The following is a 115,343-nucleotide window of genomic DNA, read 5'->3' as shown; positions in this document are numbered from 1 at the left end:
TCTTAGAGCCGTCTGTTCCGCCGCGAATTGGTTCGATAATTGGCTTAATGTCAAGATTTTCCATCACTTCTTTGGCAATATTGATCGGAGTCATGTCTTTTTCAATGACTTTTTTCATATTGTAATACTGGTCGTGGAGGTTAACGATGACGCGTGGTGTGTCAAAAGCAGCATTCATGTTTTCTGCAATATCGAGCATGACCTGCTTGCGTGCTTGGAAATCTTCTTCTTCAAAGTCACGGATAATGTAGCTTGTTGCGGCTTGGTCAACGCTACCAGTCATGTCCATGAGGTGATAGAATCCTTGGTAGCCGTCTGTTTTTTCAGGGCGATCTGCTTCAGGAAGAGCATTGTGGAAGTCGATAGCCAGTTGGAAGGCGTTGATCATCTGATCTTTGGCAGAACCTGGGTGAACATTGCGTCCGATGAAGTCAATTTTTGCAGCGGCAGCGCTAAATGTTTCGTACTGCAATTCGCCAAGAGGGCCACCGTCAACTGTGTAAGCGAAGTCGACATTGAAGTCTTCAACATCAAACTTATTGGCACCGACACCGATTTCCTCGTCTGGACCAAAGCCAACGCGGATTTCGCAGTGCTTGATTTCTGGGTGTGCAACTAGGTATTCGATAGAAGTCATGATTTCAGCGATACCGGACTTGTCATCTGAACCTAGCAAGGTTGTTCCGTCTGTAGTTACCAAGGTTTGACCAAGATAATTTTTCAACTGAGGGAAGTCTTTTGGATCAAGGTTGAAGCCAGAAGTACCAAGCGTAATAGGATTTCCGTCATAGTTTTCAATAATCTGTGGTGCGACACCTTCGGCATTGAAGTCGGCTGTATCCATGTGTGAAATGAAGCCAATCTTGCGTGTCAAGGCTGGGTCGTTGGCAGGAAGGGTACCGATACAGTAGCCATTTGGCAAGTAGTGAACGTCCTGCAAGCCGATTTTTTCCATTTCAGGTAAGAGGATATTTTTGGCAAATTCAACCTGGTTTTGTGTACTAGGTGTGGTTGTTGAGTTTTCGTCAGAGCGGGTGTTTTCTTTTACATAGACCAAGAAACGCTCGAGTAGGTTAGGGTATCTCATGTTTTCTCCTTTTAGATGGTGTTTAGTTTAAGATGTATTGGTGAATGGCCTGTGCCACACCGTTGTCGTTATTGCTAGCGGTGGTAGCATCTGCCAGTGCTTTGATATGGTCATCAGCATTTCCCATGGCAATGCTGAGTCCGGCAAATTCGAGCATTTCAATGTCATTGTTGGCATCGCCCATGGCCATAATTTCGCTAGGATCAATGTTCAATAGTTTGGCTAGTTTTTTGAGAGCAGAAGCCTTGCTGACTCCGAGTGGCAGGACTTCATAAATGGTTTTCTGCGAACGAACACCGTTGAAACGTTGGGTCAGTTCTTCTTGGTGGCGTTCTTGAAATTCATCGCAGGCTGCTTGACTTCCAACATACATGCCTTGGAAAAGGTGTCCAGGAAATTGAATTGCCTGGTCTAGCGGGAGGGTGATGGGTTCTAAAAAGACGACTTCCGTATCTGCTTTGACATAGTCATTTGCCTCCTCATCTAGGACAAAGTAGTGTTCCTCATCAAATAAAGTCAGTTGCAGCTGGCTATCCTTTGCAAATCCTGCTAGATAGGCGATATCATCTGGAGATAATTCAGCCCAATCAACCAAGCTCCAATCCTTGGTTTGGTGAGTTGAGCAACCATTGTTTACGATGACGTATTCATTTTCAGCGTCTAGGTTTAATTGGTCAAAATAGGGCTTGACGCCAGGCAACATCCGACCGGTGCACAGGACTAATTTGACTCCGGCATCAACAGCTTTATGGATGGCTTGGATATTTTCTTGGGACAGTCTTTTTTGGTCATCCAGTAAGGTGCCGTCCATATCAAGTGCTAGTAATTTAATCATAGCTTCCTCCTAAAAGTCACTAGGAACATTATAGCACAAATCAGGAAAGGCTTACAGGGAATGTGATATAATATAGAAAATTAGGAGGAATTAGGATGAATCAAATAAAATGCCCGCATTGTGGGACAGCTTTTCAAGTCAACGAAACAGAATACAGCGAGCTCCTAAGTCAGGTCAGAACAGCAGAATTTGAACAGGAAATTCATGCCCGTTTGGCGCGTGAAGTAGCCTTGGTCGAGGAAAAAGCAAAAAATCAGCAGCAAGAAAGTTTAGGAAAAAAAGATGCTGAAATTCAAGCCCTAGAAGCAAAAATTGCCAACTTTGGGACAGAAAAAGCCTTGGTCGCAAAAGAAACAGAGCAGCAGTTATCCAGTCAATTAGCTGAAAAGGATAAGCAGTTGCAGGAGCTCATGGCTCGTCTTGACAAGATGCAATTGGAGCACGAACATCAACTACAAAAAGAATTAGCCAATCTGGAAAAAGAACGAGACTCGGCTAAAAATCAATTGATTCTACAAGAAAAAGAAAGTCAGCTGGCGCTGACAGCCTTGGAAAGTGATTACCAAGTCCAGCTCAAGGCAGCCAATGAACAGGTAGAATTTTACAAGAATTTCAAGGCACAACAGTCTACAAAGGCAATCGGTGAAAGTCTTGAAATTTACGCAGAAACCGAGTTTAACAAAGTTCGTGCCTATGCCTTTCCTCGTGCGCAATTCGGCAAGGACAATACTGTATCAGGTTCCGGCTCAAAAGGAGACTTTATTTTCCGTGAAGCAGATGAAAATGGAGTCGAGTTCATTTCGATCATGTTTGAAATGAAAAATGAGGCGGATGCGACCAAGACTAAGCATAAAAATAGTGATTTTTATAAGGAATTAGACAAAGATCGTCGCGAGAAAAAATGTGAATATGCAGTCTTGGTTTCCATGTTGGAGGCGGATAGCGATTATTTTAACACGGGCATTGTCGATGTTAGTCACGAGTACGAAAAAATGTACGTTATCCGACCCCAGTTCTTTATTCAGCTGATTGGGCTCTTGCGAAATGCGGCCTTGAACAGCCTATCTTATAAGCAAGAATTGGCTCTGATTCGTGAGCAGAATATTGACATTACGAATTTCGAAGATGACTTAAACGCCTTTAAAATAGCTTTCGCTAAGAACTACCAGTCAGCGTCAACAAATTTTGGGAAAGCGATTGATGAGATTGACAAGGCCATCAAACGTATGGAAGAAGTTAAAAAATTCTTGACCACTTCTGAAAATCAGCTCCGCTTGGCCAACAATAAATTGGACGATGTCTCTGTCAAAAAATTGACACGCAAAAATCCAACCATGAAAGCAAAATTTGACGCTTTGAGCGAGCAATAAATCATTAAAACGTGATGATTTTATTGAGATATCTGAGAAAGGAAAGGTATGGATTTTGTTCAAAAAAGAAATATAAACAATTGACATTATAGACCGAAAGGTCTATAATTGTGAATGTTAGAGGAAAAGTGATGAAAAAAGATGAAAAAACAAGAATTCGAAGAGAAAAAATTATTACTGCAGCCTTGAGTGAATTTGCAACAAGAGGCTACGAGGGATTTGTTATCAATGAACTTTGTAAGATAGATGGTATTTCAAAAGGAATCTTGTATCATAATTTTTCAGGAAAATCGGACCTCTATTTAATATGTTTACAGGAAAGTTTTGAAAAAGCCCTTACTATGTTTCTAGAGGTGGATGGCAATATCCCATCTTTAGCTGCTTATATGGAAAGACGTCACCAATTTTATCGGCTTCATCCAGAACATAGTCACATTTTTTTTGAAGCAATGATTGCAACACCAAAAGAATTGGAAGCAGAAATTGCACCTCAAAAGGCGGTGTTTTTAGACTTGAACAAGCAAGTATGTCAAAAATTATTATCAGAATCCAAATTGAAGAAACAATATGATAAAAAGCAGGCTATGGCTTATCTGAAATTGATTCAAGACATGTTTCGTTCCTACTATCTGACTATTTCGCCAGACAGCAGTTTGACGGATTTGATTTCGGAATATGAACAACAATTGTCGCAGGTTTTGGATATGATGATTTATGGTATTTTAGAGGAGTAATCCTCAAAGAAGGAGAAAAAAATAATGTCGAAAAATTGGAAATGGTTATTGTTGCTTGCAGGTATTTTTTCTGTGCTTGCAGGATTTCAAATGCTGATGAATCCAGCGATTAGCTTGGCGTCAATGACTATCTTATTTGCTATTGTGTTTACTGTTCAGGGAATATCTGAAATTATCAACCATTTCAAAGCAGAAGAAAAGTATGATTGGAATTTATTTGATGGCATTGTAACCCTTATTATAGCCCTTATTTTATTCTCAAGTAGCTTTATTGAAATGGTAAGATTTGTACCGTTTATTATTTCTTTCTGGGCTTTGACAGACGGAATTACCAAAACTTTGGTTGGCTTTAAAATTCGTAAGTCAGATGACTCAATCGGCAATCCCTTGCTAGCGCTTGGTATTTTGGGTATTATCGTAGGTTTAATTATGTTAGGACACCCATTGATGACAGGTTTGTTTATCAGCTATACTATCGCATTTTTCTTCATTTATCAAGGTATTGTAGCTCTTATTCGATTTTTTAAAGTAAAGTAATACAAGGGGCGAGTTAGCCTCTTTCTTTAGGTGCAGTTATGTTTGGAAAAAAAGAATTACATTTGGTGATGATTGGCCTGTTTTATAGTAGTGTGATTGCGCTAATTTCTTATGGTTTTATTAGGGCTGAAAGTTTAGGAAGTCAATTTTTATGGGAAAGGCTTCCTCATCAATTTCGCTTTGGAACTGTTTATTCCATAGTTGTATTGTCTATTTTGTGTAGTTTGGTCATTTTTCTAAAGACTAAGTGGGGAGAACTTCCAAAGACTAGTCATGAATTACTACATGAATTGAATGAAAAGAGAACCATATCTTATAAAAATACATGGCGTAACATAGCTTTGGCATTGCCTGTTTTGGTTTCAGGTGCTGGGGTTGGTCCAGAAGCACCTTTGTTAGGAGTAGTGATTGCCTATTCCATTTGGCAGGCTGATAAATTGCGTTATATGGCAGCGAACTGGGAAGAGTTAAAAGGATGTGGCTTGATAAAATGGATAAAATATATATTCCATCCAAATCACTATTTATTGTCCTATCCCGCCAGTCAAAAAGAAACAGGGAAATTTTTTAGAAATTTGTTGATTGCAAATGGTGTACTTGTTTTTTGGATGTTAATGAGGGTAACAGAACAGCCTTCTTTTGTGACTAAGTTAGGCGAAAGTAATTGGTCAATTGTGGACTTACCTTTATTTTTACCACTTTGTTTATACGGTTTAGTTATTGGGAAAGGTTATACCCATATAATGATGTTTCTACGTGCACGTTTAGAACGCTTGAAACTTTCGTTATCGTGTAAAATTGGTTTGGGAGCTATTGCTATTTTTCTAGTAACACTATTAGCTCCGTCTTTACTATTTTCAGGACAGCACAGTTTGCATTCTATTGTTGAACTAGGAATGAAGACCCCTATTCAGACCCTCTTTGTTTTATCATTTGCTAAATTGATTTTCTTAGATCTTTGCTTATGGTCAGGGTGGACTGGAGGGGATATTTTTCCCGTAACTTTTGCTTCTTTTTTACAGGGATTTGCAGTAGCACAGCTCTTTCCACAAACAGATAGGTTATTTGTTGTCTTGGTGGTCAGTTTGTCCATAGCTATCACTCTTCTTGAAAAAGAATGGTTAGCAGGCATTTTTATTAGTTTATTCTTTCCTATTCAATTATTTCCAGTCTCCCTACTTGTGGTTGGGCTAACTATACTAGGAAGAAAGATTTTGCTAGATAAAAGTCATAAAAGTAGCAAATCGCTTTCTTAGAGAGCTTTGGAAAAACATACAAGTATAATATGACAGAGTTCACTAGAAAAAACGATGATAGAATTCGAAATTCTATCATCGTTTTTTCTAGATATTGTTATAGATGACTTTTTCAGTGGTCATGCTATTGGGAATTTATTTTTTTCTTATCATTTTCGACTATTAAAGCATATTGTGTACTGACTTCAGTATAATAGCTGACTATCAGACCAGACATACTCCCCAGAAAAAGAATGCCATAAAAGGCTAACAAAATGCTAATCAGTCTACCTAAAGTCGTTGTAACTAGTAAATCACCGTATCCCACGGTCGTTGCTGTCACAAAACAATACCAAAGACTGTTTCCATAGCTAGTAAAATCAGGTTCCAACCATAGCAATAAACCAGCCGCTAAAAAGATAAAACTAAAAAAGGAAGCAAGGAAAGTAGTAAAACCTGTTACTTTCAGTAGTTGCCAAATTATTTTCAAGCGGTGAACTTGTTTTTTGTTCTGCATGTTTTTTTATTCCTTTCTACTATGTTGTCTTATTTATGATGTTAGCTAGATTTTTAGACAGCGTTCCGATGGTATTAGAAGAATGGTTGATTAAGGGATTATTCTTTGAATTACTTTTATCTACCTTAATATCTGCTTTGAATATAGAAAAAGGTATTGTACGAGTGTGAAGAACAGGTATATTAATCTGTTAAAATGCTCTGTAACAAGATATCTGCTGTAGTGACAGGAAGCATGCGTACACGGTTTAGGCTGAGTAAGCCATTAGCAGCAGTTGCAAGTCCTTCATTTGTCGTAACACCGAGTTTGTAGTTGCTGTTTCCAGCGATGGTTAAGGTGTCGTTTGAGTAGCGTCCTGCTGGGTAGGCGACGGCAATAGTGTCCTGGTTGAGTTCAGTATCGAGATAGTGTTTCGAATTTTGTAGCTCAGCTGTTTGGTTTTCAATGCTTGAATATTCCAAGTCTGGGTGATTGACCGTATGACTTTGTAGGGAAATGTTATGTTGCTTCATTTCCTTCATCTGCTCCAGTGTCAGATTGCCTTGATTGCCAACAGTACCTGTGATGACATTGTTGGTGGCTTTCATGTTGTATTTTTTGAGGATAGAATAGGCCACATCATGGAAATCCCAGAGGCTATCATCAAAGGTAAGCCAGACAACTTTTTTACCTTCTGGTAAAACATTTTCGGTCAATACCTTGTAGGCTTCTTCAGGAGAAAGCGTGTAGTAACCTGCGTTTTGCAAGGCTTGTAAATGACTTTCAAAGGTTGTTGGGTCGACAATCAGATTGGCATTGGCTTCCTCGCCTGCTCCCATGACGTGGATGGCATGGTACATGAGGATAGGAACTTTGACAGGAGCCTTCTGTTTGACCCAGTTGACGTCTGCCGCAGCCGTAGCCGAGCTGGCTGTGGTTGATTGCTCAGTCTCTGATTTTTTTGCAGTATTTTTTTCGGATGACTTAGAAATTGCCGTGCTAGTTTTTGTCGTCTCATGATTAAATAAATGAGAAATGGCATTGGTTTTTACGACTAAAAATGTAGAAATGAGTAGAAGAATAAGCGCCAGTGCAATCCCGGTTCGTTTTCGTCGTTGCTGGCGTTTCTTTTCTTGGCGTTGAGCAGAACGATTTTGTCTTGTGGTCATAGGAACCTCCTTGTTTTTTTCCTTTTATTATAACAAAAAAACTAGTGGCAAATTATCAGAAAATTTGGTATAATACTCAAAATATAGAAATCGAAGAGGGAATTATATGGTTGTCAATATCGCCTTATTAGGTTTTGGAACGGTCGCAAGCGGCGTACCCTTCCTATTGAAAGAAAATACAGAGAAAATCAAACAAGCGGCACAAGATGATATCCGTATCGCAAAAGTCTTAGTGCGGGATGATGCTGAGAAAGAACGCCTTCAAGCTGTGGGACACGATTATGATTTTGTGACCAATATTGATGCGATTTTATCAGATGAAAGCATTCAAATTGTCGTTGAGCTCATGGGGCGTATTGAGCCTGCTAAGACATTTATTACACGTGCTCTGGAAGCTGGTAAACACGTTGTGACAGCTAATAAAGACTTGATGGCAGTTCATGGTTCAGAGCTGCGCGCTGTTGCGGAAAACCACGGCGTTGCCCTCTATTATGAAGCTGCGGTAGCAGGTGGTATTCCAATCTTGCGTACCTTGGCAAATTCTTTCGTTTCAGATAAGATTACACGTGTACTCGGTGTCTTGAACGGTACATCCAACTTCATGATGACCAAGATGGTGGATGAAGGATGGACTTACGAGCAAGCTTTGCAAACTGCGCAAGAACTTGGTTATGCGGAGTCTGACCCAACTAACGATGTGGAAGGAATAGATGCGGCCTACAAAGCAGTTATTCTTAGCCAATTTGCCTTTGGGATGACTATTGATTTTGATGACGTAGCCCACAAAGGAATTTCAAATATTCGTCCTGAAGATGTGGCCGTCGCCCAAGAATTGGGCTATGTCATCAAGCTAGTTGGCGATGTTCAGGAGACGGAGTCAGGTGTGTCAGCTGAAGTTTCACCGACATTTTTGCCAAAACAGCACCCACTTGCCAGTGTCAATGGTGTGATGAATGCAGTCTTTGTAGAGTCAATTGGGATTGGGCAATCTATGTTTTATGGGCCAGGGGCTGGTCAAAAGCCAACCGCTGCCAGCGTAACGGCTGACATCATCCGTATCGTTCGCCGTCTCAAAGAAGACAATGTCGGCAAAGCCTTCAATGACTTTAGTCGACCTGTTCAGTTAGCAGCAAAAGATGATGTCAAGAGTGAGTACTATTTCTCTATTACGACGCCAGATGAAAATGGGAAAATGCTTCGCGCAGCAGAGATTTTCAACAGTGAAGCTGTGTCATTTAAGCAAATTTTGCATCAAGCTTCTGATGGACAGCATGCCCGTTTGGTGATTGTTACACACGAGATGAGCAAGACTCAACTTGAAAATGTTACTGAAAAGTTGAATACTGTATCTGATTTCCAAGTTGGCAATATCTTTAAAGTATTGGGAGAATAGTATGAAAATTACTGTACCAGCAACGTCAGCTAATATTGGACCAGGATTTGACTCGGTCGGTGTTGCCTTGTCGAAGTACCTGACCATCGAAATCCTCGAAGAACGAGAGGATTGGTTTGTCGAACACGACTTGGACTATGTACCGACAGATAAGTATAATTTGCTCATCAAAACGGCCTTGACAGTCAAGTCAGACTTACAACCTCATCACGTAAAAATGGTCAGCGACATTCCTCTAGCACGGGGACTGGGCTCTTCTAGCTCGGTCATTGTAGCAGGAATTGAATTAGCCAATCAGCTCGGAAAATTGGAACTAAGTCAAGAAGAAAAGCTGGAAATCGCGACGAAAATCGAAGGTCATCCAGACAATGTTGCGCCAGCTCTTTTCGGAAATATGGTCATTGCATCCTACGTCGATAAAAAAATCAATGCAGTTACCGTAGCATTTCCTGAAACGGCTTTTGTTGCTTTCATTCCAGATTACCAATTGCGCACAAGTGATAGCCGCAATGTATTGCCTAATCAGCTATCTCATAAAAAAGCAGTTGCCGCGAGCGCTATTGCCAATGTAGCAGTAGCAGCTCTCCTAACAGGAGACATGGTAAGAGCCGGACAAGCCATTGAATCAGATATGTTCCACGAGCAATACCGTCAAAAATTGGTTAAGGAATTTCACACAATCAAAACAATTAGTCGTGAAAATGGTGCTTATGCTACTTACTTGTCGGGTGCAGGCCCAACTGTCATGGTTCTAGCACCTTTTGATAAAGTCGACCAAATCATTGCAAAAATCAAGGCCGAAAATCTAGAAGGAGAAGTCTGCCAACTAAGTGTAGACACTCAAGGAATTTTGGTGGAAGAATAGTGGAAAGAAGGCTAGGGAGCAATCCCAGTCTTTTTTCTTTTTCTAAGAAGATCTGCTAAGATTATGATATAATAGCAAGAGTATATTATTTTTGAATCGAGACATTATGAGAGATAAAATTGCTAAGGCATTAAATGGAATTGATATTCGTTTTGATGAGCCCTTAAAAGGCTATACATACACAAAAGTCGGAGGTCCAGTTGACTATCTGGCTTTTCCTCGTAACCGCTTTGAAATTGTTCGAATTGTTGAATTTGCAAACCAAGAAAATATCCCTTGGATGGTTTTGGGAAATTCTAGTAATATTATTGTCCGAGATGGTGGTATCCGTGGATTTGTGATTCGGATGGATTGTCTGAATTCGGTCACCGTGTCTGGTTATACGATTGAGGCAGAGGCTGGGGCAAATTTGATTGAAACAACGCGCGTGGCCTTGCACCATTCCTTGACAGGTTTTGAGTTTGCTTGTGGCATTCCAGGAAGTGTTGGCGGTGCAGTCTTTATGAATGCGGGGGCTTACGGTGGGGAAGTAGCCCATATCTTGGTATCCGCTCAAGTCTTGTCGCCGTCTGGTCATGTAACAACCATGGATGCTCGTGAGTTGCGTTTTGGCTACCGGTCATCGATTTTACAGGAAAATGGAGCCATTGTATTATCTGCAAAATTCGCTCTCAAACCTGGAAATCACACAGTGGTTGAACAAGAAATGAAGCGGTTGACACATTTGCGTGAGCTCAAGCAACCCTTAGAATATCCATCATGTGGATCTGTTTTCAAGCGTCCTGTTGGACATTTTGCAGGCCAATTGATTATGGAAGCTGACTTGAAAGGTTACCGCATCGGTGGCGTAGAAGTCTCGCAAAAACATGCAGGATTCATGGTCAACGTAGCAGATGGAACAGCGGGTGACTATGAGGAATTGATTGCCCATGTCATTGAAAAGGTGGAAGAAAACTCAGGTATCCGACTCGAGCGAGAAGTTCGAATTTTAGGAGACAAGTAAGCTACAGTAGCCATAGATAGGCCACACAGAGCCTCAATCTGTAATACAATCAAAAGGATTTTATGAGAATTGAAAAAGCCAATTATCGAATTTAAGGATGTTTCAAAGGTCTTCGAAGACAGTGGGACAACCGTTTTGAAAAACATTAACTTTGAGTTGGAAGAAGGGAAATTTTACACCCTTTTAGGAGCATCAGGATCTGGTAAATCAACGATTTTGAATATTATCGCGGGCCTATTAGATGCAACAAGTGGTGATATTTTCCTTGATGGAGAGCGCATCAATGATGTTCCTACCAATAAACGTGATGTTCACACCGTCTTTCAATCCTATGCCCTTTTTCCGCATATGACAGTCTTTGAAAATGTGGCTTTTCCACTAAAATTACAAAAAGTTGATAAAAAAGAAATCAATCGTCGTGTACAAGATGCTTTGAAAATGGTTCGTTTGGAAGGTTTTGAAAAGCGTTCTATCCAGAAATTATCTGGCGGTCAGCGTCAACGTGTTGCCATTGCGCGTGCCATTATCAATGAACCGCGAGTGGTGCTCTTGGATGAGCCGCTTTCAGCCTTGGACTTGAAGCTACGAACAGAAATGCAGTACGAACTCCGTGAATTGCAACAACGTCTGGGCATCACCTTTGTCTTTGTGACGCATGATCAGGAAGAAGCCTTAGCGATGTCAGACTGGATTTTTGTTATGAATGACGGGGAAATCGTCCAATCTGGTACACCAGTTGACATCTACGACGAGCCCATCAACCACTTTGTTGCGACCTTTATCGGTGAGTCCAACATTCTACCAGGTCGGATGATTGAGGACTACTTGGTTGAGTTCAATGGCAAACGCTTTGAAGCGGTTGACGGTGGGATGCGTCCAAATGAAGAAGTTGAAATCGTTATCCGTCCAGAAGATTTGCGCATTACGCTTCCAGAAGAAGGAAAATTGCAGGTTAAGGTCGATACTCAACTGTTCCGAGGTGTTCACTATGAAATCATTGCCTACGATGATTTGGAAAATGAATGGATGATTCATTCAACGCGTAAGGCCATCGAGGGAGAAGTCATTGGCTTGGATTTTGAACCCGAAGACATCCATATCATGCGTCTCAACGAAACTGAAGAAGAGTTTGACGCCCGTATTGAAGAGTATGTAGAGATCGAAGAAGTTGAAGATGGCTTGATTAACGCCATTGAAGAGGAAAGAGAGGAACGAAATGAAGAAAACCTCTAGACTCTTTGCACTTCCTTATGCAATCTGGGTCTTCCTCTTTGTCTTTGCGCCGGTTTTGCTCATCATTTATAAGTCCTTTTTTGATATCAACGGTCATTTGACCTTAGATAATTACGTGACCTATTTTACATCGCCCAATATGACTTATTTGCGAATGAGCCTCAACTCCATTCTCTATGCAGGAATTATCACTCTGGTGACCTTGCTGATTGCCTATCCAACTGCATTTTTCTTGACGCAACTCAAGCACAAGCAGCTGTGGCTCATGCTCATCATTTTGCCAACCTGGGTCAATCTCTTGCTTAAAGCTTACGCCTTTATCGGGATTTTTGGTCAACACGGGACTATTAATCAATTTCTAGGATTTTTCGGACTTGGAGTCCAACAAATCTTGTTTACGGATTTCTCATTCATCGCTGTAGCCAGCTACATTGAGATTCCGTTCATGATTTTACCCATTTTCAACGTCTTGGATGATTTGGACCACAATCTCATCAATGCCAGTCGTGACCTTGGGGCAAATAATTGGCAGACATTCACAAAGGTTATTTTTCCGCTCTCAATGAATGGTGTCCGTTCAGGTGTGCAAGCAGTTTTCATTCCGAGTCTCAGTCTCTTTATGTTGACTCGTCTCATCGGAGGAAATCGCGTGATTACCCTCGGGACAGCCATCGAACAGCACTTCTTGACCACTCAGAATCTTGGAATGGGTTCAACCATTGGAGTTGTCTTGATTGTGGCTATGCTGGCCATCATGTGGTTAACAAAGGAGCGTAAAAAATAATGAAAAAGTTTTCGAAGATTTATTTGGCACTTGCCTTTGTGATTCTCTATTTTCCGATTTTTTATCTCATGGCTTACGCTTTCAATGCAGGCGGAGACATGAATCGGTTTACAGGATTTACTCTTGAGTATTTCCAAAATATGTTTGGTGATAGTCGTCTTATGTTGATTTTGGCTCAAACTTTCTTGCTAGCCTTTCTCAGCTCACTGATTGCGACGGTTATCGGGACATTTGGTGCAATTTATATCTACCAAGCCAAGGACCGTTTTCAAAATCAACTCCTGTCTATCAATAACATCCTCATGGTAGCACCAGATGTTATGATTGGTGCCAGCTTCCTTTTGCTCTTTACCATGATTAAGTTTCAGCTAGGATTTTTGACAGTCTTGCTCAGTCATGTGGCCTTTTCTATTCCGATTGTGGTGCTGATGGTTTTGCCTCGCCTCAAGGAAATGAATGCAGATATGATTTCAGCAGCCTATGATTTGGGAGCAACTCAGCCACAAATGCTAAAAGAGATTATGTTGCCCTACTTGACACCGGCCATCATCGCAGGTTATTTTATGGCCTTTACCTACTCCTTGGATGACTTTGCGGTTACTTTCTTTGTGACAGGGAATGGCTATTCAAATCTATCTGTTGAGATTTATTCTCGGGCGCGCCAAGGGATTTCCTTGGAAATCAATGCCTTGTCAACACTCGTTTTCCTCTTTAGTGTCCTTTTAGTAATCGGATATTATTTCATTTCACGTGAGAAGGAGGAGACAGTTTAATGAAACGTTTGTATTCATTTTTTTCAGGTATTGTTGCCATTGTGTTGATTCTATTTGTCCTGACAATTAGTTTGGAAAATAAATCAAATGCTGGAACGACGGATAAGTTGGTTATTTACAACTGGGGCGATTACATTGATCCAGACTTGCTAAAGGAATTTACAAAAGAAACTGGGATTCAGGTTGATTACCAGACATTTGACTCCAACGAAGCCATGTATACCAAAATCAAGCAAGGGGGAACAGTCTATGATTTGGCAGTTCCGTCTGAATATATGATTTCTGAGATGATGGACGAAAAGATGTTGGTCAAACTAGACCATTCTAAAATTAATGGTCTGGAAAATATCGATAGTCAGTTTTTGGGACTTAGTTTTGACCCTAAAAACGCCTACTCGATTCCTTATTTCTGGGGAACCTTGGGAATTGTCTACAATGATAAAATGGTGAAAAATCCGCCCAAGGAATGGAGGGATCTCTTCTCACCAGAATTTCGAGATTCCATTATGCTCGTTGATGGTGCCCGTGAGGGGATGGGAATTGGCTTACAAACGCTGGGCTATAGTCTGAATAGTAAAAATAAGGCTGAGCTAGAAGAAGCAGCCAATCTCATCTATACTTTGACGCCCAACATCAAGGCAATTGTATCGGATGAAATCAAGGGCTATATGATTCAAGATGCAGCGGCAGTAGCTGTTTCCTTCTCAGGAGAGGCTAGCGAGATGCTAGACGGCAATGAACATTTGCATTATGTAGTTCCATCAAAAGGTTCCAACCTTTGGTTTGATAATATGGTCATCCCAAAAACTGCAAAAAATGTAGATGGAGCTTATCAGTTTATCAATTTTATGTTGCGACCAGAAATTGCTGCTCGTAATGCAGAATACATTGGTTATGCAACACCAAACAAGGCTGCAAAAGCACTCTTGCCAAAAGAAATCACATCGGATAAAGCCTTTTATCCGACAGAAGGAACAATTGCAAATTTAGAAGTTTATAATAATCTCGGACGTGAGTACCTGGGTATCTATAATGACTTGTACTTGCAATTCAAGATGTATCGTAAATAATAAAAAAGGTAGAAGAAGAAATTCTTTCTACCTTTTATCAAAGGAAAGGAGAGAATATGGAAAATTATAGGAAAGAATACCGGTTTGTGCATCAGGCTATTTTGGGATATGTACTACGCGGTGTCCTTGTTGGGATTGTTGCCGGTGGAGTTGTCGCCGCTTTTCGGCTGGCGATTGAAAAACTGTTTGAATTTGTCGTGCATATCTACAAGGCTTCTCATAGTCAACCACTTTATCTACTAGGAATTGCCGTTGCTTATCTGATTTTAGTTTTCATTCTGGCTTGGCTGGTCAAAGGCGATGAAGATATTAAAGGCTCAGGGATTCCACACGTGGAAGCAGAACTAAAGGGAATGATGAACCAAAATTGGTGGTCTGTTCTTTGGCGGAAATTTATCGCAGGAACCCTGGCCATTGGATCAGGTCTCATGCTGGGACGTGAAGGGCCAAGTATTCAGCTGGGTGCAGTTGCTGGTAAAGGAGTTGCTTCCTGGCTCAAGGCTAGTCAGATGGAAAAACGTAGTTTGATTGCCAGTGGTGCTGCGGCTGGACTTGCAGCTGCTTTTAATGCTCCAATTGCCGGTCTCCTATTTGTCGTGGAAGAGGTCTATCATCAGTTTTCACGGCTTGTCTGGATATCAGCCCTCGCAGCAAGTATCACAGCAAACTTCATTTCGCTCAACATATTTGGCCTCACTCCGGTCTTAAATATGCCTGATCATCTGCCAATCCTTGCCTTGCCACACTACTGGGGTTACATTTTACTGGGAATTTTTCTTGGTTTGGCTGGTTTTGTTTATGAAAAAGTCATTTTAAATATGAACGTGGTTTATGGCTGGTTAGGCAAAGTCTTTCATTTGTCCTCCTATTACCATAGTTTGATTGCCTTTGTCCTGATTTTGCCAATTGGTTATTACTTGCCAGAGTTGCTTGGTGGTGGTAATGGCATGGTGTTGAGTTTGCCACATCAGATGCCGCTCCTTTCAACGCTTCTTATCTATCTCATCGTGCGCTTTGTCTGGAGTATGATGTCCTATGGTAGTGGTATGCCTGGCGGGATTTTCCTTCCAATCCTTGCTCTTGGTTCTGTTTTGGGAATGATTGGCGGGCGCCTTGCCTTTGATATGGGAATGATAAGTCAGTCAGAAGTGACGCTCTTTATCATTTTAGGGATGGCTGGATTTTTTGCAGCGATTTCCAAGGCGCCGTTGACAGCCATGATCTTGGTGACAGAAATGGTGGGCGATATGCGGCAATTGATGGTCATCGGATTGGTCAGTCTGACCGCCTATGTCGTTATGGACTTACTTGGTGGAGCGCCAGTTTATGAAGCCATGCTTGAAAACCTTCTTCCTGAAAAGGTCCAAGTTAATAACGAAATGACCCTGATTGAAGTGGTTGTTTCTGAAAAAATCGCCGATAAATTTGTCAGTGACTTGAAATTACCACATAGCGCACTAATCACGTCGCAGGTCCGTCATGGACGTAGCCAAGTCGTCAAAGGAAATAGTAAATTGCACTTGGGAGATACGATTTTCTTAGCAGTTCAAGTATCTGATATCCAAAAAGTTCGGGAAAAGTTGGAAAGTTAACTCAAAACAACGAACAAAATAGATAATAAACGAACGGAATGAGAGACAATCAACAAAAACATCATTTTATTTCCCATAAGGCGAATAGAATGGTGTTTTTTTGTCTCTTTTTATAATAAAAAACGAATTATAGGCGTCTCGTCTTTGTGTACATTGACAAATGACGAATGATACTCTATAATTATAAGAGTAGTATGAGAAAGTACCGAACTAAGGAGAAGAATATGTTTAATGAAACACCTGTTTTTGACTATGAAGATATCCAATTGATTCCAAATAAATGTATTATCAATAGCCGTTCTGAGGCAGATACATCTGTCCAATTCGGAAAGCATACTTTTAAATTGCCAGTGGTTCCAGCCAATATGCAGACTATCATCGATGAAGATGTTGCAGAAATGCTGGCTAAACAAGGTTATTTTTACATTATGCACCGTTTTGACGAAGCCGGCCGTAAGGAGTTTATCCAAAAAATGCACGCGCAAGGCTTGATTGCTTCTATCTCGGTAGGTGTGAAACCTTATGAATACGAATTTGTAACAAGTTTGAAAGACGATGCCCCTGACTATGTGACCATTGATATTGCTCATGGTCATGCCGAGTCCGTTATCAAGATGATCAAGCACATCAAGTCAGAGCTACCAGAGACCTTTGTCATCGCAGGAAATGTTGGTACACCTGAAGCGGTGCGTGAGCTAGAAAATGCTGGCGCAGATGCTACAAAAGTTGGAATTGGCCCAGGTAAGGTGTGTATCACAAAAGTAAAAACTGGATTTGGTACAGGTGGTTGGCAGCTGGCGGCGCTACGTTGGTGTGCAAAAGCAGCACGCAAACCCATTATCGCAGACGGTGGGATTCGTACACATGGTGATATTGCAAAATCAATCCGATTTGGTGCTAGCATGGTCATGATTGGCTCACTCTTTGCTGGTCATATCGAAAGTCCAGGTAAGACTGTTGAAGTGGATGGCGAGCAGTTCAAAGAATATTTTGGTTCAGCATCTGAGTACCAAAAGGGCGAGCATAAGAATGTTGAAGGGAAGAAAATTCTTCTACCAGCTAAAGGACATTTGCAGGATACCCTGACCGAAATGGAACAAGATTTGCAGTCTTCTATCTCTTACGCAGGTGGTCGAGATTTGCAAAGTCTTAAACATGTGGATTATGTTGTCGTGAAAAATTCCATCTGGAATGGAGATTCTATTTAAGGTTTAAAAGAACTATAAAATAGGATATAATGAAGAGGCAGGCTGTCAGGCCTAGCTTCTTTTGTTTTCAGATTGAGAGATGCTGGGGACTTGTATGCTGATTAGATTGAGGAGATGATATGCACCCAACCAAAACTTTAAGAGAAAAATACATTCTCTTTTTCAAACTTTTTATACCGATTTTGATTTATCAATTTGCCAATTTCTCGGCTTCCTTTATTGATACCATGATGACAGGGCAGTTTAGCACCCAAGATTTAGCCGGAGTATCGATGGCTTCTTCGCTTTGGAATCCATTTTTCTCCTTGCTGACAGGCATAGTTTCAGCTCTGGTGCCCATCATCGGTCATCGTTTGGGGCGTGGTGAAAAAGCTGCTATTCGAGAGGAATTGCACCAATTTCTTTACTTGGCTTGTGGCTTGTCCGTTTTTCTCTTGTTGCTGATTTATTTCGGAGCTATTCCTGCCTTGGGGCTATTTGGCTTAGAGCCACATGTATTGGCAGTGGGACAGCAGTATTTATCGTTTATCTGCCTAGGTATTTTCCCACTTTTGCTTTTTAGCGTATTTTGCTCTTTCTTCGATGCACTGGGATTGACGCGCATGTCTATGTACCTGATGTTGCTTTTGGTGCCCTTTAATTCCTTTTTCAACTATGTGTTGATTTTTGGGAAACTTGGTCTACCAAGATTGGGAGGAGCAGGAGCAGGGCTCGGAACTTCCTTATCTTACTGGCTTTTACTGGTGGTCATTCTTGTCGTTATGCAAGTGGATGAGCGCATTCGTGCTTATCAGATTTGGAAATGGAGCCCCATCAATCCGAAGTTGCTAGTAGATGGCCTCCGTTTGGGACTTCCTATCGGCCTTCAAATATTTGCCGAGGTAGCGATTTTCGCAGTTGTTGGTCTGTTGATGGCTAAGTTTTCTTCGCAAATCATCGCTGCCCATCAAGCTGCAATGAACTTTGCAACCCTCATGTATGCTTTTCCAGTTTCCGTTTCAATGGCTTTACCAATCGTTATTTCCTATGAACTGGGTGCCAAACGAGCGCAAGCTGTGCGAGACTATACACGGATTGGGAGATTGGTGGCAATGGGATTTGCTGGATTTACCTTGACGTTTCTGTATTTCTTCAGAGGACAGGTAGCTGGTTTGTACGGTCACGATGCAGAGTTTATCCAGACGACATCGAATTTCTTGACCTTTGCCCTCTTTTTCCAACTGGCTGATGCTTTTGCGGCGCCGCTGCAAGGAATTCTTCGCGGTTACAAGGATACGACCATGCCCTTTGTGATTGGCGTCGGAGCATACTGGAGTATGTCCCTTCCTTTGGCTTTTCTTTTGGGAAATACGACGGATTTAGGTCCCGTCGCTTACTGGATTGGTCTGATTATGGGGATCGTTTCCTGTGGGCTTTTATTGCAACTGCGTCTGAAAAAGGTCGCTCGAGAAACCTTAACCAGTACGAGACTTACCTAAACTCTATTTTTATGTTAAAATAGACATATCGAACATTGAAGAAGCACTGATGTGCTTCTTTCTCTTATCTAGAAAGGAAGATATATGAAGTTAATTTGGTCTTATTTGAAGAAAAATCCAGGTTTACTGGTTTTGGACCTCATCGGTGGCTTTTTCTTCGTCTTGGTCAATCTTGGGATGCCAACTGTCTTGGCACGAATGATTGATGAAGGGATTACCAAAAGTGATTTGTCAAAAGTTTATTTTTGGTCCGTTATCATGTTCATCATCATCTTGCTGGGGATTGCAGGGCGGATTCTCCTAACCTTTGCCTCTAGTAAATTGGTGACAACCATGATTAAGGAAATGCGGACGGATATGTATGACAAGCTTCAGACTTATTCGCACCATGAGTTTGAAAAAATTGGGGTATCGTCACTTGTGACCCGTATGACGAGTGATGCCTATGTCTTGATGCAGTTCGCAGAAATGTCCCTCCGTTTGGGGATGATTACGCCAATGATGATGATTTTTTCTGTCATCATGATTTTGATTACCAGTCCATCTCTTGCTTGGATTGTAGCAGTTGCCATGCCGTTTTTGGTCATTGTTGTCTGGTATGTGGCGGTCAAAACACGTCCCTTGTCTGAAAAGCAACAAAAAACATTGGACAAAATCAACCAGTATGTCCGTGAAAACCTCATGGGATTGCGTGTTATCCGTGCCTTTGCGCGTGAAGACTTCCAGGAAGAGCGTTTTGCGGGAGAAAATGATACCTACTCGGGTATTTCAAAACGCCTCTTTACCTTGACTGGCTTGACCGAGCCACTCTTTGTGCAAATCATCATCGCTATGATTGTTTCTATTGTCTGGTTTGCCTTGGATCCATTGGCAAAAGGAAATCTCCAAATTGGAGACTTGGTCGCTTTTATCGAATACAGCTTCCACGCTCTCTTTTCATTCTTGATGTTTGCCAACCTCTTTACTATGTATCCTCGTATGGCTGTTTCTAGTAGTCGGATTGAAGAAGTTATGGCTATGCCAATTTCCATCAGTCAAAATGAAAATGGTATGACAGAGACGGATACACGTGGTTATTTGGAATTTGAAAATGTAACCTTTGCCTATCCAGGTGAGACGGAATCTCCTGTCTTGCACAATATTTCCTTTAAGACGAGACCGGGTGAAACGGTGGCTTTCATTGGGTCAACGGGCTCAGGTAAGTCTTCCTTGGTCAATCTGATTCCGCGTTTTTACGATGTGACTCTCGGAAAAATCTTGGTCGATGGTGTGGATGTGCGTGATTACAATCTCAAAGCCCTCCGCTCAAAGATTGGTTTTATTCCACAGAAAGCTCTGCTCTTTACAGGGACCATTGCCGAAAATCTCAAGTACGGAAAAGAAGACGCTAGCCTTGGCGAGTTGGATTTGGCGGCGGATGTGGCCCAAGCCAAAGAATTTATCCAAAGCAAGGAAGAGGGTTACGAGACGCATTTGGCTGAAGGTGGTAGCAACCTTTCTGGAGGTCAGAAGCAACGTTTGTCCATCGCGCGTGCGGTCGTTAAAACACCAGATATTTATATTTTTGATGATTCATTTTCTGCCTTGGACTACAAGACTGATGCGACTCTGCGTCGTCGTCTTAAGGAAGTGACGGACAATGCAACGGTGCTTATCGTGGCGCAACGTGTGGGAACCATTATGGATGCAGACCAGATTATCGTCTTGGATCAAGGCGAAATCGTTGGTCGTGGGACACATGATGAACTCATGCAGACCAATGATATCTACCGTGAAATTGCCCAATCTCAGCTTAACAATCAATCATTGACGGAAGGAGAATAGGATGAAAGAACAATCTGTATTTTTACGCTTGTGGATCTACTTACGCAAGTACAAAGGTCAGCTCTTTTTGGCGATTTTCCTGAAAATTGTCAGTTCAGTCATGAATGTCTTAGAGCCATTTGTCTTGGGGCTTGTCATCACAGAGTTGACAGCCAATTTGCTTGATATGGCAAAAGGCGTTCCAGGTGCGCACATCAATGTTGGCTATATTTTTTGGATTTTGGTCATTTATGCCATCCGTGCTCTTTTCTATGAAATTGGTTCTTATGGCTCAAATTTCTACATGACACGGGCAGTGCAGACTAGTATCCGAGATTTGCGTAATGACTTGTCTGAGAAAATCAATCGTATTCCTGTTTCTTATTTTGACAAACACCAGTTTGGGGATATGTTGGGACGCTTTACGTCCGATGTGGAGACCGTTTCAAACGCTCTTCAACAGTCATTTTTGCAGATTATCAATGCTGTTCTGACTCTTGTTTTAGTCATTGTCATGGTCTTGGTGCTTAATATCAAGTTGGCTATTATCGTGATTTTGTCTATTCTATTGACCTATGTGACGGCTCAATTTCTCGTCAAAAGATCGCAGCCTTATTTTAAACGTCAAGCCAATGTTCTCGGGCAGATGAATGGATTTGTCCAAGAAAACTTAACTGGTTTCAATATTTTGAAACTCTATGGTCGGGAGGAAGCTTCTGCGACAGAATTCGCTCAAATCACAGACGAACTCCAAGATGTCGGATTTAAGGCGAGTTTCATGTCAGGGATTATGATGCCGATTTTACATGGTATTTCAGATATGACCTACCTTTTGGTAGCCTTCTTTGGCTCATTGCAGGTTTTGGCAGGCAAGATGACCATTGGGAATGTGCAGGCATTTGTGCAGTATGTTTTCCAAATCGGTCAACCAATTCAGACCTTGACCCAATTGGCGGGTGTCTTGCAGAGTGCTAAGTCGTCCTTGGAGCGGATTTTCCAAGTGATTGACGAAGTGGAAGAAGTTTCGCAAGTGATAGAAGTGCTGGACAAGGATTTGACAGGGCAAGTTAGCTTCAACCATGTTGATTTCCAATACGTGGAGGGCAAACCGCTCATTCGCGACTTCAACTTGGATGTCAAGCCGGGAGAAATGGTTGCTATTGTCGGACCGACTGGGGCTGGTAAAACAACTCTCATCAATCTTCTCATGCGATTTTACGATGTTACCAAGGGTTCGATTACTGTGGATGGTCATGATATTCGGACACTTTCTCGTCAAGAATACCGCAAGCAGTTTGGGATGGTTTTGCAGGATGCTTGGTTGTATGAGGGTTCTATCAAGGAAAATCTCCGTTTTGGGAACTTGAATGCCAGTGACCAAGAAATCATTGATGCTGCCAAGGCGGCTAATGTGGACCATTTCATTCGTACCTTGCCAGGCGGTTACAATATGGAAATGAACCAAGAGTCCAGCAATATTTCACTTGGGCAAAAGCAATTGCTGACCATTGCGCGTGCGCTCCTAGCAGATCCTAAAATCCTCATTTTGGACGAGGCAACTTCATCGGTTGATACGCGTTTGGAATTGCTGATTCAAAAAGCTATGAAACATCTCATGCAAGGGCGAACAAGTTTTGTCATCGCTCACCGCCTCTCAACCATTCAAGAGGCAGATAAGATTTTAGTCTTAAAAGATGGTCAAATCATCGAGCAGGGCAATCACCAGACCCTCTTGGCGGATAAGGGCTTCTATTACGACCTCTACATGAGCCAATTTAGTCAGGAAGAAGAGTAAAAAAGCAACCAATTGGTTGCTTTTATTTTTTCTTCATTTCACCAGCTGGGTAGTAGGTTCCTTCTGGTATATCGTTGATGAAAACGTGGATGTTTTCTTTCGGTGCTTTGGCTACGCGAGAGACGACCTCGGTGACTTCGCGTGCGAGTTGGATTTTTTGTTCTTCGGTGCGGCCTTCAAAGAGGTCAATTTTTACAAATGGCATGGCTTTCTCCTTTTGAATTTATGGTATTATTATAGCACAGTCCGTTTTTTGAAAGAAATGGAGAATGATATGGCAATTATCTTTCATATTTTTTATAAGGGAAAAGACAATGCAGCTCGGGATTTTGCTGCGGAAATGATAGAGAGAGGGCTCGTTAATCAAATTAGATACAGACCCGGCAATCTTTCCTATCACTATTTTCAATCCATGGAGGATCCAGAGACGATTTTGCTGGTGGACAGCTGGTCAGATCAAGAGGCCTTGGACCTGCACCATGCGTCGCCGATGATGCAGGAGATTTTAGCCTTACGAGAGAAATACGGCTTGTCGGCGCGCGCAGAAAAGTTACGTGCAGATGAAGAGGGAGTTCCCGAAGCAGACCAAGTTTTCATGAGCCAAGAGGAGGATGCAGAATGAATCACGTGCAAGCTTTGAATCAATTAGCTTCATTTTTAGGAAGAAGAGACCTTCCTATGCTGAGTACTGTTCAGTTGCAGGAGAGTTATGGGCTGTCACAAGTTGATGTTTTTGTCCTCTTTGGTGGCAGCATCCTAGCAGGTGTCGACGTATTGGCAGAAGCCATGAGTCAGCAAATCGCTAAGCACTACATTATCGTTGGAGGAGTCGGGCACACGACGGCAGCCTTGCGTGAGAATGTGTTGCTGGATTATCCTGATATGGACATTTTAGATGCAAGTGAGGCGGAGATTTTCCAAGCAATCTTGCTAGAAAAGTATGGCTATCAGGCGGATGAGTTAGAAGTGTCCTCGACCAATTGTGGCAATAACATTACCTATCTCCTGGAGCTTTTGGCGGAAAAGGAATTGGACTGGAAATCCATGATACTGTCGCAAGATGCGACCATGCAGTACCGCATGTCGGCTTGTCTCGAAAAATACTGTAGAGACGACCAATTGGTGCTCAATTATGCTAGTTATGTAGCGAATTTCCAAGAAATAGACGGTGAATTGAGTCTTCGTCCGTCTGACCTGTGGGGCATGTGGTCTGTCGAAAAGTATATTGAGCTCTTGATGGGCGAGATTCCTCGTCTGCGCAATGATGAAACTGGCTACGGTCCCAATGGACGAAATTTTATCGCAGCAGTAGACCTGCCAAACGAGGTAGAAGAAGCTTTTGAGGCATTACAGGCTTCCTATGGACACTTGGTTCGTCAGGCAAATCCAGCCTATGCTGATAAAAAGTAAAAGCAGAATTTCTTGAATTATGATAGAATGGAAAGAACAATTATAAGATTAGGAATGAAAGAATGGCTCAGTTTTATTTTAAATATGGCTCGATGAATTCGGGAAAAACGATTGAAATCCTTAAAGTAGCTCACAATTATGAAGAGCAAGGAAAAAATGTCGTCATCATGACCTCTGCCTTGGATACCCGCGCGGGTTATGGTGTGGTAGCCAGTCGGATCGGTATGAGCCGAGAGGCTATTGCCATCACAGACGATATGGATGTCTATGCCTATATTGAGCAGTTAGATCCAAAACCCTATTGCGTTCTTATTGATGAGGCTCAATTTTTGACCAAACAACATGTCTACGACTTTGCGCGTGTGGTAGATGAATTGGATGTCCCCGTTATGGCCTTTGGCTTGAAAAATGACTTCCGCAACCAACTGTTTGAAGGCTCTGAGCACCTCTTGCTCTTGGTAGATAAAATCGAAGAAATCAAAACCATCTGCCAATACTGCTCTAAAAAGGCGACCATGGTCTTACGGACAGTGGATGGAAAACCTGTCTATGAAGGGGAGCAAATCCAAATCGGTGGAAATGAGACCTATATACCTGTTTGCCGCAAGCATTATTTTAAACCGGATATGTGAGAGTGAAATATGGAGATTCGTGCTGCGCAGCTGGCAGATGCCGCTCAGTTGTTGGAGATTTACAGTCCTTATGTGACAGAAACTGCCATTACCTTTGAAACGGAAGTTCCGACTGTCTCCGAGTTTGAAAAACGCATTTTAGAGACACAAGAAAAGCATCCTTACTTGGTAGCGGAGGAAAATGGTCGGATTTTAGGCTATGCCTATGCCCATCCCTATTATGGGCGGGCTGCCTATGCTTGGACGGTTGAATTGTCTATCTATGTCGACCAAGCAGCGCGTGCCAAGGGAGTTGGTAGTGCCTTGTATAATGCCTTGGAGGAAGCATTAGCTGAGCAAGGTGTTCTTAATTTTCTAGCCTGTATTTCGTTTCCGAATGAGCCGTCAATCGCTTTTCATCAGAAACGTGGTTATGAACAAGTGGCGCATTTTAAGCATGTTGGCTATAAGCTGGGAGAATGGCGCGACATTGTCTGGCTACAGAAATCGCTAGGCTGTCCCAAGGAACCGTTGCAACTTGTTGCTCTAAAAACGAAGTGTGAAAATAGCAAGTATTGATAGGATTATCAATGATATTTTGTATATAGTGATAGGTTATTGCTCTATCGTGTAAGTAATAACCTGCATAATAGGAGACAATAATGACACAAGAAGAACGAATTGAGCAAGCCGTTTACCAACTATTAGAGGCGGTTGGTGAAAATCCTGACCGTGAGGGTTTACTCGATACGCCAAAGCGTGTTGCTAAAATGTATGCTGAAATGTTTTCAGGACTTGATAAGGATCCTAAGGATGAATTCACAGCAGTCTTTTCAGAAGGACACAAAGAAGTGGTGCTGGTTAAGGATATTCCTTTTCATTCCATGTGTGAACATCACTTAGTACCTTTTTATGGTGTAGCTCATGTAGCTTACTTACCAAGTAACGGTCGAGTGACAGGTCTGTCAAAATTAGTAGGAAACCTATTTCAAACCAAATTGGTAAGTGTATCCTCTTTTTATGAAACGCCGGCTTGGGGCATGACTGAGCAAGACGATTTTTTAAATGTGGCTGCCTGCTTAGAAACAGAGTTAGGTGCTTTGGAGTTATTGGATGAATGCCAGCGCATTGAAAAAGAACTGGACCGGGTTAGGCATGAACACTGGGGGCCACGTACCATTGATATTGATATCTTGCTCTATGGAGAAGATCGTATGGATCTTGAACGTTTAAGAGTACCCCATCCGTATATGGATCAAAGGGCTTTTGTACTTGTACCATTATTAGAAATTGACCCGACACTAAGCGTGCCAAAAGAATCTAAGACTTATCAGAAATACTTGTCTCAGCTAGACCAATCAGAGATTAAAAAAATCAGTTAGTTGTGTATTTGAAAGCTATTGGTGATGGAAATAAGATAGTATTTAATGATAAACTCTCTCAAAGTGAAATGATGTTGAAGAGTAGCAGGAAGGCTGCACAAAATTATTTACAAGAGAAATTGATTATGCTATACTAAATGTATGCGATGAGCTGAGTAGTGGTTTTACCACATTCGACGCTAGGGAGGTCGCCAGCATAGCTGGAAAAACGCAGGAGCGGACCTTGGTGATTTGTGTGAACCTTTTCACCTCATTGATAAATGCCCTATGTAAAAGGACTAAAGTCTGCTAAGTGCAGGTTTTAGTCCTTTTTATTTATTTAGGTGATCAAATAGTCAGTCACTTAACCTGATAATAGTAGGTTGAGCGAGACAACTTCAGAACATCGAGTAACAGCGTCAGATTGAATTTCTTGCCTAATTCTTGTATGATTTTTGTTGCTTTACGAAGTGAACTGAACAGCATTGATAGCTACTCATCTCACGAATGTGGGACTAATGTGAACATTCACGGTTTACTCATGGAGTTTGTTCCTAAGGGGTCACACTACGGGAACTACTGTTGCACTTAAATTACCAATTGGGGAAATCTGACATATAGCTAAAAACTATACATTGGGATAAAGGAATAATATAATAAAAACTATTGTAATAGTCTATGTAGTTATTGTAAAATTATTCTCAACAAAAAGGTTATAGTTAAAAAGTATAACCAGATAGGAGGCAACTATGGTAATAGTTTCAAATTTGGGATATCCAAGACTGGGTGAAAATCGTGAGTGGAAGAAATTGATTGAGTCTTATTGGAATGGTGACATTAGCCAAGAAGATTTGTTAGTTCAAGCAAAAGCTTTACGAAAAGCATTCTTAATCAAACAAGAGGAGCTTGGTGTTGATTTAATTCCAGTTGGTGATTTTTCACTTTATGATCATATCTTAGATTTATCTTTTCAATTTAATATTATCCCTGAGCGTTTTGCAGAAGAGGACTATGATTTAGATCTTTATTTTGCCCTCGCACGAGGAAATAAAGATCATGTCGCTTCGGCCATGAAAAAATGGTTTAATACCAATTATCACTATCTTTTACCGGAATGGACGAAAGAAAAACCTAGATTGTCGCATAATCGTCTTTTAGAGCTTTACTTAGAAGCACGTGACTTGATAGGAGACAAGGCTAAGCCAGTTATTACTGGTCCTATTACATATGTCGCTTTATCATCGGGAGTAAGGGATCATACAGCAGCGATTAAGAGTCTCCTACCACTTTATAAGCAGATTATTCAGGAATTGGTTGATGCCGGAGCAAGCTATATTCAGGTTGATGAACCGATTTTTGTAACAGACGAAGGTCATGACTATCTAGAAGCAGCAAAGAAAGTTTATGCGTACTTTGCGAAGGAGGTACCTGGAGCTAAACTGATTTTTCAAACCTACTTTGAAGGTTTAGTAGATGCTAAAGTCTTATCAAATTTACCAGTTGCAGCTTTTGGTCTTGATTTTGTTCATGGTTTAGAGGACAATGTGGCTGCGCTAGAAGCTGGATATTTTGCAGATAAGGTTGTCTTTGCGGGGATAGTTAATGGACGTAATGTCTGGGGAACGGATTTGCGGGATTCACAACAATTGCTCGCTAAGATTCAAGAACACGTCAAAGAAGTGGTTATTCAACCATCATGTTCTCTCCTTCATGTACCAGTTACAACGCAAAATGAAACTGGATTAGAACCTGTTTTGAGAGAGGGTTTAGCCTTTGCAGATGAAAAGTTACAAGAATTACGTATTTTAGCTGACCAAAGTGGGTTAGTAGAACCTAGCCCAAGCTTTTCTCAAAAAGTGGCAGCTTTTGAAGCTTTACAAGCAGCAGATTTTCGGCATGTGGTTCTAGAAGACCTTAACAGTGTTGCTAAGGAACGTCAGCTTCCGTTTCAAGACCGGTATGCCCTCCAACAAGAAAAACTGAACTTGCCGATTTTACCAACTACTACAATTGGTTCCTTTCCTCAATCAGCTGAAGTCAGACGTACTCGTCTAGCATGGAAGCGTCAGCAGATTTCTGATCAAGAATATGAAGACTTTATCAAGTCTGAAATTGCTCGCTGGATTAAGATTCAAGAAGACTTAGACATTGATGTCTTAGTCCATGGTGAATTTGAACGTGTGGATATGGTAGAGTTTTTTGGACAAAAACTAGCCGGTTTTGCGACAACAGCTAGTGGATGGGTACAATCCTACGGGTCTCGTGCAGTCAAACCTCCAATTATTTACGGGGATGTGCAACATATTCAGCCATTAACAGTCAATGAAACTGTTTATGCTCAGAGTCTAACCGATCGTCCTGTCAAAGGAATGTTAACCGGTCCTATCACAATTACTAACTGGTCTTTTGAGCGGACTGATATTCCTCGTCAAGATTTATTTAACCAAATTGCACTTGCTATTAAGGATGAAATCAAACTGCTAGAGGATGCTGGTATTCCTATTATTCAGGTGGATGAGGCTGCGCTTCGTGAAGGACTTCCACTTCGTAAGGCTAATCAAAAAGCTTACCTAGACGATTCTGTTGTAGCCTTCCGTTTGGCAACATCATCTGTTAAGGATAGCACTCAAATTCATACCCACATGTGTTATTCAAACTTTGCTGAAATTATCGATTCCATTCGTGATTTGGATGCAGATGTCATTTCTATAGAGACTAGTCGCAGTCAAGGGGATATTATTGAAGCATTTGAAACTGCAACTTATCCTCTTGGTATAGGCTTAGGTGTCTACGATATTCATTCACCACGTGTACCCACATTAGATGAGGTAGTTGCCAATATCGAACGACCTCTAAAACAATTATCTATAGAGCAATTTTGGGTAAATCCTGATTGTGGTCTGAAAACACGTCGGAAACCGGAGACAATTGCAGCACTTGAAATTTTGGTTCAGGCTACTAAAAAAGTTCGTAAGCGTTTTGGAAATTAATCTTTGAAAGGAGAAGCAATGGCAAACCTTTTAGAACGATTAAAAAATGAAATTCTTATAGCAGATGGTGCGATGGGGACTCTACTCTATAGTAACGGATTAGATAATTGCTATGAAGTGTATAATTTAACAAATCCAAAGGATATTAAGAACATTCATAAAGCCTATATAGAAGCTGGAGCTGATATTATTCAAACGAATACTTATGGAGCTAAAAGGCATAAGTTGAAAGTTTATGGGTATGAAAATCAGGTTAAAGAAGTGAATGAAGCTGGGGTTCAGTTGGCACGAGAAGTAGCAGGAGAACATACGTTTGTTCTTGGTACTATAGGAGCTTCTAGAGGGATTCGTCAGTGTGATTTGGCTCTGGAAGAAATTGTTGCAGAGACACTAGAACAAGCAGGATACCTTTTAGGAACAGGGTTACTTGATGGCATTCTTTTAGAAACTTACTATGATGTAGAGGAATTACAGGCGGTTGTAAAGGCATTGCGCCCTCTAACAGAACTTCCGATTATTGCAAATATTTCTCTGCAAGAAGTAGGACTAACGGCTTCTGGTCAATCGGTTGTCGAAGTTTTTAGTCAATTGGTCCTGCAAGGAGTAGATTTAGTCGGTCTTAATTGTCATCTAGGTCCCTATCATATGATTCAAGCTCTTAAGCAAATTCCTCTTTTTGCTCAAGCATACTTAGCTGTCTATCCCAATGCCAGTCTTTTGTCATTAGATACAACAGAAGAGAGTACTTACCAGTTTTCTTCTAACGCGGAATATTTTGGGAAATCAGCAGTGCTATTAGCTAAGGAAGGGGTTCGTCTGATTGGGGGATGCTGTGGGACTACACCTGCTCATATTAAAGCCGCTAAGCGTGCCTTAAAAGGAATGACACCAATTGATAAAAAGCAGGTGACTCCGCTTGTTGAAGAGGCGGAATTATTTCCAAGAAACTCAAAAGGAGAGAGTTTAGTTGATAAGGTGAAACGGGAAATAACGGTTATTGCTGAATTGGACCCTCCGAAAACGCTTGATATAACTAAATTTAAGGAGGGGATTCAAGCATTAGATGCTAGTAATATTGCTGCAATTACCTTTGCTGATAATTCCTTAGCTAGAACTCGGATTTGTAACTTAAGTCTAGCGGCAGTAATGAAAAATAATATTTCTACACCATTTTTACTTCATTTAACTTGTAGAGATCATAATATGATCGGGCTGCAATCACGTTTGCTAGGTATGGATGTTCTAGGGATTGACCATGTTTTAGCTATAACCGGTGATCCATCAAAGATAGGAGATTTTCCAGGGGCTACCAGTGTTTACGATGTTACCAGCTTTAAACTTATTGAATTAATTAAAGGACTCAACAGAGGACAGAGTTATAGTGGAGCGAATTTGAAAAAGGCTACAAATTTTACAGTTGCAGCTGCATTCAATCCAAATATAAAAAATTTAGCTCGATCTGGTCGATTGATTGAAAAGAAAATTGATTCGGGAGCAGATTATTTTATTACTCAGCCTATTTTTAAGGAAGAGGTAATTGAGGAATTAGCAAAGTTAACTTCTAGTTACGAGCAGCCATTTTTCATTGGTATCATGCCGATAACTAGTTATAATAACGCAGTATTTTTACATAATGAGGTTCGTGGTATTGAATTATCGTCAGATTTTTTGAACTCCTTGGAGGCTGTTAAAGATGATAAGGAAAAGTGTCAGGAACTTGCCTTAGAAGAAAGTAAGCGGCTAATTGATGTGGCTCTCCAGCATTTTAATGGCATCTATCTTATCACGCCATTTATGCGATATGATTTGGTTTTAGAACTTAGTGATTATATTGATAAAATAAAGCAAGCGCGAATATTATGAATGAACTCTTTTAGGAAATTTGGATTATTTTACAAATGGGATGTAAAATCGGATAAGGTGCCCCAAGCGTTGCCTATCCGATTTTTTGTATTTTCTACTACTTGCTAAGTCTCACAAGGAGCTTCATGGAAATAACATGTTATAGCACCTCGCTCAGAGGTCAAAATCAGTCATTTTTTCAAAATTTGGTTAGGTTGGCAGACTGAAAGCGACGAATCTCCTCTTGTTCCCAATAATGCTTGTAGCAGTTGTCTCCGCAATGCTAGGAATGGCGATTAGCACTTCATATTCTGTTAGTGGCCGAGCTAGAGTTACCATCTCATCTAAGAAAGTTTGTCTTCGTTCAGAAAGTCTATGCAGTTCTTGGACATAGTAAAGAACCTCTTCTATTATAGTAAAGGTTTTTTGACGGCACTGTAAGACTAAGACCGGTGCGCCAGTAGATATAGTGATGCCGTTTTCAATACACGACGTCTTGGGGCGCACATACCTTGATAACATTTCCTATAAAATATCCACCGCTTAACAAGAGACATCGACTTTATCATAAAGAAAAAGTAGCGAGTAATTTCTCCTGTCGGAGATTTTCTCACTACTAATCTTAATATGCTTTAGTTAAAATCCGTTGTTTTGGCTTAATTCTTTGAACCAATATCCAGATTTTTTGATGTGGCGATTTTGGTCGGTTAGGTCGAGTTGAACCAATCCGTAGCGGTTTTTATAGCTGTTGAGCCAAGACCAGCAGTCTATGAAGGTCCAGACAAGGTAGCCCTTGCAATTGGCTCCTTCTTGGATAGCGCGGTGCAATTCAGTCAAATGGCCTTTGATGAAATCAATCCGATAGTCATCTTGAATGGTATCGTCTACTAGGAATTTTTCTTCGCCTTCCACGCCCATGCCATTTTCTGTCAGAATCCACTCGATATTTCCATAGTGTTCTTGAATATTTTTAGCGATATCGTAGACCCCTTTTTCATAGATTTCCCAACCTCGGTGAGGATTCATCTTGCGACCTAGCATTTGATAGTGGTCATAGTAGAATTCTGGGAAGAATGGGGAGTCGGGATGGGGCAGATATTTTGGTGCTGCCACGCGAAGTGGTTGGTAATAATTAACGCCGAGGTAGTCTACCGTGTGATTTTTGATGGTAGCCAAGTCTTCTTCAAGAAATTCAGGCAACAAATCATGGTGTCGGATAATCTCTACTAACTCGGGTGGATATGTGCCTTTTACAGCTGGGTCCAAAAAGGACTTGGCCTGGAATAATTCGGCAATCCGCGCTGCTTTGACATCAGCGGGGTGCTGACTGCGTGGGTAGGCAGGAGTCAAATTTAAGACGATACCAATTTTCTTATCAGGATTGACATCGTGGCAGGCTTTCACGGCTAGGGCCGAAGCGAGTTGGGTGTTAAAGGCGACTTGCACACCAGCTTTGGCATCAATGACAGCTGGATAATGAAATTGGTAAAAATAGCCACATTCGACAGGGACGATGGGTTCATTAAAGGTAATCCATCGGTCTACCCAGTGGTTAAAGTGCTCAAAGCAAGTACGCGCATAACGCTCGTAGGCTAGGACCGTTTCTCGCTTGGTCCAGCCGCCTTTTTCCTCCAGTGCCATGGGGAGGTCAAAATGATAGAGATTGACAAAGAGTTGGATACCTCGCTCTTTGACGCCACGAAAGACTCTCTCGTAAAATTCAAGAGCAATTGGATTGATCGCTCCATCTCCATCAGGAATCAATCTGCTCCATTGGATAGATGTACGAAAGGCTGTGTGGCCAGTTTCTACGAGCAAATCCAAGTCTTCTTCGACGTGTTGGTAGAAAGTGGAAGTCGTTTCAGGACCGATTTCCTGATGAAATTTTGCGGGTTCGATTCGGAACCAATGGTCCCAAGTGTTGTCGCCTTTTCCATCTCCAACTACTCGGCCTTCCGTTTGTACCCCCGAAGTCGAAGAACCCCAGAGAAAATCTTTAGGAAATTGAATCATATTATCACCTCAGTATTCGTCTCTCTGTTTTATCTTAGCACATGGTTGAAAAAAAGAATTGTACAAATAATACCAAGCATTCTACAAAATATAGGACTATGTCGAGCTTTACGGAGTGCCTGTATTTTAATGGTATAATAGTCCTATAATATGGAATTGTAAAACGATTTCAGTTAGTGTAAGATAAAAAGGTGTCATCAAAGAGGGGGGCTTATGAGAAAATTCTTGATTGATTCGCTCTTACGACTATATTCGATTATTACCATTTGTATCTTGTTAGTTTTTGCAGGTGTCATCTCTATCAACAATAGCCAAGCCTATTACAGAGACCTGGAAAAAATGCAGATAGATTTGGCGACCCAGTTGGAGTCAGATGCCAATCGCATGTACAGTATGGCATCGGAAGAGATTTATGATATTTTCCATAACGACATTCGTTTAGAAGGAGTTTACAAATATTTTGAATTGTCTCCTGGAGAGTACGCAAAATGGAATCTAGACCAGTCAGATAGTTGGTTGGCCAATCCATCCCTCCATCAAAACATCGCAGACATTTACCGGAGAAATGAGTTTATCAAGGGCATTGATATTGCGCTGACAAGTGGGAAAACGGTGTTCGTTTCAACCAGTCTGATGAAAAATGGCCGACAAATTCCTGCAGCAGCCTACCACAAGCCCCCAAATTCCTTTTCTATTGCCGTCCATAGCCAGCAAAATTTTGAAGTCATTGCTATTGTCTATATCACGGTTGATACCTCTTATTTTGAAAATTTAGTCCTTGATCGGACTGACCTCCCGGTTTATGTCAACATTCGCTTAAATGATTCTCCCTTTTATCACCTGCGTACCGCCGAGGACACTCGACTGTATGAGCAAAATCTAGGAAAGCGTTCTAGAGTACAAATCGGTGTGAAGCGCTCGGATATTCGGATGGATATTGTCAAGCTGGTAGGTGGCATTACTTGCCTGAGCTTGATTGTCGGTATCTTACTCTTACTCATCTTGCAACGGGTATTTGCCAATTATGGCAATCAGGTGAGTGACTTGGTAGAGACCATGCAAAATATCACCGGACGGGACCGTGATTTACGGATTAATCTAGAACATAAGCGGCGAGAATTGCTGACGATTTCAACTAATATCAATGAAATGTTGGACTATCTGGAGGAATCAAATCGAGAAATCTATAGCTTGGAGTTGGCCCAGCAGGAGGCGAATTTACGAGCCTTGCAATCGCAAATCAATCCTCACTTTCTCTACAATACGCTGGAATTTTTCCGGATGTATGCGGTCACGCATGACCAGGATGAATTGGGGGATATGATTTTTGAGTTTAGTAGCTTGATGCGCAACAGCATTTCGCAAGAAAAGACGACGACCATCCAACGTGAGCTGGAGTTCTGCGAAAAATTTTCTTATATTTGCCAGCTACGCTTTCCAAAATCTATTGCCTACGCTTATCAGGTGGCAGCAGATTGCCGTGATGTGGAAATTCCTAAGTTTGCTGTACAACCACTGATTGAGAATTTCTTCATCCATGGGATGGATTATAAGAAAAAATCCAATGCAATTAGCGTTAAAGTTTACCGCGAACAATCAGCGGTTTGTATCTTGATTCGGGATAATGGGAAGGGAATGCCAGCCGATACCTTGGCGGAATACCAAGAAATGGTGGCAACGGATCGATATCTAGAGACTAATTCTGTAGGTATCCAGAATATTCATCAGCGACTTCGTTTGTATTTTAAGGATGCCTACCAGATGGAAATTAAAAATAGTCCCTTTGGTGGACTGACCTATTTGATTAGAATTGAGGGAGTATGAAATTGCAAAAAGTAATGTTGGTCGATGACGAATATATGATTGTAGAAGGGTTGAAAAAATTGATTCCCTGTGAGGAGTTGGGACTTGAAATCGTCCATACGGATGAAAATGCAGAGTCAGCCTTAGACTACCTAGCCCAACATCCGGTGGATATTGTGATTACAGATATTTCCATGCCGGACATGACGGGTTTAGAGATGATTGCAGAGTTGAAAAAGCGCTCTCCCGAGACGGAGTGTATTGTCTTGTCTGGCTACCAAGATTTTAACTACGCTCGTCAGGCAATTTCTCTTGGAGTAGTGGATTATCTGGTGAAGCCAGTTGACTGTGCGGCTTTAACAGATATCTTGGCGCGGTTGGTGGCTAATCGTCGTCAGGGCAATTGGTCTTGGGCGCGTGAATTTTTGGCAGGCCACGAAGAGAGTCTAAAGCATGTGGATATGGACCAGTTTCAAGACAAGACTTTCTATTTGACGGCGGGACATACGCTGCAGGTGGAGGCTATTTGCCAGCATGAAGCGACGGTCTTGGGTAAAAAAAATGTACTTGCTCTATGGCAAGAAAAACCAGAAGGAAACTTTTTGTATGTGGAGGAATGCCAATTTTCAATTGAGCAGATTCACGATATCTACAAAGAAGTGCAGCAATATTTTTATTACGCGGATACGCCAATTCGAGCAGATAGTGACGCGCAAGATCCCTATAAACTTTTGTCGGATAAATTAACAACGGGACTCTTTTCGGACTTTGTCAGCTTGTTGCCAGAAGTTGCAGGCATGCTAAAAGCACGAAAAATGCCCATGTATCTCACGCAGCAAATCTTCGTTCAACTCATGTCAGAAGTTTACCAGCATCTAAATAAGTTTGATACGGACAATTTCCACATTGTAGTGGATGCTATTCATTCATACCATAGTCTTGAGCAGATGCTAGATTACGTACGCGATGAGGTCAATGCTCTCTGTCAAGCGCATCGTTACAGCGCCCATGTCACAGCTGTTTTGAAAATTGTCAGCGAAGATTACCAGCAGGAATTGACGCTGAAAATGATGAGCGATCGTCTTTTCTTAAATGCCGTCTACCTCGGGCAAATTATCAAAAAAGAAACAGGTGCTCCGTTTTCAGAGTTGCTCAATCGTCAGCGTATCAAGGTTTCGCAACAATTATTGATGACAACGGATAAGAGTATTGAAGAAATCTGTTTCCAAGTTGGGTACAATAATGTCGGCTACTTTTATAAGATATTCAAGCGTTTCTGCAACGAGTCACCGAAAGTGTATCGTGAGCAATTGGAAGCGGCTAAGGCATAAGAAAATCTCTCAAATCATTGAGAGATTTTTTCTTATGGAAAGATAGAGCGGCTAAAATCAATTCGCTGCGCTTTGAGTAATTGGTCGTGCTGGATAGAGTGAACAGCCTTACCATCTATCGTCGTTTTTGCAAGAAATTGGAAATGTTCGTAGGCATTCTCACAATGAAGTGTGAGCCAGTTTTTAGTTTGTGACACATAAATTTTTACTTCCTCAAAGAGTGGCAAACCGAGCTGGTAGTCGCCATTTCCTGGACAGACAGGGTAAAATCCGAGACAGGACCAGATATACCAAGCAGACATGGAGCCGTTATCTTCATCGCCTGGATAGCCATCAAAGCTTGGTTTGAAGAGTTGATTTCGTGCTGCATGGAGCAAGATGGCGGTGTATTCGGGTTTGTCAGTCCACTGGAAAAGATAAGGAATGTGAAAACTAGGCTGGTTGGATAGGGCGAATTGCCCAAATTCAACTTGAGCCATTTCACTCATTTCATGGATTTCGTATCCGTAGCCCTCAACAGAAAAAGTAGGGTCGTCCTTGCAGAGCTTGAGGAGGTAGTCGAGAAAGGCTTCCTGTCCACCCATCAAGTCTATCAATCCCTTTATATCGTGGAGAGGGGCAAGACTGGCTTGAACAGCTGAGCATTCTGCGTAATCTCTCCCCCAAGTATAAGGATTAAAATCATCGCGGAATTGCCCTTGTCGATTTTTTGAGCGGATATAGCCCTTTTTAGAATCAAATAATTGCCGGTAACCGAGACTTTTTTCCAAGTATGTGTCTGTGATTTCTGGCTGAATATGACTGGCTACCTTGCCTATGCAGTAGTCACTGTAAGCATAGTCCAAGGTATGACTGACGCTTTCGTGTAAATCATTTGGCAGGTAACCATATTTCTCAAAAACATCAGCTCCGTGACGGCCGTAACGAAGAGTCGGATCAGGAGTTTCTCTGGTCTTTATCATGGCTTCCAATAATTGTGGCATGAGGTCAGGTCGCAGACCTTTTTGGCAAGCGTCCGCAATGACGCCATCTACCAGAGTTCCCGGCATGATACCGCGCTCATCTGGCGACAACCATTTTGGTAAATAGCCCGTATCGTGGTAGAAAGTTAAAATACCTTCTAAAAATTGCTCCAAATAATCACTGTAGCAGAGACTTAGTAGCGGGTAGTTGGAACGGAAAGTATCCCAGTAACCATTATTGGTAAAAAATTTTCCTGGTCGAGCAGATTGACTAGTTGTGTCATAATGCCATGCTTTTCCTTTTTCATCTAGTTCGTAGAAGGTTTGAGGGAAGAGTAGGGTGCGGTAGAGGCAGTGACCAAACATATCAGTAGAAGCAGTGCCTTTTTTTGTAACTTGAATCCGGTCTAGCAACTGTTGCCATTTTGCTTGGGTGGCAAATGCTTCTGTCGCGAAGTCTTGGATCTGGCTCAGGTTGAATTTGGCCTGTTCTGGGCTGATAAAGGAGGTTGCCAGTCGACAATGAACAGACTGACTGGAAAATCCAAGCAAGGTATGCAGTTCTTGACCAGTCAATTCTTCCTTTTTCTCCGCATCTAAATTCTCAAAAAATTGGATTGGTTGGTCAAAGCAGAACCGGACATACATGGCGAAATGTGGATCTTGCGTCTCACTAGCATTTTCCAAACGGGCCTGAATCGTAAAGTCATCAACCTGCAGGTAACTGCTCAGTCCAGGTGCATAAAGCGCTAGTTGAATAGCATCTTCGGCCTCCATGTGGAGACAAGCACCGTACAAGGTTGGGACCAATTCGGTATTTAGCTGATAACGCGTGGAATCAATCTGCAAGCAGTGCGGTGAGAAGATAGCCCAATCGCGATGATAACTCGATTGACGGAAAAAAATGTCTGTTGACTTAGGACGACTCGTCATCGGTGTCATTAACAGCCAAGAAAAATCTCCCAACCAAGGACTCGGTTGGTGGGTCAACCGAATGCCTTGGTAAACCGGTTCATGAGGATTGAAAAACCAAGAACCCTTATCATGGTTTGTCTGTAGTGCAAAATAATTCATTCCAAAAGGATAACCCGTCAGGGGAAGGGTATTGCCATTTGAAAAGGCATGGCTATTGTAGGTTCCAACTCGGGTATCAATATCTGTTACCAAAATACTCATAAATATATCCTCGGTTTTGTAGATTTTTCCTTATTTTATCATGTTTTTACGGCGAAAAATGCCTGAACAAATGAGCTGAAAAGTTTTGTAGAAGAAAGTATTTAATTTGTGTATGACGAATTTTGGCTTGGTTTATTAAACTATACTTGAGATAGAGTCAAACCTTAGATTTGGAGGAATTTATGTTATATACAAAAGAAAAAGTGGACAAATGGTTGCAAGAAATTATTGAAAAAACCAGTGACCATCCTGCTTGGGGGAAAGTCTTCAGTCGTTGCTACACGGACACTTTGGATAATACTGTTAAAATTTTAGAAGATGGAACGAGTTTTGTCTTGACCGGTGATATTCCTGCCATGTGGCTACGGGATTCGACTGCCCAGCTCAAACCTTACTTGTTCTTAGCCAAGGAAGATGAAAAACTTCGAGCAACGATTTTGGGTTTGGTCAAACGTCAAATTCGGTTGATTTTAAAAGACCCTTACGCCAATTCTTTCAATGAAACAGACAATTGGAATGGTCATCACGAAACTGACCACACAGACTTGACTGGCTGGGTTTGGGAACGCAAGTATGAAGTGGACTCGCTTTGTTATCCGCTGCAATTAGCCTATTTGCTGTGGAAGGTGACAGGAGAATCAGCTCAATTCGACCAGGAGTTTTTCCAAGCCTTGGAGCTGATTGTGACTGTCTGGGAAACGGAGCAAGATCATGCAGCGAAGTCAAGTTACCGTTTTGTCCGTGATACAGACCGTCAAGAAGATACATTGGTCAATGATGGGATGGGGCCAGAATGCGCCTATACTGGTATGACGTGGTCTGCCTTTAGACCGAGTGATGATGCCTGCATCTACCCTTATCTCGTTCCGTCCAATATGTTTGCTGTAGTAGTATTGGAATACGCGATGGAAATCTTGCCAGCCATGTCGAACAGTTTAGATCTGACTCTTTTAGAGCGGATTGATAGTCTTCGTAGTAGCATTGATGCGGGGATTATGGAGCATGGTCTGACCAAGAATGCAGCTGGGGAAACCGTTTTTGCATTTGAGGTGGATGGACTTGGACATGCTTCGATTATGGATGATCCAAATGTACCAAGCCTGCTTGCGGCACCGTATTTGGGCTATTGCTCGATTGATAATGAGATTTACCAAGCCACTCGAAAAACTATTTTGAGTCCTGAAAATCCCTATTACTACGAAGGAAGTCACGCTGCTGGTCTAGGTTCTAGTCACACATTTTATCGTTACATTTGGCCAATTGCTTTGTCTATTCAGGGGCTGACAACGAGAGACAAGGATGAAAAAGCACGTATCTTGGACTTGTTGGTTGCCTGCGATGGTGGAACAGGTGTCATGCACGAAAGTTTCCATGTAGACGATCCAAGTCTCTACTCACGTGAATGGTTCTCATGGGCCAATATGATGTTTTGTGAATTAGTGTTGGATTATTATGATATGAAAGTGGAGGTGTAAGATGACGAGAGAAACAGTTCATATTATTTCCCATTCCCACTGGGACCGTGAATGGTATCTGCCTTTGGAAGCGCATCGGATGCGTTTGGTAGAGCTTTTCGAAGATTTGTTCGAATTATTTGAGACAGATCCTGAATTTAAGAGTTTTCATCTAGATGGGCAGACTATTGTTCTTGATGATTATTTGGAAATTAGACCGCAAAATCGTGACAAGCTTTTGCACTATATCCATGAAGGCAGATTGAAAGTTGGTCCATTTTATATCTTACAAGATGATTACTTGATTACGGATGAAGCGCATGCGCGGAATGCTTTGATTGGTCACTTGGAGAGTAAAAAGTGGGGGGCAGAAGGTCATGTTCCGGTAGGCTATTATCCGGATACCTTCGGAAATGTTGGGCAAATTCCTCAGCTGGCCAAGTTGTCTCAATTGGACACAGTTGCCTTTGGACGCGGTGTGAAGCCGATTGGATTTGACAACCAAGTCCTCTCAGATGACGTTTTCCAATCTTCATTTTCTGAAATGACTTGGCAAGGTGCAGATGACAGTCAGGTATTGGGAATTTTGTTCGCCAACTGGTACAGTAACGGTAATGAAATTCCAGTCGAGCCAAGCGCAGCAAAAGTTTTCTGGGACAAGAAATTGGCTGATGCCCGCAAGTATGCTTCGACCTCTCACCTTCTCTTTATGAACGGCTGTGACCATCAACCAGTTCAAAAGAATTTGAGTCAAGCCATTCGTGTGGCGCGTGAATTGTATCCAGATATCGACTTTGTTCACAGTGACTTCAAAACCTACACAGAAGCTGTAAAAGCGGCGAACCAGCAAGGTCTGTCAGTGGTCAAGGGTGAATTGACTAGTCAAGAAACGGATGGTTGGTACACATTGGCCAACACAGCCTCTACACGCATCTATCTGAAGCAGGCATTTGACCGAGCCAGCACTCTTTTAGCGGAAGAAGTTGAACCGTTTGCTATCATGTCAGGTCAAAAGTATCCTAGTGATGAGCTTACTTATGCATGGAAATTATTGTTGCAAAATGCTCCTCACGATAGCATCTGTGGCTGTAGTATTGACGACGTTCACCGTGAAATGGAAGTGCGCTTGGCACGTGTGCAACAGGTCGGGGATTTCTTATTGCACCGGACATTTGACCAATGGGCAAAAGAACTGCAAACGGAAGACTTATCGGATTTGGCATTTACGGTGGTTAATCCAACACCCCATCGTCAAACCAAGACTGTTTCGGTGGATTTGACCGTGAAAAAAGAAGCCTTATTGGCTGGAAAGTTAGCTCAAACACATGCAGAACTGGAGCAATTGCCATTACCAAATCTCGGTGTAGCTGATGCTCAGGGCAATCGGATTCCAGCGAAAATTGAAGATTTGGGTGCCATTTTTGACTATACCTTGCCAAAAGACAAGTTTAGACAAGCAGGATTCGCTCGGAAATTGCGCGTGACCGTACCAATGGAAGATATGCCGCCCTTGTCTTGGAAGACCTTCCAACTCATTGAAGTGGAAGAAACTGCTCAAGAACAAACCTTTACCTTTGAAAATGACTTCCTTGCGATTTCCTTTCAAGAAGGCAAGGGGCTCCAATTGACGGAAAAAGCGACAGGACGCACTGTAGACAATTTCCTTTCATTTGAAGATGTGGGCGACATAGGAAATGAATACATTTTCGTACAGACAGCTGATGGAGAAGTGGTCAGAGCACACGCAGAAAATCTTCGTTCATTAGAACGTATTGGTGCAATGCAACGCTTCACATCAGATTTTCGTCTTGCGGTGCCTGTTAGTGCGGCTGAAAGCTTACTAGCTGAGCAGATTGAGCTCGTCGAATGTATGAAACGCAAGAGTAGTCGTTCTGAACAGTTGATGGACTTGCCAATTCAGGTGACCTTTACTCTGTATGACCATTCACCGCAACTTCATGTCACAGCAACCTTTACCAACCAGATGAAGGACCATCGTCTTCGGGCGATGATTGCGACAGGATTGACCGCTGATAGCCACGAAGCCGACTCAACTTTTGAGACAGTTGTTCGTTTCAATACGCCATCAAAATACTGGGAAAATCCAAATTTTGCACAACGTCACAGAACTTTTGTTTCTCTAGCGGAAGAAAGCAGAGCTGTTACTTTGTCCAGTCAGGGATTACATGAATACGAGGTAGTAAATCAGTCAGAATTGGCCTTAACTGTCTTGAGAGCTACGGGAGAATTGGGAGACTGGGGTTATTTCCCAACACCAGATGCTCAATGTTTACGAGAGTTCCAAGTAGATTTTGCGATTGAACTTCATGCTAGCAAGGACAAATATGCTGCTTATAGCCGAGCAAAATCTTTTTCAAGCAGTCTTCTTGCCAAACAAATCAGCCAACATGCCGGTAGCATTGCCTCAAGCGGCCTTGTCAACCTACACCCAGCTTTGGCAGATGACAGACTTTGTATCACCAGCCTAAAAAGAGCAGAAGATGGGCAATCAACTGTTCTACGCTACTACAATATGGTAGACGAAGAAGTTGTCCTAGAAGGCCATCAAGCGACCTGTCTTGATTTGCTGGAGCACGAAATTCCAAGAGATGCTTCTCGGATTCATTCCCAAGAAATTCGAACTGAGCTTTTAGAGTAGGGGGAGTTTATGACGATTGCATGTTTTGATATTGGAGGGACAGATGTCAAGTTTGCAGCGATAAGGAACAAGGAGATTCTCCAAAGAGAGAGTTGTCCCACTCCAAAAAGTTTGGCTGACTTAGTCAACTGGATAGAAAAGCAGGTTCGACCGACTTCAGATGTCCTAGCAATTTCCATCAGTCTGCCTGGCTCTGTCGACCCGAAGACCGGGATTGTAGCGGGAATTAGTGCGGTGCCTTATATTCACGGGCCGTCCTGGTTTGACATATTGGCATTTCTGAATTTACCAATTTTTATGGAAAATGATGCAAATTGTGTCGGCCTTAGCCAATTAGCTGCTCAAGGAGAACTGGAAAATTTTGCCTGTGTCGTGATTGGAACAGGCATCGGAGGGGCAGTCGTTTTAGATAGAAAACTCATTCGCGGGTGGAAAGGCTATGCTGGTGAGTTTGGCTATATGTTGTCTGACCCGTTAACGAACTGGTCTCAAAAAGCATCTACTGGCAATATGGTTGCAGGTGTACGTCGAGCAAAAGCAGAGCTAGATTGGGACGGAGTCGCGATTTACAAGGCGGCAGCAGAGGGAGATCCAGTCTGCCAAACAGCCTTACAAAGCATGTATGACGAACTAGCCCTAGGCCTGATCACTATTTTCTACTGTCTTGGTACCAAGGATATTTTTCTTGGCGGAGCTATCAGCCAAAATAGAGAATTTTTAGCAGGAGTACAAGCCAGTCTCCAGTCTATCCAGGCTCGCAATTCCGATATTCCAGAACTACCTACAGTACAAGCCTGTCATTTTCATGGAGATGCCAATCTTATGGGCGCTTACATGCTCGCGACAGATGGACTTGCTCATTAACCAAAGGCTGAAGGAAACCTCTCCTTCAGCTTTTTTAGGATGATTTAAGCTAACCATGTTAAGCTAGAGAGAGTTAAACCTATGAATTTTTTGTATTCATGATATAATAGAGAGATAGAGGAGAATGAGACATGATTAAATTATTATTAGTAGAAGATGACTTGAGCCTGTCCAATTCGGTATTTGATTTTTTGGATGACTTTGCAGACGTTATGCAAGTATTTGATGGCGAAGAAGGGCTCTACGAAGCCGAATCTGGTGTTTATGACTTGATTCTTTTGGACTTAATGTTGCCTGAAAAAAATGGCTTCCAAGTCTTGAAAGAATTGCGCGAAAAAGGCGTGACAACCCCTGTTCTCATCATGACAGCCAAAGAAGGTTTGGATGATAAGGGACAAGGATTTGAACTTGGAGCGGACGACTACCTCACCAAGCCATTTTACCTAGAAGAGTTGAAGATGCGGATTCAAGCCCTCTTGAAACGGGCTGGGAAATTCAATGAGAACTTCCTACATTATGGAGACCTGTCTGTCAACTTATCGACAAATTCTACCACCGTGAACGGCCAAGAAGTAGAAATGCTGGGTAAGGAATTTGATTTGCTGGTTTATTTCTTACAAAATCAAAATGTTATCCTGCCAAAAACACAAATTTTCGACCGTATCTGGGGATTTGATAGCGATACCACGATTTCAGTTGTCGAAGTCTACGTGTCAAAAATTCGGAAAAAATTGAAAGGAACGACTTTCGGAGACAATTTGCAAACTCTTCGTAGCGTTGGCTATATCCTGAAAAATGCTGAATAAGGTTAGAAAAGGACTTCACACGGATAATTTCTCTTATTTTATCCGTTATTTTGCTGTTTTCACGCTGATTTTTGGTCTCATGTCCATTATCATTTTAAATCTGATGCGGTCCACTATGTACCACACTTCTGATGAGACTTTTGACCATATCTGCGATGATCCCAGTGCGGTGATTAACTTCGCCCTTGCTAGAGGGACAGTGCCGGATGTGAATTGGTTCAATACCGATAATAGTGGCCCAACCACAGGATTTGAAGGCACACACCCCAAATTAGCCCTCAATACCAATTACCACATTATTCTATACAATAGTGCTGGTCAAGCTATGAACAATATCGATATCCTATCTGGACTTTCTAGCTTAAAATTAGACAAATCAAGCATCAATGAGATCAAAGAAATTCGCGTTGAAAGCCTCTTCGGCGAGAAAGAGTACTACCGAAAAATGACGCTCCGACTAACGGATAAGCAGCAAGCCATGTCCGCTGTTAGCGACGTTCGCTATGTGACGGTCCTCTTCAATACAACTCAGATTCGAGATTCCATTTCTTCCTATGAGACAACAGTTGTCGTCGTCATGATTAGCTTCTGGATTATTTCCATCGTTGCTAGTATTTATCTGGCGACCGTCAGCGTTCGTCCGATTTTGATTAGTTACCAGCGACAAAAAGACTTTGTTGAAAATGCCAGTCACGAGTTGCGGACACCCTTGGCTGTTTTGCAAAATCGTCTGGAAAGTTTATTCCGAAATCCGGATGCCACTATCCTTGAGTCGAGTGAAAGTATCGCTTCAAGTCTAGAAGAAGTGCGCAATATGCGTTTGCTCACAAGTAATCTTCTCAATCTAGCCAGACGGGATGATGGCCTTAAGCCAAGTTTGGCAGATATTCCTGCATCTTTTTTTGAAGAAGTGCTCAGCAACTACCAGTTGATTGCAGAAGAAAGTGATAAAGAGTTAGAAGTGACCAACCAACTGACGGGGTCAATTCATTCGGACAAGACGCTTCTAAAACAAGTCATGACCATATTGGTTGATAATGCTTTGAAGTATACCGATACGAACGGTCAAATTAAGATTGATCTAGCTGCGACAGACCGCTATCTCATTTACCGAGTGACTGATAATGGTGTTGGCATTAGCGATGATGACAAGAAAAAGATTTTTGACCGATTTTACCGTGTTGATAAGGCGCGTACGCGTCAAAAAGGTGGCTTTGGCTTGGGACTTTCTCTTGCCAAGCAGATTTTAGAAAGTCTTCATGGCACCATCACTGTCCAAGATAATACACCTCAAGGCTCTATCTTTGAAGTAAAAGTTCCAAAATAATAGGAAAAGTCGAGTTAGCTCGGCTTTTTTAGTATCCTTTAAGACAAGCTTGCTATACTAAGTACAGTTGAGAAGGAGGAAGACAGATATGCAATCCATTCACAAAAAGCAAGTACTAGGCCTTGCCATTAGTCTAGGTACTAAGTTTCTACTCTTGTTGGGCGTATTTGTAGCAACACACTTCGAACTAATCTATTAAAGCGAAGGATATTCTATGACAACAGATCATCAACCAACCACTAAAGACAAATTTCAAGCGCACCTAAAGAACTTCATGGCCAAGCCAAAATTATGGGGAACCAGCCTAGCCTTGGCTAGCTTGACTATTGGATTTGCAGGAGGTATGGGAGTTTCTAGCCTCGGAAATAGTACCAGTCAGCATGCCAGTCGCCAATTCCCTAATCACGATCAGGGACACCAACCACCAAACATGGAGCAGGGAAATGAAGGACAAGAGCGAATGGCTCCTCCAGGTCAACCAAATGATAACCAAGACAGCCAAGACGATTCAGATTCATCAAGTAAAAGCACCACGCCCCCAGATCAAGCCAAGAGTAAAAATCAAGAAACAGAAGAAAATCAGGAAACGGATAACGGCTTCACAACTGAAACAAATTAAAAACTTACCTAGCATTTGCTAGGTAAGTTTTTGTTCTGTCCTTCGTAAAAAGTCATCAATTTCCTTCTGATTTTTGAGAGTAATGATTTTCTTAGCATACTGTTTTTCAATATCGTGATAGAGCTGTTGTCGATTTGGTTTGCGAGAGTCTATCATGACAAACTTCAAAAAGGGCCAATCAATTTTTTCCTGACACCCATCTGGAGCAGATGAACGCACCTTACCTCGGTAGGTTAGATAACGCTTCAATATCCGGTGCAGGGCAGTCCAACGGTTAAAATTCAAAAAGATAATCTGATCAGCCTCTTCCAATCGTCGTTTTAAACTAAATTTGCTATAGAAACCATCCATAACCCACGAATCATGTTGATCTAAAAAATGCTCTAAATCACTTGAAAAATCAAGGTCCGAACGCATCACCCAATTTGGAGCAAAGCGAATCTTGTCCAGATGAAGAAGGGGAAATTTGTAGCGATGTGACAGTTTTTCAGCCAGTGTAGACTTACCTGACCCGCTAAAGCCAATAATCAGAATCTTCATAAAAACTCCTTAGAAGAAAATAAAAAAAGAAGCCATAGGGCTCTTTTTATTAAGCAAGTTTAGCTGAAAGACGTGCTTTGTCGCGGCTTGCTTTGTTTTTGTGAATCAAACCTTTTGTTTCTGCTTTATCAATTGCTGAACTTGCAGCGCGGAAAAGCTCTTCAGAAGGGTTAGCTTCAAATGCTTTGATTGCAGTACGCATAGCTGATTTTTGAGCTGAGTTTTTTTCGTTTTGTTTAACGTTCAATTCAGCGCGTTTGATAGCTGATTTAATGTTTGCCAATGGTTTCACCTCCACCCTTTTCTGTACTAACCATATCATTATATCGGAAAAACCATACTTTGGCAAGTAAAATCTATTTTTTCAAATAAATTTCATCAATTTCATGGTTTTGTCCTTTATGAAGAATAATGTCGGCGCGGCTTCGAGTTGGTTCAATATATTTTTCTAGATTGGCTAGGTTGATATGCTTCCAGGTATCTTGTGCCATGCCGAGCACCTCGTTAAATGGAAGCTGTGTGAAGCGATGGTAGTAGTTGTTAGGATCTGTCTCAGCGAGTTTCAATAATTTTTGGAAACGTTCGAGATACCAATTTTCAATATTTTCAACATCTGCATCGACATAAATGGCCAAATCAAAGTAATCACTCACATAAAGACGCTGGTTTTGCGGATTTTGAAAGACATTAATCCCCTCTACGATGAGAAAATCCGGAGATTCGATTTTTTGAGTTTTATCTGGCACGATATCGTAGATTTCGTGGGAGTAGACAGGAATCTCACAACTCTGACCGTTTTTTATGGTGTCTAAAAAGTCCAGTAATAATTCCATATTGTAGGACTCTGGGAAGCCTTTTTTGGTTAAAATTCCACGTTCCTCAAGAACTTTATTGGGAAATAGAAATCCGTCTGTCGTGACCATTTCGACCTTAGCATATTTGAAAGTCCGCGCGAGAAGAATTTGCAAGAGACGGCTGGTTGTCGATTTTCCGACAGCCACACTCCCTGCGATACCAATGATGAAAGGCTGCGGACGATTGCGTGTCTGCAAAAATAGACTTTTGGAGAAGGCCAGATCTCCGCTTGCTTTTTTATAAATGCGAATCAGATTTGTTAATGGCAAATAAACATCCAAAACTTCCTGCAAACTAATTTTATCATTAAAACTTTTTATGGAATTTAATTCTTCCTGCGTAAGTGGCACAGTTGTGTTGCGATGCAGTTTCTGCCAGGTTTTTCGTTTGATTTTTTCAAAATTCATGAGTTCATTTTTCATAGCAACATTGTAGCATGATTTAATTGTATTGTAAAACATCTTGTAAACGTTTTTACAACGTGGTATAATAAAAACATGGCAAATATGTATTATGAAAAAAATCCCGATGTTGCTCATGATATACATGAATTGCGAGTGACATTATTGGGGACTCCAATGATTTTTTTGACAGACGCAGGTGTTTTCAGTAAGAAGATGATTGACTATGGTAGTCAGGTTCTGTTAAATAGCTTGGACTTAGAGAATGGTAAGAGACTCTTGGATGTGGGCTGTGGATACGGTCCACTTGGTTTGACTTTAAGCAAGGTATTTGCAGTTGAGCCAACGATGATTGACATCAATAGTCGCGCAATCGAATTGGCTCAAAAGAACGCTGAGAAAAATCAAATCTCAGCTTCTATTTTCCAGTCAAATATTTATGAAAATGTGACCGGTCAATTTGATTATGTTATTTCAAATCCACCGATTCGTGCAGGAAAGGCAGTGGTTCATGAAGTTATCGCAGGTTCGTATGACCATTTGGTCAATGAAGGCAGTTTAACAATTGTTATCCAGAAAAAGCAAGGTGCTCCGAGTGCCAAGGCAAAAATGGAAGAAGTATTTGGAAATTGCCAAATTGTAAAAAAATACAAAGGATATTATATTTTAGAAAGTGTGAAATATGAGAACAGTTGATTTAATTCAGAAGAAACGTGATGGTTTGGAGCTCACCAAAGAAGAAATCACATGGCTAGTGAATGGCTATGTTGATGGCAGTGTACCGGACTACCAAATGTCAGCCTTCGCCATGGCTATTTACTTCAAAGGAATGACAACGCGAGAAATTTCTGATTTAACCATGGCAATGGTTGCGACTGGTGAGCAGATTGACTTGTCGGCCATTGCAGGCATTAAAGTAGACAAGCATTCTACTGGGGGTGTTGGAGACAAGGTAACCTTGATTTTGGCTCCTTTAGTAGCTAGCTTCGACGTACCCGTGGCAAAAATGAGTGGCCGCGGTTTGGGGCACACGGGTGGTACACTAGATAAGTTAGAATCCATCAAAGGTTACCAAATCGAAGTTGCTCAGGAAGATTTTATCCGTCAAGTACAAGAAACTGGATTAGCTGTTATCGGCCAGTCAGACAAATTGGTCAAGGCAGACAAACTTCTCTACGCACTTCGTGATGTGACTGCGACGGTTGACACCATTCCATTGATCGCAAGTTCTGTTATGTCTAAGAAAATTGCTGCAGGAGCAGATGCTATTCTCTTGGATGTAACGGTTGGTGAAGGTGCCTTCATGAAGAACATTGAGGACGCCCGTGTATTAGCACGAACAATGGTTGAACTGGGAAAAGCCGTTGGCCGTAAGACAGTAGCCGTCATCACAGATATGTCACAACCTGTCGGGACAAGTATTGGTAATCGCCTTGAAATCCTCGAAGCGCTGGATATTCTTCAAGGAAAAGGCAGAGCTGACGTGACAGAATTCATTTGTGAGTTGGCGCAAATCATGTTGGGGCTTGCAAATGTTGACAAATCCCTCGAAGAAGTGCACCAACACTTGGTTAATGGAGCTGCTCTCAAGAAATTTGAAGAAATGGTTGAAGCACAAGGTGGAGATTTGGAAGATTTGTATCGTCCAGTTCAGGTCAGTCACAAGGTGGACGTTTTAGCGGAAGCCACAGGTACAATTACTGCATTACCAGCCCTTGAATTTGGTCTTTTCGCTATGAAATTAGGTGCAGGTCGTGCTGTGAAGACAGATAATCTTGATTACGAAACAGGGATTGTTTTCCATAAAAAAGTAGGCGAGAAAATCCTTGCAGGTGAGCCACTTGCCACAATTTATGCCAACCAAAATATTTCTGAAAATATGCTTACAGATTTTCAAAAAAATGTTAAAATAGAAGACGTTGTGATTGAAACAAAAGAAATTATTGAAATCATTTCGTAACAGGAGAAATAAAATGGAATTAAACAAATATATTGACCACACACTCTTGAAGCCAGAAGCAACTGAGGCGCAAGTTTTGACCTTGATTGAGCAAGCAAAAAAATATGACTTTGCCAGTGTTTGTGTTAATCCAACTTGGGTTAGTCTTGCAGCAAAAGAATTGAAAGATAGCGATGTAAAAGTGTGTACTGTTATTGGATTCCCTCTTGGTGCGAATACTTCAGCAGTAAAAGCTTTCGAAACAAAAGATGCTATTGCAAATGGTGCTGATGAAGTGGATATGGTCATCAACATCGGTCAATTAAAAGCTGGCAATGTTGAAACTGTAGAAGCAGATATTCGTGCGGTTGTAGAAGCTGCAAATGGCACATTGACAAAAGTTATCATCGAAACTTGCCTCTTGACAGACGATGAAAAAGTAGCAGCATGTTTGGCAGCGCAACGTGCAGGTGCTGACTTCGTCAAAACATCAACTGGTTTCTCTACAGGAGGGGCAACAGTTCCTGATGTGGCTTTGATGCGTAAGACAGTTGGGCCTGATATGGGTGTGAAGGCATCTGGTGGAGCTCGTTCATTGGAGGATGCACAAGCCTTTATCGAAGCAGGAGCGACTCGTATTGGAGCATCATCTGGTGTTGTAATCATGGAAGGAATGAAAGCAGATGGCGGATACTAAGCTAATCGATTTAGCGATTGAAGCCAGTAAAAACGCCTACGTTCCCTATTCGCATTTTCCGATTGGTGCGGCTCTAGTTGCAAAAGACGGTCGGGTTTTTACTGGCTGTAATGTTGAGAATGCTTCCTTTGGATTGACCAATTGTGGCGAACGTACTGCGATTTTTAAGGCGATTTCTGAAGGAGCTAGAGAATTCGAAGAATTGGTAATATTCGGAAAAACCGAACAACCAGTCTCTCCATGTGGCGCTTGTCGTCAAGTTATGGTAGAATTTTTTGAGAAAGATTTACCAGTGACTTTGGTCGCTGAAGATAAATCGACCGTCGTGATGACAGTCCAGGAGTTACTTCCTTATTCATTCACAGACCTCAAATAGTCTGTGATGCAGTCTGTGACTGCGAGTACATTTTACCCGGCAATTATTGCCAAAAGATTTTTAGGAGGGTTCATTCACATGAACAAGAAAGTTGTTGGTTTAGGCCTTGCTACTGTAGCTGTCTTTGGTTTGGCAGCATGTAGTAGTCGTACTGCTAAGAAATCTGAATCATCATCAGATTCTTCATCTATCAAAGCTGCTATTGTTACTGATATTGGCGGTATAGATGACCGTTCATTTAACCAATCTGCTTGGGAAGGTTTGCAAGCTTGGGGAAAAGAAGCAGGTCTTAAAAAAGACAATGGATTTACTTACTTCCAATCAGGTAGTGAATCAGAATACATCACTAACCTTGATGCAGCCGTTTCAGGCGGTTACAACCTTGTCTTTGGTATCGGTTTTGCCCTAGAAAATGCAATTAACGAAGTAGCACCAAACCATCCTGATACAAAATATGCTATCGTTGATTCAGTTGTTGAACAGCCAAATGTAGTAAGCATTGGCTTCGCTGACCATGAATCATCCTACCTTGCTGGTGTAGCTGCTGCTAAATCAACAAAAACAAAACACGTTGGTTTCATCGGTGGTATGCAAGGTGTTATCATCGACCGTTTTGAAGCTGGTTTCGTAGAAGGTGTTAAATCTGTAGATAAGAACATCAAGATTACAATTGACTACGCTGGTTCATTTGGTGACGCAGCGAAAGGTCAAACACTTGCTGCTGCTCAATACGCATCAGGTGCTGATATTATCTTCCACGCATCAGGTGGTACTGGTAACGGTGTCTTCGCTGCTGCAAAATCTGAAAATGAAACACGTAACGAAGCAGATAAAGTTTGGATTATCGGTGTTGACCGTGACCAATCTGGCGAAGGTGAATATACTTCTAAAGACGGTAAAAAATCAAACTTCGTACTTGCATCTACTTTGAAAGAAGTTGGTACTTCTGTAAAAGATATCGCTACGAAAGCTGCTAAAGGTGAATTTGACGGTGGTAAAACATTGCGCTATTCACTTAAAGATAAAGGTGTAGAATTGGCTGAAACAAACCTTTCTGAAGAAGCTTCAAAAGCAGTTGCTGCTGCTAAAGAAGATATCTTGAACGGTAAAGTTAAAGTTCCAGAAACTCCAGCAAAAAAATAAAATAAGAACATGGGGAAGGAGGCTGAGACGGGCTCGTCTCGCCCCCTTTCGCTGTGTCTACTGAGGAAATTTTTCTCAGTAAAGCCTATCATTTAACTTGGTAGGTTTTCCTGACAAAAATTTTAGTCTGAAAGGAAGATAGATATGACAAATGAAAATGTCATTGAAATGCGTGAAATTACCAAGATTTTTGGTGAGTTTGTTGCAAATGACCATATTAATTTGACTGTCAAACGCGGCGAAATTCATGCGCTTCTTGGGGAAAATGGTGCTGGTAAATCTACACTCATGAACATGCTTTCCGGCTTGTTAGAACCAACTTCTGGTGAAATTGCCATCAATGGACAAGTGGTGAAGATTGATTCGCCATCCAAAGCAGCTCATCTTGGAATTGGAATGGTGCACCAACACTTTATGTTGGTAGAGGCCTTTACGGTTGCTGAGAACATTATTTTAGGTAGTGAAACGACTAAAAATGGTGTCCTCAACCTCAAACAAGCCATTCAGGAAATCAAAGAGCTTTCTGAAAAGTATGGTTTAGAGGTGGATCCAAGCGCTAAGATTTCTGACATCACAGTCGGAGCTCAACAGCGTGTAGAAATCCTCAAAACTCTTTACCGTGGTGCAGATATTCTGATTTTTGACGAGCCAACAGCTGTTTTGACACCAGCTGAGATTACTGAGCTGTTGAAGATTATGAAAACCTTGGTTAAAGAAGGCAAGTCTATCGTCCTAATCACACACAAACTAGATGAAATTCGTGCAGTTGCAGATACGGTTACAGTTATTCGCCGTGGGGAGTCTATTCAGTCGGTGCCTGTAGCAGGTGCTAGCAATGCTGACTTGGCTGAATGGATGGTTGGTCGTGCAGTTTCCTTCAAAACAGAGAAAATTGCAGCCAATCCAAGTGATACCATCTTGTCAATTAAGAATCTCGTTGTCCATGAAAACCGTGGCGTTCCAGCAGTGAAGAACTTATCACTTGATGTTCGTGCCGGTGAAGTTGTGGGGATTGCAGGTATTGATGGCAATGGTCAGAGTGAGCTTATCCACGCGATTACTGGTCTTCGCAAGGTCCAATCAGGTGAGATTTGGATTAAAGGTGAAAATGTTGTTGGAAAAACACCACGACAAATTACAGAACTAAGCGTAGGACATGTTCCAGAAGACCGTCATAAATACGGTATGGTCCTTGACATGACAGTGGCAGAAAACTTTGCCCTTCAGACATATTACAAAGAACCTATCTCAAAAAATGGTCTCTTGAATTACGGAAAAATCAACGAGTATGCTCGTAAATTGATGGAAGAATTTGACGTACGTGCTGCCAGTGAAGTTGTTACTGGTCGTGCCATGTCAGGTGGTAACCAACAAAAGGCAGTTATTGCCCGTGAAATTGACCGTGATCCAGATTTATTGATTATCAGCCAACCGACTCGTGGTTTGGACGTTGGAGCTATCGAATACATCCGAAAACGGATTATTGCAGAACGTGATAAAGGAAAAGCTGTATTAGTAGTCAGCTTTGAATTAGACGAGATTTTAGATGTCTCAGATCGTATTGCGGTTATCCACGATGGACATATCAGCGGTATTGTGGATCCTGCAACAACTAATAAACAAGAACTCGGCGTCTTGATGGCCGGAGGAAAACTTGAGAAGGGAGCGCAAGATGCTTAAGAAAAATCAAGCTTTGTTGATTCCAATCTTGGCAGTTATTTCAGGTCTTCTTCTTGGAGCCCTAATCATGCTGATTTTTGGATATGACCCAATTTGGGGTTATGAGGAGTTGTTCTATTCAGCCTTTGGTACTGTAAAATCTATCGGAGAAATCTTCCGTGCCATGGCGCCACTTGTCTTTACAGCACTTGGATTTGCAGTAGCAAGTCGAGCAGGCTTCTTCAATGTTGGTTTGCCTGGGCAAGCCTTGGTTGGTTGGGTTTTCTCAGCATGGTTTGCTTTGGAAAATCCAGATTTACCACGTTTGATTTTGATACCAATGACAGTATTGATCGCCATGATTGCGGGTGGAATTGCAGGAGCTATTCCTGGTATCCTTCGTGCCTTTCTTGGTACATCAGAAGTTATCGTAACGATCATGATGAACTACATCTTGCTCTATAGCTGTAACTATATCGTTCGTGATGTCTTCTCTGATAGTCTCATGAAAAACACAGACTCATCTATTAACGTTTCGGCAAATGCATCCTATCAAACAGAGTGGTTGCGCGCTTTAACAGAGAATTCTCGGATGAATATCGGTATTTTCTTTGCTATTATTGCAGTTGTATTGATTTGGTTTATGATGACCAAGACAACACTTGGTTTTGAAATCCGTTCAGTTGGTCTCAATCCATCTGCATCTGAGTATGCAGGTATGTCAGCAAAACGGACAATTATCCTTTCAATGGTTATTTCAGGAGCGCTTGCTGGTATCGGTGGTGCGATTGAAGGACTTGGAACTTTCCAAAATGTCTACATCCAAGGTGGTAACTTGGCTATCGGTTTCAACGGTATGTCTGTGGCCTTGCTTGCAACAAATGCCCCTCTAGGTATTCCATTTGCAGCCTTCCTGTTCGGAATGCTATCTGTCGGAGCGCCTGGTATGGTTCGTGCAGGTATTCCATCTGAGTTGATTAACGTTGTAACAGCCTCTATCATTTTCTTCATTGGTGTTAAATTTATCTTTGAACGTTTATTGACAAGACGTAAAAAAGCAGCGAAAGGAGCAAAATAATGAACGGAATGACAATTTTATCTTTGCTAATTTCGCAAATGTTGATTTATTCTGCTCCATTGATTTTCACAAGTCTTGGAGGAGTCTTCTCTGAACGTGCCGGTATCGTCAACGTCGGATTAGAAGGTATCATGGTAATTGGTGCCTTTGCAGGTGTTGTTTTCAATATCGAATTCGCTGAAAACTTTGGTAAAATGACTCCGCTACTTGCTATCTTGGTCGGTGGAGCAGCCGGTGTTGTATTTGCTGCGATTCATGCAGTTGCAACTATCAATTTCCGAGCTGACCACGTTGTTTCAGGTACCGTATTAAACCTATTGGCACCAGCCTTGGGAGTTTTCTTGGTAAAAGTTATTTATGGAAAAGGTCAGACAGACTCTATTCGTGAATCTTTTGGTAAATTCTCGTTCCCAGGTTTGTCTAAAATTCCTGTTTTGGGAGATTTGTTCTTCAAAAATACAAGTCTCATGGGCTATGTAGCCATTGCGACAACATTCCTTGCTTGGTTTATTCTTTACAAGACAAAATTTGGCTTGCGCCTACGTTCTGTTGGGGAACATCCTCAAGCAGCAGATACGCTTGGTATTAATGTTTATGCGATGCGTTACGCTGGTGTCTTGATTGCTGGATTCCTTGGTGGTGTCGGTGGTGCCGTTAGTGCCCAATCTGTTAACATTAACTTCTCAGCAACGACGATTGTTGGTTCAGGATTTATCGCATTGGCAGCCGTTATTTTCGGTAAATGGAATCCAATCGGTGCTATGCTTGCCTCTCTCTTCTTTGGACTTTCTCAAAGTTTAGCCGTAATTGGTGGACAATTACCAGGTCTATCTGCGATTCCAACCGTTTACTTGCAAATTGCACCTTACTTGATTACAATCATCGCTCTAGCAGCCTTCTTTGGTTCATCTGTCGCACCAAAAGCAGATGGTATCAACTACATCAAGTCAAAATAATAGCAATTTAATAAGACAAAAAGCTCTCAACCAAGTTGGTTGAGAGCTTTTCTGTACTTTGCGCTATAAAAAGCGGGTATAATATCAGTTTAATAAATATACTTATTTATATTTGCTTATCTCTTTTATAAGAAATCTATATTTCCCAATTATAAAAAAGTCTGTTAAACTGGGTCTAATAAAATTTTGGAGGTATCCTATGGCAAATCTTACAATTCACACTATCGAAACAGCCCCAGAAGCTGTTAAAGATGTCCTTACGACTGTTAAACGTGAAAACGGTGGCTACATTCCCAACCTAATCGGTGTACTTGCCAATTCCCCAACAGCACTTGAAACCTATCGTACAGTAGGAGGTATCAATCGTCGTTCTAGCCTGAGTCCAACAGAGCGCGAAGTCGTTCAGATTACAGCTGCAGTGACAAATGGTTGTGGTTTCTGTGTGGCAGGACATACAGCTATCGCGATTAAGCAAATCAAAATGCCAGAGGATGTCCTGACGGCATTGCGTGAGACGGCACCAATCGAGAGTGATGCTAAGTTGGATACTCTGGCACGATTCACACTGACTGTTATCCACCAAAAAGGACAAGTGGGGCCAACCATCCTATCTGACTTTTTCGAAGCAGGCTACACACAAGAAAATGCCCTGGATGTTGTACTAGGTGTTAGTCTTGCGACTCTTTGTAATTTTGCCAATAATTTGGCTGAAACTCCAATTAATCCTCAATTGCAACCATATACTTTACAATAAGATCATTTAGATTGTAACCAAGTCACCCTAGAACAGTAAGGAGGGAAATCAATGAGCTATTTAACAACAGAGTTTATCGACTGGCTTGACCAGCATGCTGATGCTTTAAACCAAGAATCGGGACCGTTGGCAGACGAGTTGCTTGAAAAAGTCGCTAAACAAGGGCTTTTCAAGATAGGCGTACCAGAAGGATTGGGTGGAAGCGGAGGTTATCCAACGGATGTCATTGAGGCTTTGAGTCAACTCGCTCAACATTCTCTAACGGCTGCCTTTATTTCATGGGGACATCGGACCTTTATCGAGAATATCCTTCAGTCTGAAAATTCCTACGGTCGTACATACTGGTTGCCCCAGCTCCTAACAGGTCAGTTAGCTGCAGGAACAGGCTTATCTAATGCAGTTAAATTTTTATCAAGCATAGAAGAGCTCAATGTTTCCATAGTAGAAGAAGCTGGTAAGCTCTACCTACAAGGACGTCTTCCATGGGTGACAAACTTGGGAAATGATCAATTTGTAGCGATTTTCGTCGCAGGATACGATGATGGACGCACGCCAATTGTTCTCAGTGTTTCTTCGACAGCTATCGGTTTGAGCCGCTCAAATGATTTAGAATTCGTGTCTCTACAAGGATCGAATACGGCATCTCTGATCTTTGATAAGGTTGAGTTAGATCCACAATGGATTGTTTCAGACAATGCGCCAGAATTTTTAGGTTATCAGTTCGGTTTGGCATTGGATTGGCTCAGCGTTCATTGGCTGAGACCAAGACCAACTTGACGCGTAGTCGTTCAGTTCTTCAGCTTGATTGGGAGCAACAGCAGGAAAATTTAACCACGATTCAAGAAAAATTGTACAGCGGTTTGAAGAATGACGATTATTTTATTGATCATCCTCGGGAACTTTTTCAACTTCGTATAGATATTATTGACGTAGTTGTGGCCAGTTTGTTGCTCGAACTAGAAGCGGGCGGAGGTCGTGGTTACTTTAAACACTCAAATTCATCCTTTATTCGCAGGTGGAATGAAGGTGCCTTTCTACCAGTAGTATCTCCAAGCGCAGTTCAGTTGCGACATTTGTTGGCAACAACTGCTTGGAAATTGGAATATAAAAAGAGTCCTCAGTAGGACTCTTTTTATATTATTAGTTTTTTACTGAAGCAGCAATTTCTGGATTTGCAAAAGCGTTATCCATAATTTCTTTCAATTGTGCAGCAGAAGCTTGCATTTTTTGCAATTCAGCATCGTTCAATGGGATGTTCACTGGACGCACGATACCGTGTGCACCAACGATAGCTGGTTGACCGATGAAGACATCTTCAACACCTTCGTATTGACCTGATTGGAATACTGAAAGTGGAAGTACTGCATTTTCATCATCAAAGATTGCTTTTGTGATACGAGCAAGCGCAGCACCGATACCGTAGTATGTAGCACCTTTTTTGTTGATGATTGAGTAAGCTGCGTCACGTACTGAGATAAACAAGTCTACAAGACCTTGCTCATCGATGTCGCGGTTATCTTGCAACCATTGTTCCAATTTAACACCGGCAACATTAGCGTGTGACCAAACAGCAAATTCTGAGTCACCGTGTTCACCCATGATGTAGGCGTGAACTGAACGAGCGTCGATACCGATTTTTTCAGCAAGTGCTTGACGGAAACGAGCTGAGTCAAGAGAAGTACCTGAACCGATAACGCGTTCTTTAGGGAAACCTGAGAATTTCCAAGTTGAGTAAGTCAAGATATCAACTGGGTTAGCAGCAACGAGGAAGATACCGTTAAATCCTGAAGCTACGATTTCGCTAACGATTTGTTGGTTGATACGGAGGTTTTTCTCGATCAATTGAAGACGAGTTTCACCTGGTTTTTGTGGCAAACCAGCTGTCAATACAACGAGGTCTGCATCATGTGCGTCTGAATATTCAGCTGAATAGATTTTTTTAGGGGAAGTGAAAGCAAGCGCATGGCTCAAGTCTTCCGCGTCACCTTGTGTACGATCTTTGTTGATATCAACGATACCTAATTCTTGACCAATACCTTGGTTAACGAGGGCGTAAGCGTAAGCAGAACCTACGGCACCGTCGCCGACAAGGATCACTTTTTTATGTTGTTTGGTTGCAGTCATGTTTCTACAATTCTCCTTTGAATTATTTGGGATATCGTCCCAACCATCTATTATTCTAGCACTTTTCAGCTCATTTGTCAGTAGTGAAAGGTGTTCTGAAAATGTTTACATTATAGATTCTTATATCGGAAAAATAAGCTGAAATATGGTATAATTATATAGATACTTTCTAGTAGAAATGAGGCTTTTTTTCAATGCAAGATAAAAATTTAGTGGATGTAAATCTGACGAGTGAAATGAAGACGAGCTTCATTGACTATGCCATGAGTGTTATCGTGGCACGGGCTCTTCCAGATGTACGTGATGGACTGAAACCCGTTCATCGTCGTATTTTGTATGGAATGAATGAACTAGGCATTACACCAGATAAGCCACATAAAAAGTCAGCGCGTATCACCGGTGATGTAATGGGTAAATACCACCCGCATGGTGATAGTGCAATCTATGAAGCTATGGTCCGTATGGCGCAGTGGTGGAGCTACCGTCACATGTTGGTTGACGGGCACGGTAACTTCGGTTCTATGGACGGAGATGGTGCGGCCGCACAGCGTTATACAGAAGCTCGTATGAGCAAGATTGCGCTTGAAATGCTGCGTGACATCAATAAAAATACGGTAAATTTCGCAGATAACTATGATTCGAGTGAGCGTGAGCCAGAAGTACTTCCTGCACGTTTTCCAAATCTTTTGGTTAATGGTACGACAGGGATTGCCGTTGGGATGGCGACCAATATTCCCCCACATAATCTGGGTGAGACTATTGACGCGGTAACCCTTTTGATGGACAACCCTGAAGCAACAACGCGAGAAATTATGGAAGTCCTACCTGGTCCTGACTTCCCGACAGGTGCGCTTGTTATGGGGAAATCTGGTATTCACCGTGCTTATGAAACAGGTAAAGGTTCGATTGTTCTACGTGCCAAGACAGAAATTGAAGAATTTGGAAATGGTCGTGAGCGTATCGTTGTAACAGAGTTTCCTTATATGGTCAATAAGAGCAAGGTCCTAGAGCACATCGTTCGTTTGGCCCAGGAAAAACGGATTGAAGGCGTAACGGCAGTTCGTGATGAATCCAACCGTGAAGGTGTTCGATTTGTCATTGAAGTTCGTCGAGATGCATCTGCTAACGTTATTTTGAATAATCTGTTCAAATTGACACAATTGCAAACGAACTTTAGTTTCAACATGTTGGCCATTCAAGGTGGAATACCGAAAATTTTGTCTGTTCGACAAATTTTGGCAGCTTATATTGACCACCAAAAAGAGGTTGTTACTCGTCGTACACAATTTGACAAGGATAAAGCAGAGAGCCGTGCTCATATTTTAGCAGGTTTGCTGATTGCCTTGGATCATATCGAAGAAGTCATTCGTGTCATTCGTGATTCGGAGACTGACGCGATTGCTCAGGCTGAATTGATGAAGCGCTTCGACTTGTCTGAGCGACAAAGTCAAGCTATTCTAGACATGCGTCTGCGTCGTTTAACAGGATTGGAGCGCGATAAAATTCAGTCAGAATACGATGACTTGTTGGCTCTGATTGCCGACTTGGCAGATATTTTGGCTAAGCCAGAACGCGTGGTGCAAATCGTAAAAGATGAACTAGGCGAAGTCAAACGTAAATACGCTGATGCTCGTCGAACAGAACTCATGGTCGGAGAAGTTCTTTCTCTTGAAGATGAAGATTTGATCGAGGAAACAGACGTCTTGATTACCTTGTCAAACAAAGGCTACATCAAGCGTTTGGCCCAAGATGAATTCCATGCCCAAAAACGTGGTGGCCGTGGTGTCCAAGGAACAGGGGTTAAAGATGATGACTTCGTTCGAGAACTGGTCTCAACCAGTACCCATGATCGTCTGCTCTTCTTTACCAATAAAGGGCGAGTTTACCGCTTGAAAGGCTATGAAATTCCAGAGTATGGACGGACAGCCAAGGGCTTGCCAGTCGTTAACCTCCTCAAATTAGACGAGGGTGAAACCATCCAGACCATCATCAATGTCACAAAAGACCAAGAAAACGACCATTATCTCTTCTTTGCGACGCGTCAAGGTTTGGTCAAACGAACAAGTGTGTCGGAATTTGGCAATATCCGTCAAAATGGACTCAAGGCCTTAAATCTGAAAGATGAAGATGAGTTGATTAATGTCTTCTTGACAGACGGTCAAACAGATGTCATCATGGGAACGAAATCAGGTTATTCTGTCCGATTCAATGAATCTGTCGTCCGAAACATGGGACGCTCAGCAACAGGTGTTCGCGGTGTCAACCTTCGTGACGGCGATGTGCTCGTTGGTGCAACAACCATTACCGATGAGCAGGAAGTCTTAGTCATTACCGAAAAAGGATTTGGTAAACGGACGCCAGCCACTGAATACCCAACAAAAGGGCGTGGTGGTAAAGGAATTAAGACCCTGAATGTGGCAGAGAAAAACGGTCCGCTTGCAGGTTTGACAACAGTTTCTGGTGATGAAGACATCATGGTCATCACAGATACAGGTGTTATTATCCGTACAGGCGTAGCCAATATTTCCCAAACAGGTCGCTCAACAATGGGTGTCAAGGTTATGCGTCTCAACGATGAAGCTAAAATTGTTACATTTGCATTGGTTGAAGCTGCTGATGATAAAGAAGAAGTAGTTGAGGGCGAGAATGTCTAGACGAAAAAAAACAACTAAAAAACCAGTAAGTTTCTGGCGTATCTTAGTCTTTACTTTGTTGTTATTGATTTCACTGGTATTGATTTTCAATTCCTCTATCCGCAATATGATCATTGCCAATAATACCAATCGTTATCAGATTTCCAAAGTTACAAAGAAGGAAATTAAAAAGAATCAAACGGCTAAAACTACCTTTGATTTCGATCAGGTTGAATCAATTTCAACCGAAAAGGTTCTCCAAGCACAGTGGGATGCCCAACAATTACCTGTTATCGGTGGAATTGCTATTCCGGATTTGAAAATCAACTTACCTATTTTCAAAGGACTATCAAATACTGCTCTCATGTATGGCGCAGGTACCATGAAGGAAGATCAAAAGATGGGCGAAGGCAACTATTCGCTTGCTAGTCACCATATCTTTGGAATTGCAGGAGCTAGTGACACACTCTTTTCTCCTCTGGAAAAAGCCAAAAATGGGATGAAAATTTATGTGACGGACAAGGAAACTATCTACGTCTACACTATTACTACCGTTGAAACTGTTGCTCCAGATCGTGTGGATGTCATCAATGATATCTTAGGGCAAAAAACAATCACTTTGGTCACTTGTGAAGATTTGGATGCAACCATGCGTACGATTGTCCAAGGTGAGCTGACAGAAACCATTTCTTACAAAGATGCAGATTCTGCTACCTTGAAACATTTTGAGCAATCGTATAATCAAGTTCAATTATAAAAAACTGAGGTCATTTGACTTCAGTTTTTTTCGAATAGATAAGTAAGGAGGATAGCATGTATCAAATTTCATTTAAAGAAGAAGCGTTGCAACCGAGAGAGCGTCTGGTAGAAGTAGGAGCTGATAAATTGAGCAATCAGGAATTATTGGCTATTTTCATTCGAACTGGAACGAAAAAAGAACCTGTTTCGGTTGTTTCCAATCAATTATTGTCCAAATTAGAGAGTCTATCTTCATTAGCAGACTTGTCGCTGGAAGAATTACAGCAAATAACGGGCATTGGTCGAGTCAAGGCTATTGAGATAAAAGCCATGATTGAACTGGGCAAACGGATTAACAAGTCAGAGCTTGCGCAACGAGAGCAGATTTTAGGGAGTGAGAAACTGGGGCTCAAGATGATTCAGGAAATAGGGATGAAAAAACAGGAACATCTCGTCGCACTCTACCTTAATACTCAAAATAAAATCATTTCCCAGCGGACGATTTTTATCGGTAGCGTGAATCGGAGTATCGCAGAGCCGAGGGAGATTTTACATTATGCAGTCAAGTGCATGGCGACGTCCATTATTATCATCCACAATCATCCGTCTGGCTCTGTCTTGCCTAGCAAAAACGATATGCTCTTTACGGACAAACTAAAAGAGTCCTGCGACATGATAGGACTCGTTTTACTGGATCATTTGATTGTGGGGCAAGATGATTATTATAGTTTTCGTGAAGAAAGTGAATTTTCTTAGAATTCTTGCACAAAATAATCAAATAAGGCTTGGTTCTGTGGAGAAGATTTCCAGAGGAGCTCAGGATGCCATTGGACTCCCAAAAATCGGCTACTGTCTGTTGTTTCGACCGCTTCGATAATGCCATCTTGGCTAGAAGTCGCAACAACCTTTAAATTACTGGCCAAGTCTTTGATAGATTGATGGTGGAAAGAGTTGATAAAAGTGGATTTTCCAAAAAATTTAGCAAAGAGGCTGTCTTCAGCAATGTCAATAGAATGATGAGGCACATGAGCTAGGCTTTCTTGCCAGTGCTGAGGGATATCTTGGTGAAGTGTCCCTCCCATAGCCACATTAAAGAGCTGCAGACCGCGACAGATGGCTAAAATTGGTTTTCCTTGCAATCTAGCTTCCTTTATCAAGGCTAGTTCAAATAAATCTCTTTCCAGCAAGTAATCATCGCTCACAATTGTTTGCTCTTCTTGGTAGAACTGAGGAAGAACATTTTGCCCACCAGTTAGGATTAATTTATCAATCATGGAAATGTAGCTTGCAGCATAAGCTGGGTCAGCTATCGGCATGATAATGGGAAGGCCACCAGCTTGTCGCACAGCTTCAGGAAATCCTGTAGCTGCATAAGACATCCGTGGAGATACGGTATCTGTTTGGTCAAAAAATTGATTGCCTGTAATTCCGATAATGTGTTGTATCTGTTGTATCATAGAACTAATTTTTCCGCATGAAGTAGAGTAGTGTTTGCAATTCGCTCGTCAAGTCAACATACTGAACAACCACGTCTTTTGGTACGGTAAGATTGACTGGGGAGAAGCTAAGAATCCCTTTCACACCTGCCTCAACTAGGACATCAGTGACTTCTTGAGCTTTTGAGCTTGGAACAGTTAAAATAGCTGTTTTGGAATTTGCTTCTGCAATACGGTCTCGAAGCTCAGAAATGGCGTAGATTGGAACATTTTCATCGCTGCTTCCGATGGCAGGATGCCCATCTGCTTCAAAGGCCATCACAATTTTCATTTTATTGCGTTCATGAAAGCGGTAGTGAAGGAGTGCGCGTCCCATGTTTCCGACTCCGACAAGCATCACATTTGTAATGGAATTATCATTCAAGATATCCGCGAAGAAGTCCATTAATTTCTTAACATCGTATCCAAACCCGCGTCGACCTAGCTCGCCAAAATAGGAAAAATCTCGGCGGACTGTTGCAGAGTCAATTCCGATAGCTTCTGCAATTTCTTTTGAGCTCGCTTTCTCAATATTTTCGCGGTGGAATCGTTTGAAAATCCGGTAATACAATGAGAGGCGTTTAGCTGTTGCACGTGGAATAGCGGTTTCTTTTCCATTTTTCACAATCTTTTTCTCCATTCAGCATTTTATACTTTATTTTAAAACATGTTTGTGAAAATTGCAACAATAAGAGTTCGAAAAAACCAAGTCACTATAATGACTTGGTTTTTCTTAGTTATTTTTGGGATCAATCGCTTGCAAAAAGTGATACAAATCACCGATTAAACCACTGTATCCAAGGTCTTTTCCGTCTTGTGTTAAGCTCAATACTTTGAGATGGTCAGGAACAGTGACACAGCCCGAAAAAGCTAGTAGAATGTCATCAAAATGTTCATAAGTTTGAATACGCTCTTGTTTGTAAGAGTCAATATAACGAAGTTCAATCATATTTATGCCTTCTTTGTGAAAATATCACGGTCAACTAGACTGTCCATTAGGAAGTAGAATTTCTCTTGAATAACCTTGTTTGAGCCTTCTTTAAAGATGTTTACCAGTTTCAAACCTGATTTGTCAGTGATATTGATTTTAAAACCTGATAAATCTTTGTTAAGGATAATTTTTAAGAAGAATCCTTGATTTGAATTTGGAACTTCTTCTAGCATACGAGTTAGCTGGAAATTTCCCACAGCTGTTTGCTCGAAGGTGTTATCACGCAAAGTGTATTTTTTAATAGACGGGCTAATTTCATAAGTGAAGTCACAATCTTTAAGAGTGACTGATTTTTCAAATGCCATTATCTTGGCCTCCAATCATTTCTTTTAAGGTCTGAATGACAATATCCAGTTCTTTTTTGGTGTTTTGCTCCGAGAAGCTAAAGCGAAGGGACTCTGTTAGACGGTGAGAATCAGGTCCGTAAAGAGCAGTCAGTACGTGGCTTTTTTCAATGACGCCAGCTGTACAAGCAGATCCGCTGGAAACAGCAATGCCAGCTAAATCCAAACGCATCAGTAATTGTTCATTTAGTTGTCCAGGAAATCCCATGTTGAGAACATATGGAAGCGTGTTGGCGGATTCATTAACAAAGAAATCTAAATTGTCTAATCCATCAAGCAGGTAGGATTTTAATTGACGGACAGTTTCGTAAAATTCTTCTTGGTGTTGCAACTGTTCATTCAGCGCAGCAGCCATAGCTGTAATTCCTGCTAGGTTTTCCGTACCAGCTCGGTGGTGACTTTCCTGCTTACCGCCATGAATCAAGGAGTCAAAGTTTGGGATTCTACTGTAGAGAAATCCTTGACCTTTTGGTCCGTGAAATTTATGGGCAGAAGCAGAAAGGAAGTCAATACCTAATTCCTCAGGATAAATCGGGATTTTTCCAATTGCTTGTACTGCATCAACGTGGAAAACGGCTTGATGGTCAGCTAAGACTTGGCCGATTTCTTTAATTGGAAGAATCATGCCTGTCTCGTTGTTAGCAAACATGGTACTGACAAGAATGGTGTCTGGTCGTAAGGCATCAGCGATTTGCTGAGCAGTTATTTCCTGATCAATCGGGTTGATATAGGTGACTTCAAACCCAAATCGTTTCTCCAAATAGTCCATGACATGAAGAACGGCATGGTGTTCAATTGCAGTTGTAATTAGGTGTTTTCCCCTGTCTTGATTGGCAAGGGTGTAGCCTTGGATAGCCAGTGTATCGGCCTCAGAGCCGCCAGATGTAAAAATAATATTGTCCGGCTTTGTTTTTAGCGAGTTTGCAATACTGTAACGTGCCTCGCGCAGCACTTTATTAGCAGCTCGACCAAAAGCGTGGATGCTAGACGGATTTCCAAAGATTTCCTGAGAAGTCTGCATTAAAGCATCAAGCGCAACTGTTGAAAGTGGAGTTGTTGCAGCATTATCCAAGTAGATCAATGACTGACCTCCTATTGTTTTTTCTTTTCTTTCTGGAAGCTAAAGAGTGGACTAACTGGACGACGTTCGTGGATGCGGAGTAGTGCATCAGCGATGAGCTCGCTAGCAGTCAGATAAGCAATATTTTTTGGCATCACTTCTTGTTTAGCAACAGAATCAGTTACCAAAATTTCTTTAATCGGAGCAGCATCAAGTAATTCAACTGCATTTCCTGCAAAGAGACCGTGGCTGGCAACGGCATAAATCTCAGTTGCACCATCACGCTCAACAATTTTAGCAGCTTCTGAGAATGTTTTACCTGTATTGAGGATGTCGTCAATCAAGATTGCTTTTTTACCAGCGACATCACCGATGATATAGCCTTCTGCTCGGTCGGCGTCATCTTGTGGGTAATCAATGATAGCGATTGGTGCATCCAAGTACTCTGCCAAGCTACGGGCACGTTTGATACCTGAATTTTTAGGGCTAACAATTACGACATCTGAACCTGTCAAACCTTTTTTAGTATAGTGCTCAGCAAAGAGTGGAACAGTATAGAGGTTATCAACCGGAATATCGAAGAACCCTTGAACTTGGACCGCATGGAGGTCAAGGGTTACAACGCGGTCAACTCCAGCTTTCACCAACATATTGGCAACTAATTTTGCTGTGATTGGTTCGCGAGGAGCAGCCGTACGGTCTTGGCGAGCGTAGCCGAAATAAGGCATGACGACTGTAACTGAGTTTGCACTGGCACGAACACAAGCGTCAACCATGATGAGTACTTCCCAAAGGTGGTTATTCACTGGGTAGCTAGTTGACTGGATAATGTAAACATCAACACCACGAACACTTTCTTCAATATTGATTTGAATTTCTCCGTCTGAAAATTGACGAGAAGACATTTTTCCGATAGGGATACCAGAAACTTCTGAGATTTTTTCAGCAATTTCCTTATTTCCATTTAAAGCGAACAATTTGATTTGTTTATCGCCGTAGGGTTGTACCATGACAAAATAACTCCTTCATTCTATGAGGTGGTCTAGCAGACCACACATTTTTCCAATAGTCCTATTTTACCAAATTTTACCATATTTTTCATGTTTGAAAAATAAAAATCAGCCTATTTGACTGATTTTTTTTGAGCAGCTGTACGAGCAACCTTGCTGCTAGCATATTTGAACTGGATCTTGTGGCTGGATAGAAAATCATCAAAAGCAATTTTTCCAGCATCTGCATCGCCAACTTCGACTTCGAGTTCGTAGTCGGTTTGTCCGAGATAATTGTTTTCATCCAAGGCCATGAGGCCGATGGCTGTTCTTTTTTCCAAGCGTTTTGTGGTCAAGAATCCCCAAACATCCAGCTCAGAGAGGGGGATTTCTTTTTCGGCTAGAAGATCCTTAATGGTGCCTGCAGGTAGGTAGAACGCTTCAATTATTTCTTTCGCTTCAGCAAGCGATAGGCTTTGATTGTATTCCATATTGCCAATTTCTTGAGGGATTTTCAAGGTTAGCTCAGCAGCATCGTGAAAAGTTCGGATGCGAAGAGAGCAACGATTGGCTTTCATGGCAAAATCAGGTGTGTCAATATAGTAGTTTGTTTGCTCTACAAGGTCAACATCAGAAAAGAGAGGTTGCAATTTCAGGTATTCCTCTTGTGTTAGCAGTGTTTTGTATTCAATTTCTAAGTGGTTCATTTTCAGTAGAGGAAATGCCTTTCATATGATATAATAGTCTTTGTTATTCTATACGAAAAATGAAATTTTTACAAGAAGAGAATTCGAAGGGAGAATAGATGGAGTTGGACTGGGAAGAATTTTTAGATCCCTATATTCAAACAGTAGGCGAGCTAAAAATTAAGTTACGTGGGATTCGGAAGCAGTATCGCAAGGCGAATCGTCATTCACCAATTGAGTTTGTAACAGGTCGTGTTAAGCCGATTGAATCCATCAAGGAAAAGATGGTTTTACGCCACATCAAGGAAGAAAATCTAGCTCGAGACATGCAGGATATTGCCGGCGTGCGGGTCATGGTGCAGTTCGTTGATGACGTGGAAGAAGTTTTGGAAATTATTCGCCAGCGCAAGGATATGCAGATTGTTCATGAACGCGATTATATTACCAACATGAAGACTTCAGGTTATCGTTCCTACCATGTGGTGATCGAGTATCCAGTTGATACTATCAATGGAAATAAAATCGTTTTGGCAGAGATTCAAATTCGGACCTTGTCCATGAATTTTTGGGCAACAATTGAACATTCGCTCAATTACAAGTACAAGGGGAATTTCCCGGAAGAAATCAAAAAGCGCCTAGAAGTAACTGCGAAAATTGCCTATCAATTAGACGAAGAAATGCGGAAAATCCGCGACGATATTCAAGAAGCACAAGCTCTTTTTGATCCTGCTCACCGCAAATTAAATGACGGTGTTGGAAATAGTGATGATACAGATGAAGAATACAGATAGAAAAAAAATTGCCCTGCTCAGTAGCAGAAACCCGAAAAGTGAAGCTGTTTCCAAGGAATTATGGAATAAATTAAAAGATGCGAATTTTATCATGACACCTAAAAATCCGGATATCGTTATTTCGATTGGTGGAGATGGTATGCTCTTGTCCGCTTTTCATAAATATGAAAATATTCTTGATAAAGTCCGTTTTGTAGGTGTTCATACAGGGCATCTTGGTTTTTACACGGACTATCGTAATTTTGAGATTGATGAATTGGTCGAGAATTTGAAGTTGGATACAGGTGCCAAAGTGTCGTACCCTATCCTCAATGTGAAAATTCGGATGATTGATGGGCGTGTTGTGACTGCTCGCGCATTGAACGAAGCGACGATTAAGCGCTTGTCCAAGACAATGGTGGCAGATATCCATATCAATGGGGTGCCTTTTGAGCGATTCCGTGGCGATGGAATTGCAGTTTCTACGCCAACAGGTTCAACAGCCTACAACAAATCACTTGGCGGTGCCGTCTTACATCCGACTATTGAAGCCTTGCAAATTGCAGAAGTAGCTAGCCTAAACAATCGTGTCTATCGGACACTGGGTTCTTCGATTGTAGTGCCTAAAAAAGATAAAATTATCATCGACCCGCAACACGATGACCGTTATTCAATCGCTATTGATAACCGTACCTTTGTCTACGATAATATTGAACAAATTGATTATCAAATTGACAACCATAAAATCAATTTCGTAGCTACTCCTCGCCACACCAGTTTCTGGAATCGCGTCAAGGATGCTTTTATTGGAGAGGTGGAATAATGCGATTTGAATTTATTGTTGATCAGCGGATGAAGGTCAAAAATCTCTTGAAAAAGCATGATATTTCTAAGTCACTTCTAGCAAAAATCAAGTTTGCTGGGGGGGATATTCAGGTGAATGGCGTTCGGCAGAATGCCATTTTCCTTGTAGAAATTGGAGACCGTGTTACCATTGACATTCCCAGCGAAGAAGATGTGACTGGGAGTTTAGCACCTGTTGATGTTCCTTTGGATATTGTCTATGAAGACGAGCATTTTATGATTATTGAAAAGCCCTATGGTGTGGCTTCTATTCCGAGTAGTTTGCATTCAAATACCATCGCAAACTTTGTCAAGGCTTATTATTTGCAGCAGAACTACGAAAATAAGCGGGTCCACATCGTGACTCGCTTGGATAAGGATACCTCAGGCCTCATGCTTTTTGCCAAGCATGGCTATGCCCATGCTCGCCTTGATAAACAACTACAAGCAAAGCAAATCCATAAACGCTACTATGCTTTAGTGCGTGGAGCGGGACATTTTGAGGAAACAGGGGATATCATTGCTCCCATTGGACGTCCAGATGATAGCATCATCACTCGAGGTGTGACAAAATCGGGCAAGTATGCTCATACTTCTTATAAGGTTGTACAATCCTGGGGAGATGTGTATTTGGTGGATATCCAGCTCCATACAGGACGGACCCACCAAATTCGAGTGCATTTTGCCCATATCGGTTTTCCGCTTTTAGGAGATGACCTCTACGGTGGAAGCTTGGATTATGGAATTGAGCGGCAGGCTTTGCATTGTCATCGGTTGGAATTTTTCAATCCTTTTTCAGAAAAAAACTTGGTGCTCAAAAGTACACTACCAGCTGATTTTAAAGCAATTATAGATTCTTTTCAGAAAGAAGATGAAGCATTTGACAAATAGGATTCAAAGCGTTATCATTATCAAGAAATGAATAATAATTTGAGGTATAAAATGGAAATTCGGAACTTATTTGGTGAATTGAAGCATAAAATCGTCGGCAAAAAACTTCGTATTGTTTTCCCAGAGGGAACAGATGAGCGTGTTGTTCGTGCGGCTGCTCGTTTGAAATTTGAAGGTTTGGCTGAGCCAATTATCTTGGGTGTACCAGAAGAAGTACACACTTTGTTGACAGAATTTGGTTTCTCAAACCCAGGTATCACTGTTATCAATCCAAACGATTATGCTAATTTTGAAACAATGAAGCAAGAATTCGTTAGCCTTCGTAAAGGTAAAGTGGACGAAGCACAAGCAGATACTATTTTGCGTGATGTCAACTACTTTGGTGTTATGTTGGTGCAAATGGGCTTGGCTGAAGGTATGGTTTCAGGTGCGGCTCACTCAACAGCAGATACTGTTCGTCCTGCCCTTCAAATTATCAAAACAAAACCAGGTGTGAAACGTACTTCAGGTGTCTTCCTCATGGTTAAAGATGAGCACAAATACATCTTTGGTGACTGTGCCATCAATATTGATCCAGATGCAGAAACATTGGCTGAAATTGCAATCAACTCAGCAGCGACTGCAGAAACATTTGGTATCGACCCTAAAGTTGCTATGATTTCTTATTCAACAAAAGGTTCAGGTTCAGGCCCGCACGTTGATAAAGTTGTAGAAGCAACTCGTATCGCAAACGAACTTCGCCCAGATCTTTTGATTGACGGTGAATTGCAAATGGATGCTGCTCTTGAGCCAAACACTGCTCGTTTGAAAGCACCAAACAGCCCAGTTGCAGGTCAAGCTAATGTATTTATCTTCCCAGCTATTGAAGCAGGAAACATCGCTTACAAGATTGCAGAACGTTTGGGTGGCTTTGATGCGGTAGGTCCAGTTCTCCAAGGATTGAACAAACCAGTTAATGACTTGTCTCGTGGCTGTAGTTCAGAAGATGTATACAAATTGGGGATTATCACTGCAGCACAAGCAGTTGATGCGTTTTAAAATATGAAATCATTATTGCGTTATTTCAAAGGTTATGTCAAGGAAGCCAGTCTTGCTCCCTTGTTTAAGCTACTCGAAGCTTGTTTTGAGTTGTTTGTCCCTTTGGTGATTGCGGCAATTGTTGATCAGATTATTCCACATGGCAATCAGGGAAACTTGGTTGCCATGGTTTTATTATTGATGGGATTAGCAGTTGTTGGAGTTGTCGTTGCCTTGATTGCCCAGTATTATTCGGCAAAGGCGGCGGTAGGCTATACAAAACAATTAACTCAAGAACTTTATAAGAAAGTACTTTCTCTTCCAAAAGCCAATCAAGACCAGCTGTCCACCTCTAGTCTTTTGACTCGGTTGACCAGTGATAGCTTGCAGATTCAGACTGGAATCAATACCTTCCTTCGCCTCTTTCTGCGTGCTCCAATTGTTGTATTTGGAGCTCTCTTGATGGCTTTTCGGATTAGTCCACGCTTGTCTATCTTATTTGTGGTGATGATTGCCATTTTATTTGCCATCGTTATCGTGATTTCGCGGATTTCTTCTCGTTATTTTGCTACGATTCGTCTTGGACTGGATCAGTTGGTCAAATCTGTACGTGAAAATAGTTTGGGTATGCGTGTAATTCGTGCTTTCGGCCAACGAAATCGGGAAATTGCAGGTTTCACGGAGAAAAATACTTCTTATCAACATTTGCAAGTTCAAGCAGGATACTGGTCTGCCTTGCTGACACCGGCAACTTACTTGGTGGTCAATCTGACCTTGGTTGTCTTGATTTGGAAGGGCCAAATCTCTATCGCAGCAAATGCTTTGGAAGTTGGTATGTTGGTTGCTTTGATCAATTATCTCTTGCAGATACTGGTCGAGTTGGTCAAGCTGGTTATGGTTGTTACTGCTTTAAATCAGACCTTTATCAGTGCCCAACGAGTTCAGGAAATCTTTGAGCAGGATTCAGAGGATTTAGAAGCTATCTTGGAGCGGGAAAAGAGCACAATACCTGGGCAGGCAATTCTTGTCCAAAAAGCAACTTTTACCTACCCAACAGCCGTAGAGCCGTCTTTGGAAAATATAGATTTTTCTTTGCAAGCGAGCGACTTTTTCGGTATTATCGGAGGAACTGGCTCTGGTAAATCTAGTCTAATTCAACTATTGCTGCGTTTTTATCAACCAGATACAGGTAGAATTACTGTCTACAAAGATGATTATAGCCCTCAGAATCTGAAAAATTGGCGAGAATTATTTGCCTTTGTTCCTCAAAAAGCCCAATTATTCAGCGGCAGTATCGCTTCGAATCTGACCTTGGGATTGTCAGATGTTTCTCAAGAGAAGATGTGGTGGGCTCTGACCATTGCACAAGCCAAGGAATTTGTGGTCGAAAAAGGCGGTCTAGATGCAAGAGTAGAAGCCTTTGGGCAGAATTTTTCAGGCGGACAGCGGCAGCGATTAACCATTGCCAGAGCTATTTTACAAGAAGCCCCAATCTTGGTCTTGGACGATTCGACATCGGCTTTGGATTATCTGACAGAAAGTCGTTTGTTGACAACTATTCGTCACGAGTTGCCTTCTCAGACCTTGATCATGATTTCGCAGCGGACCAATAGTTTGCGTCACGCCAATCAGATTTTAGTCTTAGACCAAGGACAGCAGGCTGGCCTTGGTCGACATGAAGAATTGCTCGAGAATTGCCCTGTATACCAAGAAATCCATCATTCTCAGCAAAATAAAGGAGGTGCGTCATGAGAAAAAAAGAGACGAAACCAATCCTTGGAAAATTACTGAAATTGATGACCAAATACCCTCTCCGACTTGGGCTTATCTTGCTAGGAACGCTTGTCCAAGTGCTGCTAACAGTCTATCTTCCCATCCTAATGGGGCAGGCTATTGATACCATATTGGCCGGTCAAGGACTAGCTCCTGTTATGGTTATTCTATGGAAAATGCTAGCAGTAGTAGCCGGCAATACTCTTATCCAGTGGGTAATCCCTCTACTGACCAATCAAATTATCTACGCCGTCATGGCAGACTTACGCCAGCAAGTTTTTGAGAAACTACACCAATTACCACTTAGCTACCTAGACCGTCAAAGTATTGGCGATATAGTTGCTCGGATTTCTTCAGACAGTGAACAGCTGACAAATGGTTTGGTCATGATTTTTAATCAATTTTTAGTTGGCATTTTAACCATTCTCTTTACCATTATCACAATGGCCCAGCTGGATAGCTTGATGATGCTTATCGTTGTAGCTCTGACTCCGCTCTCTCTCTTTATGGCTCGATTTATTGCCAAAAAAAGTTACCTTTATTATCGTCAGCAAACTCAGTCGCGTGGGGAGCAAACGACTTATCTGGAAGAAAGCATGGGAAATCTTTCCTTGATTCAGGCTTTCAATGCGCAAGAGCAATCTACAGCTGATTTTGAAGTTGTAAATCAACAGTATGCACAGCATTCCCAACGAGCGATCTTTGCCTCATCGACTATTAATCCAACGACTCGATTTGTCAATGCGACAATTTATGCCTTATTGACGGGTCTGGGGGCATGGCGGATTATGCAGGGGACTTTTACGGTCGGTTCTTTGACGACCTTCCTCAACTACGTCAATCAGTACACCAAGCCTTTTAATGACATTTCCTCGGTTTTATCCGAGTTACAAAGTGCCATGGCTTGTGCAGAACGCCTGTTTGATATTTTGGAGCAGCCTTCCATTCAGGAAAATAATGTCAAGGAACTGCAATTTTCAGATGTAGAGGGAGCTTTTGATTTTGAAAATGTCGCCTTTTCATACGATGCTAAAAAATCCTTGATTGAAGACCTCAACCTCACTATCCCTTCTGGGAGCACAGTAGCCATCGTAGGACCAACGGGCGCAGGTAAATCAACCTTGATTAACCTCCTCATGCGATTTTATGATACCAATCAAGGGAGAATCTTGATAGATGGCAATTCAATTACAGACTATAGTCGGGACTCGCTTCGCCGTCAAATTGGTATGGTGCTCCAAGAAACGTGGCTTAAAACAGCTACCATTCATGAAAATATCGCCTACGGTTATCCAAATGCAACCCGAGAATTAGTCGTGGAAGCAGCCAAAGCAGCCAATGCTGATTTCTTTATTCGCCAATTACCAAACGGATATGACACCTATCTAGCCGATGCAGGCGAGTCGCTCTCTCAAGGGCAACGACAATTGCTGGCTATTGCACGTATCTTTGTCAAAGTGCCGAAAATTCTAATCCTAGATGAAGCGACGTCTTCCATTGATACACGGACGGAAGTCTACATCCAAGAAGCCTTTGATAAACTGATGGACGGGCGGACTAGTTTCATCATTGCTCACCGTCTGTCAACCATTCAGTCAGCTGACATCATTTTGGTTATGGTCGACGGCAAGATTGTTGAACAAGGCAATCACGATAGCCTGATGGCAAGCAAGGGATTCTATTACCAAATGGTCCAAAGTCAGGGAACAATTCAACTGTGCGGGGGTGGGAAGACGAACTCTTTTTGATTAGTCAGAGTTCTTTCCCACTCCCTTTTATGATATACTGGATATATGTTAGATTTGAATGAGTATGGAATTGAGATGTGGCCGAATGAGAAGATTCGAGCTTTTCGTAAGGCTTTGTTGGACTGGTATGATGCCAACAAGCGTGACCTACCTTGGCGTAGAACTTCAGATCCCTATGCTATTTGGGTATCAGAAATAATGCTGCAACAGACGCGTGTAGATACTGTCATTCCCTATTACGAAAGTTTTTTGTATCGCTTGCCGACCATTTCGGACTTGGCAGCAGCAGATGAAGAAACCCTCCTCAAAGTCTGGGAGGGACTGGGATACTATTCTCGTGTGCGCAATATGCGGACAGCGGCTCAACAGATGATGGAGCATTTTGATGGACAATTTCCCACTACCTACCAAGAAATTACAAGCTTAAAAGGAATTGGTCCCTACACTGCGGGAGCTATTTCCAGTATTGCTTTTAATTTACCTGAGCCTGCGGTGGATGGCAATGTTATGCGGGTGCTAAGTCGTCTTTTTGAGGTCAATTATGATATCGGTGTTCCTAGCAATCGAAAAATTTTCCAAGCTATGATGGAGATTTTGATTGACCCTGAACGTCCGGGAGACTTTAATCAGGCTCTGATGGACTTAGGTTCTGACATTGAATCACCTGTTAATCCACGTCCAGAGGATAGCCCGGTTAAGGAGTTTAGCGCAGCTTATTTGCACGGAACCATGGACAAATATCCGATCAAAGCTCCTAAGAAGAAGCCGACGCCCGTCTATTATCAGGCCTATATCATCCGCAATCAGGCTAACCAATTTTTACTTGAAAAAAATACAGATGCAGGCCTCTTATCTGGTTTTTGGTCTTTTCCCTTGATTGAAAAATCTTCTTCCAGCACAAAAGAAATCAATCTTTTTGAAGTCGTAGAAGTAGTGGATATCTTGGGTTTATTTGAAAAAAATTACGGACAGAAAGTTCAATGGCTGGAGCAAGAATTTCAACCGGTTCAACATATTTTTAGTCACCGAAAATGGCAAGTTGACTTGGTTGAAGGCATTGTGGAAGAAGACAAGGTGGATAAGGACCGCGAGTTACGTTGGGTTTCCGTCGAAGATTTTCATGCCTACCCCTTTGCCAAACCCCAGCAAAAAATGTGGGATTCCTATCTCAAGGGCAAAGCAAAACACAAATAAAATAAAAACAGCAGAATTGTGATAGACAAACTGCTGTTTTCTTGTTTATAAATCATTCTACTCAGTGACGGTTTGATAAACTTTTTTAGTCCAATTTTTTAATCCATCCCCATCATACTTCAGATATACTACTCTTGATTTGAGTGAATTTGGAACTATATTTTCAAATTCTGATCTATTTTACTCTGGAATCACACAGATAAATAATAAGCCATCTAAGTCCACCTTATCTTTGATTTTAACAGGATGGTAACCATCAAAGATAAAGTTGGGCTCCTTCGCTAAATTTTCATAGAGAAAATGAAAGCTGACTCCCGGCACAAACAACTCATTGAGATCGTTTTCCGTAGGTGCTCGATGGAGTAAGCGTTCCATTGCAAGCCTGTATCCAGATGTTACATTTGACCAGGCAAACATAATATAGTCAAAGTAATCTGCAGGATCGCTGGCTGCATTCCGAGAATCCATTACCAAATCAGTACTAGATTTTTTCAACGCTTGCACCGCAGACAATAGCTTGCCATCAGTAAAAATCTGTTTAGCTGTATCGATAGTAGTTGTGTGACTGACAAAATCCGATACTAAACAAAGGCCTTCCTCAGTATAAATCGCACTTGATTCTTTGGAGAATGGGAAAAAGGGATATTCAGGAGTATCCTGCGCGACATAGTCGGTTATCTTCTCCAAAAGTAATTTATTATTGCAAATAATCTCGGTCTTTCGATGATAGTACTTTTCATAGGCAATAAATTTACTTATCCTATCAAATTCTGCCGGATGAATCGTCGGATAATCCTGTAAAGCTATAAAATAAGTCCCACCCCACTGGATTGTGTAGTTTCCATTTGTAATTTCGATGTTCATGTCTTGTCTCTCATATGATTATTTTTACCTGATATTAGTTTATTATTTTTTTACCAAAATTGCACACAAAAACTTGAAAGCGTTTTAAAAAAGAGATATAATGTAAGCGAAATGAGGGAGGTGCCCTCATAGGTATTACTTTTCACTCCTTGGTTTTCTGGTCGGTGCTCATCATTGTAGATTTTGGAGGAAAATATCTAGAGTAGATGATGATAGGCGAGAAAACCTTTGCTTTAAAGGAAGGTTTGTTCTCTAGTGCTCAACTAAAATTCATTTATCTATTGTTTATCATCACTTTATTAGCCTTGCTACCCTACTACATCATAAGAAAGGCTAATGCGCTCAAGTAGGCTTTACTAGGTCTATTGTTGGTATTCAAAAAAATTTGATTGACAGTTACGACTTATTTTAATCATTCATATTTTAGAGTAGGAAAGTTAGATTAGGGGTAGCTAAATACAATTTTAATTATTTATCTTGTTATAGAGAATGAACCTTCCCATTTAGAAATCCCAAAGAGGCGAAAGTCTCTTTTTTTGTGACTTATCCATCAAAAAAACCACCAAGTGGTGGTTTTCATTTTATCCAACAAATTCGTTGATTTCTTTTTCAATAGTTGCGATTTTTGTTTCAGCTTCCTCAAGTGTATCGCCAACTGTTGCAATGTAGAATTTGATTTTTGGTTCTGTACCTGAAGGGCGGACTGCAAACCAAGAATCATCTGAAAGTGTGTACTTGAGAACGTTACTTGGTGGTGTAGTAAGGCTAGTAACGCCTTGAGCAGAAGTAGCAGTTTGTTCCAAGAAGTCTTCTGTCAATGCAATTTCAGTTTGGTTAAATTGTTTTGGTGCATTACCACGGAATTTATCCATGATTTTCTTGATTTCAGCTGCACCGTCCATACCTGAAAGGGTCACAGAAATTGTCTTTTCAGCAAAGTAGCCGTATTCTTTGAAGATTTCGTCAATACCATCAGCCAATGTCAAACCACGAGAACGGTAGTAAGCAGCAATTTCAGCTACTAAGAGAACAGCTTGGATGGCATCTTTGTCACGGACAAATGGTTTAATCAGGTAGCCAAAGCTTTCTTCAAAACCAAACATGTAGGTGTGACTATTTGTATCTTCAAACTCTTGAATTTTTTCAGCGATAAATTTGAAGCCAGTCAAGACGTTAAACATGGTTGCGCCGTAACTTTCAGCAATCTTCGTCACTAATTCAGTTGAAACGATAGATTTGCAGACAGCTGCATTTTCTGGAAGAGTACCTGCTTGTTTGTGGGCTTCTAAAATGTATTTGGCCAAGAGTGCACCGATTTGGTTACCAGAGAGGTTCCAGTAAGAACCGTCTGCTTGGCGGATTTCAACACCGACACGGTCAGCATCAGGGTCAGTTGCTAGAAGGACATCGGCGTCTACTTGACGGCCAAGTTCTTCTGCCATTGCAAATGCTGCCTGGCTTTCTGGGTTTGGAGAAGCAACAGTTGAGAAATCTGGGTCAGCAGTAGCTTGCGCTTCAACCATTTGAACAGATTCAAAGCCAGCTTGTGCCAAAGCACGACGAGTCAACATTTCGCCTGTACCATGAAGTGGTGTGTAGACAATCTTCATATCACGGCCAAATTCTTTAATCAAGTCAGGATTGATGGTGATAGATTTGAGTTCTTCTAAGTAGAGGGCGTCAGTTTCTTCGCCCAAGACTTTGATAAGGCCAGATTCTTTTGCAGTTTCAAGGTCAGCTAAAACAACTTCAAATGGATTGTCAATCGCACGAATGTAGTCTGTCAAGGCATCTGCATCTGCTGGCGGCATTTGTCCACCGTCTTCACCGTAGACCTTGTAGCCGTTAAACTCTTTTGGATTGTGACTTGCAGTAACCATGATACCTGCAACAGCATTGTAGTGACGCACTGCAAATGATAATTCAGGTGTTGGACGTAGGCTTTCAAAGACATAGGATTGGATGCCGTGAGCTGCCAAGACTTGAGCAGATTCAAAAGCAAACTCTGGTGAGAAGTGACGTGAGTCGTAGGCAATAGCCACACCACGTTTTTTAGCTTCCTCACCTTTAGACTCAACTAATTTTGCCAAGCCTTCTGTTGCTTGACGAACGACGTAAATATTGATGCGGTTGGTACCAGCACCGATATAGCCACGCATACCTGCTGTACCAAATTCAAGATTTGTGTAGAAGGCATCTTCTTTTGTCTTTTCGTCCATAGCCAGTAAGTCCTCGCGGAGGTAATCTGGTAAATCTGCGACGTCAAGCCATTTTTGGTAATTTTCTGTATAGGTCATGTATTTCTCCTTTTTGAAAATATCTTGTTAATCGCTTTCATTATAACATTTTCAAAAGAAAAAAGCACGCTCTCACGTGACTTATTTCCTTATTTTTTTAGTTTTAACATATTTGGCACGATGGCAAGGGTCAAAGCTGCTGAAATCACCATTTCTGCAATAGCATTTGTGCCGATAATTCCTGCCAACATCAGTTGGATATTGCCATTGTAGACGGATGAAAAGAGGATAAAAATTCCACCGAGTACAAAAACAGTATTGGTCATAGAACCAATGGCACCTGCAAGAAGAAGTCCACCTTTATTTTTAAGCATTTTATAGGTGAAGTAAGGGGTAATCCCAATTAAAACGCGAGGCACAACTGCAATAACGAGTGACCAGAAATTCCCATTTGGGACAAAAGGGGTGAAAAGATAGCTCGTCGGTAAAAACAAGATTGTATTTGTGACCATACTAATCACTCCCATAAGTCCACCCAATGTAGCGCCGATACGCGGTCCATAAAGAATAGAAGCAATAATCACCGGTACATGCACCAGGGTTGGCTTGATAGGAAATGGTAGTAGGTTAAAAATAACCGAGCTCAACAGATGGATAACCAACATAACTGCAAAGAAAATGGCAATAGTAGCTACTTGATTTGATTTATTTTGTTTCACAATATACTCCTTAAAATGAAGATAAACAGGTCTTACCCTTGTTTTTGGGCAAAAAAGCGGGGATAATTTGTCGAAAATTGCTGCACAATGCCGATAGCAATAGCGATTGTAAAGGCTGTGATGAAGCTGATGCGCAAATATTCTACAGCCAAAGTATCTGCACCAGTCAATACGAAATAAACAGCCCGGTAGAAGCTCAATCCAGGAATAAGCGGAAAAATGCTAGTAGATAAAAATAAAGTCATCGGGCATTTTTTACGCACAGCCAACCAACGGGAACAAAAGGCCACCATCAGACTGGAAAAAAAGACGGCCAGGGCATCTATGTGATGGTACTCAAAGATAAGCAAATAGACCAGCCAAGAAAGACCGCTTAAGATACCGATGTAGACTAGATAACGCTTGGGAACGTGGTAAAGTAGGGCAAATGCGACTGTACCAACTGCAGCTGTTAGGGCACGAATCACAAAATCCATTGGAGTTGCAATCGTGCTAGTAAATGCTGCGGTCATCTGCTCAGCAAAAGGAAGAGCTTCAAGCACGGTCACCACACCAACGGAAAGTGAAATACAAGATAACAAGGCAGACATGAGTAAGGTCAACCCCGTCGAATAATTGTTTTGAGAAAATTCACGGATAGAATTGACAAAAAATGCTCCTGGTATCAAGGTCATCAGTGCACCTAGTACAATTGGTCCCAAGTGCTGTCCGACATGCAAATAAAGCAATAAACTGGCAGAAAGCGTGATAACCGCACTTCCGATAATGGTATGAATAAATCCAGCATGAATTTTGGGAGAGATGAGATGATAGACAAGCCCTAAAATCAATCCTGTCATGGCAGATGCAAGTGCGTCGAGAAAACCACTTCCAAGCGCCATTGAAAATCCACCTGCACCCAAGAAATAGGCAAATAAAGTCAGTAACAAAGACTGTTTTGGAAAATGTTCAATCCTGTCTAACCGCTGTGAAATATCCTCTAAGTCAGATACCTCTCCTTTGACGATTTGGCGTGATAGAGCATTAACCGCTTCTAATTTCCCCATATGGATGGATACGTCTTTTGTAGTATAGGCCTTACCTAGATGATTGTCTTCCTTGTCCAAACCAGAAGTGATGATTCCTTGATTGACCACATAAGTTTCAAAATTTTGGATGCCAAGTCGAGCCGCAATCCGTTTCATGGTATCTTCGATACGGTAGATTTCAGCGCCGCTTTCCATGAGCAATTCTCCTACCCAAACGACAACTTCCATCGCAGTGGTTTCGGTTTTAATTCTCATTTTTGACATCGTTGTTGAACCTCGTATAGGATGGTATCGATTGTCGCTAAAGCTCCCGTCCCAAAGTCGCCACAAGCCAGCAAGGATTCGCGTGGCTTAATTTCTTCAAAGCCATAAGAGCGAAGTAGCTGTAGATTGTGTTGACTTGCAGGATTAAGGTACATGTTGGTGTTCATAGCAGGGGCAATTAATTTTGGGACACCCATTGGCAAAGCCAAGGCGACCGCTGTCACAATGTTATCTGCCATCCCATGGGCCAATTTGGCTAAGGTATTGGCAGACAAAGGTGCAACTAAAAACAAATCTGTATTTTTTGCTAAGTCAATATGCTTGATAGAAGACGGGTCTTCTTCTTTCATGATATCAGTATGAACTGGATTTTTTGTTAAAGACTGTAGAGTAAGTGGGCTGATAAATTGTGTGGCTGACCGGCTCATCAGTACAGTAACCTCATGCCCTAACTTGGTCAATTCATTACTTAAATCAGCTGCCTTATAGGCCGAAATCGATCCCGTTACAGCTAGTGTGATGCGTGCCATGATTACCTCTTTTCTAAGACGAGCTTGAGGAGGAGTTGAGCGATTTCTTCTTTTGTTGAAGCCAGCTGCTCAGTTTCTTTATCAACTAAAAATGCCTTGTGACCTTCCGAATTGATGTCTCGTAAATCATTAGCAACGATATAGTCAGCCTTATTTTTCGCCAGACTCTCACGCGTCACAGCAAATAATTCTTCTTTGCTGACATCCACTAGTAACTTGAAACCAATCAGCTGAATGGCTGGATTCCATTCCTTGACTTTCGAGATGACCTTTGGTGTTTTTTTGAGAAACAGAACTTGATAGTCGTTTTGAGAAGAAATCTTGGTTTCTGTATTGGATTTGGTCAGTAAATCACGAATCTTGTTCGTCTGCTCGACTTCATCCAGACCAGTCATGTAGACTGGTGTGTAGTCAGATACAGCCATGCTATGAATGAGCACATCATGTTCTTTGACAAGTGGCTCGAGACTACTTTGTAGACTTTCCACATTGGAGATTTCTACTATATGAAGAAGTGGGTGTGGCTGCGGTTTGACGGCATGCTTGGTAGTGACCAAGGTGACAGGGAAATTTGTCTCTAGAAATGTCTCAGCAATGATCTTCCCAAGCTGGCCTGTTGAATGATTTGTAATGGCGCGAACCTGGTCGATGGATTCGTTTGTTCCGCCTGAAGTAATCAAAATTTTCATGTTCTTATTGTACAAGAATTTATGATTTTCGTAAAGTTTTAGCAACCTCTTACAAAGGCGAATAAAACAGTATGATATTTTCTTAACTTTTTACAAAAATAGGTAAAAAGCGGACGTTTTATTTTTTATATACAAAATACGTGCAAGAAAAACGAATATCTGTTATGATAAGACTATCTTATTGTGAGGTGATAGAATGAAAACGGATATTGAAATCGCACAAAGTGTTCCCTTAAAGCCGATTACAGAGGTTGTAGCACCATTAGGTATTGCCTTTGATGATATTGAGCTTTACGGTAAGTACAAAGCAAAATTAACCTTTGATAAAATTAAAGCTGTTCAAAAAAATCCTGTTGGAAAACTGATTTTAGTCACAGCTATCAATCCAACGCCTGCCGGTGAAGGTAAGTCTACCATGAGTATCGGCTTGGCGGACGCCCTCAATAAAATTGGCAAGAAAACCATGATTGCCCTACGGGAACCATCACTCGGTCCTGTCATGGGGATTAAGGGAGGCGCAGCTGGTGGCGGCTATGCACAAGTTCTTCCGATGGAAGACATCAATCTCCACTTTACAGGAGACATGCATGCCATCACGACAGCTCATAACGCTTTGTCAGCCTTGATTGACAATCATCTCCACCAAGGAAATGAACTTGGTATCGATCAACGACGGATTATCTGGAAACGAGTAGTTGATTTGAATGACCGCGCTCTGCGTCATGTGACCGTAGGACTTGGCGGTCCGCTAAACGGTATTCCACGTGAAGACGGTTTTGATATTACAGTGGCTTCAGAAATTATGGCCATCCTTTGCTTAGCAACGGATTTAGCTGATTTGAAGAAACGCTTGGCTAACATTGTCATTGGCTATCGTTATGACCGCAGTCCAGTTTATGTCCGAGATTTGCAAGTAGAAGGAGTCCTGACACTCATTCTAAAAGACGCTATCAAGCCAAACTTGGTGCAAACTATCTATGGAACGCCAGCATTTGTTCACGGTGGTCCCTTTGCTAATATTGCCCATGGATGTAACTCTGTCTTGGCAACTGCAACAGCTCTTCGTTTAGCCGATTATGTGGTGACAGAAGCTGGATTTGGAGCGGATCTCGGTGCAGAGAAATTCTTGGATATCAAAACACCAAATCTACCAACCACACCAGATGCCATTGTCGTAGTGGCAACTCTTCGTGCACTGAAAATGAATGGCGGTATCGTTAAGGAAGATTTGAGTCTAGAAAATGTTGCGGCTGTAAAAGAAGGTTTTGCCAACTTGGCTCAGCATGTGGAAAATATGCGCAAATACGGTGTTCCTGTTGTCGTGGCTATCAATGAATTTGTAGCAGATACCCAAGCAGAAATTGCCCAACTTCGTGAACTGTGTGCGGCTATCGATGTCCCTGTTGAATTAGCTAGCGTTTGGGCCGACGGCGCTGAAGGTGGTGTGGCGTTAGCCCAAACGGTTGTAAAAACAATTGATGCGACACCGTCAGACTACAAGCGTCTCTATGACGACTCTCAGTCAATCGAGGAAAAAATTGCGACAGTAGCGCGTGAAATCTATCGTGCTGACAAGGTCGTTTTCGAAAAGAAAGCTAAGACACAAATTGCACAAATCGTGAAAAATGGTTGGGACAACTTACCAGTTTGTATGGCTAAAACCCAATACAGTTTCTCAGACGACCCAACTCTTCTCGGTGCACCAAGAGGATTTGAAGTTACGATTCGTGAGGTCGTACCGAAGCTGGGAGCGGGCTTCATCGTTGCTCTTACTGGAGATGTCATGACCATGCCAGGACTTCCTAAAAAACCAGCCGCTCTCAATATGGATGTGGCAGAAGACGGCACAGCGCTCGGTTTATTCTAAATCAGATACAGCAAAGTTGGTTTATTCCAGCTTTGTTTTTTTATACTAAATCTAATCTGCCGAGCTATCCTCTATAAATTATAAAAATGCAGGAATTTTCTGAAAAATCCCTTTTGTTTTGAAAAAAAATATAGTATAATTGTATAAATTTAATTTTGAAAGAGGTAACCTTATGGCTTATACAGTTGCAGTTGTTGGTGCTACAGGCGCAGTTGGCGCACAGATGATTAAAATGTTGGAAGAATCAACACTTCCTATCGAAAAAGTACGTTTTTTGGCGTCTTCTCGCTCAGCTGGTAAGACATTGCAATTTAAAGGACAAGATATTGTCATAGAAGAAACGACAGAAGATACTTTTGGCGGGGTCGATATCGCGCTTTTCTCTGCTGGTGGCTCTACCTCTGCAAAATACGCTCCATATGCGGTCAAAGCAGGAGCAGTTGTCGTGGATAATACTTCTTATTTCCGTCAAAATCCTGATGTCCCTTTGGTTGTGCCTGAAGTCAACGCCCATGCACTCGATGCCCATAACGGCATTATCGCTTGTCCAAACTGTTCAACGATTCAAATGATGGTAGCTTTGGAGCCAGTTCGTCAAAAATGGGGCTTGGACCGTATCATCGTATCGACTTATCAAGCCGTATCAGGTGCTGGTATGGGTGCTATCTTGGAAACACAAGCTCAACTCCGCTCAGTCTTAAATGACGGTGTCAATCCAAAAGATGTTGAAGCAACTATTCTCCCATCAGGCGGCGACAAAAAACATTATCCAATCGCCTTCAATGCTCTTCCACAAATCGACGTCTTCACTGACAACGACTACACTTACGAAGAAATGAAAATGACAAAAGAAACCAAGAAAATTATGGAAGACGACAGCATTGCTGTATCAGCAACCTGTGTCCGCATTCCAGTTTTGTCTGCCCATTCTGAGTCTGTTTATATCGAAACAAAAGAAGTGGCACCAATTGAGGAAGTCAAAGCGGCCATTGCGGCCTTCCCAGGTGCAGTACTAGAGGACGACGTCGCTCACCAAATCTACCCTCAGGCTATCAATGCTGTTGGAAGTCGTGATACTTTTGTTGGTCGTATCCGTAAAGACCTTGATGCAGAAAAAGGAATCCACATGTGGGTCGTTTCCGACAACTTGCTAAAAGGCGCTGCTTGGAATTCTGTTCAAATCGCAGAAACTCTTCACGAACGTGGCTTAGTCCGCCCAACTACTGACTTAAAATTTGAATTAAAATAAGCGAAAGCTATTTGGAAAGGATGCCTATGTCTATCCAAGATTTACGCAATGTCAATATCATTACCGCGATGGTGACTCCCTTCAAAGCCGATGGCTCCATCAACTTTGAAGTACTGCCTAAGCTGATTGAAGAATTACTTGCCCATCATACAGAAGGCTTATTATTGGCAGGAACAACTGCTGAAAGTCCAACTTTGACCCACGAAGAAGAATTGGAACTCTTTGCTGCAGTGCAAAAAATTGTCAATGGTCGCGTTCCCCTGATTGCAGGTATCGGGACAAATGACACGCGCGACTCCGTGGAATTTGCCAAAGAAGTTGCCGAATTTGGCGGATTTGCTGCAGGTTTGGCCATTGTTCCCTACTATAATAAACCGAATCAAAAAGGTCTGTATCAGCATTTTAAAGCCATTGCAGATGCTTCTGATTTACCGATTATCATTTACAATATCCCTGGGCGCGTGGTTGTAGAAGTAGACCCTGATACCATGTTGCGTCTGGCTGAACATCCAAACATTATCGGTGTAAAAGAATGTACAACTTTGGATAATATGGCCTACCTCATCGAGCACAAACCAGAAGATTTCTTGATTTTTTCTGGTGAAGATGGCGAAGCCTTTCATGCTATGAATTTGGGAGCAGATGGGCTGATTAGCGTTGCTTCTCACGTTTGTGGGGATGAAATTTTTGATATGTTCCAAGCTATCAAAGCCAGTGATATTCAAAAGGCAGCTAAAATTCAGCGTCAGTTCTTACCCAAAGTACATGCTCTCTTTTCTGTGGTTAGTCCAGCGCCTGTTAAAGCCTTGCTCAATCATCTTGGTTTTGAAGTTGGGCCATTACGTTTGCCGCTTGTTCCATGTACACCTGAAGAGTCAAAACGCATTGTCAAGGTTGTCCTAGAAGAAGACATCGAAGCGACTCGTGAGACGGTGACAGGGGTTATTCGACCTGATTATTAGAAAACAAAAACTGTGATTCAATTTCGAATCACAGTTTTTATTATGCTATTTTGTTAAGGTTTCCAACTGGTCAACCAGTGAGCCGACATAGGCAATGGTGTCTTTCAATGGTTTGTCAGTAGAGACATCCACACCAGCATGCTGTGCCAATTCTTGGGCAGAGAGGCTAGCACCGAGTGACAAGGTTTCAAGCCATTTTTCAACAACTTCGGTAGGATTTTCTTCTAATTGTTTGGCCATGGCAGTACCAATCGTCAATCCAGCAGAGTAGGTGTATGGATATAGTCCCATGTAGTAGTGCGGTTGGCGCATCCAGATAAGTCCAGCGTCCTCTCCGATTTCAAACTCATCTCCCCAGAATTCTTTCATGATAGAGAGCTTGATTTCGCAGAGGATATCGCCGTTGAGGTATTCATCGTTATCCATACGCGTGTAAACTTCGCGTTGGAAGGCAGCTTCTAGAAGGTGAGTCACCATATTATGGAAATAAGTCCGGCTAATCAATTCACTAATCAAGTAGGCCTTGAAGTTAGGGTCTTCATTTTGCTTGAGAAGAGTATTACATGTCAAGACTTCGTTGGCAGTAGATGGTGCTTCAATGAAATACAGCGATGGATCATAGTTCAGAATGCTCTGTTTTTTGGCTAATTGGAAATGACCAGCATGTCCGAGTTCGTGAGCAAGAACCAGAACTTCATTCATGAGACCGGTCCAATTGAGGAGAATGTAAGATGGTCCGTCATAAAGTGTAGCACAGTATCCGCCTGTAGCCTTGCCTTCATTTTGCGCAAAGTCAATCCAGCGCTCATCAAAGACTTGCTCAATCATCTTCACATAATTTTCACCGAGGAAACCAAGGCAATCAACTAAGAATTGTTTCGATTCTTCTGGTGTGATGCGTTGATTGAATTCAGATGGCAAACTAATCTTCAAGTCAGCATGTGTAATCTTATCCAAGCCGTGCGAAGCCGCCATCAATTTGACAAAACGACGCATGTGAGGAGCCAATTCTTTCATGATGACGTCAATTTGACGGTCAAAAAGGTCTCGAGAGATATCTTGTTGGAAAAGAAGGTAGTCGATGGTTGAGTCAAATCCGCGTAATTTGGCTTCGATTTGCTCGTTTTTCACATGAGCCAGGTAAGTTGCGGCAGTCGTGTTTTTGTATTTACGAAGAGTAGCGTAAAAACTTTCAGCTGACTTGCGACGAAGCTCAGTATCGTGGCTGATTTCATAGTCATTTTCGTAGAGGACATAACTATTTCCGTAGGATGTACCATTGGCCTCAAAGTTGTCAAAGGTCATATCTTCAAACTTGGTCGTTTCATAGTTGCTGTATGCTTGTGAGAAGGTTGGGGCAAATTTCGCCAAGAGTTCTTCTTGAAGTGGGTCTAAATTATGTGGTTTCCAACGGATGATGTGGTTGATAAAACTCGTCCATTCAGGATGTTGAGCAATGACTTCTTCCAACAATGCTGTTTCTTGGAGACTAAGTTCAGTTGACAAGAAGGCAAGTGCTGGATAAGTTTCTGCATGAACGAGTTCAAATTCATTGGCTTGACTTGCCAATTCGGCATTCATCTTGTCCACGTCTAGATTTAAGAAGGCGTAGTGGGATAGCTTGCTTTGAACAGTTAAAATAGTTTCGTATTCTGCCAAGGCTACAACGATAGTTTCTACCGTGTTTAACTGGTTTTTATAATTTTTTTCAAAATTTTTCGCGGTTTCTTTGAAAGCAGTCAAAGCTGTTTTGAAAGTTTGGTCATTTTCATAGATTAGGGATGTGTCCCAGGTATCTTTGACGTCAACTTCTTGACGTTTTAGCATTGCATTTGTCATAAGAACTCCTTTTTTATTTTTCCTAAAAATCATTATACCACAGTCGTATCAAAAACTTGACAAAAGTCCTATTTCCTTAGATAATAGAAGTAGTAAAAGCCTGTAAGAATGCGAAAAGGAGCTAGTATGCAAGTTATTAAAAGAAGCGGTGAAGTTGTCGAATTTGACCCTGAAAAAATTTATCAAGCCATTATCAAAGCGGCACAGACTGTCTACGTGATTGACGACACATGGAGAAAAAATCTTGCTGAAGTGACAAAAAAAGTTGTTATTGACTTAGAAGAGGCGCAGACAGAACGACCAACTATCAGCATGGTTCAATCTCAGGTGGAGCACCGTCTCATTGATGCGGGCTATATCGCTATTGCGGAGCACTATATCTCCTACCGTCTTCAACGCGACTTGGAGCGTAACGGATACTCTGACCAAATTATTGTGCATTTACGTTTTGAGCAAACGCGTTAAGTGAAAACTAGAGCAGCCGAAAGGCTGTTTTTTGTTTTTTTAAAAAATTTGGATAAGAGGTGAGTTCTAGACTTTCCTTTCTCCAAATTCTTCTCATTTTATGGTATAATAGTAGGCAGAAATTTTGAAAAAGTATGAGGTTACCTTTTAGATATGAATATCTATGATCAATTACAAACAGTTGAAGATCGCTATGAAGAATTGGGCGAATTGCTCAGTGACCCAGATGTGGTTTCTGACACCAAACGTTTTATGGAATTGTCTCGTGAAGAGGCGAATACACGCGATACTGTCACAGCTTATCGTGAGTACAAGCAAGTCATTCAAAACATTGCTGACGCTGAAGAAATGATTAAAGACGCAGCGGACGATGCCGAATTAGAGGAAATGGCTAAGGAAGAGTTAAAAGAGTCCAAAGCTGCAAAAGAAGCCTATGAAGAAAAATTAAAAATCTTGCTTCTTCCAAAAGACCCCAACGACGACAAGAACATTCTCTTGGAAATTCGTGGTGCTGCAGGCGGGGACGAGGCTGCTCTCTTTGCCGGCGATTTGTTGCAAATGTACCAAAAATTTGCTGAAGGACAAGGCTGGCGCTTTGAAGTCATGGAAGCTTCTTATAACGGCGTAGGCGGTATCAAAGAAGTGGTTGCCATGGTTTCAGGTCAATCAGTTTATTCTAAGTTGAAGTATGAGTCAGGTGCTCATCGTGTCCAACGTGTCCCTGTAACGGAAAGTCAAGGGCGTGTTCATACTTCGACAGCCACTGTTTTGGTTATGCCAGAAGTGGAAGAAGTGGAATACGATATTGATCCAAAAGACCTTCGTGTCGATATCTATCACGCATCTGGTGCGGGTGGACAGAACGTCAATAAGGTAGCAACAGCCGTACGTATCGTTCACTTGCCAACCAATATCAAAGTCGAAATGCAAGAAGAACGTACGCAGCAGAAAAACCGTGACAAGGCCATGAAAATTATTCGCGCGCGTGTGGCTGACCACTTTGCACAAATTGCCCAAGATGAGCAAGATGCTGAGCGTAAGTCAACCATCGGTACTGGTGATCGTTCAGAGCGTATCCGGACCTACAATTTTCCTCAAAACCGTGTGACAGATCACCGTATTGGATTGACACTTCAAAAATTGGACACAATCTTATCTGGGAAATTAGACGAGGTTGTCGATGCCTTGGTGCTCTATGACCAAACGCAAAAACTGGAAAAGTTGAACAAGTAATATGACCTATGGACAACTCATTAGCCAGCTAGAAAGTGAATTAGAAGCATTAGGAGAGGAAAAAGAAAGCCTCTCTTATGTCTTTAAGGAGCTGAAAAGTTGGACTTTGACGGATTTGATTCTTCATTTTCCGAGAGAGATTTCAGTGGAAGACCAGTTGCTGTTAGAAGAGATTTTTGGGCAGTTGGCACAACACATTCCTGCACAGCATATTACGGGACGGGCTTATTTTAGAGATTTGACCTTGAAAGTCAGCCCTGATGTTCTCATCCCTCGACCAGAAACGGGAGAGTTAGTGGACTTGATTTTGTCACAAAATGAGTCTGAAAATCTTCGAGTTTTGGACATTGGCACAGGAAGTGGGGCGATCGCCTTGGCCTTGAAAAGTGCTCGACCTCATTGGGAGGTTCTGGCTTCTGACATTTCGCAGGAAGCGTTGATGATTGCGCGTGAGAATGCTGAGCTTAACAAACTTGACGTTCAATTCCTGCAGTCAGATGTCTACGAGAATATCCAAGGTCAGTTTGATATCATTATTTCAAATCCTCCTTATATTGCTTTTGAGGATACGGCTGAAGTGGCGACAAATGTCTACATGCATGAGCCGCACTCGGCGCTTTTTGCAGAGGAAAATGGTCTGGCTATCTATCGTACCATTTTGAGTGATGCTTCGTCATTTTTAAATGAGAATGGGAAAATCTATTTGGAAATCGGCTACAAGCAAGGGCAAGATTTGCAGGATTTGGCAAAAACATATCTTCCGCATAAGCAGTGCCAGGTTTTAAAAGACCTTTTTGGCAAAGAACGAATGGTGGCTATCTATGGAAAATCGTAATATACGAACAATTATCCAATCTGGTGGAGCAGTTGTTTTACCGACGGAAACGGTCTATGGCCTATTTGCAGAGGCTTTAAACGAAGATGCTGTCGAAAGGGTTTATCAATTAAAACATAGACCAAAAGACAAAGCCATGAACTTAAATGTGTTAAATCTGAACGATGTCTTAAAATACAGTCGAAATGTTCCTGATTTTGTAAAAAAAGTGTATAATAGTTTTATGCCTGGTCCCTTGACCATTATTCTAGAGGCCAATGATCAAGTTCCACACTGGATTAACTCAGGACTTCCTACAGTTGGATTCCGCACCCCAAATCACCCACAAACGCTCCAAATTATTGCCGAAACTGGTCCCTTGATTGGTCCATCTGCAAATATTTCAGGGCAGGAAAGTGGCAAGAAATTCTCTGACATCATCAAGGATTTCAATCAGCAAGTGATAGGGATTGCGGATGATGAAGCGATTACTGGTCAGGATTCGACTATTCTTGATTTGTCTGGGAAAACAGCTCGTATTCTTCGCCAAGGTGCGATTACCAAGGAGGAATTACTGGCTAAAGTTCCTGAAATTCCATTTGAGGAGTAGAATATGATTCGAGCCTTAGTTGTCGAAGATATGGAGACCATTCGTGATATTAACGAATACGCACTTGGCTATCCCAATTCGATAGAGAAAACAATGCAGCAATTTAGACGATTAACAGCCGATTCTCACCATTTCTTTCTAGGATTTGAAGATGAGGATAGTGGCTCTATAGTCGGCTATATCCATGCTGAGGTCTATGAAAGCCTCTACTCAGAGGCTGGATTTAATCTTCTAGCACTAGCTGTTCTAGAGGAATTTCAAGGAAAAGGTATTGGTAGACAACTCCTAGAAGCCATCGAAAAGGAGGCTAGGGAGCGGCAATTTCACTTTATTCGCCTAAATTCTGGTAGTCATCGTAAAAAAGCACATGCTTTTTATGAACATGCTGGTTATGACAGCGATAAAGTCCAAAAACGATTTATAAAATATGTGAGGTAAGCCATGATTTTTGACAAAGAAGATTACAAAGCATTTGACGTAGAACTATGGGATGCGATTGCAGCAGAAGAAGCACGTCAACAGGGAAATATCGAATTGATTGCTTCAGAAAATGTTGTTTCGAAAGCAGTGATGGCCGCTCAAGGTTCTATTTTGACCAATAAATATGCGGAAGGCTATCCTGGGAAACGCTATTATGGTGGTACCGAAGTCGTCGATGTCGTTGAAACTCTTGCGATTGAGCGTGCAAAAGAAATCTTTGGCGCAAAATTTGCCAATGTTCAACCACATTCGGGTAGTCAAGCCAATGCGGCGGCCTATATGGCTTTGATCCAACCGGGAGATACTGTACTCGGAATGGATTTGTCAGCTGGTGGTCACCTGACGCATGGTTCGCCAGTGAATTTCTCTGGAAAAACCTACAACTTCGTGGCCTACGGTGTCAACAAAGAAACCGAAGAACTTGATTACCAAGAAATTTTATCACGCGCTCAAGAAGTACAGCCAAGACTCATTGTTGCAGGTGCCTCAGCCTATTCACGTATCATTGATTTTGCGAAATTCCGTGAAATTGCGGATGCTGTTGGGGCTAAGCTCATGGTGGATATGGCGCATATTGCTGGTTTAGTAGCAGCTGGCTTGCATCCAAGTCCAGTACCTTATGCGGATATCACGACAACTACAACTCATAAAACACTTCGTGGTCCTCGTGGCGGACTTATTTTGACAAACGACGAAGAGCTTGCTAAGAAAATCAATTCTGCAGTCTTTCCAGGTATGCAAGGTGGACCATTGGAACACATTATTGCTGCCAAAGCCGTAGCCTTCAAAGAAAACTTGGATCCTGCTTTTAAAGAATATGCACAAAATGTCATCACAAACTGTCAAGCGATGGCTGAGGTATTTAACAAAGATGAAAACTTCCGCGTCATCTCTGGCGGAACAGACAATCATGTTTTCCTTGTAGACGTAACCAAAGTTATTGAAAACGGAAAAGAAGCACAAAACCTCTTGGACGAAGTGCACATCACTCTCAACAAAAATTCAATCCCATTTGAAACCTTGTCTCCATTTAAGACATCAGGAATTCGTCTGGGTACAGCTGCAGTGACAGCTCGTGGATTTGGTGTAGCAGAATGCCAACAAGTAGCTCATTTGATCATTAAAGCACTGAAAAATGCTGATAACGAAGCTGTTCTTGAAGAAGTTCGCCAAGAAGTCAAAGCTCTGACAGACCGTTTCCCACTTTACGAAAACTAATTTATGGATATTTATATTAAACAAGCAATTATACATCAATTTTCAGCTGATGATACCGAGTTAGTCTTATCAGACAGTCTTCTGACGATTACACCCAAGATTGAAGAATACCTTCGCAAAAAAATCGAGCGTGTTTACTCCGACGAGGCTAAAACAGGTCAACTGCCTGCTGATCATTCATTTCTCGAACTCATCTCTGATCAACTCATCGATTCTTCATGCCAGATTGCCAAAATTTGGCATGAAGAATTTTCTGTGTCTGAAAATCTCAAAACCAATGATTTAATCTTTGTACATTTTGAAAAAAATGGCATCGAGCAATTTGCCTTTCTACGAATCTCATTGCGGGAAAATCTGGCCCATGTTGGATTAGACAGCGATAGTCCTTTGAAGTTGACGCAGAACAATCTTCCAAGCGCTGGATCTGCTCCGGATGAGGCCTTTATTCTCAATTTGCAAACTCACCAGTATCTCTTGATTGAAAAGCGTATCAAGTACAATGGGGCTTTTTTAAATTATTTTTCGGACAATATTCTCAAAGAAAAACCTGCTATCTCGGCTAAAAAGTCTATCAAAGAAGTCGAGAAAACAGCTCAGAAAATCGCTGAAAATTTCAACAGAGATGATTTCCAATTTCAGACTAAGGTCAAATCAGCCATCTTTAATAATCTTGAAGAAGATAATGAGATTTCCCCTGAAAAACTAGCAGACCAGTTGTTTGAGGACAATCTGACTGCGCGGTTAACCTTTGTAGACCAGTTGAAAGAAGTCATTCCTGATAAGATTTCTTTCTCAGAAATTGACAGCAGCCGCCAACTCAAGAAATTCGAGAATCAAAAACTCTCGCTTTCTAATGGAATTGAACTCATCGTCCCAAATAATGTCTACGAAGATGCAGAGTCGGTCGAGTTTATTCAAAACGAGAATGGAACCTATTCGATTCTCATCAAAAATATAGAAGATATTCAAAATAAATGAAAAAATTAACAAGAACGATTCTCTTGGTCGTCCTTGTTTTTCTGGCTTATAAAGCGTATCAAATGCATGTAGCTGTTCAGCAAGTGATGACATACCAGCCATTGGTGGAAGAAGTTCTTGCTGAAAATGATACAACCGCTAATGAAGAGTTAGTTCTAGCCATGATTTACACGGAAACCAAGGGAAAGCAAACTGATGTCATGCAGTCTAGTGAATCTGCAACTGGCTATACAAACACCATAACGGATAGTAAAGAAAGCATTCGTCAGGGTGTCAGTTATTTGAGCCACAATCTCGAAACTGCAGAAGAAGCAAAAGTAGATGTCTGGACAGCTGTTCAAGCCTATAATTTCGGTCCGGCCTACATTCCTTACGTCGCTAAAAACGGCGGTGAAAATACGATTGCACTGTCCAAAAAATATTCTCGCGATGTAGTTGCTCCTAGTCTGGGGAATACAACTGGAGCAGAATACACCTATTATCACCCTATTGCGCTATTTTACGGCGGAAAACTCTATGTCAACGGCGGAAATATCTATTACTCGCGCCAAGTTCAGTTCAACCTATATCTGATGAAATTCTTCAACTTCCTTGATTCGGCAATTGACTCCTTTAAATAAGGGAAACTTGCCATTTAAAATAAATTGTGTTACAATGTATTACACAATTAAGGAGGAGCGGATTATGAGTACAGTATCGTTGCGCTTGAATGCGACAGAAGAAGAGTTTTTCAAAAGCTATGCCGTGTTGACAGGAAAACCGTTGTCTGAACTATTTAAGAAAGCTCTGGCAGAGCAAATCGAAGATGAGTATGACTTAAATATCTACCAGCAAGCCTACAAAGAATATGAAAAAGATACAGAAACCATTTCTCATGCTGATTTTAAGAAGGAACTAAGTTTCTAAGATGTATCGATTGGAGTATTCTAAGCAAGCTCAAAAGCAAATCAAAAAGCTGGATTGCCAGATTCAACGTCTATTATTTGCTTGGATTGATAAGAATCTGGAGGGGACGATGGACCCTCGGCAACACGGGAACGGCTTGACTGGAGACCGTTCAAGAGAATGGCGTTACCGAATCGGTGATTATCGACTCATTTGTGATATTCAGGATGACAAGATGATTATCCTGGCCTTAGAATTTGGACACCGAAGAGACATTTACAAAAAATAAAATAGTGAAACCGTCTGAATGGCGGTTTTTTGCTACTCATATGCAGGCTTAGGGCGAAAGTGGTATAATATAAAGAAAAAGGAGGCTGTTATGACAAGAAATGTTCTTATTACAGGTGCGACAAGCGGAATCGGAAAAGCGATTGCCTATGCTTTTGCAAAATCAGGTGATAATGTCATTTTGACAGGACGTCGTTTACACTTATTGGAAGAAATTAAAGAAGACCTATATCGTCACTATCCTATTCAAGTTTGGATTTATCAAGTGGATGTGACGAAGCTGGAAGAAGTAGAAATAGTTTGTTCTCAGCTACTGCACGATGTGCCACAAATTGATATCTTGGTCAACAATGCTGGATTGGCTTTGGGGTTGGAGAAATTCCAAGAGTACGATATGGTGGACATGATGACCATGATTGATACCAATATCAAAGGGCTACTGGCTGTGATGCGCTGTATTTTACCGAATATGGTAGAAAAAAATACTGGTCATGTAATCAATATCGGCTCGACTGCTGGGATTTATGCCTATGCTGGTGCGGCAGTTTATGCAGCAACAAAGGCTGCAGTTAAGGTGTTGAGTGACGGGATTCGTATTGATACCATTGATAAAAATATCAAGGTTACGACAGTACAACCTGGTATTGTAGAAACTGATTTTAGCCAAGTACGTTTCCACGGGGATCGCGATCGTGCTGCCTCTGTCTATCAAGGAATCGATGCCTTACAAGCTGAAGATATTGCTGACATTACTCTTTATATCGCCAATCAACCGGCACATGTGCAAATTTCAGATATTACCATTATGGCAACCAAGCAAGCCACAGGCTTTATGGTACACAAAGAAAACAACTAAACATGACATAAATGACATGTTCACCTAAGCAGGAACAGTGTATACTAGCCTTACAAAAACATTTTCTAAAGGAGAAAAGATATGAAAAAGTCAATTTACACCTCCCTAATCCTTCTCAGCACCGCTAGCCTTCTAGTTGCTTGTTCTAGTAAAGAAACAACTAAAACAAGTCAGACTCCTAAAACGAGCCAAGTCAGCAAAGCATCGTCATCCACTAAGGCAGATTCCTCCACGGTTTCATCGAGCAGCAGTACTGAAGCTCCAGTTCAAACAGGGATGAATATTCAAGCAATTCAAAACGGTGATTATTCTAGCATCGCAGGTACCTGGCAAAATGCAAGCGGTGATAAGCTTGTCTTTGACCAAAGTGGCTTGATTTCAACTGGTGTGACGATGGTTAATCCTCCCAAAGAAGACCAGGGTATTCTCCAAGGCGGGATTACCTACCAATCAAGCGGAGGAGGCTTTGTACTACTGTTTGTACCTAAAAATGTTGTCATTCCACAAAGTCATTTTCATGAAGGGAAGGATAGTACGGATAGCACTCGAGACCGTCTAGTAGGAACACAGGTTGCCTTGTCAGAAACGATTTTGAATTCGGGAACTTTTTACAAGGTTTCAGATAGTACAGAAGTGGCACCTGCAAATCAAACGCTCTCCTTAACGCAGGGTCAGGAAACGATCAACTATGCGACACGAATTTTAGGTGATCTAGGTTGGAAAATTATCGAAGATAACTATAACCGGGCGGAGGTCAATCCATTCAGTACCATCCAAGGAAATGATAACAGTATCTACCTTGTCTACCAAAATGGAACCATTACAACTGAAGATGGCACTGTTGTACATCAGCCATAACAATAGTAATAAGAAAACTGCTGAAATCAGTGATTTCGGCAGTTTTTATGATGATTTGAAGGCATAATGAAAACAAGCCCTCTAAAGGACTTGTTTGCTAAAATGGTCTGGGAGACTTTTTTATTCCCACTCGACCGTTGCTGGTGGTTTACTTGTAATGTCGTAGACGATGCGGTTGACGTGGTCAACTTCATTTACGATACGAGTTGAGATTTTCTTAAGTACATCCCATGGGAGTTGTGCAAAATCAGCTGTCATACCGTCGATAGAAGTGATGGCGCGAATAGCGATAGTGTAGTCGTAGGTACGACCGTCACCCATAACCCCAACAGAACGAACACCAGTATTAACTGTGAAATATTGCCATACATCACGGTCAAGCCCTGCTTTAGCGATTTCCTCACGAAGGATAGCATCAGACTCACGGACAGTTTCTAGTTTTTCCTCAGTAATTTCGCCCATAACTCGGATGGCAAGTCCTGGACCTGGGAATGGCTGGCGCCATACGACTTCATCAGGCATGCCAAGTGCAGTACCAAGCGCACGAACTTCATCTTTGAAGAGAGTATTGAGCGGCTCAATCAATTCAAACTGCATGTCTTCAGGAAGTCCCCCAACGTTGTGGTGAGATTTGATGGTTTGAGCAGTTTCAGTACCTGACTCGATGATATCAGTATAGAGAGTTCCTTGTGCGAGGAAGTCAACTCCTTTTAATTTGCTAGCTTCGTCGTCAAAGACGTAGACAAATTCATTCCCAATAATCTTACGTTTTTTCTCTGGATCGTCAACACCGGCAAGCAGGTCTAGGAAACGTTTTGAAGCATCAACACGGATGATGTTAAGGCCAAATTTACCACCAAGCATGTCCATTACTTGGTCACCTTCATTTTTACGAAGAAGACCGTGGTCAACGAAGATACATGTCAATTGGTTACCGATGGCGCGTTGGAGCAAGACACCAACAACAGATGAGTCCACACCGCCTGAAAGACCAAGAAGAACTTTGCGATCACCAACCGTTTGGCGAATTTTGGCAATTTCCATTTCGATAAAGTTATCCATTGACCAGTCGCCGCGTCCTCCACAGATATTGATTGCGAAGTTTTTCAGCATATCATTTCCGTAGACTGAGTGACGTACTTCTGGGTGGAATTGAATACCGTAGAATTTTTTCTCTGTATTTTCCATAGCAGCAAATGGACAGTCAGCAGAATCTCCGACAAGGTGGAAACCTTCTGGAATTTCAGTTACGGCATCTCCATGGCTCATGAGAACGAGTTGTTCCTCAGGAGTTCCTGCAAAGAGAGCTGATTCTGTACGAAGTCGAAGCGTTGACTGACCGTATTCACGATTTCCAGCTTCACCAGCAGGCACAACCTTACCACCGAGCTTATGTGTAATCAATTGCATACCGTAGCAGATACCGAGAATTGGGATACCAAGTTCGAAAATTTCTTCATCAATACCGAATGCATTATCAGCATAAACTGAATTTGGGCCACCTGAAAGAACGATACCAATCGGATTGATAGCACGAATTTCTTCAGCGCTAATCTTGTGGCTCTTTAATTCAGAAAATACACCAAACTCACGGATACGACGGGCAATCAATTGGTTGTACTGGCTACCATAATCCAGAACAATAATCTTTTGAATGTCTTGAGTTGTCATTGTTTTTCCTTTCATTCTGAAAAAAAATCAGATATTACACTATATTTTAACATAAAAGCGAACATTTTGCAGTAGGAATAGTCTAAAATCTAAAATTTTGGTAGAATAGAAAGAGAACAAATGGAGTACGACAATGAAAGCAGCCTATATAACGATACACGACAAAATAAAAGAAGAAATTGATGATCAGATTTGGAAGATTGGGGAACGTCTGCCAAGTGAACGAGATTTGGCAGAGCGATTCAATGTCAGCCGAATGACTCTCCGTCAAGCTATTACCATGCTGGTAGAAGAAGGAGTGCTGGAACGAAAAGTTGGTTCTGGAACCTATGTTGCTAGCACGCGTGTACAAGAAAAAATGCGCGGGACAACCTCCTTTACAGAAATCGTTCATTCCCAAGGAAAGTCTCCATCCACCAAACTAATTTCTTATCAGAAAAAGTTGGCCAGTGAAACGGAGCGCCAGCGTCTTCAATTAGGTGCGAATGATTTGGTGATTCGGATGGAACGGATTCGCTATGCTGACAATGTTCCCTTGGTATTTGAAGTGGCATCTATCCCCGAAAAGTTAATCCGAAATTTCAATAAAACAGACATTACCAATCATTTTTTCAAAACATTGGCGGTGAATGGCTACGAAATTGGAAAAAGCCAACAGACAATCTATGCCAAAACAGCAAGCGACCGTGTAGCAGAATACTTAGAGGTGGCAAAAGGGCATGCGATTTTAGCACTGACTCAAGTTTCTTACTTTACGGATGGCCAAGCATTCGAATATGTCCGTAGTCAGTACGTAGGAGACCGTTTTGAGTTTTACTTAGAAAATAATTAACCAAAAGTTGCATAATATATATTACGCAACTTTTGGTTTTTCTTCAAAAACTTTTCCTACTAAAAATCGCTCAGATATGGTAAAATAAAGTTTATGGAAATTGAAAAAACCAATCGAATGAATGCCCTGTTTGAATTTTATGCTGCGCTTTTGACAGACAAGCAAATGAACTATATTGAGCTTTATTATGCAGATGATTATAGTTTGGCTGAAATTGCTGAAGAATTTCATGTCAGTCGTCAAGCGGTCTACGATAACATCAAGCGGACAGAAAAGATTTTAGAAGATTATGAGATGAAATTGCACATGTATTCTGATTATATTGTGCGGGGGCAAATTTTTGACCAAATTTCAGAAAAATACGCTGATGATGGCTTTTTGCAGGAAAAAATTGCTATCTTGACCAGCATTGATAACCGAGATTAAAAAGAAAAGAGAAGATTATGGCTTTTGAAAGTTTAACAGAACGTCTCCAGAGCGTTTTCAAAAATCTACGTCGCAAGGGAAAATTATCCGGAAAAGAAGTACAGGAAGTCACGAAAGAAATTCGTATGGCCCTTCTTGAGGCCGATGTTGCACTTCCAGTTGTAAAAACCTTTATCAAACGTGTTCGTGAGCGCGCTGTTGGTCATGAAATCATCGAAACACTTGATGCTTCTCAACAAATCATCAAGATTGTCAATGAAGAATTGACAGAGATTTTGGGTTCTGAGACGGCAGAAATCGAGAAATCACCTAAAATTCCAACTATTATCATGATGGTTGGTCTTCAAGGTGCAGGTAAAACGACTTTTGCAGGCAAATTAGCCAATAAATTGATTGCGGAAGAAAAGGCGCTTCCTATGATGATTGCGGCGGATATCTACCGTCCAGCAGCCATTGACCAATTAAAAACACTTGGTCAGCAAATCAATGTTCCGGTTTTTGATCTTGGAACAGAAGTTGCTGCTGTGGACATTGTCCGTCAAGGTCTTGAACTCGCCCAACAAAATAAGCATGATTATGTCTTGATCGATACAGCTGGTCGTCTGCAAATCGATGAAAAACTCATGCAAGAATTGCGAGATGTCAAAGCACTGGCTCAGCCAACTGAAATCCTCCTTGTGGTTGATTCTATGATTGGTCAGGAAGCCGCCAACGTTGCTCGTGAATTCAACGCACAACTGGATATTACCGGTGTTGTTCTCACGAAAATCGATGGGGATACCCGTGGTGGTGCGGCGCTTTCTATCCGTGAAATCACTGGCAAACCAATCAAATTCACTGGTACTGGTGAAAAAATCACTGACATTGAAACTTTCCATCCAGACCGTATGGCTAGCCGTATCTTGGGAATGGGTGACTTGCTGACTTTGATTGAGAAGGCTTCTAAGGATTACGATGAGCAAAAATCTTTGGAACTTGCTGAAAAAATGCGAGAAAGCACCTTTGATTTCAACGATTTCATTGACCAACTAGACCAGGTACAAAGCATGGGGCCAATGGAAGAACTGCTTAAAATGATCCCAGGAATGGCTGGAAATCCCGCCTTGGCAAATATTAAAGTTGACCAGAAAGAAATTGCCCGCAAACGAGCGATTGTCTCTTCAATGACCCCTGCCGAACGTGAAAATCCAGACTTGCTGACACCAAGTCGTCGTCGTCGCATCGCGACAGGCTCTGGAAATAGCTTTGTGGACGTCAATAAATTTATCAAAGACTTTAACCAAGCCAAATCTCTGATGCAGGGCGTTATGTCTGGTGATATGTCTAAAATGATGAAGCAGATGGGACTTACTCCAAATAATCTCCCTAAAAATATGCCAGGAATGCCCGATATGAGCGGTATGGACATGTCAGCATTAGAAGGAATGATGGGAGCCAATGGCATGCCTGATATGTCATCTATGCTTGGTGGCGGATTAAAAGGTAAAATTGGTGAATTCGCCATGAAGTCAGCCATGAAGCGCCAAGCCAATAAAATCAAAAAAGCTAAGAAAAAACGCAAATAAACAACTCAATTATGAGTTGTTTATTTTATACATAACATATATTACGTAAATTTATTTTATATAAATAGGATATTCAGCAATATGAGCATTCTATATGTTCTACCTAACTTCTTTCCGAAAAACTATAATTTTCTTGAAAAACGAAGATATAAATGATATACTACTAATATCAAGAATCAGGAGAGAAATATGCGTCGTGAATTATTGCTTGAAAAAATTGAAGAATTAAAATCTATCATGCCTTGGTATGTGCTGGATTATTACCAATCAAAATTGGCTGTTCCCTATAGTTTTACAACTTTATACGAATATCTTAAAGAATACCGTCGATTTTTTGAATGGCTTATAGATGCTGGAATTGTTGATTGTCGGCAGATTTCGGATATCTCATTGGATGCTTTGGAAAATTTGACCAAGAAAGATATGGAGGCCTTTATCCTGTATTTGCGTGAGCGACCTTTGCTGAATGCCAATACGACGCAAAATGGTGTATCGCAGACCACCATTAACCGTACTCTGTCTGCCTTGTCTAGTCTCTATAAGTATCTGACTGAGGAGGTTGAAAACGAGCTAGGTGAGCCGTATTTTTACCGAAATGTCATGAAAAAAGTTTCTACCAAAAAGAAAAAAGAGACCCTTGCTGCCAGAGCTGAGAACATCAAGCAAAAGCTCTTTTTGGGCGACGAAACCATGGAATTTCTAGAATATGTGGATGTCGAGTATGAGGCCAAGCTCTCTAATCGGGCCAAATCATCTTTCCGAAAAAATAAGGAGCGCGATTTAGCGATTTTAGCACTTCTCTTAGCTTCTGGAGTTCGTTTATCAGAGGCAGTGAATTTGGATCTTCGTGATGTCAATCTCAAGATGATGATTATTGATGTCACCCGCAAGGGTGGCAAGCGCGACTCGATCAATGTTGCTGGGTTTGCTAAGCCTTATCTAGAAGCCTATGCTGCTATCCGCCAACAACGCTACAAGGCTGAAAAAACGGATACGGCCTTCTTCTTATCCGAATACCGTGGCAAGCCCAATCGGATGGATGCTTCCAGTATAGAAAAAATGGTCGCAAAATACTCAGCTGACTTCAAAATCCGCGTGACCCCCCACAAATTGCGCCATACACTGGCCACTCGACTTTACGATGCTACAAAATCACAAGTCCTTGTCAGCCACCAGCTCGGCCATGCCAATACACAAGTCACTGACCTCTATACCCATATCGTCAGTGACGAGCAAAAAAATGCCTTGGATAATCTATAGAAATTACATAATATAATATACGTAAAAAAGTTATTGATTTTGCAATCAATAACTTTTTATTTTAAATATATCCCATCAAAAATTGCATCATGAGAGAAACGAGAATAATTCCAACCCAGCAAGATAGCCCCAGTAAAATTGGTTTACCACCTTTTTTAATCAGCTGAACGATATTGGTTTTAAGTCCTACTGCTGCCATTGCCATAATGATGAAAAATTTTGAGACTTCCTTTATTGGGCTAAAAAATGTCGCAGGTACTCCCGCTGCAAGAGCCAAAGTCGTCACGATACTAGCTAGGACAAAATAGAGGATGAAGACCGGAAAGACTCGCTTGAGAGACACTGATTTTTCCGCTGCTTTTGCTTGTCTAGCCCGCCAGTAAGACAGTCCTAATGTGATTGGGATAATGGCCAGTGTTCTCGTAAGTTTCACGGTAACGGCCTTATTCAAAGTTTGGGCCCCCAAGTGGTAAAGACTATCCCAGGTTGCTGCAGCCGCTGTTACCGATGAAGTATCATTCACAGCTGTTCCGGCAAAAATCCCAAATGCCTGACCTGAAGTAGTAGAAAAACCGAGCAAACTCCCCAGAGTCGGGAAAATGAGCGCAGCCAAAATGTTAAAGAGAAAAATAACCGAAATAGCTTGCGCCACTTCTTCATCATTAGCATCAATCACAGGTGCCGTTGCTGCAATTGCAGACCCTCCGCAAATGGAAGAACCCACTCCAATCAAAGTTGCCATGTTAGTCGATAAACCTAGCTTTTTCTGCAAAACATAAGCAATCAGCAATGACGTTGCTATGGTCGTTAGGATAATGGGAAGTGACTGCTGACCAGTCTGCAAAATGACCTGCAAATTCAAGCCAAATCCAAGCAAGATCACGGCATACTGCAAAATTTTCTTAGAAGTATAGGTGATTCCCGGCTGAAAAATTTCCATTTTGCTAATAGTGGGACTAAGCAGCATACCGATTAAAATAGCAAAAACCGCACCTCCAACAATTGTAAATTCTTTTCCTAGAAAATGGCTCACACCGGCAATCAAGATACAAATCCCTAACCCGTAAGAGCGCTCCTGAATAGTTTTCATATTCTCCCCTTTCTTTGTCTCATTATAAACCTAATTTTCAAAAAAATAAAGAGAAACCAAGCTCATCCAACAGCCTGGCTTACGTATTATTTGATTTCTGTTGCGCCTAAGAACTCAAGTCCCTTGATAAAGTCTGTCGGAGACATGTTTTTCAATCCAGAAAACATTGGGCCGAAACTAGTGATTTTTGAAGCTGCATCAATGTCCAGTTGCTGCATATCCATGTCAAAAGCAATGACTGGTTGGTTTTGTTCGTTTAAATTAACCGTAGCCGTCATGCCCTGCACTCCTTCTGCTTCTTTGATACCTGGTGCTTCGCGTAGGATACGAAGATACTCTTCGCGGTTGGAATCATTGAGTGCTGCTGCTTGTTCAGCGGGAAGTGGCTGAATCAAGGTCAACAGAAGGCGTTGGAACTGGGCCCCGTTATAGGTCACTTCGTAGACCTGAGTCTGTGTAACACCATTTGCTTGTAATTGGTACTGGTATTTTTTTGTCGTCTCACCATTCGCTTCAGACGAGCTCGCTGTTGTGCTAGACGATTGCTCTGTTTGACTGCTGCTGAATAATTTATTCTCAATTTTGGCAATGCTTGATGAGGGAGTTGTCAACTTTTTCTCAGATTTTTGTGCGCTACATGCCCCTAAAACCAAGACACTCGCTAGGGCAAGTAGATAGTATTTCTTTTTCATATATTCCTCCTAATGCGTGACTACAACCTCATTATATCAAAGATTGAAAGGCTTGTCATGGACTAGTCAGAAAACGGGCCGCCCAATCTCTGCCACCATCTGCTGCACTTCCTCTTCACTATCAGCAGTCAGCATATAAAGCACATCCCCTTGTAAGGCCGCAAAGGCTTCTGGCATGAGTTTGACAGCCTTAAGTTGCTGGGCAAATTTTTCACAAATCTCTTCGTGGCTATAATGGTACTGTGTCTGATTTCTCCGCGTCGTCGCAAGACAATAACGCGTTTCAAAAATCCGCTCCGCGACTGGCTCACCGGCAACAACCTGAGCGTAATCTCTGTACAAATCAATGGAATGCGCAAAATTATAGACATCCACAGTAAAGCCACCTGCTGGGCGGTTATTGTATTCTAATGCGATATAATCATCTGCAGTTCTAAAAAATTCGATGTGGAAAAAGCGCTCTTTCATGGCAAATGCTTGTATAATGGCTCGGCCGTAAGCTTGTAATTTTGGATCTATTTCTTTGACCACATAATAAGCATTGTCTTTTTGCTCTGTGATCAGGGTTAATGGCGTGTAGACGTAGTTAAAGCTCGTTTCAAATACGATATTGCCTTGGTGGTCAATCAAGCCGTCATAGGTGCAAAGTTGGTTAGAATTGACAAATTCTTCGAAGAAATAAGTAGTACTCTGATCCCATTCTGCCAAAAATCGTTCTAAATCTTCTTGATTACTCAATTTGTAGGTCGCCGCTGCTCCCACACCATTGTCGGGCTTGGCAATCATAGGAAAACCAATTTTCTTGACAGCACGTTGACTATCTTTGACAGAGCGAACGACAATTCCAAGAACAACTGGTGCACCTGCTTTTTGGAAATATTTTTTCATTTCTGATTTGAATTTTGTCTTTTTCAAATCACGTGGTTTGAAAAAGACAAAAACATGAAATTGCTCCCGCAAGATAGCATCTTGTTCTAGCCAATATTCATTGTGAGATTCAATCCGGTCAATTGGACCGTGTTTGTAAAATAGAAAGGCAAGGGCGCGCTTGACTTCATCAATATCTTCTAGGTTTTCAACCCGAAAATACTCTGTCAAAGCTTGCTGCAAGTCAGAACCCAATTGTTCATAGGGTTCTTGACCAATTCCAAGAACAGTAATTCCCTCTTTTTGGGCTAATTCGATGGTAAATTGCTGGAAATTTTCTGGATAGTAAGGAGAAATAATAAGATAGTTCATCAGTTTTGTCCTTTCTGAGAAATCATAAAATGTGCTGGAGGAAATAAGACATCTGACGGCGCCACCATTCCCAGTCATGGGCGACATCTCCACCCCACTCATCAAACCAAGCTGAAATTTACTTGTGCTCGAAAGCCTCTTTCATTTTGTAAAAACTTGGAAGTCCATCTGCTTCCCAAGTTCCCTGACCCGTGCAGACAATAATATCCGATTGGCGATAACGGTCAATAAACCAGCCATCATTTTGTAGCCAAATGGCGTCTACTAGAGAATTTTGAAAGACAAGGTCATCTTGCCCATAATCCGCTTGCTGATTGAAAAAGCGCGCATCGTAAATGCCGGATAAGGCAATAACCTTATTAAAAACATCCGGATGCTGGAGAAAAATATTGAGCGCGTGATAGGCTCCCATAGAGCACCCTGTCGTCATCATGGGGTCAAACCAGCCTGTTAGATGCTTGATAAAAGGAATAGCCTCTTGAATCACATAATTTTCGTAAGCAGCATGCACCAAAGCACGGTCGTGAATGGACTTCCATTCAGCCAACCAGGACTCGCTATCAATACTAGTCAAGGTGAAAAATTGAACTCTTCCAGCTTCGATGAAATCTTTGCAGGCTTCAATCATTCCAAAATCCGCATATTCATCAATAGAACCACCTGATGACGGAAAGACAACAACTGGGACTCCCGCATGTCCATAGCGATTTAAAGTCATTTCTCGGCCGAGATTTCCTGACCAATGATGTAAATGTTCAAAATGCATCTATTTTCCTCCTACCACTTCTCACTTAAAAATCGGATACAAGCCGGCAAATACAGCGACCAAGCCTCTTCGTTATGAATCGCCCCTGAAATCACTTCTAGGGAAATATTATCTAAAGGAAGTCCTCCCGCAATCAAGCGACGATAATAAGAAAGGGATGAGTCGATGTAGGCCTGCTTGATATTTCCAGCCATCAGCGTCTTATCTGTATCATCCGCCTCCTCCGTTCCGACATAGATATAGACTCGTTGCTGGCTATCTAGCTCCATTCGCTCCATATAGCGGTCAAAAGCCTCTTGATGTAACCAATTGGCTGACGAGAAAACGCCCAAACAACCGATTTGGTCCTGATAGGCCAAACCCATAAACTGTGTGATGTTACCTCCCAGAGAAGAACCAATCATAGCGGTGTGCGCTTTGTCAGGCTTAGTCCGATAATGCTCGTCGATGAACGGTTTGACTACTTCCATAACAAAATCCGCATACTCTCTGCCCTGCCCTCCAAACTGCATGCCAGGAATAGTGGACTCCTGGTACTTCCAAGCTGAATATTCGTTCATTCGTTGGAAACCATCGTTATCAATTACAACGATAATCATAGGAGCAATGTCTGGGTTCCGCTTCAGAGTCGGAATAATTTTCCAAGAATGTCCAGAAAAAGCTTCCTTGCTATAGAGGACATTTTGACCATCATGGAAATAAACAACCGGATAGTCTTGCTCGGTCTTCTGGTCATAATTTTTCGGTAACAGTACTCGTATGCGGCGCTTGGAATTGCTGTAGGGCACAGGCAATTCATGCGTTTTCATGTCAAGGTAAAAATAAGATTTGTTCATGGTCAGCTCATTTCTTTAATAGATATCTATATATTATGGCATATTATAACAAAAGTTATCAGAATATTCAATAACTTTTGCAAAAAAGAAAACAAGCGATAAACGCCTGTTTTTTAATAATTCAAATACGCTTCCAAATCTGTCAAGGCACGTTGAGCAATCGTCTCATAGCGCTCTTTCTTATCTCGGATACGTGGTCCTTCCAACTCTTTGATAATACCAAAGTTGACATTCATTGGCTGGAAGTGTTTGCTTTCAGTGTGAGTGATGTAGTGCGGTAATGAACCGATAGCAGTTGTCAGCGGGAAGACCACCTCTTCTTCTCCACGAAAACGACGGACTGCATTGATACCAGCTACAAGTCCGCTGGCAGCTGATTCTACGTAACCTTCCACACCAGTCATTTGACCTGCAAAGAAAAGATTTGGGTTCTTACGCGTCGCAAATGTTGGATTGAGGAGATTTGGTGAGTCCATGTATGAATTGCGATGCATAACGCCATAACGAACAAATTCTGCATTTTCAAGACCTGGAATCATTTGGAAAACACGCTTCTGCTCGCCCCATTTTAAGTGCGTTTGGAAACCAACGATATTGTAGAGCGAACCAGCAGCATTATCTTGGCGCAATTGCACAACCGCATAAGGAGTTTTGAACTCGCCATCACGTGGACCTTTGTAGTCTTCTGGATATTCCAAACCAACTGGTTTCATTGGACCGTACAACATAGTTTTGACACCACGCTTAGCCATGACCTCGATTGGCATACAACCTTCGAAATATTTCTCTTTTTCAAATGAATTCAGCGGAGCTTCCTCAGCATTGATAAGGGCTTCTTGGAAGGCTAAAAACTCCTCTTTCGTCATTGGGCAGTTGAGGTAAGCCGCTTCCCCCTTGTCATAACGAGACTTGAGGTAGACCTTATCCATATCAATCGTATTCACGTCAACAATAGGAGCTGCCGCATCGTAGAAATAAAATCCATCTCCACCATTGAGTTCGTGAATTTTCGCAGCCAAGCTATCGCTGGTCAATGGACCAGTCGCAATAACCGTTACAGCATCTTCTGGAATTTCCGTAATTTCACCGCGTACCACTTCAATCAGTGGGTGATTGTGCAATTCAGCAGTCACTGCTTCCGCGTATCCCTCGCGGTCAACAGCCATCGCCCCACCAGCAGGCACACGGTGTTCTTCACCGTTACGCATGATAATGGAGTCCAAACGACGCATTTCTTCTTTCAAGAGACCAACTGCATTTGTCAATGAATCTCCACGGAAAGAGTTGGAACAAACTAGCTCGGCAAAATTAGCTGTTTTGTGTTGTGGCGTTGGTTTGACCCCACGCATTTCGTAAAGCTTAACCTTGATGCCACGTTTAGCGATTTGGTAAGCTGCTTCGGAACCGGCCAAACCAGCTCCGACGACATTGATATAATCAACAGATTGAGACATGAAACTAATACCTCTTTGGGACAGAGTCCCTCAAATCTTTCTAAAATAGTTAACTTTAGTAGTATATCAAAAAAATCCCATTCAAGCGAATGGGAGAGTGTTTACTTTTCAGAAAGGGATTCAAAGAACTCTTGGGCGTTGACTACTTTGCCTAGATCTGCGATACTGGTCGTGGATTGGATTTTATCTCCTTTCATCCAAACCATGCCGATTATAGAGGATTTTCCCTTGACTTGCCCCTCAACCTCTGTCTCAATTGAAACTAAGATTTGATAAACTGCATCATATGAGCCATCTTCAGCAGCTTTTTGCGTAGTATCTTTGAAAATGCCTAGCTCTAGCAATTTTGTGCCACCTTGACTAGGTTTAAAACCTGTTAAAGTATCAGCTAGTGATACTAGCGTCGCCTTATCTTCTTCATTTGCTACGCCAGAGGTATTGAGACTAGCAAGCTCGGCAATGCGTTTTTGAGCCATTTCAGGTGTGAAATTCGTATAATCAAAGACTGACGTCAATTCTGCATAACGCTGCATTATTTTTGCTTGCACAACATCTGCTCCATTGAAGAGCACAGTTGTTTTTGCCAAAGAAGCATCTTGTTTTGGACTATAGGTGGTCTTCTTCTCACTTGATTTAGTAGAAGACGTGCTTGATTTTTCTATTTTTATAGTATGACTTTTTTCAGAATGCGCGCTACTGCTTCATATAATCCATCCTTTTGATGACGTGTGCTTTAGAGAGGGGATTCCCTCATCAACTACAATTAGTATTATAGCATATTTCCTATTGTTCTCGCAGAAAGGAAAATTTATAAAAACACCCCACCTCTTTGAAATTACAATAGTTTCAGAGAGACGGTGTTTACATAATGTATTTTATGTTATTTCACTTTTTCTTCTTCATAGTCTCCATTTGGACAGATGACTTGCTTGCCACCGCCGCGGACCTTCTTTTCTACCAAATAATGGTCACATTTTGGACATGCGCGCCCAACTGGCTTATCCCAAGAAGTGAATTCACACTCTGGATAGCGGTCGCATCCGTAGAAAATGCGATTTCGCTTACTTTTACGCTCAATCACTTGGCCTTTTTGACAGTCAGGACAGACGACACCGATTTCCTTGGTAATTTGCTTGGTGTTGCGGCAATCTGGGAAATTGCTACATGCATAGAATTTTCCGAAACGGCCCAATTTGATGACCATAGAATGACCACACACGTCACAATCAAATCCAGCAGGCTCATCCTTGATTTGGATTTTTTCCATTTCCGTTTCAGCCTTGCTCAATTCAACTTGGAAAGGCTTGTAAAACTCGTCGATAACTTTCTGCCACTCTTCTTTACCAATCTCGACATCATCCAGCTTCTGCTCCATTTCGGCCGTAAAAGCGACGTTTACGATGTCTGGGAAGAACTCTACAATCAGCTTGTTGACAATTTCGCCAAGCTCTGTTGGCTCAAACCGTTTTGCTGCCAATTTTACGTAATAGCGTTTTTGGATGGTTTCGATAGTCGGAGCGTAAGTCGATGGACGTCCTACACCATTTTCCTCCAAAGTCTTAATCAAGGTCGCCTCAGAATAACGAGCAGGTGGCTGAGTAAAGTGCTGTTCAGGATTGGTCATCGAACGGACAACTGTATCGCCAATGGCCATATCTGGCAACATTTTATTCTTATCTGCATCGTTGTAAACCGCCATGTAACCATCGAATTTCACTTGGCTACCGTTGGCTGAGAATTGGACTCCATTTTGACCTAGAGCTACTTTCATCGTATCAAAGATTGCTGCTGTCATCTGACTTGCAACAAATCGATTCCAGATGAGAGTATAGAGTTTTAGTTGGTCTTTGTCCAAGTGACGGGCAATCGACTCAGGCGTCAGGAAGACATTTGATGGACGAATGGCTTCGTGGGCATCCTGTGCACCAGCCGCATTTTTGACACGGTTGCCGTGCTTAGAATACTTTTCACCAAAGCGATCCGTTATGAATTCGGCTGCTTGTGCTTGAGCAACTGGACTAATACGAGTAGAGTCTGTACGCATATAGGTAATCAGACCTTGTGTCCCGCCAGAACCAACATTAATCCCTTCATAGAGTTGCTGGGCTACCATCATGGTTTTTCGCGTACGGAAATTGATTTTATTAGCAGCATCCATCTGCATGGTTGAAGTCGTGTATGGCAGGGGAGCATTGCGTTTGCGTTCTTTCCGCTCCACTTGTTCTACAACAAAGTCATCGCCCTTAAGACGAGCCAATACTTCTTTGACCTGCTCATTATTTTCCAACTTCATCTTCTTGCCATCAAGGCCATAGAATAAAGCTTGGAACTTTTTCGTCCCTTTTTTGAAGGTCGCATCAATGGTCCAATATTCTTCTGGTTGGAACTGATTGATTTCATTTTCCCGGTCAATAATCAGCTTGAGGGCAACGGATTGCACCCGACCAGCTGACAGGCCTTTCTTGACCTTTTTCCAAAGAATAGGGGAGATTGAATACCCCACAATCCGGTCCAAGACACGGCGAGCTTGCTGGGCATCTACCAAGTCACGGTTAATGGCACGTGGTTCCTTGAAGGCATTTTTGACCGCATCTTTTGTAATCTCGTTGAAAACCACACGATTGGCATCTTTTTCATCCAAATCAAGGATGTGTGATAAATGCCAAGAAATCGCTTCTCCCTCACGGTCCGGGTCACTCGCCAGATAAACTTTTTTGGCATTCTTAGCTTCCTTTTTCAAGGAGTTAATAAGCGGACCTTTGCCACGAATATTGATGTACTGCGGCTCGTAATTATTGTCAAAATCAATCGACATAGTTGATTTCTTCAAGTCACGAATATGACCTACTGAGGCCACTACCTTGTAATTTCTCCCCAGATATTTTTCAATTGTCTTGGCTTTGGCTGGAGACTCCACGATCACCAAGTTTTTCTTCGTAGTTGATTTTTTCTTACTAGCTGTTTTTGTAGCCATTTTTCTACCTTCAAATAAATTTAACTTCACAAAGAATAAACTATTTTTAGGTGTGTGTCAAGATTTTTATTTTTCTATAGGAAAACTTCATTTAAAAAGAATACTCAGAAAGAACGTCAAAACCTGTTGTAATACACTTTGCGCCTTCTTGGATTAAATGATGACAGCCGTCCGATTTTCCGTCCAAAATAGACCCCGGAATAGCAAATACTTCCCGCCCTTCTTCCAGAGCACGTTCGCAGGTAATCAAGCTCCCTGAGCGCATCTTGGCTTCTGCTACGACAATCCCTTGGCTGAGACCGGCGATAATCCGATTTCGCTCTGGAAAATGAAATTTCTTAGGCTCTGCCTGCGTCGGATATTCTGATAAAATCAAGTGATGCTTGGCAATATAATCCTGAAGTTCCCGATTTTCCTTGGGATAATAGACGTCCAACCCACACCCAATCACGGCAATGGTTTTTCCACCATTTTTCAAACTGGCAATATGGGCCGCTGTATCAATGCCACGAGCCAAGCCGCTAACAACTACGAAGCGATTCTGTAACTCTTGAACTATTTTTTTGACTGATGCAACACCTGTCTTGCTAGCATCACGCGCACCTACAATGGCTAACTTGGGCTGCTCAAGCAGTTCTAAATCTCCTTGATAAAAGAGCAAAACGGGTGGATTGTAAATTTCTTTTAACTCCATCGGATAGACATCATCCAAGATTGAAAATGACGGAAATTGATTAAATTCCTCTCGGCACTGCTGAACGTCCAAATTTTTATAACTCTCTATGAAAAGTATCGGATTCTTGCAGGCTGACACCACCGCCATATCTCGGACGCTAAGCTTCTTATCGGTCCTTTGTCGGTATTCTAAAATCTTGTGGATATTGAGATTAGTCAATCCAGCCTTTTTTAATTTAAATAATTCAAAATTGTTCATATTCTTCCTCCACCTAAACTATTCGAAAAAAATCCCGCATTTCTGCGAGATTTCTATTTATTTAGCATGGATTTGATTGGTTCAAATGTCTGACGATGAATGGGACTGACGCCCAATTTTTCCAGTCCTTCCAGATGAGACTTTGTCCCATAGCCAGCATTTTGCGCAAAATCATAACCTGGAAATTCTTTGTCATAGTCTGCCATCATCTGATCTCGTGTAACCTTAGCCACAATAGATGCAGCTGCGATAGAAAGGCTATTGGCATCTCCCTTGATGATGGATTGCTGAGCGATTGGAATGTCCAGTTTCATGGCATCAATCAGCAAGGCTTGGGGCTGCGGACTCAGCTGCGAAATGGCATCCAGCATGGCTAATTTTGTAGCCTCGTAGATATTAACCTGATCAATGACCGTCTGGTCCTTAATCCCTATCTCAACTGCCAAAGCTTCTGCCATCACCTGTTCATAGATGAGCTGGTGCTTCTTCTTAGGAATCTTTTTGGAGTCATTTAACCCTTTAATTTTACAATTTTGAGGCAAAATAACCGCTGCAGCGACCACGGGACCCGCCAAGGGGCCACGACCAACCTCATCAATCCCCGCAATAAGCGTCACTCCATCTTGATAAAGTGCCTTTTCATAGCGCAGCATTTCATCGAGACGGATTTCCTCATCAAGTTCCGCTTGAATCTCTTTTTTCCGCTTGGTGATCGCCTTTTGAACACCAGCCCGGCTATCATCTGCAAACTGGTCAAATCGAGCATCATTCAAGTCTCTAGCCTCTGCTAAAATGGCTGTAATTTCTTTAATCGTTTGCATCGGTTGCCACACGATCTAGGGTATAGAGTCCTAATTTTCCATCACGAATTTCCTTGACAAATAGCGTATAAAAACGGTCATAATCATCGCGGAAACCGAGTTTTTGAGTCATATCCATGATAATCTCGGGCACCTCATCTTCAAGATTCATTTGTTTGAAACGCTTTTTGAGACGATTAGGGTAATAGGTTTTAAAATAATTTAGTCCAAAAATAGTGACCTCGTCCATTGGCAAAAGTTGGTCTTTAATAGCACCAGTTAAGGCAAGCTTCATGGCTACTTCTTGATCTTCGAATTTTGGCCATAAAATACCTGGCGTGTCCAAAATTTCCAAATCTTTGTTGGACTTCAACCACTGCTGTCCCTTAGTCACACCGGGTTTATTGCCGACAACGGCAATTTTTTTCCCAGCAAGGCGGTTCATCAGAGTGGATTTTCCTGCGTTTGGAATACCGATAATCATGGTGCGCAAGGTTTCAATTTGAATCCCGCGTTCGCGTTGACGAGCAATTTTATCAGCCATTAGCGACTTAGCGGCATCCGTAACTTTCTTGACAGTGGACTGCTCTTTTGAGTTGATGCAGAGAGTTTTTACACCCTGTTTTTCATAAAATTGTTGCCATTCTTTTGTGAGAATGGGGTCCGCCAAATCAGATTTATTCAAAATCATAAGCTTGGGCTTGTCCCCAACAATTTTCGTCAACATTGGATTTTGACTAGAAAGAGGCAGACGAGCATCTACCAAAATCGTCACAAAATCCACAAATTTAATATTTTCTTGTACTTGGCGCCGGGCTTTCGACATGTGCCCTGGAAACCATTGAATAATAGCCATGTGTGTATAATTCCTTTCGTATCAAGGGTTTGACGGTGGTAAACTTGTCTAAATCCAGGTCACCAAAAAGTCACCAAATATAGACTGATTTTACCAAACCATTTCATACCCAATAATTTTTTGCTTTCCTTCTCGAATACATTTAATATCAAAATTTGAATGATATTTCTTAATATCTTTTAATAACTTTGGTAGGATATTAACATTAATATGCCTTGGAAGATAACTTTCTTTAATTCCAATTATATTTCGGAATTCGTCTAAATTTAAATTTGATTTTCTGCTTTCATAGTGGTTTTCAATCCAATCGTTTATTGGTTGAGAATACTTACAGGACCAAGACTTTAAAGCAGTGAACGAAATTTGATTTTTATCAATAAAATTATTTAATGCATTCACTGCTTTTTCTTGAGAGTTAGTTTGTCTATGAGTATAGCCGATTGTAGTTTCATAATTAGCATGACCTACACGCTCCATAATATCTCTCATAGCTAAATCAGTACCTTCACTTTGCAGAATAGAAAAATTGATAATGTCTATTATACCACGATTTTCTTTATTTTACCGCCCTTTGTTTCCATCTTAAGAACTCTTCAAATCCTTCTAAATTAATAAAGACTAATTTATAAGTTGGATTGATTACATGTTCTTTAAACTGTTTACTTTCTCTCATTTCACTTAACCATCTATTCAAAGTATATTGATTTAATCCTTCCCATCTTCTCATTAGTGCTTTTTTATCTGCCCATTCAGCGATACTATTTTCAACAGATACAAACTTTATTTTCATATTTACTTCTTTCTCTTATATTTTTATCCATTGTGGGTATGACTGGTTATATCACTCATGGGAATTTCACCCGCTGTCCTTTTACGCTGGCAGCCTAAACGGTCAGAAGTATCATTATCATTATTTGTGTCATGGCAGATAGGTTACCATCCTATTTTTGAATAAATGATTTTCGCTCATTTCCTGGCGCATTACATTTTATTGCTCAACAAATAAATAAAGTCCCACCTAGAATTATTCAATTGTCAACGAACAAATCAGGAGGGACTATTTTATATTATTCTTTATTCGGTGGGGAAAGTCAGTTTGCCCCAACAAATAATCAGTACTGACATCATATAGATTTGAAAGTTTTAATATCACATCTGCCGATAAAATACGTTCTCCTCGCTCAATTTTTGCATAAGCAGAGTGGGTAAACGAAAGTTTTTCGGCAACGTATTTTTGAGTGAAATCATTGTCTTCTCTCAAATCCCTTAAACATCGGTACATCAATCTTTCTCCTAAGGAAAAGTATAGAGGATAACTAGGAGAAACTTGATATATTGTTCTAATTGGACAATATAAATAAAACTCCCAAACCGTTCATTTCTTTACAAATTAGACGGTTTGAGAGTAGCTTCATTATCTGAATTTTAAGTTTAATCTATGTCGATAATAATATCAAAATGTTTTTTATCAACTTCTTTTGGAGCGACGTAACTAATATTTCGTTTGGCATTGAATATGTCAGATTCTTCTAGTGATGTAGAGAGTCCGCTCCAAGGCTCTAGTGCGATAAAGGGACTCTGATTTGTAGTTGACCAAATCACTAAATATGGAAAATCATCAAATGCAATCGAAAGTTTTTTCTGATGATTTTT

General features: G+C 41.6%; 108 protein-coding genes and 4 pseudogenes (2 of these 112 cut by a window edge). 70 read left to right on the top strand and 42 right to left on the bottom strand.

The features are described 5' to 3' along the window. Both pepT and ABID27_RS05055 read right to left on the bottom strand, forming a co-directional pair. On the bottom strand, nt 1–1,087 hold the 5' portion of the coding sequence (gene pepT, locus ABID27_RS05060) for a peptidase T (RefSeq protein ID WP_354280693.1). 140 nt of this gene lie to the left of the window's left edge; the window shows 1,087 of its 1,227 coding nt (coding positions 1–1,087); its start codon is at nt 1,085–1,087; its stop codon lies off the left edge, out of view. A 22-nt stretch (nt 1,088–1,109) separates the two neighbouring features. Next, a complete protein-coding gene (locus tag ABID27_RS05055; RefSeq protein ID WP_354280691.1) occupies nt 1,110–1,922 on the bottom strand; it encodes a Cof-type HAD-IIB family hydrolase in 813 nt (270 codons plus the stop codon). Nucleotides 1,923–2,017: 95 nt separating this feature from the next. Here ABID27_RS05055 and ABID27_RS05050 point away from each other — a divergent pair, with 95 nt between their 5' ends. The 4 genes from ABID27_RS05050 to ABID27_RS05035 all read left to right on the top strand — a co-directional run bounded on the left by ABID27_RS05050 (nt 2,018) and on the right by ABID27_RS05035 (nt 5,819). Further along, nucleotides 2,018–3,292, top strand: coding sequence for a DUF2130 domain-containing protein (locus ABID27_RS05050; protein ID WP_354280689.1), 1,275 nt, complete (start codon nt 2,018–2,020; stop codon nt 3,290–3,292). A gap of 131 nt (nt 3,293–3,423) precedes the next feature. Then, nucleotides 3,424–4,026: a TetR/AcrR family transcriptional regulator gene (locus ABID27_RS05045; RefSeq protein WP_354280687.1), complete on the top strand. Its 603-nt coding sequence runs from the start codon at nt 3,424–3,426 to the stop codon at nt 4,024–4,026. 24 nt (nt 4,027–4,050) lie between these two features. Next, a complete protein-coding gene (locus tag ABID27_RS05040; RefSeq protein WP_354280685.1) occupies nt 4,051–4,563 on the top strand; it encodes an HdeD family acid-resistance protein in 513 nt (170 codons plus the stop codon). 38 nt (nt 4,564–4,601) lie between these two features. Beyond that, entirely contained in the window at nt 4,602–5,819 is a 1,218-nt protein-coding gene (locus tag ABID27_RS05035) for a chloride channel protein (RefSeq protein ID WP_354280683.1), read from the top strand. Between the two features lie 124 nt (nt 5,820–5,943). Here ABID27_RS05035 and ABID27_RS05030 read toward each other — a convergent pair whose 3' ends face one another. After that, entirely contained in the window at nt 5,944–6,315 is a 372-nt protein-coding gene (locus ABID27_RS05030) for a potassium channel family protein (protein ID WP_354280681.1), read from the bottom strand. Nucleotides 6,316–6,497: 182 nt separating this feature from the next. After that, nucleotides 6,498–7,463: a polysaccharide deacetylase family protein gene (locus ABID27_RS05025; protein ID WP_354280679.1), complete on the bottom strand. Its 966-nt coding sequence runs from the start codon at nt 7,461–7,463 to the stop codon at nt 6,498–6,500. Nucleotides 7,464–7,569: 106 nt separating this feature from the next. Here ABID27_RS05025 and ABID27_RS05020 point away from each other — a divergent pair, with 106 nt between their 5' ends. The 12 genes from ABID27_RS05020 to ABID27_RS04965 all read left to right on the top strand — a co-directional run bounded on the left by ABID27_RS05020 (nt 7,570) and on the right by ABID27_RS04965 (nt 22,460). Further along, on the top strand, nt 7,570–8,856 hold the full coding sequence (locus ABID27_RS05020; RefSeq protein ID WP_354280677.1) for a homoserine dehydrogenase: 1,287 nt from the start codon (nt 7,570–7,572) through the stop codon (nt 8,854–8,856). A gap of 1 nt (nt 8,857) precedes the next feature. Next, nucleotides 8,858–9,721: a homoserine kinase gene (thrB, locus tag ABID27_RS05015; RefSeq protein ID WP_354280675.1), complete on the top strand. Its 864-nt coding sequence runs from the start codon at nt 8,858–8,860 to the stop codon at nt 9,719–9,721. 106 nt (nt 9,722–9,827) lie between these two features. Beyond that, the gene (gene murB, locus ABID27_RS05010) at nt 9,828–10,724 is read left to right on the top strand and encodes a UDP-N-acetylmuramate dehydrogenase (protein WP_253364299.1); all 897 of its coding nucleotides are present in this window, start codon (nt 9,828–9,830) and stop codon (nt 10,722–10,724) included. Between the two features lie 69 nt (nt 10,725–10,793). Next, nucleotides 10,794–11,957 (top strand): ABC transporter ATP-binding protein, encoded by a 1,164-nt coding sequence (locus ABID27_RS05005; protein WP_354280673.1) that lies wholly within the window; start codon nt 10,794–10,796, stop codon nt 11,955–11,957. After that, nucleotides 11,941–12,741 carry an ABC transporter permease gene (locus tag ABID27_RS05000; RefSeq protein ID WP_354280671.1) on the top strand — a complete coding sequence of 267 codons (801 nt, stop codon included), beginning with the start codon at nt 11,941–11,943 and terminating at the stop codon, nt 12,739–12,741. The genes ABID27_RS05005 and ABID27_RS05000 overlap by 17 nt, the downstream gene beginning before the upstream one ends. Continuing rightward, nucleotides 12,741–13,514, top strand: a complete 774-nt coding sequence (locus tag ABID27_RS04995) for an ABC transporter permease (protein WP_253364305.1) — start codon at nt 12,741–12,743, stop codon at nt 13,512–13,514. Before ABID27_RS05000 ends, ABID27_RS04995 begins: the two co-directional genes overlap by 1 nt. Continuing rightward, nucleotides 13,514–14,584: an ABC transporter substrate-binding protein gene (locus tag ABID27_RS04990; RefSeq protein WP_354280668.1), complete on the top strand. Its 1,071-nt coding sequence runs from the start codon at nt 13,514–13,516 to the stop codon at nt 14,582–14,584. Before ABID27_RS04995 ends, ABID27_RS04990 begins: the two co-directional genes overlap by 1 nt. Nucleotides 14,585–14,640: 56 nt before the next feature. Then, entirely contained in the window at nt 14,641–16,176 is a 1,536-nt protein-coding gene (locus ABID27_RS04985) for a ClC family H(+)/Cl(-) exchange transporter (protein WP_354280666.1), read from the top strand. Nucleotides 16,177–16,400: 224 nt separating this feature from the next. After that, nucleotides 16,401–17,384, top strand: a complete 984-nt coding sequence (guaC, locus tag ABID27_RS04980; RefSeq protein ID WP_354280664.1) for a GMP reductase — start codon at nt 16,401–16,403, stop codon at nt 17,382–17,384. 119 nt (nt 17,385–17,503) lie between these two features. Further along, nucleotides 17,504–18,862 (top strand): MATE family efflux transporter, encoded by a 1,359-nt coding sequence (locus tag ABID27_RS04975; protein ID WP_354280662.1) that lies wholly within the window; start codon nt 17,504–17,506, stop codon nt 18,860–18,862. Between the two features lie 84 nt (nt 18,863–18,946). Then, nucleotides 18,947–20,686, top strand: coding sequence for an ABC transporter ATP-binding protein (locus ABID27_RS04970; RefSeq protein ID WP_253364315.1), 1,740 nt, complete (start codon nt 18,947–18,949; stop codon nt 20,684–20,686). A 1-nt stretch (nt 20,687) separates the two neighbouring features. Next, nucleotides 20,688–22,460 carry an ABC transporter ATP-binding protein gene (locus ABID27_RS04965; RefSeq protein WP_253364317.1) on the top strand — a complete coding sequence of 591 codons (1,773 nt, stop codon included), beginning with the start codon at nt 20,688–20,690 and terminating at the stop codon, nt 22,458–22,460. A 22-nt stretch (nt 22,461–22,482) separates the two neighbouring features. Here the strand turns inward: ABID27_RS04965 and ABID27_RS04960 are convergent, their stop codons facing one another. Further along, nucleotides 22,483–22,665, bottom strand: coding sequence for a 4-oxalocrotonate tautomerase (locus tag ABID27_RS04960; protein WP_253364319.1), 183 nt, complete (start codon nt 22,663–22,665; stop codon nt 22,483–22,485). Between the two features lie 69 nt (nt 22,666–22,734). Here ABID27_RS04960 and ABID27_RS04955 point away from each other — a divergent pair, with 69 nt between their 5' ends. From ABID27_RS04955 to ABID27_RS04925, 7 genes are all read left to right on the top strand, one after another. After that, nucleotides 22,735–23,082, top strand: coding sequence for a putative quinol monooxygenase (locus ABID27_RS04955; RefSeq protein WP_354280659.1), 348 nt, complete (start codon nt 22,735–22,737; stop codon nt 23,080–23,082). Next, nucleotides 23,079–23,870, top strand: coding sequence for a YdcF family protein (locus ABID27_RS04950; RefSeq protein ID WP_253364323.1), 792 nt, complete (start codon nt 23,079–23,081; stop codon nt 23,868–23,870). Before ABID27_RS04955 ends, ABID27_RS04950 begins: the two co-directional genes overlap by 4 nt. A 62-nt stretch (nt 23,871–23,932) precedes the next feature. Continuing rightward, on the top strand, nt 23,933–24,502 hold the full coding sequence (locus ABID27_RS04945) for a thymidine kinase (RefSeq protein WP_253364325.1): 570 nt from the start codon (nt 23,933–23,935) through the stop codon (nt 24,500–24,502). A 9-nt stretch (nt 24,503–24,511) separates the two neighbouring features. Beyond that, nucleotides 24,512–25,060 (top strand): GNAT family N-acetyltransferase, encoded by a 549-nt coding sequence (locus ABID27_RS04940; protein ID WP_253364327.1) that lies wholly within the window; start codon nt 24,512–24,514, stop codon nt 25,058–25,060. 83 nt (nt 25,061–25,143) lie between these two features. Then, nucleotides 25,144–25,863: a 2-amino-4-hydroxy-6-hydroxymethyldihydropteridine diphosphokinase gene (folK, locus tag ABID27_RS04935; RefSeq protein WP_354280656.1), complete on the top strand. Its 720-nt coding sequence runs from the start codon at nt 25,144–25,146 to the stop codon at nt 25,861–25,863. Between the two features lie 728 nt (nt 25,864–26,591). Then, nucleotides 26,592–28,832 (top strand): 5-methyltetrahydropteroyltriglutamate--homocysteine S-methyltransferase, encoded by a 2,241-nt coding sequence (metE, locus tag ABID27_RS04930; protein ID WP_354280654.1) that lies wholly within the window; start codon nt 26,592–26,594, stop codon nt 28,830–28,832. A gap of 18 nt (nt 28,833–28,850) precedes the next feature. Beyond that, the gene (locus ABID27_RS04925; RefSeq protein WP_354280652.1) at nt 28,851–30,695 is read left to right on the top strand and encodes a bifunctional homocysteine S-methyltransferase/methylenetetrahydrofolate reductase; all 1,845 of its coding nucleotides are present in this window, start codon (nt 28,851–28,853) and stop codon (nt 30,693–30,695) included. A 193-nt stretch (nt 30,696–30,888) separates the two neighbouring features. Here the strand turns inward: ABID27_RS04925 and ABID27_RS04920 are convergent. Together ABID27_RS04920 and ABID27_RS04915 are read right to left on the bottom strand one after the other, a co-directional pair. Further along, nucleotides 30,889–31,091: pseudogene (locus ABID27_RS04920) on the bottom strand (IS110 family transposase); the annotation flags it as partial. Between the two features lie 219 nt (nt 31,092–31,310). Next, nucleotides 31,311–32,687 carry a glycoside hydrolase family 1 protein gene (locus ABID27_RS04915; RefSeq protein WP_354280650.1) on the bottom strand — a complete coding sequence of 459 codons (1,377 nt, stop codon included), beginning with the start codon at nt 32,685–32,687 and terminating at the stop codon, nt 31,311–31,313. A 213-nt stretch (nt 32,688–32,900) separates the two neighbouring features. On the opposite strand from ABID27_RS04915, the gene ABID27_RS04910 reads away from it, so the two are divergent. After that, nucleotides 32,901–34,511, top strand: a complete 1,611-nt coding sequence (locus ABID27_RS04910) for a sensor histidine kinase (RefSeq protein ID WP_253364335.1) — start codon at nt 32,901–32,903, stop codon at nt 34,509–34,511. Continuing rightward, on the top strand, nt 34,508–35,821 hold the full coding sequence (locus tag ABID27_RS04905) for a response regulator transcription factor (protein ID WP_354280648.1): 1,314 nt from the start codon (nt 34,508–34,510) through the stop codon (nt 35,819–35,821). The genes ABID27_RS04910 and ABID27_RS04905 overlap by 4 nt, the downstream gene beginning before the upstream one ends. A 32-nt stretch (nt 35,822–35,853) precedes the next feature. Here ABID27_RS04905 and ABID27_RS04900 read toward each other — a convergent pair whose 3' ends face one another. Further along, nucleotides 35,854–37,959 (bottom strand): GH92 family glycosyl hydrolase, encoded by a 2,106-nt coding sequence (locus ABID27_RS04900; protein ID WP_253364341.1) that lies wholly within the window; start codon nt 37,957–37,959, stop codon nt 35,854–35,856. Between the two features lie 182 nt (nt 37,960–38,141). Here ABID27_RS04900 and ABID27_RS04895 point away from each other — a divergent pair, with 182 nt between their 5' ends. The 6 genes from ABID27_RS04895 (at nt 38,142) to ABID27_RS04870 (ending at nt 45,688) form a co-directional block, all read left to right on the top strand. Continuing rightward, nucleotides 38,142–39,434, top strand: coding sequence for a glycoside hydrolase family 125 protein (locus ABID27_RS04895; RefSeq protein ID WP_253364343.1), 1,293 nt, complete (start codon nt 38,142–38,144; stop codon nt 39,432–39,434). 1 nt (nt 39,435) lies between these two features. Then, nucleotides 39,436–42,072: an alpha-mannosidase gene (locus ABID27_RS04890; protein WP_354280645.1), complete on the top strand. Its 2,637-nt coding sequence runs from the start codon at nt 39,436–39,438 to the stop codon at nt 42,070–42,072. A 9-nt stretch (nt 42,073–42,081) separates the two neighbouring features. Next, nucleotides 42,082–42,936, top strand: a complete 855-nt coding sequence (locus ABID27_RS04885; RefSeq protein ID WP_354280643.1) for an ROK family protein — start codon at nt 42,082–42,084, stop codon at nt 42,934–42,936. Between the two features lie 131 nt (nt 42,937–43,067). Then, nucleotides 43,068–43,742 carry a response regulator transcription factor gene (locus tag ABID27_RS04880; protein WP_354280641.1) on the top strand — a complete coding sequence of 225 codons (675 nt, stop codon included), beginning with the start codon at nt 43,068–43,070 and terminating at the stop codon, nt 43,740–43,742. Continuing rightward, the gene (locus tag ABID27_RS04875; RefSeq protein WP_354280639.1) at nt 43,732–45,069 is read left to right on the top strand and encodes a sensor histidine kinase; all 1,338 of its coding nucleotides are present in this window, start codon (nt 43,732–43,734) and stop codon (nt 45,067–45,069) included. Before ABID27_RS04880 ends, ABID27_RS04875 begins: the two co-directional genes overlap by 11 nt. A gap of 214 nt (nt 45,070–45,283) precedes the next feature. Next, nucleotides 45,284–45,688 (top strand): hypothetical protein, encoded by a 405-nt coding sequence (locus tag ABID27_RS04870; RefSeq protein ID WP_354280637.1) that lies wholly within the window; start codon nt 45,284–45,286, stop codon nt 45,686–45,688. Nucleotides 45,689–45,706: 18 nt separating this feature from the next. On the opposite strand, the gene ABID27_RS04865 is transcribed toward ABID27_RS04870, so the two are convergent. The 3 genes from ABID27_RS04865 to coaA all read right to left on the bottom strand — a co-directional run bounded on the left by ABID27_RS04865 (nt 45,707) and on the right by coaA (nt 47,505). After that, complete coding sequence (locus ABID27_RS04865) at nt 45,707–46,228, bottom strand: P-loop NTPase family protein (protein ID WP_354280635.1); 522 nt, start codon at nt 46,226–46,228, stop codon at nt 45,707–45,709. A gap of 49 nt (nt 46,229–46,277) precedes the next feature. Then, nucleotides 46,278–46,511 carry a 30S ribosomal protein S20 gene (rpsT, locus tag ABID27_RS04860; RefSeq protein ID WP_222348330.1) on the bottom strand — a complete coding sequence of 78 codons (234 nt, stop codon included), beginning with the start codon at nt 46,509–46,511 and terminating at the stop codon, nt 46,278–46,280. A gap of 73 nt (nt 46,512–46,584) precedes the next feature. Continuing rightward, nucleotides 46,585–47,505, bottom strand: coding sequence for a type I pantothenate kinase (coaA, locus tag ABID27_RS04855; RefSeq protein ID WP_354280633.1), 921 nt, complete (start codon nt 47,503–47,505; stop codon nt 46,585–46,587). 75 nt (nt 47,506–47,580) lie between these two features. Between coaA and ABID27_RS04850 the strand changes: the two genes are divergently transcribed. The 10 genes and pseudogenes from ABID27_RS04850 (at nt 47,581) to ABID27_RS04805 (ending at nt 57,210) form a co-directional block, all read left to right on the top strand. Further along, nucleotides 47,581–48,180: a class I SAM-dependent methyltransferase gene (locus tag ABID27_RS04850; protein ID WP_354280631.1), complete on the top strand. Its 600-nt coding sequence runs from the start codon at nt 47,581–47,583 to the stop codon at nt 48,178–48,180. Continuing rightward, nucleotides 48,167–49,444 (top strand): pyrimidine-nucleoside phosphorylase, encoded by a 1,278-nt coding sequence (locus ABID27_RS04845; protein ID WP_253364361.1) that lies wholly within the window; start codon nt 48,167–48,169, stop codon nt 49,442–49,444. Before ABID27_RS04850 ends, ABID27_RS04845 begins: the two co-directional genes overlap by 14 nt. Before the next feature lie 13 nt (nt 49,445–49,457). Beyond that, the gene (deoC, locus tag ABID27_RS04840; protein ID WP_354280628.1) at nt 49,458–50,120 is read left to right on the top strand and encodes a deoxyribose-phosphate aldolase; all 663 of its coding nucleotides are present in this window, start codon (nt 49,458–49,460) and stop codon (nt 50,118–50,120) included. Next, nucleotides 50,107–50,496 carry a cytidine deaminase gene (locus ABID27_RS04835; protein WP_354280626.1) on the top strand — a complete coding sequence of 130 codons (390 nt, stop codon included), beginning with the start codon at nt 50,107–50,109 and terminating at the stop codon, nt 50,494–50,496. The genes deoC and ABID27_RS04835 overlap by 14 nt, the downstream gene beginning before the upstream one ends. A gap of 78 nt (nt 50,497–50,574) precedes the next feature. Further along, nucleotides 50,575–51,639 carry a BMP family lipoprotein gene (locus ABID27_RS04830; RefSeq protein WP_354280625.1) on the top strand — a complete coding sequence of 355 codons (1,065 nt, stop codon included), beginning with the start codon at nt 50,575–50,577 and terminating at the stop codon, nt 51,637–51,639. 144 nt (nt 51,640–51,783) lie between these two features. Next, on the top strand, nt 51,784–53,319 hold the full coding sequence (locus tag ABID27_RS04825) for an ABC transporter ATP-binding protein (protein ID WP_354280624.1): 1,536 nt from the start codon (nt 51,784–51,786) through the stop codon (nt 53,317–53,319). Further along, nucleotides 53,312–54,376 carry an ABC transporter permease gene (locus ABID27_RS04820; protein WP_354280623.1) on the top strand — a complete coding sequence of 355 codons (1,065 nt, stop codon included), beginning with the start codon at nt 53,312–53,314 and terminating at the stop codon, nt 54,374–54,376. Before ABID27_RS04825 ends, ABID27_RS04820 begins: the two co-directional genes overlap by 8 nt. Then, entirely contained in the window at nt 54,376–55,332 is a 957-nt protein-coding gene (locus ABID27_RS04815) for an ABC transporter permease (protein WP_253364368.1), read from the top strand. Before ABID27_RS04820 ends, ABID27_RS04815 begins: the two co-directional genes overlap by 1 nt. A gap of 199 nt (nt 55,333–55,531) precedes the next feature. Then, on the top strand, nt 55,532–56,086 hold the full coding sequence (locus ABID27_RS04810) for a carboxymuconolactone decarboxylase family protein (RefSeq protein WP_253364369.1): 555 nt from the start codon (nt 55,532–55,534) through the stop codon (nt 56,084–56,086). A gap of 51 nt (nt 56,087–56,137) precedes the next feature. Beyond that, nucleotides 56,138–57,210: pseudogene (locus tag ABID27_RS04805) on the top strand (acyl-CoA dehydrogenase family protein). 16 nt (nt 57,211–57,226) lie between these two features. Here ABID27_RS04805 and ABID27_RS04800 read toward each other — a convergent pair. After that, nucleotides 57,227–58,210 carry an L-lactate dehydrogenase gene (locus ABID27_RS04800; protein WP_253364374.1) on the bottom strand — a complete coding sequence of 328 codons (984 nt, stop codon included), beginning with the start codon at nt 58,208–58,210 and terminating at the stop codon, nt 57,227–57,229. 194 nt (nt 58,211–58,404) lie between these two features. On the opposite strand from ABID27_RS04800, the gene gyrA reads away from it, so the two are divergent. From gyrA to radC, 3 genes are read left to right on the top strand one after another with little or no spacing between them, the layout of a single operon-like run. Continuing rightward, entirely contained in the window at nt 58,405–60,864 is a 2,460-nt protein-coding gene (gene gyrA, locus ABID27_RS04795; RefSeq protein WP_354280621.1) for a DNA gyrase subunit A, read from the top strand. After that, entirely contained in the window at nt 60,857–61,600 is a 744-nt protein-coding gene (locus ABID27_RS04790) for a class A sortase (RefSeq protein ID WP_253364376.1), read from the top strand. The genes gyrA and ABID27_RS04790 overlap by 8 nt, the downstream gene beginning before the upstream one ends. 56 nt (nt 61,601–61,656) lie before the next feature. Beyond that, nucleotides 61,657–62,337, top strand: a complete 681-nt coding sequence (radC, locus tag ABID27_RS04785) for a RadC family protein (protein ID WP_253364382.1) — start codon at nt 61,657–61,659, stop codon at nt 62,335–62,337. On the opposite strand, the gene ABID27_RS04780 is transcribed toward radC, so the two are convergent. From ABID27_RS04780 to ABID27_RS04750, 7 genes are all read right to left on the bottom strand, one after another. Beyond that, the gene (locus ABID27_RS04780) at nt 62,334–63,038 is read right to left on the bottom strand and encodes a gamma-glutamyl-gamma-aminobutyrate hydrolase family protein (protein WP_354280619.1); all 705 of its coding nucleotides are present in this window, start codon (nt 63,036–63,038) and stop codon (nt 62,334–62,336) included. The genes radC and ABID27_RS04780 overlap by 4 nt on opposite strands. Before the next feature lie 4 nt (nt 63,039–63,042). After that, nucleotides 63,043–63,696, bottom strand: coding sequence for a redox-sensing transcriptional repressor Rex (locus ABID27_RS04775; protein WP_253364386.1), 654 nt, complete (start codon nt 63,694–63,696; stop codon nt 63,043–63,045). Between the two features lie 93 nt (nt 63,697–63,789). After that, nucleotides 63,790–64,005: a DUF4649 family protein gene (locus ABID27_RS04770; RefSeq protein ID WP_253364388.1), complete on the bottom strand. Its 216-nt coding sequence runs from the start codon at nt 64,003–64,005 to the stop codon at nt 63,790–63,792. Nucleotides 64,006–64,007: 2 nt separating this feature from the next. After that, nucleotides 64,008–64,352: a DUF1831 domain-containing protein gene (locus ABID27_RS04765; protein WP_354280616.1), complete on the bottom strand. Its 345-nt coding sequence runs from the start codon at nt 64,350–64,352 to the stop codon at nt 64,008–64,010. Beyond that, complete coding sequence (locus tag ABID27_RS04760) at nt 64,342–65,472, bottom strand: cysteine desulfurase family protein (protein WP_354280614.1); 1,131 nt, start codon at nt 65,470–65,472, stop codon at nt 64,342–64,344. Before ABID27_RS04760 ends, ABID27_RS04765 begins: the two co-directional genes overlap by 11 nt. A gap of 11 nt (nt 65,473–65,483) precedes the next feature. After that, complete coding sequence (locus ABID27_RS04755; protein ID WP_253364394.1) at nt 65,484–66,461, bottom strand: ribose-phosphate diphosphokinase; 978 nt, start codon at nt 66,459–66,461, stop codon at nt 65,484–65,486. A 113-nt stretch (nt 66,462–66,574) separates the two neighbouring features. After that, complete coding sequence (locus tag ABID27_RS04750; RefSeq protein WP_253364396.1) at nt 66,575–67,147, bottom strand: CYTH domain-containing protein; 573 nt, start codon at nt 67,145–67,147, stop codon at nt 66,575–66,577. Between the two features lie 98 nt (nt 67,148–67,245). Here ABID27_RS04750 and yjbM point away from each other — a divergent pair, with 98 nt between their 5' ends. The 7 genes from yjbM to mutY are packed head-to-tail and all read left to right on the top strand — an operon-like array spanning nt 67,246 to nt 75,362. Further along, nucleotides 67,246–67,917: a GTP diphosphokinase gene (gene yjbM / locus ABID27_RS04745; protein WP_354280612.1), complete on the top strand. Its 672-nt coding sequence runs from the start codon at nt 67,246–67,248 to the stop codon at nt 67,915–67,917. Then, complete coding sequence (locus ABID27_RS04740; RefSeq protein ID WP_253364399.1) at nt 67,901–68,719, top strand: NAD kinase; 819 nt, start codon at nt 67,901–67,903, stop codon at nt 68,717–68,719. The genes yjbM and ABID27_RS04740 overlap by 17 nt, the downstream gene beginning before the upstream one ends. Beyond that, the gene (locus tag ABID27_RS04735) at nt 68,719–69,630 is read left to right on the top strand and encodes an RluA family pseudouridine synthase (protein WP_354280609.1); all 912 of its coding nucleotides are present in this window, start codon (nt 68,719–68,721) and stop codon (nt 69,628–69,630) included. Before ABID27_RS04740 ends, ABID27_RS04735 begins: the two co-directional genes overlap by 1 nt. A 51-nt stretch (nt 69,631–69,681) precedes the next feature. Next, nucleotides 69,682–70,668, top strand: coding sequence for a phosphate acetyltransferase (pta, locus tag ABID27_RS04730; RefSeq protein WP_253364403.1), 987 nt, complete (start codon nt 69,682–69,684; stop codon nt 70,666–70,668). A gap of 3 nt (nt 70,669–70,671) precedes the next feature. Beyond that, nucleotides 70,672–72,399: an ABC transporter ATP-binding protein gene (locus tag ABID27_RS04725; protein WP_354280607.1), complete on the top strand. Its 1,728-nt coding sequence runs from the start codon at nt 70,672–70,674 to the stop codon at nt 72,397–72,399. Beyond that, nucleotides 72,396–74,168, top strand: a complete 1,773-nt coding sequence (locus ABID27_RS04720; RefSeq protein ID WP_435533067.1) for an ABC transporter ATP-binding protein — start codon at nt 72,396–72,398, stop codon at nt 74,166–74,168. Before ABID27_RS04725 ends, ABID27_RS04720 begins: the two co-directional genes overlap by 4 nt. A 45-nt stretch (nt 74,169–74,213) precedes the next feature. Beyond that, nucleotides 74,214–75,362: an A/G-specific adenine glycosylase gene (mutY, locus tag ABID27_RS04715; RefSeq protein ID WP_354280605.1), complete on the top strand. Its 1,149-nt coding sequence runs from the start codon at nt 74,214–74,216 to the stop codon at nt 75,360–75,362. A gap of 57 nt (nt 75,363–75,419) precedes the next feature. Here mutY and ABID27_RS04710 read toward each other — a convergent pair. The 6 genes and pseudogenes from ABID27_RS04710 to ABID27_RS04685 form a co-directional block, all read right to left on the bottom strand. After that, a pseudogene (locus ABID27_RS04710) lies at nt 75,420–76,226 on the bottom strand (phosphate ABC transporter ATPase). A gap of 581 nt (nt 76,227–76,807) precedes the next feature. Continuing rightward, the gene (locus tag ABID27_RS04705; protein WP_354280603.1) at nt 76,808–78,523 is read right to left on the bottom strand and encodes a phospho-sugar mutase; all 1,716 of its coding nucleotides are present in this window, start codon (nt 78,521–78,523) and stop codon (nt 76,808–76,810) included. A gap of 89 nt (nt 78,524–78,612) precedes the next feature. Next, a complete protein-coding gene (locus ABID27_RS04700; RefSeq protein WP_253364421.1) occupies nt 78,613–79,182 on the bottom strand; it encodes an ECF transporter S component in 570 nt (189 codons plus the stop codon). Between the two features lie 32 nt (nt 79,183–79,214). Beyond that, nucleotides 79,215–80,465: a threonine/serine exporter family protein gene (locus ABID27_RS04695; RefSeq protein WP_253364423.1), complete on the bottom strand. Its 1,251-nt coding sequence runs from the start codon at nt 80,463–80,465 to the stop codon at nt 79,215–79,217. After that, nucleotides 80,462–81,004: a phosphopantothenoylcysteine decarboxylase gene (coaC, locus tag ABID27_RS04690; RefSeq protein WP_354280600.1), complete on the bottom strand. Its 543-nt coding sequence runs from the start codon at nt 81,002–81,004 to the stop codon at nt 80,462–80,464. Before coaC ends, ABID27_RS04695 begins: the two co-directional genes overlap by 4 nt. Nucleotides 81,005–81,006: 2 nt before the next feature. Continuing rightward, the gene (locus ABID27_RS04685) at nt 81,007–81,693 is read right to left on the bottom strand and encodes a phosphopantothenate--cysteine ligase (protein ID WP_354280598.1); all 687 of its coding nucleotides are present in this window, start codon (nt 81,691–81,693) and stop codon (nt 81,007–81,009) included. A 196-nt stretch (nt 81,694–81,889) separates the two neighbouring features. Between ABID27_RS04685 and ABID27_RS04680 the strand changes: the two genes are divergently transcribed. The 3 genes from ABID27_RS04680 to dapA all read left to right on the top strand — a co-directional run bounded on the left by ABID27_RS04680 (nt 81,890) and on the right by dapA (nt 85,771). Further along, nucleotides 81,890–83,560 (top strand): formate--tetrahydrofolate ligase, encoded by a 1,671-nt coding sequence (locus ABID27_RS04680; RefSeq protein ID WP_354280596.1) that lies wholly within the window; start codon nt 81,890–81,892, stop codon nt 83,558–83,560. Nucleotides 83,561–83,732: 172 nt separating this feature from the next. Then, a complete protein-coding gene (locus ABID27_RS04675; RefSeq protein ID WP_253364434.1) occupies nt 83,733–84,809 on the top strand; it encodes an aspartate-semialdehyde dehydrogenase in 1,077 nt (358 codons plus the stop codon). Between the two features lie 26 nt (nt 84,810–84,835). Beyond that, nucleotides 84,836–85,771, top strand: a complete 936-nt coding sequence (gene dapA, locus ABID27_RS04670; protein WP_354280594.1) for a 4-hydroxy-tetrahydrodipicolinate synthase — start codon at nt 84,836–84,838, stop codon at nt 85,769–85,771. Between the two features lie 45 nt (nt 85,772–85,816). On the opposite strand, the gene pepF is transcribed toward dapA, so the two are convergent. Further along, entirely contained in the window at nt 85,817–87,610 is a 1,794-nt protein-coding gene (gene pepF / locus ABID27_RS04665; RefSeq protein WP_354280592.1) for an oligoendopeptidase F, read from the bottom strand. Nucleotides 87,611–87,736: 126 nt separating this feature from the next. On the opposite strand from pepF, the gene ABID27_RS04660 reads away from it, so the two are divergent. The 12 genes from ABID27_RS04660 to ABID27_RS04605 all read left to right on the top strand — a co-directional run bounded on the left by ABID27_RS04660 (nt 87,737) and on the right by ABID27_RS04605 (nt 96,295). Then, entirely contained in the window at nt 87,737–88,075 is a 339-nt protein-coding gene (locus ABID27_RS04660; RefSeq protein ID WP_253364440.1) for an ATP cone domain-containing protein, read from the top strand. Nucleotides 88,076–88,228: 153 nt separating this feature from the next. Beyond that, nucleotides 88,229–89,308, top strand: a complete 1,080-nt coding sequence (prfA, locus tag ABID27_RS04655) for a peptide chain release factor 1 (protein WP_354280590.1) — start codon at nt 88,229–88,231, stop codon at nt 89,306–89,308. 1 nt (nt 89,309) lies between these two features. Then, nucleotides 89,310–90,143, top strand: a complete 834-nt coding sequence (prmC, locus tag ABID27_RS04650; RefSeq protein WP_354280588.1) for a peptide chain release factor N(5)-glutamine methyltransferase — start codon at nt 89,310–89,312, stop codon at nt 90,141–90,143. Continuing rightward, entirely contained in the window at nt 90,130–90,732 is a 603-nt protein-coding gene (locus ABID27_RS04645) for an L-threonylcarbamoyladenylate synthase (protein WP_253364445.1), read from the top strand. The genes prmC and ABID27_RS04645 overlap by 14 nt, the downstream gene beginning before the upstream one ends. A 3-nt stretch (nt 90,733–90,735) precedes the next feature. Beyond that, nucleotides 90,736–91,170, top strand: coding sequence for a GNAT family N-acetyltransferase (locus ABID27_RS04640; RefSeq protein WP_354280585.1), 435 nt, complete (start codon nt 90,736–90,738; stop codon nt 91,168–91,170). Between the two features lie 3 nt (nt 91,171–91,173). Then, complete coding sequence (glyA, locus tag ABID27_RS04635; RefSeq protein WP_253364450.1) at nt 91,174–92,430, top strand: serine hydroxymethyltransferase; 1,257 nt, start codon at nt 91,174–91,176, stop codon at nt 92,428–92,430. 3 nt (nt 92,431–92,433) lie between these two features. Beyond that, nucleotides 92,434–93,408: a nucleoid-associated protein gene (locus tag ABID27_RS04630; protein ID WP_253364452.1), complete on the top strand. Its 975-nt coding sequence runs from the start codon at nt 92,434–92,436 to the stop codon at nt 93,406–93,408. After that, complete coding sequence (locus ABID27_RS04625; protein ID WP_253364454.1) at nt 93,405–94,028, top strand: lysozyme family protein; 624 nt, start codon at nt 93,405–93,407, stop codon at nt 94,026–94,028. Before ABID27_RS04630 ends, ABID27_RS04625 begins: the two co-directional genes overlap by 4 nt. A 64-nt stretch (nt 94,029–94,092) precedes the next feature. Next, nucleotides 94,093–94,314: a type II toxin-antitoxin system RelB family antitoxin gene (relB, locus tag ABID27_RS04620; RefSeq protein WP_354280582.1), complete on the top strand. Its 222-nt coding sequence runs from the start codon at nt 94,093–94,095 to the stop codon at nt 94,312–94,314. A gap of 1 nt (nt 94,315) precedes the next feature. Next, complete coding sequence (locus tag ABID27_RS04615; RefSeq protein WP_354280580.1) at nt 94,316–94,582, top strand: type II toxin-antitoxin system RelE family toxin; 267 nt, start codon at nt 94,316–94,318, stop codon at nt 94,580–94,582. A 90-nt stretch (nt 94,583–94,672) separates the two neighbouring features. Next, complete coding sequence (locus ABID27_RS04610; protein WP_354280578.1) at nt 94,673–95,437, top strand: SDR family NAD(P)-dependent oxidoreductase; 765 nt, start codon at nt 94,673–94,675, stop codon at nt 95,435–95,437. An 81-nt stretch (nt 95,438–95,518) separates the two neighbouring features. After that, on the top strand, nt 95,519–96,295 hold the full coding sequence (locus tag ABID27_RS04605; RefSeq protein WP_354280576.1) for a DUF6287 domain-containing protein: 777 nt from the start codon (nt 95,519–95,521) through the stop codon (nt 96,293–96,295). A gap of 120 nt (nt 96,296–96,415) precedes the next feature. Here ABID27_RS04605 and guaA read toward each other — a convergent pair whose 3' ends face one another. Continuing rightward, nucleotides 96,416–97,966 (bottom strand): glutamine-hydrolyzing GMP synthase, encoded by a 1,551-nt coding sequence (gene guaA, locus ABID27_RS04600; protein WP_253364461.1) that lies wholly within the window; start codon nt 97,964–97,966, stop codon nt 96,416–96,418. A 133-nt stretch (nt 97,967–98,099) separates the two neighbouring features. On the opposite strand from guaA, the gene ABID27_RS04595 reads away from it, so the two are divergent. The 4 genes from ABID27_RS04595 (at nt 98,100) to xerS (ending at nt 102,049) form a co-directional block, all read left to right on the top strand. Continuing rightward, the gene (locus ABID27_RS04595; protein ID WP_253364462.1) at nt 98,100–98,798 is read left to right on the top strand and encodes a GntR family transcriptional regulator; all 699 of its coding nucleotides are present in this window, start codon (nt 98,100–98,102) and stop codon (nt 98,796–98,798) included. Nucleotides 98,799–98,891: 93 nt separating this feature from the next. Beyond that, entirely contained in the window at nt 98,892–99,224 is a 333-nt protein-coding gene (locus ABID27_RS04590; RefSeq protein WP_253364463.1) for a putative DNA-binding protein, read from the top strand. Nucleotides 99,225–99,241: 17 nt separating this feature from the next. After that, nucleotides 99,242–100,789, top strand: a complete 1,548-nt coding sequence (ffh, locus tag ABID27_RS04585) for a signal recognition particle protein (RefSeq protein WP_354280573.1) — start codon at nt 99,242–99,244, stop codon at nt 100,787–100,789. Between the two features lie 189 nt (nt 100,790–100,978). Continuing rightward, nucleotides 100,979–102,049, top strand: coding sequence for a tyrosine recombinase XerS (gene xerS, locus ABID27_RS04580; protein ID WP_354280571.1), 1,071 nt, complete (start codon nt 100,979–100,981; stop codon nt 102,047–102,049). Nucleotides 102,050–102,110: 61 nt separating this feature from the next. Here xerS and ABID27_RS04575 read toward each other — a convergent pair whose 3' ends face one another. The 15 genes and pseudogenes from ABID27_RS04575 to ABID27_RS04505 form a co-directional block, all read right to left on the bottom strand. Continuing rightward, nucleotides 102,111–103,139 (bottom strand): YeiH family protein, encoded by a 1,029-nt coding sequence (locus tag ABID27_RS04575; RefSeq protein WP_253364474.1) that lies wholly within the window; start codon nt 103,137–103,139, stop codon nt 102,111–102,113. 86 nt (nt 103,140–103,225) lie between these two features. Beyond that, entirely contained in the window at nt 103,226–103,831 is a 606-nt protein-coding gene (locus ABID27_RS04570) for an SP0191 family lipoprotein (protein ID WP_354280568.1), read from the bottom strand. A 66-nt stretch (nt 103,832–103,897) separates the two neighbouring features. Continuing rightward, on the bottom strand, nt 103,898–105,070 hold the full coding sequence (locus tag ABID27_RS04565) for an ATP-grasp domain-containing protein (protein WP_354280566.1): 1,173 nt from the start codon (nt 105,068–105,070) through the stop codon (nt 103,898–103,900). Nucleotides 105,071–105,092: 22 nt separating this feature from the next. Next, nucleotides 105,093–105,836 (bottom strand): annotated as a pseudogene (locus ABID27_RS04560) (esterase family protein). A gap of 11 nt (nt 105,837–105,847) precedes the next feature. Further along, complete coding sequence (locus ABID27_RS04555) at nt 105,848–106,672, bottom strand: alpha/beta hydrolase (RefSeq protein WP_253364482.1); 825 nt, start codon at nt 106,670–106,672, stop codon at nt 105,848–105,850. Nucleotides 106,673–106,785: 113 nt separating this feature from the next. Continuing rightward, the gene (trmFO, locus tag ABID27_RS04550; RefSeq protein WP_354280564.1) at nt 106,786–108,126 is read right to left on the bottom strand and encodes a methylenetetrahydrofolate--tRNA-(uracil(54)-C(5))-methyltransferase (FADH(2)-oxidizing) TrmFO; all 1,341 of its coding nucleotides are present in this window, start codon (nt 108,124–108,126) and stop codon (nt 106,786–106,788) included. Between the two features lie 101 nt (nt 108,127–108,227). Continuing rightward, complete coding sequence (locus ABID27_RS04545; RefSeq protein ID WP_354280562.1) at nt 108,228–108,713, bottom strand: hypothetical protein; 486 nt, start codon at nt 108,711–108,713, stop codon at nt 108,228–108,230. A gap of 293 nt (nt 108,714–109,006) precedes the next feature. Then, nucleotides 109,007–111,100 carry a type I DNA topoisomerase gene (gene topA, locus ABID27_RS04540; protein WP_354280560.1) on the bottom strand — a complete coding sequence of 698 codons (2,094 nt, stop codon included), beginning with the start codon at nt 111,098–111,100 and terminating at the stop codon, nt 109,007–109,009. Nucleotides 111,101–111,191: 91 nt separating this feature from the next. Next, complete coding sequence (dprA, locus tag ABID27_RS04535; protein ID WP_253364490.1) at nt 111,192–112,034, bottom strand: DNA-processing protein DprA; 843 nt, start codon at nt 112,032–112,034, stop codon at nt 111,192–111,194. A gap of 53 nt (nt 112,035–112,087) precedes the next feature. Beyond that, entirely contained in the window at nt 112,088–112,855 is a 768-nt protein-coding gene (gene rnhB, locus ABID27_RS04530) for a ribonuclease HII (RefSeq protein WP_354280558.1), read from the bottom strand. Next, on the bottom strand, nt 112,842–113,690 hold the full coding sequence (gene ylqF / locus ABID27_RS04525; RefSeq protein WP_354280556.1) for a ribosome biogenesis GTPase YlqF: 849 nt from the start codon (nt 113,688–113,690) through the stop codon (nt 112,842–112,844). Before ylqF ends, rnhB begins: the two co-directional genes overlap by 14 nt. 90 nt (nt 113,691–113,780) lie before the next feature. Beyond that, complete coding sequence (locus tag ABID27_RS04520) at nt 113,781–114,179, bottom strand: hypothetical protein (RefSeq protein WP_354280554.1); 399 nt, start codon at nt 114,177–114,179, stop codon at nt 113,781–113,783. Between the two features lie 67 nt (nt 114,180–114,246). Next, complete coding sequence (locus tag ABID27_RS04515; RefSeq protein WP_253364499.1) at nt 114,247–114,480, bottom strand: DNA-binding protein; 234 nt, start codon at nt 114,478–114,480, stop codon at nt 114,247–114,249. 267 nt (nt 114,481–114,747) lie between these two features. Further along, entirely contained in the window at nt 114,748–114,972 is a 225-nt protein-coding gene (locus ABID27_RS04510) for a helix-turn-helix domain-containing protein (RefSeq protein ID WP_354280552.1), read from the bottom strand. Nucleotides 114,973–115,121: 149 nt separating this feature from the next. After that, a protein-coding gene (locus ABID27_RS04505) for an aldose 1-epimerase family protein (RefSeq protein WP_354280550.1) crosses the window boundary here: on the bottom strand, nt 115,122–115,343 show its end. 678 nt of this gene lie beyond the right edge of the window; only the last 222 of its 900 coding nucleotides appear in the window; its start codon lies beyond the right edge, outside the window; it ends in the stop codon at nt 115,122–115,124.

Origin of the sequence: Streptococcus gallinaceus (genome assembly GCF_040545695.1) — a bacterium.
In the GTDB taxonomy this organism is placed as follows: Bacteria; Bacillota; Bacilli; order Lactobacillales; family Streptococcaceae; genus Streptococcus; species Streptococcus gallinaceus.
This window is presented reverse-complemented; position numbering and strand designations above follow the sequence as displayed.

What these genes read in the sequence shown, in the direction of transcription:
- ABID27_RS05055 (WP_354280691.1), bottom strand. Translation starts at nt 1,922, where the DNA reads ATGATTAAATTACTAGCACTTGATATGGACGGCACCTTACTGGATGAC.
- ABID27_RS05050 (WP_354280689.1), top strand. Translation starts at nt 2,018, where the DNA reads ATGAATCAAATAAAATGCCCGCATTGTGGGACAGCTTTTCAAGTCAAC.
- ABID27_RS05045 (WP_354280687.1), top strand. Translation starts at nt 3,424, where the DNA reads ATGAAAAAAGATGAAAAAACAAGAATTCGAAGAGAAAAAATTATTACT.
- ABID27_RS05040 (WP_354280685.1), top strand. Translation starts at nt 4,051, where the DNA reads ATGTCGAAAAATTGGAAATGGTTATTGTTGCTTGCAGGTATTTTTTCT.
- ABID27_RS05035 (WP_354280683.1), top strand. Translation starts at nt 4,602, where the DNA reads ATGTTTGGAAAAAAAGAATTACATTTGGTGATGATTGGCCTGTTTTAT.
- ABID27_RS05030 (WP_354280681.1), bottom strand. Translation starts at nt 6,315, where the DNA reads ATGCAGAACAAAAAACAAGTTCACCGCTTGAAAATAATTTGGCAACTA.
- ABID27_RS05025 (WP_354280679.1), bottom strand. Translation starts at nt 7,463, where the DNA reads ATGACCACAAGACAAAATCGTTCTGCTCAACGCCAAGAAAAGAAACGC.
- ABID27_RS05020 (WP_354280677.1), top strand. Translation starts at nt 7,570, where the DNA reads ATGGTTGTCAATATCGCCTTATTAGGTTTTGGAACGGTCGCAAGCGGC.
- thrB (WP_354280675.1), top strand. Translation starts at nt 8,858, where the DNA reads ATGAAAATTACTGTACCAGCAACGTCAGCTAATATTGGACCAGGATTT.
- murB (WP_253364299.1), top strand. Translation starts at nt 9,828, where the DNA reads ATGAGAGATAAAATTGCTAAGGCATTAAATGGAATTGATATTCGTTTT.
- ABID27_RS05000 (WP_354280671.1), top strand. Translation starts at nt 11,941, where the DNA reads ATGAAGAAAACCTCTAGACTCTTTGCACTTCCTTATGCAATCTGGGTC.
- ABID27_RS04995 (WP_253364305.1), top strand. Translation starts at nt 12,741, where the DNA reads ATGAAAAAGTTTTCGAAGATTTATTTGGCACTTGCCTTTGTGATTCTC.
- ABID27_RS04990 (WP_354280668.1), top strand. Translation starts at nt 13,514, where the DNA reads ATGAAACGTTTGTATTCATTTTTTTCAGGTATTGTTGCCATTGTGTTG.
- ABID27_RS04985 (WP_354280666.1), top strand. Translation starts at nt 14,641, where the DNA reads ATGGAAAATTATAGGAAAGAATACCGGTTTGTGCATCAGGCTATTTTG.
- guaC (WP_354280664.1), top strand. Translation starts at nt 16,401, where the DNA reads ATGTTTAATGAAACACCTGTTTTTGACTATGAAGATATCCAATTGATT.
- ABID27_RS04975 (WP_354280662.1), top strand. Translation starts at nt 17,504, where the DNA reads ATGCACCCAACCAAAACTTTAAGAGAAAAATACATTCTCTTTTTCAAA.
- ABID27_RS04970 (WP_253364315.1), top strand. Translation starts at nt 18,947, where the DNA reads ATGAAGTTAATTTGGTCTTATTTGAAGAAAAATCCAGGTTTACTGGTT.
- ABID27_RS04965 (WP_253364317.1), top strand. Translation starts at nt 20,688, where the DNA reads ATGAAAGAACAATCTGTATTTTTACGCTTGTGGATCTACTTACGCAAG.
- ABID27_RS04960 (WP_253364319.1), bottom strand. Translation starts at nt 22,665, where the DNA reads ATGCCATTTGTAAAAATTGACCTCTTTGAAGGCCGCACCGAAGAACAA.
- ABID27_RS04955 (WP_354280659.1), top strand. Translation starts at nt 22,735, where the DNA reads ATGGCAATTATCTTTCATATTTTTTATAAGGGAAAAGACAATGCAGCT.
- ABID27_RS04950 (WP_253364323.1), top strand. Translation starts at nt 23,079, where the DNA reads ATGAATCACGTGCAAGCTTTGAATCAATTAGCTTCATTTTTAGGAAGA.
- ABID27_RS04945 (WP_253364325.1), top strand. Translation starts at nt 23,933, where the DNA reads ATGGCTCAGTTTTATTTTAAATATGGCTCGATGAATTCGGGAAAAACG.
- ABID27_RS04940 (WP_253364327.1), top strand. Translation starts at nt 24,512, where the DNA reads ATGGAGATTCGTGCTGCGCAGCTGGCAGATGCCGCTCAGTTGTTGGAG.
- folK (WP_354280656.1), top strand. Translation starts at nt 25,144, where the DNA reads ATGACACAAGAAGAACGAATTGAGCAAGCCGTTTACCAACTATTAGAG.
- metE (WP_354280654.1), top strand. Translation starts at nt 26,592, where the DNA reads ATGGTAATAGTTTCAAATTTGGGATATCCAAGACTGGGTGAAAATCGT.
- ABID27_RS04925 (WP_354280652.1), top strand. Translation starts at nt 28,851, where the DNA reads ATGGCAAACCTTTTAGAACGATTAAAAAATGAAATTCTTATAGCAGAT.
- ABID27_RS04915 (WP_354280650.1), bottom strand. Translation starts at nt 32,687, where the DNA reads ATGATTCAATTTCCTAAAGATTTTCTCTGGGGTTCTTCGACTTCGGGG.
- ABID27_RS04910 (WP_253364335.1), top strand. Translation starts at nt 32,901, where the DNA reads ATGAGAAAATTCTTGATTGATTCGCTCTTACGACTATATTCGATTATT.
- ABID27_RS04905 (WP_354280648.1), top strand. Translation starts at nt 34,508, where the DNA reads ATGAAATTGCAAAAAGTAATGTTGGTCGATGACGAATATATGATTGTA.
- ABID27_RS04900 (WP_253364341.1), bottom strand. Translation starts at nt 37,959, where the DNA reads ATGAGTATTTTGGTAACAGATATTGATACCCGAGTTGGAACCTACAAT.
- ABID27_RS04895 (WP_253364343.1), top strand. Translation starts at nt 38,142, where the DNA reads ATGTTATATACAAAAGAAAAAGTGGACAAATGGTTGCAAGAAATTATT.
- ABID27_RS04890 (WP_354280645.1), top strand. Translation starts at nt 39,436, where the DNA reads ATGACGAGAGAAACAGTTCATATTATTTCCCATTCCCACTGGGACCGT.
- ABID27_RS04885 (WP_354280643.1), top strand. Translation starts at nt 42,082, where the DNA reads ATGACGATTGCATGTTTTGATATTGGAGGGACAGATGTCAAGTTTGCA.
- ABID27_RS04880 (WP_354280641.1), top strand. Translation starts at nt 43,068, where the DNA reads ATGATTAAATTATTATTAGTAGAAGATGACTTGAGCCTGTCCAATTCG.
- ABID27_RS04875 (WP_354280639.1), top strand. Translation starts at nt 43,732, where the DNA reads ATGCTGAATAAGGTTAGAAAAGGACTTCACACGGATAATTTCTCTTAT.
- ABID27_RS04870 (WP_354280637.1), top strand. Translation starts at nt 45,284, where the DNA reads ATGACAACAGATCATCAACCAACCACTAAAGACAAATTTCAAGCGCAC.
- ABID27_RS04865 (WP_354280635.1), bottom strand. Translation starts at nt 46,228, where the DNA reads ATGAAGATTCTGATTATTGGCTTTAGCGGGTCAGGTAAGTCTACACTG.
- coaA (WP_354280633.1), bottom strand. Translation starts at nt 47,505, where the DNA reads ATGAAAAATGAACTCATGAATTTTGAAAAAATCAAACGAAAAACCTGG.
- ABID27_RS04850 (WP_354280631.1), top strand. Translation starts at nt 47,581, where the DNA reads ATGGCAAATATGTATTATGAAAAAAATCCCGATGTTGCTCATGATATA.
- ABID27_RS04845 (WP_253364361.1), top strand. Translation starts at nt 48,167, where the DNA reads ATGAGAACAGTTGATTTAATTCAGAAGAAACGTGATGGTTTGGAGCTC.
- deoC (WP_354280628.1), top strand. Translation starts at nt 49,458, where the DNA reads ATGGAATTAAACAAATATATTGACCACACACTCTTGAAGCCAGAAGCA.
- ABID27_RS04835 (WP_354280626.1), top strand. Translation starts at nt 50,107, where the DNA reads ATGGCGGATACTAAGCTAATCGATTTAGCGATTGAAGCCAGTAAAAAC.
- ABID27_RS04830 (WP_354280625.1), top strand. Translation starts at nt 50,575, where the DNA reads ATGAACAAGAAAGTTGTTGGTTTAGGCCTTGCTACTGTAGCTGTCTTT.
- ABID27_RS04825 (WP_354280624.1), top strand. Translation starts at nt 51,784, where the DNA reads ATGACAAATGAAAATGTCATTGAAATGCGTGAAATTACCAAGATTTTT.
- ABID27_RS04820 (WP_354280623.1), top strand. Translation starts at nt 53,312, where the DNA reads ATGCTTAAGAAAAATCAAGCTTTGTTGATTCCAATCTTGGCAGTTATT.
- ABID27_RS04815 (WP_253364368.1), top strand. Translation starts at nt 54,376, where the DNA reads ATGAACGGAATGACAATTTTATCTTTGCTAATTTCGCAAATGTTGATT.
- ABID27_RS04810 (WP_253364369.1), top strand. Translation starts at nt 55,532, where the DNA reads ATGGCAAATCTTACAATTCACACTATCGAAACAGCCCCAGAAGCTGTT.
- ABID27_RS04800 (WP_253364374.1), bottom strand. Translation starts at nt 58,210, where the DNA reads ATGACTGCAACCAAACAACATAAAAAAGTGATCCTTGTCGGCGACGGT.
- gyrA (WP_354280621.1), top strand. Translation starts at nt 58,405, where the DNA reads ATGCAAGATAAAAATTTAGTGGATGTAAATCTGACGAGTGAAATGAAG.
- ABID27_RS04790 (WP_253364376.1), top strand. Translation starts at nt 60,857, where the DNA reads ATGTCTAGACGAAAAAAAACAACTAAAAAACCAGTAAGTTTCTGGCGT.
- radC (WP_253364382.1), top strand. Translation starts at nt 61,657, where the DNA reads ATGTATCAAATTTCATTTAAAGAAGAAGCGTTGCAACCGAGAGAGCGT.
- ABID27_RS04780 (WP_354280619.1), bottom strand. Translation starts at nt 63,038, where the DNA reads ATGATACAACAGATACAACACATTATCGGAATTACAGGCAATCAATTT.
- ABID27_RS04775 (WP_253364386.1), bottom strand. Translation starts at nt 63,696, where the DNA reads ATGGAGAAAAAGATTGTGAAAAATGGAAAAGAAACCGCTATTCCACGT.
- ABID27_RS04770 (WP_253364388.1), bottom strand. Translation starts at nt 64,005, where the DNA reads ATGATTGAACTTCGTTATATTGACTCTTACAAACAAGAGCGTATTCAA.
- ABID27_RS04765 (WP_354280616.1), bottom strand. Translation starts at nt 64,352, where the DNA reads ATGGCATTTGAAAAATCAGTCACTCTTAAAGATTGTGACTTCACTTAT.
- ABID27_RS04755 (WP_253364394.1), bottom strand. Translation starts at nt 66,461, where the DNA reads ATGGTACAACCCTACGGCGATAAACAAATCAAATTGTTCGCTTTAAAT.
- ABID27_RS04750 (WP_253364396.1), bottom strand. Translation starts at nt 67,147, where the DNA reads ATGAACCACTTAGAAATTGAATACAAAACACTGCTAACACAAGAGGAA.
- yjbM (WP_354280612.1), top strand. Translation starts at nt 67,246, where the DNA reads ATGGAGTTGGACTGGGAAGAATTTTTAGATCCCTATATTCAAACAGTA.
- ABID27_RS04740 (WP_253364399.1), top strand. Translation starts at nt 67,901, where the DNA reads ATGAAGAATACAGATAGAAAAAAAATTGCCCTGCTCAGTAGCAGAAAC.
- ABID27_RS04735 (WP_354280609.1), top strand. Translation starts at nt 68,719, where the DNA reads ATGCGATTTGAATTTATTGTTGATCAGCGGATGAAGGTCAAAAATCTC.
- pta (WP_253364403.1), top strand. Translation starts at nt 69,682, where the DNA reads ATGGAAATTCGGAACTTATTTGGTGAATTGAAGCATAAAATCGTCGGC.
- ABID27_RS04725 (WP_354280607.1), top strand. Translation starts at nt 70,672, where the DNA reads ATGAAATCATTATTGCGTTATTTCAAAGGTTATGTCAAGGAAGCCAGT.
- ABID27_RS04720 (WP_435533067.1), top strand. Translation starts at nt 72,396, where the DNA reads ATGAGAAAAAAAGAGACGAAACCAATCCTTGGAAAATTACTGAAATTG.
- mutY (WP_354280605.1), top strand. Translation starts at nt 74,214, where the DNA reads ATGTTAGATTTGAATGAGTATGGAATTGAGATGTGGCCGAATGAGAAG.
- ABID27_RS04705 (WP_354280603.1), bottom strand. Translation starts at nt 78,523, where the DNA reads ATGACCTATACAGAAAATTACCAAAAATGGCTTGACGTCGCAGATTTA.
- ABID27_RS04695 (WP_253364423.1), bottom strand. Translation starts at nt 80,465, where the DNA reads ATGAGAATTAAAACCGAAACCACTGCGATGGAAGTTGTCGTTTGGGTA.
- coaC (WP_354280600.1), bottom strand. Translation starts at nt 81,004, where the DNA reads ATGGCACGCATCACACTAGCTGTAACGGGATCGATTTCGGCCTATAAG.
- ABID27_RS04685 (WP_354280598.1), bottom strand. Translation starts at nt 81,693, where the DNA reads ATGAAAATTTTGATTACTTCAGGCGGAACAAACGAATCCATCGACCAG.
- ABID27_RS04680 (WP_354280596.1), top strand. Translation starts at nt 81,890, where the DNA reads ATGAAAACGGATATTGAAATCGCACAAAGTGTTCCCTTAAAGCCGATT.
- ABID27_RS04675 (WP_253364434.1), top strand. Translation starts at nt 83,733, where the DNA reads ATGGCTTATACAGTTGCAGTTGTTGGTGCTACAGGCGCAGTTGGCGCA.
- dapA (WP_354280594.1), top strand. Translation starts at nt 84,836, where the DNA reads ATGTCTATCCAAGATTTACGCAATGTCAATATCATTACCGCGATGGTG.
- pepF (WP_354280592.1), bottom strand. Translation starts at nt 87,610, where the DNA reads ATGACAAATGCAATGCTAAAACGTCAAGAAGTTGACGTCAAAGATACC.
- ABID27_RS04660 (WP_253364440.1), top strand. Translation starts at nt 87,737, where the DNA reads ATGCAAGTTATTAAAAGAAGCGGTGAAGTTGTCGAATTTGACCCTGAA.
- prfA (WP_354280590.1), top strand. Translation starts at nt 88,229, where the DNA reads ATGAATATCTATGATCAATTACAAACAGTTGAAGATCGCTATGAAGAA.
- prmC (WP_354280588.1), top strand. Translation starts at nt 89,310, where the DNA reads ATGACCTATGGACAACTCATTAGCCAGCTAGAAAGTGAATTAGAAGCA.
- ABID27_RS04645 (WP_253364445.1), top strand. Translation starts at nt 90,130, where the DNA reads ATGGAAAATCGTAATATACGAACAATTATCCAATCTGGTGGAGCAGTT.
- ABID27_RS04640 (WP_354280585.1), top strand. Translation starts at nt 90,736, where the DNA reads ATGATTCGAGCCTTAGTTGTCGAAGATATGGAGACCATTCGTGATATT.
- glyA (WP_253364450.1), top strand. Translation starts at nt 91,174, where the DNA reads ATGATTTTTGACAAAGAAGATTACAAAGCATTTGACGTAGAACTATGG.
- ABID27_RS04630 (WP_253364452.1), top strand. Translation starts at nt 92,434, where the DNA reads ATGGATATTTATATTAAACAAGCAATTATACATCAATTTTCAGCTGAT.
- ABID27_RS04625 (WP_253364454.1), top strand. Translation starts at nt 93,405, where the DNA reads ATGAAAAAATTAACAAGAACGATTCTCTTGGTCGTCCTTGTTTTTCTG.
- relB (WP_354280582.1), top strand. Translation starts at nt 94,093, where the DNA reads ATGAGTACAGTATCGTTGCGCTTGAATGCGACAGAAGAAGAGTTTTTC.
- ABID27_RS04615 (WP_354280580.1), top strand. Translation starts at nt 94,316, where the DNA reads ATGTATCGATTGGAGTATTCTAAGCAAGCTCAAAAGCAAATCAAAAAG.
- ABID27_RS04610 (WP_354280578.1), top strand. Translation starts at nt 94,673, where the DNA reads ATGACAAGAAATGTTCTTATTACAGGTGCGACAAGCGGAATCGGAAAA.
- ABID27_RS04605 (WP_354280576.1), top strand. Translation starts at nt 95,519, where the DNA reads ATGAAAAAGTCAATTTACACCTCCCTAATCCTTCTCAGCACCGCTAGC.
- guaA (WP_253364461.1), bottom strand. Translation starts at nt 97,966, where the DNA reads ATGACAACTCAAGACATTCAAAAGATTATTGTTCTGGATTATGGTAGC.
- ABID27_RS04595 (WP_253364462.1), top strand. Translation starts at nt 98,100, where the DNA reads ATGAAAGCAGCCTATATAACGATACACGACAAAATAAAAGAAGAAATT.
- ABID27_RS04590 (WP_253364463.1), top strand. Translation starts at nt 98,892, where the DNA reads ATGGAAATTGAAAAAACCAATCGAATGAATGCCCTGTTTGAATTTTAT.
- ffh (WP_354280573.1), top strand. Translation starts at nt 99,242, where the DNA reads ATGGCTTTTGAAAGTTTAACAGAACGTCTCCAGAGCGTTTTCAAAAAT.
- xerS (WP_354280571.1), top strand. Translation starts at nt 100,979, where the DNA reads ATGCGTCGTGAATTATTGCTTGAAAAAATTGAAGAATTAAAATCTATC.
- ABID27_RS04575 (WP_253364474.1), bottom strand. Translation starts at nt 103,139, where the DNA reads ATGAAAACTATTCAGGAGCGCTCTTACGGGTTAGGGATTTGTATCTTG.
- ABID27_RS04570 (WP_354280568.1), bottom strand. Translation starts at nt 103,831, where the DNA reads ATGAAAAAGAAATACTATCTACTTGCCCTAGCGAGTGTCTTGGTTTTA.
- ABID27_RS04565 (WP_354280566.1), bottom strand. Translation starts at nt 105,070, where the DNA reads ATGAACTATCTTATTATTTCTCCTTACTATCCAGAAAATTTCCAGCAA.
- ABID27_RS04555 (WP_253364482.1), bottom strand. Translation starts at nt 106,672, where the DNA reads ATGAACAAATCTTATTTTTACCTTGACATGAAAACGCATGAATTGCCT.
- trmFO (WP_354280564.1), bottom strand. Translation starts at nt 108,126, where the DNA reads ATGTCTCAATCTGTTGATTATATCAATGTCGTCGGAGCTGGTTTGGCC.
- topA (WP_354280560.1), bottom strand. Translation starts at nt 111,100, where the DNA reads ATGGCTACAAAAACAGCTAGTAAGAAAAAATCAACTACGAAGAAAAAC.
- dprA (WP_253364490.1), bottom strand. Translation starts at nt 112,034, where the DNA reads ATGAACAATTTTGAATTATTTAAATTAAAAAAGGCTGGATTGACTAAT.
- rnhB (WP_354280558.1), bottom strand. Translation starts at nt 112,855, where the DNA reads ATGCAAACGATTAAAGAAATTACAGCCATTTTAGCAGAGGCTAGAGAC.
- ylqF (WP_354280556.1), bottom strand. Translation starts at nt 113,690, where the DNA reads ATGGCTATTATTCAATGGTTTCCAGGGCACATGTCGAAAGCCCGGCGC.
- ABID27_RS04520 (WP_354280554.1), bottom strand. Translation starts at nt 114,179, where the DNA reads ATGAGAGATATTATGGAGCGTGTAGGTCATGCTAATTATGAAACTACA.
- ABID27_RS04515 (WP_253364499.1), bottom strand. Translation starts at nt 114,480, where the DNA reads ATGAAAATAAAGTTTGTATCTGTTGAAAATAGTATCGCTGAATGGGCA.
- ABID27_RS04510 (WP_354280552.1), bottom strand. Translation starts at nt 114,972, where the DNA reads ATGTACCGATGTTTAAGGGATTTGAGAGAAGACAATGATTTCACTCAA.